Raw genomic sequence first — 115,343 nt, forward strand, 5'->3', positions numbered from 1 at the left:
ATGTGCTTGTAGCGGGCCATGGCGCCTCTGCTCGACGGGGGACGGACCACCCTCTAGCTTCTACCACTCGCCCTGCAAAGTCTCTGCCGCTCGCTAGCCGCCGCCGGGTTTTTCTACAGCTTCGTTATACGGTCGGTATGAAGACCGCCGTCTCCCTCCCGGATCGGTGGCCCATAGCCGTACGACCGCGGTCGAGCACCATGCCCGCCAAGCGGGTACCGGGTCGCTCATCGCCATCCTCCCTCGGCTGCCGGGGCGCTCGATCACGGCGTACGGCTGGCGCGACACCTTGCCAGGTGGCACGTGGGAGATCATTGGCGATGGATCACCCGCGATGGCGATGACCCAGCATAACGAGATCCGGTGGCGACGCTGGCGGCTGACGACGGCCGTGGACGGGATCTTCGGCGTCAGGTATCCTAACGAGGATCAGTACCGCATGGACCGCCTGGGCCTCTCGGACGACGCCGACGGAGGTCTTTCGCGCGCGGCGTCGGTCCAGGCGCAGGCGCCGGTGTACGTGCAAGATGCCGCTTACCTCCGGCTGCGCGAAGTTGCGGTGTCCCTGCCGTTGCGTCGCTCGCCGGGAGGCCCCGAGGTGCACGCCGAGGTCGCGATCCGGAACGCGCTCACCTGGTCACGGTTCGACAACCTTGATCCGACGTCACGACGGTTGGTGACGGCGACTTCGGCGCGCTTCGGCCCGGCCGCGGATGTCCCGATCATGCGCGCCCTCAGCGTCGCGCTGTCGTACGGCTTCAACCCATGAGCTGCGCCTGTGGCGGTGCGCAGGACGAGACACGCGTCGCTCGGTTTGTCCCCTTCCCTCGACGATGCGTTCGCCCGCGCGACGCGTAGACAGCATGAGCCGTACCGGGACTCGTGGGCGGAGAGTTAAGCTATTGACGGCAGCCGTTCGAAGTCGATGAGACTGTGTTGCTGAGTGAGGAATGCCTCCGCGTGAGATTGTAGAAGCGTTCGATGCAGTCGAAGGTGTCCGGCGACCGCCTAACGCGTCGGCTGGCGTGACAAAGCCGCTCGCGCTGTGCAGTCGCTGGTGATTGTAATACGTCACGAACGCCGCCACGAGGACCCTTGCCGCCTCCACCGATGGCGGGCGATGCGGCCGAATCGTGGTGACCCTGAGCGTCTGGCGCCAACGCTCGATCCTCCCATTCGACTGCGGGTAGTACGGCGACGTCCGTACGTGCGTCATGCTGCGGGTGCGAATCAGCTCTTTGAAGTCGCGAGCGACGGAGGGGGGACCGTTGTCGGAGATGATGCGGGGATGCGCCGGGGGGTACAGCTCGCGGGCGCGCTGAATCACGATCTCGACCTCTGGCGTCGTCATCTGCGCGGAGTTCCCGGTGCAGGAGGTATCGGCTGGCGCCGTCCAGGAGCGAGCAGAGGTGGTGGAACGTCCCGGCGGCGTCGACGTAGCTGACGTCGGTGTGCCAGTGGTCGTACGGCAGCGTCGGCTGCTCGAAGCCGTCGCCTTTCCGCGAGGGCGGCGCCACCGGACCGTCGTGGCAATGGCGCGGAGTCGTGAGAATCCCAGGGGTGACGACCCGTTTGTGCGTCAAGGTGTCCTGCTGCCAACCTGTGGGCGCGGGTGCCGGCGTCACTCTCCGCGGAGGTCACGACAATGAAGAAAGGCGGCTTGGCTGTTCTCGCACTCGGCGTCCTCCTGGCTGCCCCGGCCGGACCGTCCGAAGCCCAGGGGATCCGGGGATTGATCAGGAAGAAAGCGGAAGAGGCGGTGAAGGGTCCGGAGGCCGCAAAGGCGGAGGAGATGCCGGGAGCGCTCAAGAACCCGGACGTGATCCCGATCAACACGGCGACGATGGAGTACGTCAAGCGTGGCCTGAACGTCGAAATCTCCGAGCGCGCGGCCCTCACGAAGTTTCTCTCGGGGATCAAGACACAGGAGGAGTACCAGACGTGCAGCAGCGGCGTGGCCATGACGCCGGAGGGCCAGAAGGTCGCCATGCGCATCGGCGACCTCCCGGAAAACGCGACCCAGGCGCAGATGCAGGCCGCGATCGCGAAGATGAACGAAGAAATAAGCGCCCTCGTGCTCAAGGCGTGCGGTGAGGATCCACGCAAGTACGCGGGCAACTGGCGCGGGCAGCGCCTGCGTGAAATCGAGGAGAAGGCCGCCGCCGCGGCCGGCCCGGACACGGGCGACGACGTCGAGCCCGTCGCGCCGCAGACCGCTTCCGAAGCGGATGGTGAGGCGCTGCAGATGGGGCCATTCCTGGCGCCGGCGCCTGCAGCGGCTGGAATGACGCCGCGGCAGTATGCCATCTACAAGGAACGCCTGGCCGCCTTCTGCACGGCCATCAAGAGCGGGTGGAAGCCCGCCTCCACGCCGATCGTGAAGATGCCCGGCTCGGGCAGCGCTGTGTGGTACTTCACGCAGGATGAAGTGCAGGACATGCTGAAGAAGTGCGAGGAGATGATGGCGTTGATTGCGCAGGTCACGTGATCGGGAGCGCCGTCCTCGCACTGGCGGTGCCCGGGCTGCTGTGGCAACCCGTGCGCCCCGGCGTGTGGGAGCGCGAGATGCCGATGGCGCCTCGTGGTCCGCTGGCCGAGGTGCGGGTGGTTGCCCTCCGCTTCGACCCGGCGCAGGTGCGCTTCTCCCTGCAGGACGTCACGCGGGACTACGGCCTTCGCGGGGCGTGGAACGTGGACAGCATGCCCGGTTCGGCGACCGCCGCGTTCAACGCGGGCCAGTTCATCGGGGGATCCCCCTGGGGCTGGCTGGTGCGCGACGGTGTCGAAGCGCAGGCGCCCGGGACGGGTTCCCTCGGCATGGCGTTCGTCGTGGACGCGGCGGGCAGGTCCGCCCTCGTGATGCCCGGCGAGCTGGCCGGCGTACGCCCGCGGGCGCACGTGGCCTTCCAGTCCTACCCCGCCCTGCTGGTGGACGGCAAGCTGCCGTGGGAACTGCGGGCTGCGGGGCGCGGCGTGAACCTCACGCACCGCGACTCCCGGCTCGCGATCGGCATCATGGCCGACGGGTCGGTAATCGTGGCCCTCACGCGCTTTGACGGCCTGGGCAAGGCGGCGGAGACGCTGCCCTGGGGCCCGACGGCCACCGAGATGGCAGCGTTCATGAAGTCGTTAGGCTGTGTGCGTGCCATGCTCCTCGACGGCGGCATCTCCAGCCAGATGGCCGTGCGACGCGCCGACGGCACGCTCGGGCGCTGGAGCAACTGGCGCAACGTGCCGCTGGCGCTCATCGTCTCGCCGCGTGACACCCACGCGAGCCGATAACCCTGGCGCGCCACGGGGAGCGGGCAGCACGACGACCTCGTCGAGCCGTACTCCAGTGCGCCGTGGACACCGCGACGCGGGCAACCGCGCCCGGTACGAGTAGTCCCGCTGGAGCTGCGCGAGGACGTCGTCCGTAGCGGCGCGAGATCAGATGGAGAACCGGCCGGCGCCCCGCTGATCGATCGGGATGTGGCCGCTCTCGTCGATAAGGAGCCGCCTGGGCGCGTCAGAACCTTGAGGCGCTCGTCGCATCTGTCCCGGCGCGCCTCATCGCAGAACCTGCCCTTTGCCCTACCGGCCCGATGCCGCTACTTGACGAACACCATCTGCCTGACGGTCAGACGGCGCTCCGCCACGGCACGGAGGATGTCGGTGGCGGAGAGGATTCCGACGAACCCGCTCGCGTCCGTAACGATCGCGCGCTGCACTCCGGCCTCCAGCAAACGTTGCGCCGCGTACGACACTTCGGTGTCGGCAGGAAGGGTGCAGACGGTTTTCGACATGGCTTCGCCGACGGTGTGGCTGTCGAGGAATCCCATCGCGCGGCCTTCGGCGGCGACGCGCTCAACCACATCCTCGCGCCCGGTCCACAGGTCAGTGAAGTACCTCGAAGACCACTCGTCGCCCTCACTCCACTCTTCCACCGGATCCGCTTCGTCCTCCCGGGTTTCATCGCCAACCACGGACTCGAACTCCAGGAGGTCGGGTGCCGAGAGAACACCGACAACGCGACCCGCGTCCACGACTGGCGCTCCCTGGATCCGACACGTGACGAGGGTATCGACCGCCTGACGGAGCGTCTGGTTTGGCGCAAGGGTCACCACATTGGGCGTCATGATCTCCTTGACTCGCAGCATGGGGCCTCCGGCGTGGGTTCACCGGGAGAATACCGCGTACCCCGGCGACCGGGAGTCAGCAGTCGACGACGCCTCTGTGAGGGAACGGCCGACGCCTAACGCCGTCGCGGGTCGGTGATATGGCATCTGGCGCACATGGCCATTGCCTTGCGCCCCAGTCGATTGGCGTCGAAGTCCCGACCGTGCGGATTGACCCCCCACCCCGTGGTGGCGTGGCAGCGCAAGCAGGTGGCCTGGGTATGACACGTGGTACAGGTCGCCAGTTCGAGGCGCGCCGCACGGCCGTGCTGAAGCAACCACTGCGGCTGCGCGTTGTGGTAGGTGGCAGCGTCGCGACCCTCCGCCTGGAGTCCCGAGGCCTGGTGACAGGCGCGACAGAAGACCTCGGTGTTGTGGCACGAGGCACACTCGCGGTCGCGCGCATAGGTGGACGCTGCATGCCCGGCGGCGTAGTTCGGCGGGTGAAAGGCGCGCCGCGATTCCCCGGCGTGACAATCCGAGCAGAAGCGCTGGGCGTGACATCCGGCGCACGACGTGAGCCCCGACGATGCGGCACCACGGTGCGACTCCACGAAGTTCACGGGATGTGGGCGGACCAGGCGCGGCGTGGTGTCAGCACTCCGGCGGACGTCGGTCGCGCGCGGGAGCCATCGTCCTCGGCCGTCCACCGGAGCGCGTCTCAGCTGAACCCCTCGCGGCGACGACGTGGGCTCCGGAAGAGCGCGCAGGACGGCGCGCGCCCCCAACCCCGTGTGGCAGGTCGTGCAACTCGAGCGCGCATGACAATTGGCGCAGGTGGCGGCACCGGCGATCGCGGCGGGTCCATGCCCGCGAATGAAATCCTCGCGACGGTGGCTATCCGGCGTTGGCCACACGGGCGCGCGGGCACGCACGAGTTGCGCCACCCGTGCGTCGGACCCGAGAGTGGCCGCGACCGCCAGTGTGGCCACGTTGAGGTGGCAGCGCGCGCAGCTCTCGCGCGCGTGACACGTGGCGCACGTCGCGGCCGCGAGCGGCGAACCCGGTGCATGCTGGGAAACAAACATGCGCGCCTCGTGTGTGGTCGGCTTCGGCAGGGCGCCGACGTCGAGGCCGCGTGCCGCCGTCAGGGGAACGTGGCACGCCTGACACCGATTCGCCGGGTCGAGGTGAGCGGGCGCCCGGTGGGCGTGGCAGCCCAGGCAGGTCGTGGCCCGGGCCGCCGTCACGTCCATGAATCCCCGGCCGGTGGTGCCGGCGTGACATGTCGTACAGACCCGCGCCGCGCTATCCCCAACCACAAAGTGCCGCTGGTGTGAGAATGCGAGCAGCCCCTGGGGTGCCGGGCGCGTCGGCGCCCGCCACTCCACGCGACGGACATCAGCGCCGTTGTGGCAGGCCACACAGGTGGTGGGGTTCGGAAAAAGGGCGGCCGCCGTATTCCCCGTGACATCAGCGTGGCACCCTTCACAGGTGGGAAAGAGACGCGCGTGCGCCGCATGAGGAAAGTCGCCCGGTGCCCTGAGCCGAACGATGCCGGTTTTCGCGACCGTGCGTGACGCGATCCCCGCAACGGATGGCACTGCCTGGGCGGAAAGTCCGAGCGGATGAACGACACGGCAGGTCAGGAGCCCCGCGAACAGAGTCGCCGTCGCGCGGAGCGCCGTCCGCAGCCACCGCTGCCTAACGCGCCGGCCCCTCATCGGTCCCGCCCCGGGTCCGCGCCCACCGCCCACTCCAGTCGGACGGAGGCTCGACGCTGCGACCAGTCCGGTCCCACCGCATCGTTGGTCAGTCGATGCCGGTATTGCCCGGCCTCCACCCGCAGGCGCAGGTCGGGGCGGAGCGCCATCGAGGCGTGTGCAAAGCCGCCGAGTACGCGCCCCGTCCCGACGCGGTACTCGTAGATCGTCTGTCGTGCGCTGAACGATGCGCCAAAGTCCGCCTCACGGGTGGGGCGCCAGAGGAAGCCGGCCAAGCCGTCGGTCTGCGAGGCACCAACACCCACGTCCGCACCATACGAGGCCACCACAGACCAGGCCTCGCCCGGTTGCCAACTCCCGTCCATCGCGAGGCGCCACCCATCGGTGCGCAGCGGCACCGACTGCAGCCCCGTCCCGGGGTCGCTGTACCGTCGCCGCGCACTCGATGCACTCACACTGCGACCTCCGTCGGCACTCGTCCAGGTTCCGGTCACGCGCACCTCGTCGAAGCCAACCGGTGCGAAGGCACCCCAAATGGTCCACAGCTCGAAGAACGGTCGATGACGTCGCACTTCGGCCGAGAGGTCGAGCCCGCGGGTGATGCGTCGCGCGGCACGGATGCGTGCCTCATTCGCGATCCCGCTCGCCAGGTCGTACGCGAGGGCTGCGTCCATCCGTGCTCCCAGCCACCGCGTCGACCCATCGAGCGCGACACGGTCGGCGTACACCCCCGACCGATCGTCGGCGATGATGCGCAGGTAGGCCGCCGTCAGTGCCTGTACACCGCTCGTTGACCGCCACCTGCCCCTCCCCCCCACCAGCCATGCGCCATTGTCGGGCGGCAGGTCATCCACCTGTCCGATCTCTTCGGCGGTGTAGGCTTCGTTGATCCCCTGCACCAGGGCGCGTCCGCCGAGCACTTCACCGTCGAACGCGCCCCCGCGAATCAGGAGGGATCCGCCATCGTAGCTGTATGCCCCCAGCCCTCCCAGCGTCCACTGCCTTCCGAGGCGGAGGCGCCCCCGCGTTCGATCCACTTCCACGTACGCATCGAGCAGGTCGAATGGATCCGCCATTCGCGGCCATGAGGGATCGCCCTCCCCGAGGGGCGTGCGCGCTCGACCGTGCGCGTGAACCGAGATCCCTTCCCCCATGCCCCACCCAGCGACCGAGATATCGTGCAACACGGGTTGCAACAGGACTCGCGTCGCGGCGGCGAGGAAGGCGCAATACGCGACGCCGTCCGGGCAGCTGACGATGGTACCATCGGGTCCCCGACGGATCCCGTTGCTTTCCGTCGTCAGCGAGCGCGCGACGGAGTCGCGACGAAAGGGGCGCAGGTCGATCCCCTGCCACCACGACGACCCCGTGATCCGCACGCCCTGCGCTCCGGCGTTCGTGGCGAGGAGGGCCATCCACGTGACGAGATGTGGCCAACGCATCACTCCGTTCCCCCCGGCCAGGTCACGAGGTGGCACGTACCACAGTCAGCTCCGGGCTTATGGTCTCTCTGCTTCGCATGGCAGGCGAGACACACCTGGCGGCTCGGTGGCAACGTTGCGGTGCCGGCCCTCTCGTGACACGATCCGCAGGTCACATGCGTGGAGCGCGTATGGACAGCATTCGCGTCCGCGTGACAGGTGCCGCAGACGGCGTTTGCGCGGTGATGGTCGGTGTGGCACGACGCACAGCTCACCGTTACGGCCTTCGTCACGCCGCCGTCGTGGCACGAACCGCAGGGTACGGCATCGTGCCTGCCGTGCGACATGGGCAAGTCGCGCTGAACGGGCGTCGCGCGTCGGGTCACACGGATGGGCGTTGGCACGAAGGCCGTCGCCGATAGCTCCGACGGCGTATGACAGGTTGCGCAGGTTCCCGCGCGCGCGTCCGCCGCGTGATGACATGACTGGCACCCGGCAGGTGCGGTGATGGTCACGGTCCCATGCGCTCGCGCCGTACTGTGGCACGAGGTGCAGGCGACCTTCCGGTGCCTGGCATGGTCGAATGTCGTGTCGCGCGCTGGAAGTCGATCCAGCGGCTGCATCGACGCCTGCGAGGCGTCCGAGTCCACATCGCGAGGCCCGGACCTGCGAGGCACGACGTGCCCCATCGACGGGAGCGAACGCTCCATACCTCCGGAAGGAGCCGGTGAGGCTGCGCGCCGTCGGAGCGGGATGGGTCCGCGACGATAGATGTCGCGGTGGCAATCAATGCACCTTGTGCCCTGCACCTTCCAGCTGTGCGGCTTGTGGCATGCCCCACACTGGTCGAGCGTGTGTGCACCAAGACCCCGGTGAAAGGCCGTGAGGGTATCGGCCGACGCGTGACACCCAGCGGTGGCGCACGACGTGAACGCCTTGCCCGCCGTTGACTGATCGTGCGGGTTGTGGCAGGTACCGCAGGTCGCCTGGTGTGGATCCTTGTCGAGGTCTCGTTCGGCAAGCTTGGCGCGCATCTCATGGCACGAGAAGCACTCCGGGCGAGCCGGCACCAGCGCCTGACGCGTGGAATCGATCGGGATCTTCTCGTTGACGGATCGGCCAAAGTCGTGGCAGGTCACGCAATGCAGCCCGCTCTGGCCGGCCATCGCACCGAGGCGCACCTCCGTGTCCTCGTGACACCCTGACGACTGGCACGAGACGTCGGTGGCCCTGAAGGCGTGAACGTCCCGGGCGTGGCAATCGATGCACATCAGGTCGTTCAGGACCGACGAGTCGCTCCTGAAGTGCACCGCATGTCCGGCGGTTGCGATGACGCGCTTCCAACTGGAGTCTGCCTGGCTCTGCTCGTGACACTCGGCGCAGATCCGGTTGGGGACCGGGGCGTGTTGCGGGATCTTCTCAGGACGGTCGAGGACCCAGTAGTAGAGTTCCTGCGCACTGGCAAAGATCGACTGCTGGTGGCACGCGTGGCACTCGAGCTTATCGTGTTCCGAGACACGGAACCGATTGAAGGCGCTCTTCATGACGTGACAGCTCGCGCAGAAGTCGTTGTCGTGCATCATGAAGTTCCAGCTCCACGCGCCCGCGCCACCAACCACGCCGATGGTGAAGAGGGTGGTGGCGCCCAGGGCGATCTTTGCCCCACGCGACCGCGTCACCAGCCACGTCCAGATCCCCGTGCGATGCCGCCAGCTGAACACCAGGGCCGTGACACTGACGACGGCGGCCAGAACGATGCCCCCGATCTGTATCCACTGCGGGACTTCGTTGAAGAGGAAGCGGAAGAGGGCCGCCGCCCCCCCCGGGAGCGGTGCCTGGTCAAATCGTATGGAGTCGGCCGAGGTGGAGTCATGCACCCTCGCCACGCCCTGCGCGGCGGCGCGTGTCCACGGCGCGAGGGCCACGCAAACGAGGACGGCGGACACCCGTTCGCAGGTTGCCCGCCGTTTCGACTCACCGGTGGCGCGTAACACCTAGTTGCTGGCCTTCCGACCGAGGATGATCTGATCGTACGGCGCGAGCCGCAGCCCCGGCGGCGCAGCGACGCCGTAGTCCCGGGCTACCTGGGCGATCGACGCGCGGAGGAGCGCCTTCACGAGGAAGGGGTTGTGCGCGTCCGACCCCGGCATCCCCGCCAGATTGTAGTTGAACAGAGCACCGCGATACGTGGTGAGACCCGATCCCTTCTGCGCGGCAGGAATGAGGGGGCTCTGGAGCATGCCGTTCAGCGCCCCGCGAAGCAGCGCGATGTCCGCGTCCGCACTGGTGAGCGCCGTCCGGGCACTCGCCTCGGTGTGGCACCCCGACGCCGCACATCCCTTGAACGACCGTTGGGTGAGCTGCGTGCAGCTCTGGTCTGCGGTCGGTTGTCCGTTGCCGTCGACGCACGGAATGGCGGTGAAGCGGTGTCCGGTGACGGTCACGATGAACTTGTTCGTCGCCTTGTCGTTCACGGCGTACTTCTGCACGTGACACGTCGCACAGAGCCGCGGGTTCTTCTCGGAGCCGTGCGACGACTCCGTCTCGGTGAATGCAACCCCGGGAGGCCACCAGCCGGCGGTGCCGAGGACGAGCGGACCGTGCGGGGCGTGCGGGGCGGTGTTGCTCGACTGGGCAAGGTCGAAGTTGCCGCGTCGGTTGTGGCACTTGATGCAGAGGTTGTTGTCCGGATCACGTGAGTCGATGGGAAACCGCAGCTGCCTGGGGTTCGCCGAACCATGGGGGTCGTGGCACACCGCGCAGGTGGTCCCGATCGCCGTGCTGTTGCCCACACAGCGGCCGTTCACCGCCGTGGCGCAGTTGGGCTGCTCGACCTTCTCGGTGTAGTTGGTGTTCACCCCCCAGGCCAGGAGCACCTTCTGGCCCACATGGCAACTCTGGCAGGCGGCGCGTACTCCGCCGGCGACTTCACCGGGTGGGAGAGGACTCGTTGGCGTCGCAGAGTTGAAGACCGTCGTCCGGGCCGTGGCATGACGGGTCTTGCGCCAGTCCTCAACAAACGGTTGATGTGAGCCTGAGTGGCACTCGGAGCATCCCGTCGTGATCGCGGTGCCGGTGTCCGCCTTGGCCGAGGGGAGCATCTGCCCGCGCGCCGGGACGCCGATGTGCTGCAGGCCAGCGCCATGGCAGCTCTCGCACTGCACGTCCTGGTACCGCGGATCCTTTGTCGAACGCCAGGCAACGGCGGTGTCAATGGTCGCGTTCCCCAGATTGCTGACGGTGTGACAGGCCTGGCAGAACCCCTGCTTTCCCGCATTGGTGTCCAGCGTCTGCCACGCGCCCGCGTGTTTCGTCTCCTTCCACTTGCCTTGCTGGCTGACATGACAATTGCCACACACCGTCCGCTTGGCCGCGTGGTCGTCGTAGCCGACGAAACTGGCGGCTGCGGCCGGTGGGGCGGCGAAGTTCGGTCCGTCCCGGTACACAATCTTCTCGTCCACGCAGCCCGCGAGGAGGAACAACACACCGGCGACTGCCGGCATACGAGCCGACCAATGACCGTCACGCATCGACGCACACCTCATCAAGGGTGGTGCCGTTCCGATGCGTGCTCGACAACGAGGGACCGCGATCTGCGCGATCGTTGAGGGGCACGCAGCGCGCTCCATAATAGATACGTGCGGGACGCGCGCTATCCGGACGTCCCCTACACGCGTGTGGGATGTCACGCTCCTGCGCGAGGCCTGCGGTCTGCCACCGCCCGATCAGATGGCCACTGGTCGCTGCGGCCAGACGCTCTGGACGCGCGCCATGTCTGGATCCCCAGGCAAGAGGATGCAGGCGTCAAGGATCTCAGCCGAGTCGGCGAGCGCACTCACGCACCCGTGTGCTCAGCGCGCTCTGGGCAGAAGGCAACAGATCCGCGATGGCCGGGGCCTACGGCCGCAACGCGGCGCCGAGCGCCCACTGCTCCAGGGCATGTCGCATCGATCCGAGGATCGCGTCGAACGCGACCGGCGCCATGATCTCGACCAGGCCCGCGGCGGTGAGGGCTGCGCCGAATGTGACGCCAAGCATCCCGCCAATGCGATTCCCCATCGTCCTTGCGAGTGGCGAAGTTGGAGCGTGCGTGAGCCGCCAGCCGTACCAGCGCGCGACGCCGCTGCAGAGGGTGCTCACCCCGACCGGAATCAGCGCCATCCCCGGGCGACGCAGCACGAGCACCATCAGCTGACGCTCGACGCCGGCATACCAGGTCCAGGCCACCACAAGCAGGACCATCCCCAGCGTGATGAGCCAAACGCTCCCCCACACCGCGGCCGTGCCGTGGTACGTCGCGTAGCGCAGGGTCGCATCCACAACGGCCTGGCGGCGGTGCAGCATGCCGTCGATGCCGGCAATGACGCCGGCGGCGGCAAACGCGGCGATCGCCGCCGCCTGCCACCGCCGTTGGGGATCGATCGCCGACAGGAGCCCGAAACCGATACCGATGGCTCCGCTGGCGAGCACCGCTCGATGCCACTTCATTCGACACCTCGGAATCTTCCGGCCGATTGTGCGCGACGAACTCGCGCACGGCGCGCGCGGCCCCTTGCCCGCGACTGGCCGTCGCCCTCTTCGATTACTGCACGATGCGTGTTGGCGTCGCGCGGCTCACCATCGAGCCGTTGCCCAGTGCGTGGTTGCCGCCCTCTCCCCAGCAGTACACACCGCTACCGGACAGGCTCAAGGCGCAGATGTTCATCCCACCCGCGCTGATCTGCCGGAATCCGCCGGCGGGCATCGTGACGGCGGTCGGCACATTCCGATTGTCCCAGAGACCATTTCCGATCTCGCCATCATTTCCGCGCCCCCAGCACCAGGCGGTATCGGTGGTGTCGAGCGCGCACGTGGTGTTAGCCCGGGCCGACACGGTGCGAAAGCTGACGCCCGCCGCAACAGGCACGGCCGTGGGCACCATGACGCTGCTCGGCTGCCCGCCGCCGATGCCGAGGTACCCGCCGCTGTTGCTCCCCCAGCAGTAGATGCGTTCGATCGTCAGTCCCGTCGTAACGGCGCACACGCGAGATCCACCAGCCGCAATGCTGCTGAACGTCAGCGGAGCAACACCCGATCCGACGACCTGGACCGGCGTCGATCGGTGCACCTGCTGCCCGTCCCCAAGCGCCCCCTGGAACCCCGCCCCCCAACACCAGGCCGCGCGCACCTGCGTCACGCCGCACGTGATGTTGCCCCCGGCGCTCACCTGAACAAAGTCCAACGGGGCCATGCCCGTTCCGGAGACCTTCGTCGGCGTCGCCTGCACCGTTGACGTTGTCCCATTTCCCACCTGCCCATAGATGTTCTCTCCCCAGCAATACACCGCGCGCACAACAATCCCGCAGGTGTGGTTCTCGCCGGAATGAATCGATGAATACACTCTCCCGCCACCCGGACCGGAAGCGGACACCAGGACGGGCGCCGTGCTGCTGGTCGACGCGCCATTCCCAAGCTGTCCGCTCTGCCCATCGCCCCAGCACCAGACCTCGCCAACGGTCGTCAAGCCGCACGCATGCGCTCTACCAGTGGTCACCTGCACGAATGGGTATGCTGCATTCACCAGGAAGGGGACGGGCTCGCGGGGGTCCGCGCGGACGGAACCGAGTTGCCCATCGAAGTTCGCTCCCCAGCAGTACGTACCACCCGGAGCAATGCCGCAACTGAATCCCGATCCCGACGAGTTCGTGCCCCCGGTGGAGACCGCGCTGAAACTGATGCGCACGTCGAACGGAGCGCTCTGCCCGACAATCGTCCCCACGTATGCTTCCAGCCGATACCCACTGCCTGGGCGATCCACCGTGAGTCCGGGAAAGTCAGCCGTGCCGGCTGGCGCCAGCTGCGTGAGAGTTCCTCCCAGCTGCGTGCGCGGCCACGGGGCGTTCGCCAGCCGGAGGGAGACGGTCTGGTTCGCGACGACGTTGTCGAGGCTGTCGCGCGCCTCAATGCGCACCGAAGGGACCATCCGCAGGTTCCCCTCGACATTCGGAGGTGGCTGCGTGACAAAGACCAGCTTGCCCAACGGGCCGGCAATGACGTCGAACGGCGCCGTCGGAGGAGACGTCAGCGTCCCGGACGTGGCCACCAGAGCATAGCCTGTTCCCGCCCTGGCGATCTTCACACCGACAAACTGCGCCAAGCCGCCGGCGGCGTTCATCGATACCGTCCCGCCTACCGTCGCGTTGCCGGGGTTGGGCGCCAGACTCAGGGTCACCGCTCCGGTGAACGACGTCACCCGCGCTCCACCGCCGTCCTCGGCGGTCACGGCCACTCCAAACGGTTCTCCGGCCTTCCGGTCTCCCGACACACCCGATGAAAGGAGCGCGGCGCGAAGGCGGGCGACCTGTTGTGCCACGTTCACCACGGCCTGGCCGACTTTGCCGTCCACCGTCGCGCTGATCGTGGCGCTGCCGTTTCCGACTGCGGTCACCACACCTGATGGGTCAACGATTGCCACGGCGGACGACGACGACGACCAGACCGGCGTCTTTCCGCCAAGGACTGTCCCCCTTCCGTCCTTCACCACCGCCGAGAACGTCTGTGTTGCGCCAAGCGTTGCCAGGGAGACCGAGGTCGGCGTGACGTCCACGCTCGCCGTGACTCCCGCGGGGGGGCCCGACGGAGCCTCGGTTCCCTTGCTGCAGCCCACCGCCGCCAGGAGAGCCGCCACTGCGGCCACCAGGATCAATCGCATGAGAGGTTCCTCCAGTTCGACTCGCCAGAGCCTTCCATACAACAGAACGCAAACCAGTGCCAATCGGGGCCATCGGCCTGCCCGGCCAGACTCCCAGACTCCGGACGGCGACGCGGCCCGACCGGCGCGCCTGCTGGTGGGCAACAGCTACCGCGGAGCTGGTCCCTGCCTCGAATCCCGTCGCGGACGGCGCACGCGCTCCAGGTCGACGAGCACCGCGGCGGCTCTGGAACGGTGACCGGGGAAGCGACGATAGACCTCAGCACTCTCCATCAGCAAAGATTCGGCCGCCGCCCACTCCCGTAGCCGGACCTTTGCCCGCGCCAGCAGATGCGCGGTCTCGGCGCGCCGATAGTCGAAACCCGGAAGCTGCGATTCCTGGATGGCGCGTGCGGCCCGAAGTACAGAATCCGCTTCCGAGACGCGCCCGGTGTGCAACAGCACCTCCCCGAGCGTCGACTGCGCCTCGGCCAACCGTGGGTGGTCCGACAGCAAGGCGACGCCGAAGATCGTGATCGCTTCGCGCACCTGTTGTTCGGCCTCGGCGTTCCTCCCAGTTCGCCCGAGGATCATCGCCAGGTTCCGCCTCGAGGCACCCACATCGACGGCCGAATCGCCAAGCGCGGCCCGGCGCAGCGCCAGCGCATCGCGCACCAGGCGCTCCGCCTCCCGGAGATCTCCGGCGTAGGCCCGCGCCACCCCAAGGTTGTTGATGGCCGTCGCTGTCCGTGGATCGCGTGGGCCATAGATCACACTCCAGCGTTCCACGATCTCACGAAAGACCGTGGCGGCACTGTCGAACGCACCGATGCGCACGAGCAGAACGGCCAGATTGTTTGCCGTCTGCAACGTCACGGGATGGTCGGCGCCGAGCACCTTTCGTCGGATCGCGAGCGCTTCGCGACCGAGCGGCTCGGCCTCCGTCAGTCTCCCCTGATCCTCGAGGTTGCTGGCGAGCGAGTGGAGCGAGTACGCCACATCGGGGTGCCCCGGCGGAAGGACGCGTCGACGGCGAGCGAGCACTTCACGATTGAGCGACTCCGCCTGTGCCACGCGACCGAGCTTGCCCCAGGTGACGGCCATGTTCCCCAGCAGGGTGAGAACCCGCGGGTGATCCGACGGGAGCGCCGCCTGTCGAATGGCAAGAGCACGGCGATACACCGAGTCGGCTCCGTGATCCTGATTGAGCTGGTCGAGCGTGACGCCGAGGTTGGCCAGATCGGTGGCAACGCTCAGACTCTGCGCACCGAAACGCGCCTCATCGAGCGCGAGCACTTCGCGATGCAGCGACTCGGCGCGCGTCCAGTCCCCCATGTCCTCCAGGTTGTTGGCCACTTCGGAGAGCGTCGCGACGTGGCCAGGAGATTGGCGGAGCTTGGCGCTTCCCTGCTGTATGGAAAGGGCACGCCGGAGCAGCGAGTCCGCGCCTGCGTAGTCGCCAGCGAGGTTGAGCACCGTCGCGAGGTCGGTGAGCCTGGCCGCAAGTTCTTCCGCGCCGCGCCGACCTCGGGATTTCTCGGCGATCGTCACGGCGCGACGCAGTGCCGCCGTTGCCTCCGGGATCATGCCAAGCTCGCGATACGTGACCCCAAGTACCCCCAGCAGTTCCTGCTGCACGCCAGGCTGATTGCCAAGTGAGGAATCCACGCGGCGCAGCCCGCGGTCAATCAGGTCACGGGCAAGGGTCTCCCGCCCAACGGACTCGTCGGGATTGGCACTCCGGAAGAGGCCAATGACGAAGTCACGCGTCTCGCGCGCCTTGACTGCCTCGTCTCGCGCCACGCGCGCCTGCCACAGGGTTCCCGCGAGGCCCGCCACGAGCGCAACCACCACGACCGCGGTCGCGGAGACCGTCACAACATTGCGCCTCACGAACTTGCGCAGCCGGTACCGAAGCGAATCGCGGCGGGCCAGGACCGGCAGTCCGCCACGGTAGCGGTGGAGATCCTCCAGGAATGCCTCGACGGACGAGTAGCGCTGTGCGGGATCCTTGTGCAGGGCGCGCGAGAGAATCGTGTCGAGATCACCGGCGAGCAACCGCTGCAGACGGCCTGGATGGCTGGCGCGACGCCTGGCAATCTCCCCGGCCCCCACCGTCTCGGCAGAACCGCGCACGACGGGCTGGCCAGCGGCGACGCTCGCCCGCGGTGGCTCCACATGGCAGATCACGCGTTCCAGCTCACCGGGCGTCAGCCGCTCGAACTCGTGCGCGCGATGTCCGCACAGCAGTTCGTAGAGAACCGCGCCCAGCGCATAGATGTCCGTGGCTGTGGTGATCGTCTCCCCGCGGACCTGCTCGGGTGCCGCGTAGTCCGGCGTCAGCATCCAGAGTCCGGTAACCGTCTGTCCCGCTCCGGCCATTTCGTGGCCGGCCAGCACCTTGGCGATGCCGAAGTCCAGGAGCTTCGCCGTGCCGTCGGCGGTGACCAGGATGTTCGAGGGCTTGATATCCCGATGGACCACGAGGTTCTGGTGCGCGTACTGCACCGCGCCCGCCACCTGTTCGAAAATCGTTAGGCGCTGGCGAACACCCAGTTGGCGTTCGTCACACCACGTGGTAATGGGGACGCCGTCGACATATTCCATGCCGAACCACGGCGCGCCATCGGCCAGCGCTCCGCCATCAACGAGGCGTGCGAGGTTGGGGTGCTGCAGGCCCGCGAGAATCTGCCGCTCGGCGATGAAGCGCGACATGATGTCCGCGGACTGCGCCGCGTTGCGCACCAGCTTGAGCGCCACCCGCTGCCGAAACCCGCCGTCGGCGCGCTCGGCCAGGTACACGACACCCATGCCGCCGCGTCCGATCTCGCGCTCCACCCGCCATGGCCCCACCAGGGCTCCGAGGAGACTCGTGTCGCGGGACGCGGGAGCCGCGATGCCGAGGACTCGCCCCGCTGGTTCGTCCATGAAGTCGGCGGCTCGATGCAAGGCCACGACCAATGCCTGCACTTCGGACCGGAGGGACGGGTCGCCCTCGCATGCCTGGTCCAGGGCCGCATCGCGAGCTTCCGGCGCGACGTCGAGTGCCAGGTCCAGGAGTTCCTCCAGCCGCCTGGCGCGCGAGGAGGCCCCGCTCATCTAACCCTCCATGTCGAGCCCGGCGCCCTCGGCATGCAAGGCGCGGTACAGGAAGGCACGTGCCTTCTGCCATTCGCGCTTTACCGTGCGTGGCGACAGGTCCATGACCTCCGCAGTCTCTTCCACCGAGAGGCCCACGAAATACCGGAGCTCGACCACGCGAGCCAGACGTTCGTGCTCCTCGCCTAACGCGGTGAGCGCTTCATCAATCGCGACAATCTCGGCACCAGGGTCCGGAGCGGCCACGTCGAGTCCGTCCAGCGACTGCCCTTTCAGGCCCTGTCCGCGCTTGGCAGCCCCCCGCTGCCGCGCGTGGTCCACGATGATCTGCCGCATCGCAGTCGCGGCCACGGCATAGAAGTGCTGGCGATCGGCGTATCCCGCGCGATTGGCGTTCACCAGACGCAGATAGGCCTCGTGCACCAGTGCGGTCGTGACCAGCGTCTCGCCATGGCGAAACCGCGCGAGCTCCCGATGAGCCAACTGATGCAGCTCATGGTAGACCAGCGAGAACACCTGCTGCAGCGCCTCGCGGTCACCATGCCTCGCCGAAGCCAGCAGGGTCGTGATCGCCTCGGAAACCGACATCGATGGAGGGGGGAGGCCATACGTGCTGATCCGTGACCGAACATATGAGCGCATCCCGTCACCAGCAAGCCATCGCTCCGCGTCTCTTGCGGATGCCTCGAGCCTCCCCGTGCCGAGCCCGGTGAGAGAGGCGTAGCGGCCCACGCGGTCGCATTCCGCGGGGCGTCGTGTGATGCGGCAAAGGCGCCAGGCGGTGACCCGAGACGGGTGGAGGCTGCGGCCGCGCCCCCCGATGACAGCAGGTGGGTTGACGGCTACGATCGTCAAGCGGCAGCTGCGCCACCGCGCTTGCGGAGTGCCCGCGGCACAGCCCAACGTTAGCCGGCGACAACAGGACTGAAGCGGCTTGGACCTTCTGCGGATCGGAATGCCTATTCACATTGACCTTCTCGTCAATCAACGACGTTGCCCAGCCCTCAGCGCGGCATTGCGCTGCACGCGGAACGGCGAAGCGATTGACTGACATCACGGCGCACCTCTCCGCGGCGCTCGCCGACCGCTACCGCATCGAGCGGCGACTCGGCGAAGGCGGGATGGCGACCGTCTACCTCGCCGAGGATCTCAAGCACGACCGCAAGGTGGCGCTGAAGGTGCTGAGGCCCGACCTCGCCGCCGTGCTCGGCGCCGACCGGTTCGTGCAGGAGATCAAGACCACGGCACAACTCCAGCACCCGCACATTCTGCCGCTCTATGACAGCGGCAGCACGGCAGCGGCACACGGCGGCAGCATGGAGTTCCTGTACTACGTCATGCCGTACATACAGGGGGAAACGCTCAGGGAGAAGCTCGATCGGGAGCACCAACTCGGGATCGACGAGGCGGTGAACATTGCCACCGAAGTCGCGGCCGCATTGCAGTACGCGCATGGGCGAGGAGTCATTCACCGCGACATCAAGCCTGAGAACATTCTCTTGAGCGACGGACGCGCGATCGTCGCGGACTTTGGAATCGCGCTGGCGGTAAGCGCGGCGGCCGGCGGCCGGATGACGGAGACAGGGGTGACGCTGGGCACACCGCACTACATGTCGCCGGAGCAGGCGACGGCGGACAAGCACATCACCAACCGCTCGGACATCTACTCACTCGGCTCCGTGCTGTACGAAGCCTTGACCGGTGAGCCCCCGCACACTGGCTCGTCGGCGCAGATGGTCATCATGAAGATCGTGACGGACGTGGCGCGACCGGTCAGTGAGCTGCGCAAGGCAGTGCCGCCGCACGTCGCGACCGCAGTGGCGATTTCCCTGGAGAAGCTCCCGGCGGATCGGTTCGAAAGCGCGACAGCGTTCGCCGAAGCGCTTCACTCTCCCGCCTTCATCTCGCCCGTCGCGATTGACACAAAGGTCGGCGCCGCACGCCCGGCGTCTCGGCGCGTCGCCCTGCCCGCCTTGATGGCGGCTACCCTGCTGATCGGCGTGCTCGCCATGTGGGGATGGATGCGCCCGAGTCGAACACCTTCGGTCGCCCGGTATCCGACCACCCTGGGCACGTCCGATGCCTTCGATGGAATGACCTTCGCCGTCGAGGCCGCGCTCTCACCCGACGGAGCATCATTGGTGTTTCGTAGTCCGCCGACGGGACCCGGCCAGCTCTTCGTCAAGCGCCGTGACGAAGTGGTCGCGCAGCCGCTGGCGGGTACGGAAGGTGGCTCTGGACCCTTCTTCTCCTCCGATGGTGCGTGGATCGGATTCGTCGCTCACGGACAACTGCGACGGATCCCGAGCAAGGGCGGAGCGTCCCTCAAGCTCGCGGACTCCGTCGACGCGACCTTCAACCGCGGAGCGTGGCTCGAAGACGGTTCGATTGTTTATTACGACTCACCGACCAGCTCGCTCCGCCTTCTCCGTGCAGGAGGCGCCTCGTGGAGGGCCATCGTCTCGCCCACGACGATCGACGGGCGTTTCCCGTGGCTGCCAACGCCGCTTCCGTCTTCGCGCGGCATCCTGTTTACCGCCCATCACACAAACTGCGTGGGGGTGGTCAGCTGTCGCCCGAGCCGCGCGTACGTGTACGACGCACGCCGGGATACCGTTCGCGCGCTCTTCGACGACGCCATCGGTGCATGGCACGTGGCCACCGGACACGTGTTGTATTTGACCAGCTCCGGCACTCTCATGGCCGTGCCGTGGGACAACGCCGCTCTTGCCCCGAGGGGGCGGCCGGTGCCGGTTCTCGACGGCATTCAGGCTCCGGGATTCCTCGTTTCGAACGAGGGGACCGCGTACTACTTGCTCGGACGTCCGGAATTCGCGCGGGGCCCAGTGCCGAATGCCATCGTCGTGTGGGTGAATCGAAGCGGGCGGGCGGAGCCCGTGGATTCTTCGTGGCAGGTTAACACGGGGGGCAGGTACAATGGATCGGCGGAGACCGATTGGGGACTCGCACTGTCGCCGGACGGACGGCGCATCGCGCTCACGCAGCTTACCGATCTTGGCACCGATATCTGGATCAAGGAGCTACCCACTGGGCCGGTGTCCCGGCACACGCTCTACGCGGGTGAGGACCGCTCTCCCGCGTGGGCGGCCGGCGGGCGTGCCATCACGTTTCTCTCGGACCGGCCGACTTCTGCCGACACGACTCAGTCCGCGAATCGGTTCAACGTCTGGGAGCAGGCTACTGACGGCACGGGTGAACCCAGGCTCCTCTGGGGAAAGGATGGTCCGACTTACGCGTTCCGGAGTCTTGACGGCCGGTGGCTCGTGTTCGGCGCAGCCAGGTCGACCGGGGCTGCCGCGCAGGCGGACATTCTCGCGGCGCAGCTGGGAGTGGACAGCATGGCGCGCGAGATCGTGGCGACGGGATACAACGAGGGTGGCGCCGCGCTGTCGCCGGATTCCCGCTGGCTTGCGTACGTCTCCAATGAGCAGGGCGCGAACGAGGTGTTCGTGCGCCCGTTTCCGAATGTGAACGGTGGCAAGTGGCAAGTCTCACGCGGCGGCGGCAGTGCTCCGGTTTGGGCGCACAACGGGCGCTCGCTGTTCTACGTCGCGGATGGAACGATGAATGAAGTGAAAGTCCATCCGGGTCCGCCGTTCTCGACGGAACCACCGCGTGCCCTCTTCGCGATACCAAGCGGAGTCCGCGCGGGATCCCTGGAGCGGGGCACGTTTGCGATTTCGCCGGACGATCAGCGGTTTCTCATGGTGCGAGACAACGACTGGCGGGACATGGCAGGAGCGCCTACCCTCGTGGTGGTGCAGAGCTTCTTCGACGAGCTACGGGCGAAGCTGAGAAGGTGATCGCGTGCAGCATTCAGCCGGTGGGGTCTGCCTGCTTCGCTCGCTGCTATGTGTCGGCGGCAGCTGACGCTCAACGTGGGCCAGAGGCCAACAGCATGGCGATTCGCAAACCCTCGAAGACGAAGCGTGCTCCGCGCTCCACACTCTCGGACCTCCAGCTCGCGCGGGTGCGCACGCTGTTCGATCCGCGCTGCACACCGCATCCGGATCCGAGGATCGCGAGTCAGCTGCGCCATGCGTATCGTCTCGAAGGGCCCGCCGTCATCTACTTCGAGAGCCGGCCGGACTGGCGCGGAGGTCCCGAGTGGATGGTGCATGATATCGCGAAGTTTCGCTTCACGAAGAGCACCGGGCAGTGGTCGCTCTACTGCCAGTTCCGCGACCTGAAGTGGCACGGGTATGAGCCGCTGCCGCACCACGCGAGCCTGGCCGTCCTTCTCGCCGAAGTCGAGCGCGATCCGACGTGCATCTTCTTCGGGTGACGGCTCCAGGCAGCGCTTGCGCCGGCGCCACCTAACGGGCGTTGGTGCATAGGGCGGGTTGGCAGCCCCGGCCGCATCGGACGTGATGGTCGGGCGGGGCCGCCAACGCGCAGCGATGGAATCGGCCGACGCACAACGTGCGGACTATCCCCACCCCTTGCGCGCTCGCAGCCGAGCGATGTGCGCGACGTGGTGGGGCCCATGCCAGGCGTAGAGCGCCAACATGTAGTCGAGGGAGTTGCGCCCCTGCTCCGGATGCGTGTACTCGCGCGCGTAGTCGGCGGCGGTCATGGCCTGGAGCAGCCGCACCCAGCGCTCGTGCAGCGCGTCGAGCATGGTGAGCGACACGTCGATCGGCGTCGAGCGGGAATCCTCCAACTCCGCCCATCGGGCCTCGTCGTACGTCTTCACGAGCGGCGCATCTTCGGTGAGCGCGAGCTTGAAGCGCACGTAGGCATTGGCGTGGCTGTCCGGGACGTGGTGCACCACCTGCCGCACGGTCCAGCCGCCGGGCCGATAGGGTTCGTTGAGCTGTGAGTCGTCGAGCCCCGCTACGGCGGCACGCAGCGCCGCCGGCGTGGCGGCGATGGCGGCGATGTACTCGGCACGTGCGTCCTGGGTGTAGCTGCTCGGGCGCGAAAAGCGGCCGATCGGGAATCGAAGGTCGTCAGACATGGTGAGACCGTGGGGAGGCGCGCGATGACAATCTATCGCGTCCTCGCCCACGGTCCGTTGTGATGTCGGCGCCCGCGCCGCACCGTTCTGTCGCAAGCATGCTCGCATCCAACCGTCACCCAACCACCCGGCCAATGACGCCATACAAGTACCTTGCGATCCCGGCCCTCCTCGCCGTCACGGCCACGGCCGCCGCACAGCGCCCGCTCAAGGTGTACATCTCCGTCGACATGGAGGGGATCGGCGGCGTCGTCACGAATGAGCAACTCGGACCGACGGGGTTCGAGTACCAGCGCGCCCGTCAGTTCATGACCGATGAGGTGAACGCCGCCATCCAGGGCGCGCGCGAGGCCGGTGCGACGCAGATCCTCGTCTCCGACTCGCACGGCAATGGCCAGAACATCCTGATCGATCAGCTGCCCGCCGACGTGACGGTGATCCGGGCATGGCCACGCCCCCTCATGATGATGGAGGGCATCGACTCCACGTTCGATGCGGCGATCTTTCTGGGGTATCACGCGGGCACGTCCAACGTGAACGGCGTCCGGGCCCACACCATGTCCAGCGCCACGCTGACCGGTGTCGCCCTGAACGGGACTCAGGTTCCCGAAGGGGGCATCAACGCCGCGATTGCCGGCCATTTCGGGGTTCCGGTGGTGATGGTGTCGGGAGATGACGCCGCCATCGAGGAAGTGCGCCGATTCACCGGGCAGATCGAGGCAGCACAGGTGAAGCGCGCCATCTCGTTCCACTCGGCGGCCACGCTCACTCCCAAGGCCGCGCAGGAACTTGTCCGACAGGCTGCCAAGGCCGGCGTGGAGCGTCGGGGATCGTTCCGGCCGCTCCGGCTGGCGCCGGGCATCGCTCTCGAAGTGTCGTTCAAGCACTACCGTGCCGCCGAGATCGTGGCGTACCTGCCGAACGTCGTCCGCGCCAACGCCCACACGATCCGTTTCATCGGACGCGACATCCTCGAGGTGTCACGCTTCCTCGAGTTTCTCAACACCTACCAGCCGGACCTTTCGCCGTAGGGGCGCCGGGCTGGCGCTGCCGCTCCCGCGCCCGACGCCCTTAGTTTTCTGCGCCGCGCCCGCTATCCCGGGCCGGCGCAGTCCCTCGCGGAGGACAGAACGACATGGAGTGGATCAGCGAACCCGGCGCCTGGATCGGCCTGCTCACCCTCACGGTGCTGGAGGTCGTGCTCGGGATCGACAACATCATTTTCATCTCGATCCTGTCGGGCAAGCTCCCGAAAGCCGAGCAACCGAGGGCCCGGCGTCTGGGCCTGATGGGGGCGTTCGTCACCCGCATCCTGCTGCTGCTGTCGATCGCGTGGATCGTCCGCTTGACGCGCCCGCTGTTTACGCTGTTCGACGTGGAGTTCAGCGGTCGCGCAATCATCCTGCTGGTGGGCGGGCTGTTCCTGATTGCCAAGGCGACCTATGAGATCCACGACAAACTCGAGGGTGAGAGCGCTCATGAAAGGACCGATCGCGTGGCCCGATCGCTGGCTGCGGTCGTCGCGCAGATCATGGTCGTGGACATCGTCTTCTCGCTCGACTCGGTGATCACCGCGGTCGGCATGGTCCAGCACGTAACGATCATGATCGCGGCCAACGTCATCGCGCTTGGCGTGATGCTCATGGCGGCCGGCCCGATCTCGGACTTCGTGGACCGCCACCCCACCATCAAGATCCTGGCGCTGGCGTTCCTCGTACTCATCGGCACGAACCTGATGGCCGAGGGCCTCGGCCAGCATCTGCCCAAGGGCTACACGTACTTCGCGATGGCCTTTTCGGTGGCCGTCGAGATGATCAACCTGCGGATACGCCGGAAGTCAGAGCCAGTCGCGCTGCGCGACACGCCACGACTCGACGACGCGGAGCTCCCGCGGGCGTGAGGCTGCCGCGTCGGCTCAGGCATCGCCTGCTGCCGACGCGGCTAGGAGTCATCACGGCTTCTTCGCGCCAGGCCGCCGCGACAGCGACCGGAAGTACTCGTTGACCATGTCGCGATAGGCCTGCGGCACATCGTCGGATCCGCCGAGCACCGGTCCCTCGCGCTCCTTGCCGGCGAGTTGTCGCCGCAGGCCAAACTCGAACTCGCGGAAGCCTTCGAGCACCGATCCGCGGAGGCGCTCCAGCTCCTCCGGATCGTTGAACGCCCGCCCTGCCTCGAGCTCGCGCAGGCGCGCAATCAGGCGATCGAGATCGGCCGTCGGAGTGCCAGAGCCGGCCAGGGTGTTTCGCAGGTCCTGCGCGGCCTCACGCTGCGACCGAAGCTCGCGCGAGAACTGTCGCGCGTCTTCCGCGGTGAAGCCAGCACCCGGGCCTCCCTGTCCGCTGCCACCAGCGCGGCCACCGGGCTGACGTTCGCCACTCGGCATCCCACCCCCCTGCTGCTGCGACGGAGCAAGTCCGCGCCGAGCACCCGCCCCCTGGCCCTGCTGCTGGCCACCGCCCTGACCCTGGCCTTGTTGTCCCTGACCTTGGCCCTGTCCCTGACCCTGACCTTGGCCTTGGCCTTGTCCCTGACCCTGGCCTTGTCCCTGACCCTGGCCTTGTCCCTGACCCTGGCCTTGGCCCTGTCCCTGCTGTCCTTGAGCCTGACCTTGGCTCTGACCTTGGCCTTGGCCCTGTTGGCCCTGCCCCTGTCCTTGTTGACCTTGGCCTTGTTGACCCTGGCCTTGTTGACCCTGGCCTTGCTGACCTTGCCCTTGCTGACCTTGCCCTTGCTGACCCTGACCCTGTTGCCCTTGCTGGCCCGTTTGCCCCCGCGCACCCTGCTGCTCGCCGTTGCGCGCGGCGCCCTGGCTCGAATCCGTCGCGCGGCGGTTGAGTCGCTCGCGCATCCGGTCGTCGATCGAGGTGAGACCGCGCACCAGATCGCGCGCCTGTGCGAGCGAACGCTGTGAACGCTGCGCGCTGTCACTGCCCGCGCGGGCACCTCCGGCCACGCGCGCGAGGCGGGAACTCAGCGAGTCCAGGTCCGACTGGATCTGCTTCTCGAAGTTGTTGGCGTATTCACGCGACGGAGACGTCATGGTCCGTCGTGAGTAGTTGATGCGATCTTCGATGCGCCCACGACGGATTGCGTCGGCGGCTTCGCGCAGACCCGACGCGGCACCGGACTGCTGGGACTGAGCGCCGCGCGCCAGGCGATCGAGGTCGCGCTCGAGCGCGGACACCTCCTCCGCCATCGTCGCCTTGCGCTCGTCGGTCTGTTGCGCGCGCGCTCCACTCGTGCCCTGGCCCATCTGACTCACGTCCCGCGCCACATCGCGCTGTCGTTCGGAGAGCTCCTGCGCACGCCTGGCAGCATCCTGTGCGCCATTTGCCGAAGCAGACTGACGCGTCTCTTCGAGCAGTCGGCGTGCCTGTTCGAGTTGCTGTGAGGCGGCCGCACCGCCGCTGCCCTGCGACGTGCTTCCGCCCGACTGCGCAGCCGAACGCCGCATCTGATTGGCGGCGTCCTGAAGACGCCGCGCCGTCTCCTGCATCTCCTGCGAGCGTTGTTCGCGGGCCAGCCGCTCCAGTTGACGGGACAGATTCTCCGTTTCATCGGCGAGCTGCCGCTGCGACGACCCGCCACCACCACCGCCGCTCCCCTGCTGTCCGCGCTGGCGCTGTGCGTCGTTCTCCTGCTGTTGACGCGCGGCGAGTCGCTTGAGTCGCTCGAGGGTCTCGTCGACCTGCTGCTGAGCCTGTTCCTGCTGCCCGCGCTGCACCTGCTCGTACTGGTTGCGCAACTTGTCGTTCTCGAGCTCCAGCAGATCCGCGAGGTCCGACGCGTTCGCATCCTGACCGCCACCACCGCCGCCACCACCACCCTGCTGCATGCTGACGCTCACCTCACGGAACACGGCCTCCGCGCGCTCGAGCCATTGAAGGGCACGCTGTTCCGGCGGCAGCGCATCAGAGAGTTCGACCTTGGCCAGACGCTCCTCGGCGCCCTGCATTTCCTTTTTGGCTTCCGGCATGAGTTCCAGCAACTTCCGGAACCCGCTGTCGGCCGCCTGCACCGCGGGACGGCGCAGCCGCTCGATCAGTTCGTCGACGCGCTCGCGCAACCGGCCCTGAGCCAGATGAATCGTCGCGACGTCTTCGCGCAGCGTCACCACCGCGGTTCCGACTGAATCACGCTGGGCCTTGAAGGTTGCCGAAATGATCTCGCGCTGCTGTTGCACGAGGGCGCCCGGGTTCATCTCCTGTTGTCCGCCACCACCGCCACCGCCGCCCTGCTGGTTCTGCCGGAAGTCACGCCCGAACGGCCGCACCGTCAGGAAGTAGATGTCGCTCGCGGCCTTGTTGCCCGTCACACCCGGAGGCGAGCCCGGGCGCTGAACGCCGCTGTTGTCCCACGCCCGGGCGTAGTACGCAATCACGTCCCCCGCCTCGAGCGACAGCTCTTCGAGGAACAGGGTGTGTGCCGCCGTCATGTCGCGCAGCCGTCGGCCCTGACCGTCGGTGAGCGGCACCACCTTCTCCTCGCCGCCGTTCACGCGATACACCAGCTCCAACCGTCCGATGCCATAGTCGTCGGACGCCTGAGCCTCGATCAGCACCTCGTCGACGGTGCTCGGCCGAGTGTCGCGACCGGGTTTCGTGATCGTGACGGTCGGCGGACCATCTTCGAGCGCATCGACCACGTACTCCACCGAACCCGGCACCCGCGTCCCATCCTCGGCGTCGAGTTCCACTCGATAGAATCCGTCGTGATTCACCACGATGGTGGTGGCGAGCGTCGTGTCGTCCACCGGCTTGAGTTCGATGCGCGTCTTGCCGTCGTCGAGCACCAGGCGTCCGCCACGCACGGCGCGCGATGCGCGCACGCGGATCGTGGCACGCGTTCCGGTGAGCGCCGCGATGTCCCCACCATCCGGAATGGTCTCCACGGGGAGCCCGGTATACGCCGGGTAGCGAAGCGTCACGGACATGCCGCTGACCGCAGGCAAGTCGCGCACGGTGAGCTTGCCGACGTCCGACCGCACGCCGCTCGCCTCCACGAAGTACTCGGCGTCTTCGGCCACATCGAACAGGCGCGCCCTGAAGCTCACCGAGTCGGGCCCTGGACCCATCGGAATGCGTTCCCACTCGGTGCCCTGCCCTCGCCGGACGACGACTTCCACCAGTTCCGCCGAGAATCCGGAGAGGGACGCATCGATCTGGACATCGCTGCCGCGCGCCACCGTGGCGTCGCCCGGCTCCACGAAGACGGCGTACACGGGCGTGGAGGCCGGATTGCTCCAGGGCGTGAACATCAGCCGCGCACCCTGTCGGATGTACGACGGCCCGATGATCAGCAGGCTCGCCAGCGCGAGCAGCAGCAGCCCGGCGATCGTCAATCCACGGACGGTCAGGCCGCGCTCGAGTTGCGCAATCTCGTGCGCGCCGCGCATGCGACGCACGGCGTCGGCCACGAGGCCGCGCTCCAGCAGCGCGGAGCGCGACTCCTCAGCCGCGGGCCGCTGTTGGACTTCGACCGCTGAAAGCACCGCGCCGTCGAGCGACGGCACTCGCTCCTCGAGGTAGAGTGCCAGACGATCATCTGTGATGCGGCGCAGCAGCGGGTAGAGCACCCAGCGCACCCCCACCACCGCCGTCACGAGTCCGAGCAGTATCCGCGCCCACACCACGCTGGTCGGTGTGAACCGGAGTTGCTCCATCACCGCAGACGTCGCCCAGATGGTGACTCCAAGAGCCGCGATGACGACGGCAAGACCGATCGCGAGATGACGTACCCGCCATCTCCGTCGGGCTTCCGTCAGGGCGGCGCCGAGTTCCGACACCGGGTTCGTCCGTTCAGCGAGCATTCGCATGGGCGCTCCTAGACCGGTTCGAGACGGTTGGTGCTCGCGCGGCGGGCCACGATCCCCTCGACGAGGAAGATCACAGCGACCACCGCAAGAATGTACCACCACAGGGACTGCCGCTGCTCGCGTTCCTGGAGCTGGAGCATGGGATCTGCCACCTGACTACTCGCGGGCTGCGTGGCGGGTGCGAGCGCGTTGGTGAGGCGCAACACATCGAATGTGGCAAAGTCGAGCTCCGCTGGCGCGACGTTCACGGCGAGGAGCCTCGGCTCGGCGTTCGGCGTCCCGGACGGGCGAATCTGATACACGCCGGCTTCACGAAGTTCGAGTGCGGCGGGCGCGTCCTTGCCGCCGACAGCCAGTCGCGTACCTCGCGGCGAGATCACGCTCCATCGCGATGCGCCGGCGGTGCTGCTCCCTTCGAGATCCTCTGGACGCACAGCTTCGCCCACGGCATAGGCGCGCTTGCGATCCCGGTACGCCGCCGCGTAGCGCACGAGCTGATGCACGAACGGCAGGAACACGGGTTGCCGCGCGAGGTCATTCCAGTACCCGTCGAAGCTCGACCCCCAGGTGAGTACGCGCCCGCTGCCAAGATGATGTTCCACCAGGGCGGGCGCGCCGTCGTCGAATCGCGCGAGCACGCCGTCGGTGGTATCGATCGCCCGGTACCGGAAGAAGCGCGCCGACGAGAGATCGCCGCTGCGCGCGCCGCTGAACACGGACAGCGCCTGATGCCCGCGATCGATGACGCCGAGGACGGCGCCACGTTCACCGAGTCGATCCGACGGCGTCGCGATCTGCCCCGGCATCAGCGCTCTGGCCGCCGCCGGCCACTCGCGCGCCGAAGTCCGCTCGCCGAGGACGGTGAGCATGCCACCGCCCGCACGCACAAACGCCTCGACGCGTGCGGCGCCGAGTCCCGCCGGGAACCCGGCGTCGTTGAGAATGAGGACGCGGCGTCCCGCGAGGTCCGCCGGTGTCACCTGGTCGCTGCGGCGAACGAGCAGGTCGAACCCGGGAGCATCCCCGATCTCGAGCGCACGCGTGAGAAAGATGTTGCGCTCTGGCGGACTGTCCCGATGATCGACCACCAGCACCGGCACCGTCGGTGGACGAGAGAGCATGAAGTGGAACTCGTCGTCGCCGGCGAGGTCGTCGCTGTCGATCACCACGCGCGCCGGCACCGGTCGGTTTGGCACAGCAACGGAACCAAAGCTCACCGTAGCGCCGCCGTCCCCCGGGAGGTCAGCGGTTCCCCGAGCGACCTCGCGCCCACCGACTTCGAGCCGCGCGCGCACGGCCCGCTCCGCCGGACCGAGCCGCGCGAGTCGCGCCGTCACGTTGACGCGATTCACGTCGCCGTCGGGATCCCTCCGCACGTCGACACCTCGGACCGACCGGTCGACGACCGGACCGCTCACGTCGATGGGCTTCACTTCGGTGCCGGGCGGAACGGTGATCTCATCGGTGAGATCCCAGCTGGTGCGCTGGAAATCGCTGACCACAACGAGGCGCAACCGCGGCAGCTCGCTCGACGAAAGGACGCGGCCGGCGAGCGTGACGGCCGGTGCGAGGCGCGTGCCTTCGTCTCCGGGCGCAATCGAGTCGAACGCCGCCCGAAGCTGGGCCTTGTCGCCGCTCGGTTCGTTCACGGCGGTCGCATGTCGGTCAAAGGGAATGACCGTCAGCCGGTCGGCCGGGTCGATCGCGTCGATGACACGTCGCGCCTCGACCTGCGCGCGCGACCATCGATCGCCGTATTTCATGGAGAACGATCGATCGACAAGGAGCACGATCTCGGTGCCCCTCCGCGAATCGCCGGCCGCCGCACCACGCCGCGCGAAGACAGGCCGAGCGAACGCGAGCGCCGCGAGCGCGACGATGGCACACCGCGCAAGAAAGAGCAGCCAGTCCCGGATCCGCTGCCGCGCCGAAAACGGATACGGCGTCCGGCGGATGAACATGAGCGACGGGAACGCCACCGCGTCCTTCTTCTCCTTGTGCACGAGATGCACGAGGAGTGGCACCACGACCGCGGCGGCCGCCGCGATGAAGATCGGCGCGAGGAGTGCGAGCGGGATCATCGCACCGTGCGCATGCGTTCGCGCTTTACCAGGTACTCGAACAACATGCGATCGAGCGGTTGGGACGTATCGACGAGCGCGTAGTCGACCTGGTTCTCTCCAAGCACCTTGGCCATGCGCGCCACATGGCTCCCGATCGCTTCGAGATACTCCTCACGAAGCTTGCCGGGAATGACCGGAACGCGCATGCCGGTCTCGACATCACGAAAGGTCGTGGCATCCGTATACGGCAGGGTACGCTCGGCGCTATCAAGGATGTGGAACACGATCACGTCGTGGCCGCCGTCGCGCAGCGGCGCGAGGGCCTTCACCACCACCTCGGGCGCCTCGTACAGATCGGACAAGAGCAGAAAGATGCCGCGCCGCGTCTGGTTCTCGGCGACGCGCTGGAGCGGCGCGGTGAGGCCTCCCTTGCCGCGGGCTTCCGCGCGGTCGAGCGCATGCAGTACGTGACTCAGGTGTCGCGCCGACGGCGGCACAATCTCGCGCACGGCCTCGTCAAAGGTGACCAACCCGACGCGATCGCGCTGACGGTGCGAGAAATACGTCAGGCACGCGCCGAGGAACTTGGCGTACTCGAGCTTCGTGAGTCGCTCGTGCCGAAAGCCCATCGACGCCGAGGTGTCGAGGAGCACCGTGAAGTTGGTGTTCGTATCGGCTTCGAAGGTCTTGAGGTAGTAGCGCTCCGTGCGTGCATACACCCGCCAGTCGATTCGGCGGATGTCGTCGCCCGGCATGTACGCCCGATGCTGCGCGAAATCCGTGGAGAACCCGAGGTGCGGCGATCGGTGCAGACCGGAGATGAAGCCCTCCACCACCCAGCGGGCGACAAGCTCCAGGTCACCGATGCGGCCCAGGATGGCCGGATCGATGAACTGCGCTCCGGGCATGCCGGCGTCGCGGTCCGTACTGGTCGGTGGATGCGGGGTGGTCACGATGAGGAGGTGCGCGCGAGCAAGGGAGTCGACCGAAATGAGCAGGCTACAAATGCGCCTTGGGACGTGGCACCGCTTCGATCAGTCGGCCGATCAGAGAGTCGGTGGTCACGCGCTCGGACTGTGCATGGAAGTTCGTGAGGATGCGGTGACGAAGCACGGGCGGTGCCAGGGCGGCGATGTCCTCGAATGACACGTGGTAGCGCCCGTGCATCAGCGCACGCGCCTTGCCGCCGAGGACCAGATACTGCGCGGCACGCACCGACGCGCCGTAGGTGACGTACTGTTTGATGAAATCGGGAGCCGTTCCGCTCGCTGGGCGGGTGGCGCGCACGAGGTGCACGGCATACCGGGCGACGGACTCGGCCACCGGCACCCGCCTGACGAGTCGCTGGAACGCCACGATGTCCTTCCCCGTGATGGCGTGCTGGAACTTGTGCGACTGGATCGCGGTCGTGGACTGCACGACCTGCAGCTCCTCGTTCTCCGTAAGGTACTCGATCACGACCTGGAACATGAAGCGATCGAGCTGCGCCTCGGGGAGTGGGTACGTCCCTTCCAGCTCGATGGGGTTCTGCGTCGCAAAGACGAAGAACGGCGGCTCCAGCTGGTAGGTGCGCCCCTGCACCGTCACGCGGTGCTCCTGCATGGCCTCCAGCATCGCGGACTGCGTCTTGGGTGGCGTGCGGTTGATCTCGTCGGCCAGCACGATGTTGGCAAAGACCGGCCCCGGCACGAAGGCCATGCGACGCCGCCCCGACTCCGGATCCTCCTGGATGATGTCGGTGCCCGTGATGTCCGACGGCATGAGGTCGGGCGTGAACTGGATGCGCGAGAACTTGAGGTCGAGCACCTGCGCCATCGTGTGAATCAGCAGCGTCTTGGCCAGGCCGGGCACGCCCACGATCAGGCAGTTGCCTCCCGCAAACAGCGCGATCAGCGCCTGTTCGATCACCGGCTCCTGGCCGACGATGAGCTTGCGCAGCTCGGTCATGATCGCCGCGCGTCCGTCGCGCAGGCGATCGGCGAGGGCAATGTCATCGGGCGCCTCGAGCGCCACGCCGTCCTGTGTGGTGGTGTTCACTCGTCTCTCGGGGTCAGTGGGTCATCGCGTAGATCACGTAGTTCACGGCCAGCTTGTACGCCTCGTTGGTCAGCGAAATCGGCAGGAAGCCTTCGTCCGAAAACTCCATGTAGTCGCCGATGTCGTTGTTGTAGTTGGCAATCATCACCAGGCGTTTGGTCGGATCGTTGTCCTCGTAGGCACCGAGGAACTGGGAGGGCACGCCCTGCATGGGGTGGGTCATCTCCAGCGACTCGATGTGGAAGAAGGAGTCGAAGATCTGGTTCCCGAGTTCGAGCGGCACGATCTTGAGCGACGGGAACGCCTCGCGCCACCGGGCCTCGAAGTTGTACCAGTGCTCTCCGGCAAAATCGTCGAAGATGATGAAGCCGCCCTTGGCCACGTAGTCGCGCACGCCCTGCAGTTCGGTCGGCGACATCGTCCAGAAGCCGGGCTCCGACACGTAGGCCACGGGGTACTTGAAGAGCTCCGGATCGTCGAACGGCAGGATGTTGCTGCCATCCATGCGCGGCCGCACCCCGGTGACTTCCTGCAGGATCTTCATGAAGTGCGACTCGGCCCGCGGATAGTCGTGGTCCCACTTGAGGTCCCACGAACCGCCCAGTGGCTCGAAGCGTACGCGCACGAACGTGAATCGCCCGTCGTAGGTGACGTTGGGGTTCGGGTTGTTGCCCGGCGACCCGCGAAAGCGCCGCTGCGCCGCCAGGGTAAGGGGCAGGACCACGGCAAGCACGATCCCGATGCGAAGCCAACGCCTGGTCATCATGGTGCCTCCGGCTTGCGGAGAGTGAGCAGCAGTTCCTGGGCCTTTTCGTAGTTTGGCGCAAGATCGAGCGCGCGCAGGACCTCGCGCCGTGCCGACGCCACATCACCGGCGGCCGCGTACGCCACCGCCAGCTGGTAGAGCGCGCCCGCACGATCCGAGGGCTGCAGGGCTACGATGGCGCGTCGCGACCGGATCGCGACCTGGTGCTGCTGCGTGGCCCCCGCCAGCACGGCGAGCGAGTCGTGCACCGACACGTCGAACGGCGTGATGAACACGCTCCGCTCGAGGGCGGCCAGGGCCCCACGCGCGTCACCCGTCGCCCGACGGAGTCGCGCGAGCTGCAGGTTCTCGGCAAAGGCCGACTCGTTGCGATCACTGATCGCCGACAGTTCGGCGATCGCCTGAGCCGTATCGCCCCGCTTGAGCTGGATCGAAGCCAACATGTGGTATGCGCTTCCCTCGTCGGCCCACCCGGGAAAGAGACGCTTGGCTGTCGTGAGGTAGGTGATCGCCTCGTCCATTTTGTCGTCAGCCGCCGCGCGCGCGGCGCTCCGCATGGTCTCCGCGAGCGGCCCCTCCCACGGCACACCCTCTTCGTCGATGGCGCGGCGGGCTTGTCCACCCGGGGCCGACTTGCCCTCCACCGCGCGGAACTCCGCCGCAAAGCGCTGCCGGAACCAGGTATCGAATCGTCGGTCGAACTCTTCCGCGTTCGTGCCCACCACCGCGCTGAAGGCCTCGGCGCTGGTGCGACCCTGCTTGTACCCCTCGAGCAACCGACGAATGCCCGCGATCCCGTGCGTCTGTTCGATCATCTCGCACACGTAAGACGCCAGCGAGTACGAAAGCGGCACCTCCATCGCGAAGCGCGGGCGCATGAAGCCGTCGTTCAGCCGCGAGACCGGCTGCAGCAGGCCTCCCTTGTACGCCGCGATCAGTGATGGCGACACGTCACTGCCCCACCCCGCGCGCGCCCGCCGCTCCTCGTGAACAGAGAGCCCCTCGGACAGCCAGCGCGGGATCCGGTTGTCCGTGGCCCCGAGCGTCACCGTGTGCGCCAGTTCGTGCCACAGCGTGGATCCCCAGTTGAACTCTCCCACCTTGCGCGCGGCGGGTGAGTCCATCGCGACGACGCTGCCGAAGCTCACACCCAGTGCGCCGAGCCCGGCGAGGCCAACGGTACGCACCGAGAAGTCCGCGTGACTCCGAAAGAGCTCGACGCGTACGGGCGTCGCCGGCCGGTAGCCATAGCGCGCCGACAGCGAGTCGTACGCCATCTCGGCCAAGGGCCCGACGAAGAGTTCGAGAATCGGGGCATCCCGGGTCTCGACCGCGAGGACGAACCGCGGCGTCTTGACCTCCGTGTAGTCCTTGAACGTGTCGATGAGGTCGAGCGTGTTCTTTACCCACACGTCGTACGGATCCAGCGCAAACGCGCGCTGGAGCGTGGCGCCGCCTTCGCTCACCTGGCCGAGCCGCATCTGGTTGATGCCGAGCAGGGCCAGTGCGCGCGCCGACTTCGGATCCCGATCGACGCCGGCCCGGGCAAAGATCGTCGCCTCGCGATACAACCGATTGCGTGCCGCAACGTCCGCCAGTACCACCTCGGCGTCGGCCGAGCCGACGAGCCGACCGTGCGCGCGCTCGAGGGCGGCCTGGTGGCCGGCGCGGTCGCCCGCGAGATAGCGTGCGGCGGCGAGGACGATGAGGGGCGCGGGGGCCGTGGAGTCGACGACGAGTCCCTTGCGCGCCTCGTCGCTCGCATCAGCGTAGCGCTCCACATCGATCAGCTGCATCGCGGCGCGCGCACGTGCTTCGGGCGATTGCCCATTCACCGCGAGACTCCGCGCCACCAGCTCCGCCCCGTTGCCGCGGCCGTCAAACGCCATGAGCTCGGCCTTGGCCAGGAGGGCGCGAGGGTGGTTCGGGTTCACGGCCAGGACGGCGTCGATCGCCTGCTGCGCGTCCTGGCCATTGAACTTGTCGAGGAACATCTCGCCGAGCTGGACGAGCCCTTCGAGTTCCAGCGTGTCGCGCGCGTTGGCCTCGTCAAACGCGCGCAGCGCGTCCTTGAAAAGTTGCGGGTCGTTGCGCCCAAGCATGCGACACGCCATCGCCACGGCTCGCAGGTCCGAACCGGTGAGCGTGGCCCGGTGCGCGTTATAGATGTCAATGAAGCGGTCGAACTGCTGCTCGGCCGCGGCATGTTCGCCGCGCTCGAATGCGAGCAGCGCGACCTCATAGCGCGCGAGCAGGGAGTCGGGCCCCTGGAAGGCGGACTGAAACGCGCGCTCGGCCTCCGCCAGCCGTCCACGTGCCTTGAGCGCGTAGCCACCTGGCAGGCCCACGCGAGGCGCCAGTGCGGCGCGTGCGCTCAAGCGAGCGCCCACCTGCACCGCCTCGTCCACGCGACCGACGTCGACCAGCGCACGGAGCAGGGTGACCGCAGCGACCGCATCTCCGCTGTCGGCGGCGAGGCGCTGCTGAGCGGCCTCGATCGCGTCGGCATATTTGCCCGTGCGGTAGAGCGCCGACGCTGATGCGAGCGCAGGCGACCCCGCACCTTCCTGGCCGCACGCGGCCAGAGGCGCGAGCACAGCGCCGGGCAGCAAGGCACAAGCGATCCGCAGCGAGCGCATCATGGCTTGCGGGGCTCCAGCGCCCGAATGGCGCGCGTCGTCTCCGCGAGTTCGACCAGCAACGGTTCGAGAGCCTTCTGGTACGCGTCTTCGGTCATTTCGGTGCGGCGGCCACGCAGGGCGTCGATGCGGGCCTCGATGGCACTCCGCTTCGCGACGAGCGGGGCCGCGCGCGGGTCGGCCGCGAGCGCGGCGCCGCCAAGTGGCGCCAGGTGCATCGACCTCGCGAGTCGTCCGTCCGGGCCCTTGTCGCCGGCATCCGCGTGCCCCGTTCCGTCGCCGTCGTCATCGAGCAACGGATGTTCTGTGGCCAGAAGTCCGCTGCTCTCGAAGCGCTTCTCCACTTCCCGCCGAGCGAACGTGAACGCTTCGAGCAGCGAGACGCGGCCGTCCTTGTCGGTGTCACCCGCGTCACTGGTCAGCGCACGCACGAAATGGCCGGGGAAGAACGTCTCGTTCTGCTCGCGCGCACTCCTGGTCGCCGTGATCACCACACGCCGAGGACCGCTCAGCGCCTTCACGAAGTCACCACTCGCGCTCGCGGTATTGATGAAGGCAATGGTGGCCAGACTCGGCCCGAGGATGCGTGCGAAGTCACCGGGCGTCATATCGGGCCCGGGCAGGTTGAAGCGCACCTCCTGCCCCTGCGCGCTCCCGTGCCCGAGCAATACCACGAACAGCCGGTCGCCCTCTCGCGCCGTCGCCACAATGCGCTGCAGCGTGGCCTCGATCGTGGCTTTCGATGAGCGACCCCTGATCCGGCGAGCATCGCGCGTCGAATCCTCGGCGAGGTAGTACGTCATCGAGTCGGGGATGCCGAATCGGGCGCCCGCAGCATTCACGAGGAGTGTTCCCCACTGGGCAAAACTGTCGGCAAATCGCTTCTCACCGCTCACGCCGGACACCACCACGAACCACGTGCGCGCCAGCGGCTGTTCCCGCACGAGCGCGCCGGGTTCCTGTCCAACGCTCAGCCCGAGCACGGCCGTCAGCAGCATCGTCAGCCGCATCATGCGAGCCCGCGCCTCCGCCGCAGCACCCACTCGCCCCCAAGGGCCAGCAGCAGCAGGATGAGGACGAGCGGCATGTCCCACAGGTCGTTCTGTTTCACGACCGTGGATCCGCTTGGGCTGTAGACGATATCGCGTGCGATGTCGCCCGCCGTGGCCGGCGTGTAGTAGCCTCCGCCAGTCTCCGAGGCCACCTGCCGCAGCAGGGTCGCACGCAGTTCGGCGCCGAAGTGCTCGTCCGTCGGTTCTGCGACCCTGACGTAGCCCGCGCGGCTGGCCGTGGTATCGCCCCTGGCGACCGACCGCAGCGTCACCTCGTGCACCCCCTGTCGATCCGGCACGAACGACGCGCTGTACTCGCCGTCGCGGTCCACCATCCAGTCGAACGCCATGTGGGACGTCGTGCCACCGGGGCCGGCGACATCGCCGCTCACCGACGCTCCGTTCGATCGGAGGAAGGCCTTGTCACTCACGAGCGCCTCCACGCGCACCGCCTCGCCGGGCCCCGATTCCTCGGGCACGGCGACCTCCACGCGATCGGGAACATCGCTCACCAACCAGCACAGCATCTGCCGCCAGAGCGTTTCGTGCGTCGAGTCACTGACCGCCACCGAGGCGTGCATCTGCCAGAGCCACGTGTCCTGGGCCGCGAGGCCGAGCACGCGCCCGCGCCCGAATCGCTGCACCGCGAGCAGGGGCCGCGTCGTGCGGCCGTCGGCCATCAGGCCGTTGAGCAGCACGGTCGCGCCAGGCTTGGTCCGCAGCAGCGTGTTGACGGTGGTGAGCGGTGGAAGTGAGTCCCAGACCGCCGCCATCACCGAGTCGTTAGGCCCGATCTGCAGGGCCGGGTGCAGCGAGCCAAGCGGTGTTGGTCGCGCCCGAATCTCGCGCGCCAGCGTGTCGGGCGTGCCGAGGCCGAGTTCGAACGGAAACGCGTCGGAGAGCGGCGTCCCGGCGTAGCCGCCTTCGGTGAAGGACGAACGCCCTCCAAGAAAGAGCAGCCCGCCCCCGCGCTCGCTCACGAAGTCCGACAGCATGCGCAGCTGATCGGCCGTGAAGAAGCTCGCCTCGATGCTGCCAAGCACGATGCCACGGTACGCAAACAACGCGTCTCGCGTCGTGGGAAAGCCGGCCGCGAGTTCCAGCGAATCGTCCACACCAAGCCGCAGGAACTTGTCCTTCGCCGAGCGCAGCAGCGACACGAGCTGCACGTTGGGGTCCCCGCTCACGGCGCGACGCGCAAAGGACAGTTCGAATCGCGGCTCCCCTTCGAGGTACAGGATCTTCTCCTTGCGATCGCGCACCACGAGCAACGTGCGCCGCTCGTTGTTCTCCTTCACCATCTCGCCGGATTGAACCGGCACGTGGACGCGGAGCAGGCGCGCGCCCGTTTCGGTCGCCGGAACCCGGACACGCACCTGCACCGCCTCGCCGTCTTTAGGCATGGTGACCGTCGCCGACCCCACGATGCGCCCGGAATCCTCCACCACCACCGGCAGCGCCGTGCCTCCCAGGCCTCGCTGCACCACCACCACGTTCAGGAGCACCGTTGAGTTCTTGAGCACGCTCCGCGGCGCGTCGATCCGCGCGATCTCCACATCGCGCTCGAAGCGGGGCGATCCGATCCCCACGGCGTAGACGGGAACGCCACGCGACCGCAGCGTCAGCATCTGCTCGGTGAGACCCGCGCCGGAGCCGGAGGTCGTGGAGTTATCGGCGCCATCGGACAGCACGACGATGCCGGCGAGCGGGGCGCCCGCGAGTTCGTCCTGCACACGAAGCATCGACCCCATCAGCCGCGTGCGAGTGCCATCGTAGGCGAGGGCGGCGGGGTCGCTCACTCGCCCCGACGATGAAACGCGGTACACCCGGGTCTGATAGCGAGGCGCCAGGGCCTTCAGCAGGCTCGAATCCGCTGAGCCCACGAGCCGATTGACCACCGTGGAGCGCGGCGCCCCATCGACGTCCGCGATCCGCATGCTGCGCGAGTCGTCGATCAGCACCGCGACGATGTTGCGCTGGGCGACGCTTTCCGCGATGACCAGCACCGGCCGGGCGAGTGAAAACCCGAGCGCGGCCACCGCGACGATTCGCAGGGCCCCCAGGATCACGCGGTCGCTGCGACTCAGGAACTCGGCTCGGCGGGCATATTGCGCCACGGCCATCGCCGCGACGGCGGCCACGAGGAGCCAGACGATCCACACCGGAATCGGCGGAGCAAACGCCAGGCTCCCGCGGGCGAACGCGGCAGGACGGTACTTCAGCAGGAACTCGACCAGACCCTCCAACCTTCAACTCCCGCGCCGTGGGTGGCTCGTGGGCTGACGACGTCGCGTATGGTGCGTCGGTCGCGGCCGAGACGCGAGTTGTCGCTTCGCCAAGGTGTCGCCGAGGCACGGCCGGCGCCCCACGGCAGGGACGAGGCGCGCGATCGGCGTTGTGGATCCCCCACCCGAGCCGGAGGGGCCCGGGCGCTCGTCGTTAGGCGTCCGGGACCGGCCCGCGATCGGCCGCCCGGGGGCCATCACCCGTCGAGGTAGGCGCGCGACCTCAGCCACGACGGATCGGCGACCCTCGCACCGCAAACGGAAGCTGTTGGCACGTCATCTCCGTTGATGGTGATACCGGGACCGTCCCCCCGGAAGCGATCCCGATGAATCCGTCCCGCCTCCCCCGATCGATCCCGGCTCAGGATCCCGCAGGCCGACTCATCGGCGGGACACGAGAGAAGGATCGAGGTTGGCGTCTCGCTCGGCTTGCTACCCATGCCCGGTCACACGTTGTGGGCCGCCATGCCGCGGCGATGTTGACACGGCGTCAACGACCCTGATACCCGACAGCGCGCGCCGCCGACCCTCGTTCGGCGCCGCGGTGGCTTGAAACAGATCGCCGCGCCCCGGTGTGCGGGTGCGCGGCGAGTCTGACGCTGCCTTGCCTGAAGTGTTAACCGAGGCGCGACGCGACGTCGATGTGCGCGTCGCCCGCCTGCTTTCGATACGCCGAAAGCGCGTGCTGCAGGGCGAGCAAGGCAGAGGCTTCGAGGTCGTACTCCATGGCCAGGGACTTGAGTTCCGCCGGGCTCGCCGAGCCAACACGCCGCGTGGAGGCGTCCGTCGCCGTATGTCGCCGCTCGTAGTCCCGGCTGGCCTGCCACAAGGTAATGGCCTTGCGATACCACTCCTCTTCCTTGGAAGCCCCATTGATCGGCGCCTTCTCGTAGGCCTCAATGGTCTCCTGCAGGAGCGTATCGCACAGGCTGGCGACCTTGAGCGCGGCTCGCTGCTCCTCCTCGGCGGTCCCCGCCTCGACCAGCGCGCCGTATCGCTGCCGCTGGCGAACGCACTCCGCGGCGGCGCGGTAAAGGCGATCCGCCACGGCTCTGGGGCCGGCGATGATGGGGTTGTCCGACGTGATCGGCGTGTACTTGGAACGAGGCATGAGACCGCCAAGGCGGGATCCGGGGACGGGAAGTCTAGGCCGGTCACGGTACTGGCGAAAGCGCCCTGGCTGGGCCAGGGAGCCGTGACTGAGGCTCTGGGGAGCCGTCATTCTTGGGACCCTTTGATCCCGACGATGGACTTTCCTGGCTTCATAGAAGAGCTCGAACTGTTGGTACGATCCAGGTACGCCCTGGTGGTCATCGACACCTGGGAGATCGATCGCGCCGCCGAGGCAGTGCGCCACGTCGCCGCTCGACTCTCCCTGCACCATCACGAATGGTCGCGGAGCCGTGGAGTCTCCCGCGGCACCGGCGTGGGGGCGCCCATGATTGACGAAACGGCCGCCCCCATAGACGCGCTCCGCCACATCGAGCGAGAGGGGTCCGGCCTGTTTCATCTCCCGCTCCTTGGTGCCTTTCTCGATGCGCCCGAGGTGGTGGCGTGGGTTCACGAGGTCCTGGAGCGGTTCCGCATGCGGCGAGGGGCTTTGGTGATTTCCGGCCGGGACGTGCGACTCCCGGAGTCGCTGCGCCAACATGCCATTGTGGTTCGCCTGCCGGCTCCCAGCGCGGAGGAGTACCGCGATCTCCTCGAACGCGTGATTCGCGAGCACACCGCGCGCATGCCGGTGCGCGTTGAGCTCGAGCACGAGTCACGTGCCCGTCTGCTCCACAACCTGTTCGGATTGTCTCTCATCGAGGCCGAGAAGATCCTTACGCGCCTCCTTATGGCTGACGGCGTCTTGAGCGAGGCGGATATCGCGCGCATCGCCATCGCCAAGCGTCAGGCCGTCGAGCAGGACGGGTTGCTCGAGTACTGGACGACGGGCGAGGGGTTGTCACAGGTTGCTGGCCTGGACGGGCTCAAGCGCTGGCTGGGCAAGCGAAGGGCAAGTGTGTCCAACCCCGATCGCGCCGCCGCCTTTGGCCTGCCGTTTCCCAAGGGCATCTTGCTCACGGGGGTTCCCGGATGCGGCAAGAGCCTGTCGGCCAAGGCCGTGGCGCATGAGTGGCAGCTACCCCTGCTGCGGCTGGACCCGGGCGCGCTGTTCAACAAGTACGTGGGCGATACGGAGAAGAACTTCCGGCGGGCGCTCGCCACGGCGGAGCGCATGGCGCCCATCGTGCTCTGGATTGACGAGCTGGAAAAGGCGTTCGCCTCCTCAGGGGACCAGGATGGTGGCGTGTCGCAGCGTGTCCTCGGCGGTTTCCTGTCGTGGCTCCAGGAGCGACGGGGGGACGTGTTCGTGGTCGCCACGAGCAATGACGTGACCAGGCTCCCGCCGGAGTTCATCCGAAAGGGTCGGTTCGACGAGGTATTCTTCGTGGATCTGCCTAACGTGGACGCGCGGAGGGCGCTGTTCGAGCTGCACCTCCGGCGGCGGCGGCAGGACCCAGGCGCGTTCGACCTGGCAGCGCTGGCCAGGTCGTCCAGCGGATTCAGCGGCGCCGAAGTCGAGCAGGTCATCGTCTCCGCGCTGTTCGAGGCGTTTGCGCGAGGCGCACCGTTGTCGAGCGACCTCCTCCGTGCGGAATTGGGGACCACGCGACCGCTGTCCGAGACCATGGCGGAGCGCCTCGCCGCGCTGCGCGAATGGGCGAGTGAGCGCACGGTGAACGCCGATGGTCCCGTGTCACGGGCACGGAGTGTGGCCTGACCGCAGCGCCGGAGTGTGATGCAGGTCGCATTTTCAGTCATCGGGTGCGCAGATGAATGCTCGGTGGTGCATCTGCGCGAACTCCCTGTGGACAGAATCGCCCGTCGTTCCTACTTTCGTGGCGCATTCCCGGGCACCCTGCCGCGAGTCGTTAGGCGGTGGACCCCGTGTTGGAGATCCCCCCCTTCGGAGGCGTCGTGGTGAAAAAGATCGCACAGCTTGCAACGCTGGGCCTGGTGGCCGCTGCCTGTTCGGACGGCGCGGCGCCGGTAGGACCGAGTCGGCTGGCCCCGTACATCGAGCCCTCGGGTGACCTCACGGCCCAGCTGGTACCCGGTGAGTACATCGTGGTGCTGAACGACAACGTCGCGGATGTGGCAGGTGCGGCCGCGGCCTCCGGAGCCAACGTGATCGCCCGATGGGAGAAGGCCCTCAAGGGTTACGCGTTCCGCGGGAACGCCGAGCAGGTGCGCCTCGTGCGCGCCGACCCGCGCGTGAAGTCGGTGGAGCCCAACGGTCGGGCGACGATCGTCGCCACGCAGTCGCCCACGCCTTCATGGGGCCTGGACCGCATCGACCAGGCGAACCTTCCGCTCAACAACAGCTACACGTACCCCAACACCGCGTCGAACGTGCACGCGTACACGATCGACACCGGCATCATGGGCTCGCACAACGACTTCGGCGGCCGAGTGAGCACCACCAGCCGGTTCGACGCCATTACGCCGGGCGGCACCGCGAATGACTGCCACGGGCACGGCACGCACGTCTCCGGCACCATCGGCGGCACGGCCTACGGCGTCGCCAAGGGCGTCACGCTGCACGCCGTACGCGTGCTCGACTGCTCGGGCTCCGGCACGTGGCAGCAGGTCATCAGCGGCATCAACTGGGTGGCCGCCAACCGTGTTCTCCCGGCCGTCGCCAACATGTCCCTCGGCGGCAGCCTCAATACAGCGGTGAACCAGGCCACGGCCGGCCTCGTGGCCGCGGGCGTCTTTACGGCGGTCGCGTCCGGCAACAGCTCGGCCAATGCCTGCAACTACTCCCCGGCCAGCGAGCCGACCGCGACGACGGTGAACTCCAGCACCAACACCGACGCCCGCTCCAGCTTCTCCAACTTCGGCACCTGCACCGACATCTTCGCGCCGGGCAGCAACATCACCTCGGCATGGATCGGCGGCAACAACGCGACCAATACGATCTCCGGTACTTCGATGGCCACGCCGCACGTGGCCGGCGCCGGCGCGCTCTACCTGAGCGCAAACCCGAGCGCTACGCCGGCTCAGGTCGACGCCGCTCTCAAGGGCGGCGCCACGCTCAACAAGATCACGAACCCGGGCACTGGCAGCCCCAACCGCCTGCTCAACATCAGCTTCATCGGCGGCAATCCGCCCCCCAACAACAAGCCGCCGGTCGCCGACTTCACCATCACCTGCGTGACGACCAATCCGCACAAGTGCACGCTGAACGCGGCGCCCTCGACGGATGACGGTGGCTTCGGCAACCTTACGTTCACGTGGACCAATACGGTCGGCCGCCCCGCCAAGACCGGCACCAAGGTCAGCTACCTCACTTCCGTGCACTACGCGAATTCCTTCGACGTCACACTGACGGCGAAGGATTCGGGGAACCTGACGCACTCCGTGACCAAGACGGTGACCATCCCGTAGTCACACGCGTCGATTCGACGCAGGCAATGGGCGGTCCGGTCTCCGGGCCGCCCATTGCCATGCCCGCCTTGACCCGGGCGCCGCGCCCCCTCTCCGGCGCTCGACCACCACTTGGAGTCCTTGTTGAAGACGACAGTCCTGGCGCTTGGCGCCATGGTCGCCCTCGGTGCGTGCGCCGACGCGGTGGCCCCTGCTGGTCCCGCTCGACTCGCACCCCTGCTCCAGCCAGTGGGTGACCTCACCACCACCATCGTCCCCGGCGAATACATCGCTGTCATGGACGACCGCACCCCCGACGTGGCCGGCGCCTCGACCGAAGCCACGCAGGAAGGCGCCGCCATCATGGCCAAGTGGAGCGACGCCCTGCACGGGTTTGCGTTCCGCGGCGGCCCCGATGCCTTGCGGCGCGTTCGCGCCAACCGCCACGTCCGGTTCGTCGAGCCCAATCTCGTCGTTCGCACCAACGCAACAGCCCTGTCGTGGGGCCTCGATCGCATCGATCAGCCGGCGTTCCCGCTGAACAGTTCCTTCAACGCGCCAAACTCCGGCGCCGGCGTCCACATCTACATCATCGATACCGGCATCTTCCTGACACATACCGAGTTCACCGGTCGGCTGGGCAATGGGTTCGACGCCATCACCCCGGGTGGCAACGCCAACGACTGCCACGGCCACGGTACGCACGTCGCCGGCACCGCGGGCGGTACGAGCTACGGCGTCGCTCGTCAGGCAACGCTGCATCCCGTGCGCGTCATCGACTGCACGGGGAACGGCACCGACGCCCAGGTCATCTCCGGCATCAACTGGGTGGCCAGCCATCGGGTCGCACCCGCCGTCGCCAACATCAGCCTCGGTGGCTCGTACAGCGCGGCCATCAACCAGGCCACCAACGCGCTGATCAGCGCCGGTGTCACCACCGCTGTCGCCGCGGGGAACAGCGCGGTCAACGCGTGCTCCGAGTCGCCGGCGAGCACGCCCGCGGCGCTCACGGTGGCTGCCTTGAACCTCAAGGGCAACCACGCCGTCTTTTCCAACTCCGGTGCGTGCGTCGACCTCTACGCGCCCGGTGTCGACATCCGCTCGGCCTGGAATTGGAGCGCGACCGCGACGACGCTGGCCACGGGCACCTCGATGGCGAGTCCACACGTGGCGGGCGCGGCCGCGCTCTACCTGAGCGCCAACCCAGGCGCGTCCCCGGCCACGGTCGCGAGCGCTCTGCTCGCGCTTACGGTCTCCGGTCAGGTGGGCAAGCTGCCGGTGGGAACGCCTAATCGGCTGCTGCAGGTGCAGGCGATCAAGGGCGGTGGGTCACCGCCGCCTCCTCCTCCGCCTCCGCCGCCCACGAACGCCGCGCCCGTTGCGAACTTCACGATCTCGTGCGTGAAGACCACGCGCACCAGCAAGTGCGTGCTCGACGCAGCGGCATCGACAGATGACGGCGGGACGGCGAACCTCACCTTCGCGTGGTCGAACACGGTCGGCCGACCGGCCAAGACCGGCTCGATCGCCGTGTATTTCATCTCGTCGGGCGAGTACCCGGACACCTTCGACGTTACGCTGACGGCCACTGACAAGGGCGGCCTCTCGCACGCCGTGATCAAACGGATCGCCATTCCCTGAACACGCTTTACATCTGTTTCGAACGGCCGCCCACACACTGGGCGGCCGCTTCGTCTTACGCCCCCGGTGCCGCACGAGATGCGATCGCACGCCACGCCGCGACGTCGCGGATCAGCAGCCGAAACCAGGGCGTCCAGGATTCCGGGTGCTGCACGGCCGCCTCGATCACGGCCTCCAGCGAGACGAAGTCCACGGCCTCGACCTCGCCGAGCGCCGGACGCGCTGCGTCCCGAACTTCGGCGATGAATACATGGTCGAGCTCGTGTTCGACCAGGCCATCGCCAACCGTCGCGCGATAGGTGAACGACCACGCATGCTGCAGCGCGTGCAGCTCGATTCCGAGTTCCTCGCGCGCGCCACGACGCGCGGCGCCTTCGAGCGACTCTCCGATGCGCGGGTGCGTGCACGCCGTATTGGACCACTGGCCACCCGAGTGATACTTCGCGCGAGCGCGCTGCTGCACGAGCAGGCGACCGTCCGGTGCGAAGGCAAACACCGAGACGGCGCGATGAAGCAATCCACGTCGGTGCGCGTCGAGCTTTTCGCACACCCCGATCGGGCGATCGTCCGCGTCCACGAGGATGACCTCGAGCGCTTCCGTTGGGTCAGACATCGCACGCCCGGTCGACGAGGATCACCGCGAGCGCGTCCGTTGCTTCAGGCATCACGCGCCGAGGCAATGTGGGTCAACGAACCACGCTGGTGCTGCCGCCATTGCTGAACGCCAGCTGCAGGCGGCGCGGGGCTGCCGGCAGGTCGAGGCGACCGCCCTGACCGAAGGCCAACAGTTCGCCAGTACTCCCGTCGCGCACCAGCACGTGCGAGGCCTCGCGCGCGTCCCAGCGAACATGCGTGCCGCGTTGGTCGCGCTCCATGCGCACCACGGGCGCGCCGCCGGCGTCGATTCGTCGCTCCGCGGTGAGGCCGCGCGCCGCCACGCGCACACGAAGCGCTTCATTGCCAGCGTTCACCGGCACGACGGCGACAAACGACGGGGGCCCACCGTGGTCTGGCTGCAGGAGCGCCGCGCGCTGTGTGCCCACGACCACGCCGCGCGCATCGATCACTTCGATGACGATACTCTCCGCGGCTGGCGGCCTCGGCTGGGGTGTCGGCACCGATTCCAGGCGGAAGAGCGGGTCGATCAGCGCTTCGTTGCGGCCAAGTTCACCGCGTACCAGCAGCGCCGGACCGGCGGGCACGGCGAGCGCACCGGCGAGGGCCTGACGCCCGGCAATCATGCGGCGGTACGTGTAGTCGCTGATCCAGATCGGGCGGCAATAGCTCATCAGATCGCGGGCATCACCCCCGATCGCTCGCACCCTGCCCCCCGCAAGCGCGCCCGAATACACGTCCCAGCCGTGTGCACCGATCTGGGCGTCCACGTACGGGAACAAGGGATCGGGACCCGCAGGGTTTCCGCAGGGTGCATGCGGTCGGCCGAAGTTGTGCCCCAGCTCGTGGGCGACAGTCTCCCGCGCCTGAGGTTCTCGATTGAACCACCCGACCTGGATGCTGAGCGCCGTCCAACCCGAGATGAAGCCGAATCCACCAAACGTCACGTTGGTGACGCCGGCGCCGGGTCGCACCACGCCGTAGTAGTGACCGCGAAAACCATCAACGACGCGCTTCCCTTCCAGCTCACGCAGCATCGAGCGCCACGCGGCATCACCGCCGTTCGCGAACACCGTGTTGGTGGTGAAGGGTTGCCCGACGCGCGCGTTGATGCGGCCCAGCGGGAGCAGTTGCCTCGCGGTGATGAGGTACTGATCGAGGTTCGCCGCGGTCACGTTGCCGATCGTTCCGCCGTCGCCGGCGAGCACGACGGGCACGAAGGTGACCTCCAGCGGCGGCACGTCGAGCGTGATGACCGGACTCGCCCCCGTGCGCGGAAAGCGATTGTTGGCCCGCAGCGTATCAGGGACCAACTGCTCCGCGTCGACCTCGGCATGACACTGGAAGGTCGGAGTCAGCCGCGCGTTGGGCATCACCAGCTGCGCGGCGGGCGCGTCGCCGGTCGCGATCGACGGCAGCGCCGCGTCGACGCGCGCACTGTCTTCCCAGCGCACCGCTGCCCCCTCACCGCACCGCACCCGCACCCACGCGTCTGGCGCAATCGCGGCGTCCGCCGTGAGGTAGACGTTCACGGCCACGGGCAGGCCGCCGTTGCGAATGATGGGTACCGTGTTCGAATCGTTCTGCACGACCTGCACGAACGAGAGTCCGGTCACGGCGAGGTCCAGAGCACCCGCAACCCGCAACGTCTGGGATGCGGTGAGCGTGTCCACGCGCACGCGTATGGTGGTCGACCCCGCGCGCAGCGCCGTCACGCGGCCGGTGGCGTCAACCGTTGCAATCGAGGGATCGTCCGTGCTCCACGTGCGCGTCCAGCCCGCGGCCTCGGCGCCGAGCGAGTCCAGCGCGGTGATCCTGAACGTCGACTGGCGGCCCAGAAGCAGCTCGGCCACGCTTCCCGAGAACACGATGCGGGAGACCGGAACGAGCGCGACATCGACTGCAATGATCGCGGTGGTGGTGCCGGCGCTTGCGCTGATCACCGCCTGACCAGCGCCGACCGCCGTCACCACGCCACTCGCGCTGACGCCGGCCACCGTGGCGTCGGACGATTGCCAGGCAACGGCGACCCCAGGCAGCACATTGCCTCGCGCGTCAAGGGCGCGCGCTTGCACGGGCTGTGACCCACCCACCCGTAGCGCGAGCATGGTCGTGCTCAGTTCGATGCGCGCCACGGAAGGTGGCGGCGTCGGACCGTCGCCCGAGCACGCGACCACGCCGAGCCATGCCAGCGGAATGGCGCGGCGCCGTAGCCAGCGGGTGAGTGCGGAAGCGATCACGAGGCGCGGTTCAGGACGGCGATACGGAAAACGTGTGACTCGCATCGCACCCGATCGACACGGGGCCATCGAGCCTACCCCAGCCATTCTCGCGACCCGATCGCTGGCAGTATCGGCTATTCGATACGCCTGCCTGAGCCACGGCCCGCGGCACGACAAGCGCTTCGAAATGCCGTGCGATGATGATCGTCTAGTCCCCGGTCACGTTCGAGCCGCGAACAACAGGGGCGCCGCAACAGTTCCTGTCGCAGCGCCCGATAATAGCTGGGGTGGGACTCGAACCCACGACCCCGGCATTATGAGTGCCGTGCTCTAACCACCTGAGCTACCCAGCCAAACGCCCCCGAGGGGAGTCGAACATTAGTCAGCTTCTCCCGTCAGGCCTAGTCCCGCACACCCGTCGCACCTCGCTCCACCCAATGCATCCCCCGGAGTCTCGGTCCGCAAACTCCCCAGCCCCGCGCACGGAACACGTGGTGCAGTCGCTGGTGAGCGAGTTCGCGGAGGAAAAGCGAAAGGAACGGGAGCGGGAGCGGGCGCAACGCGTTGTCGACCCACGACGACGCCGGGTGATTCAGGCCGTTGGGGTCGCGCTGTGCGTGGCCACCTGGGTCGTACCCGTTCCACGTCCGGGGGACGACGTTGGCGTGCCGACTGCTGAGCGCCGGGCAACGAGCGCCCGCCTGACGCTCCTGCTCGCCTCGCGCCGCGTCGAGTCATTTCGCCAGCAGTATCACCGCCTGCCCACCACTCTCCTCGACGCCGGTGTCTCGGAGCCGTCCATGATGTACTCCACCGCTGGTGACACGTTCGAGCTGCGGCTCTCCGTCGATTCCAGCCAGCTCACGTTCCGGAGTGGCGACGCGGCGCCGGTCGCTCCCGGAAGCGACTCCGCGCAGACCCGAGGGATCGTCCCGTGAAGCCTCGCCGCGGTTTCTCGTTCGTCGAGCTGCTCACCGTCATCATCGTCCTTGGCCTGTTGGTCCGGATCGCGTTGCCGAGGTACAACCACATCCGGAAGAAGGCGCAGGCACGTTCCGCATTGGCTGACGTGCGGGTCGTGCGCGACGCCGTGCTCAACTTCCGACAGGATCGCGGTGCCTGGCCGACGGAGACCGGTGTCGGTCAGGTGCCTACGGGCCTCGCGCAGTACCTGCCGCAGAACTTCGACTTCGCGCGCGCCGGCTACGTGCTCGACTACGAGATGTGGCCGGGCGGAGCTCCGGGCTCGACGGACCCGGGGAACAACGTCGTCGGTCTGGCCGTGGACACGACGGACCCCGTGCTCGCCGTGGAGATCCTCAAGATGGGCACCGGCGGACTGCCGCATTTCGCGTCAGGGACCAAGACGACGTTCGTGTACGAGGGCCTTGGCGGCATCTCGTGATCCGCAGCGAACGCCCCGGTTCGAGGATCCGTAGCGCGACATCCTCATCGAGCGCGGCAGGGCTCAAGAAGAAGCGGCGTATGCCGTTTCGCTCCAGTCGCAAGGGAAGCAAAAAGCAGCCGGCGATCTGCATCGCCGGCTGCTTGATTGTGACGAACTTGAGTAGCGGGGGCGGGATTTGAACCCGCGACCTTCGGGTTATGAGCCCGACGAGCTACCAGGCTGCTCCACCCCGCGTCAGGAGCGCGGAATCTACCGGGCGCCCTCTCGAAGTCAAGGTTTGGACCGCGTGGTATCGACGAACCGATAGAGCAACTCCTTGTCACCACGCACCATACCGTACACCTCACGTGCAACGCGTTCCTGCACGACCGGATCGCTCTGCAACTGCCGACGCAATGTGGTGAGCGAATCGATGTCATGCCGCAGGGAATCGATGGCGCGCCGCAGCAGCGTCTCGCGCGCGCGCTGGCGCCAGAGGTCCACGGTGGAGAACTCCCCACCCTGCACGGCGAAGTAAATCGCCGCGACCAGCGCACCGATGCCCAGGAGTCGCGTCACAGTCCGAAGATCGCGCCGCCCGGATACTCGGCGAGGTCGCCTAGCTGCTCCTCGATGCGAAGCAGCTGATTGTATTTGGCCACGCGATCGGTGCGCGACGCGCTTCCGGTCTTGATCTGTCCGGCGCCGGTGCCCACGGCCAGGTCAGCGATGAACGTGTCCTCGGTTTCACCGCTGCGATGCGAAATGATCGACAGGTAGCCGGCCGCGCGCGCCATCTCGATTGATTCGAGCGTTTCGGTGAGTGTGCCGATCTGGTTCACCTTGACGAGGATCGCGTTCCCCACGCCATTCTCGATACCGCGCGCAAGGCGTTCGGTGTTGGTGACAAACAAGTCGTCTCCGACGAGCTGTACGCGGTCGCCGAGCGCCGTCGTCAGCGCGGCCCAGCCATCCCAGTCGTCTTCGGCGAGGCCGTCTTCGATCGAGACGATCGGGTATTCCTCGAGCCATTTGGCGTAAAGCTCGACCATGCCCTTGGCGTCGCGGGTTCCGCCGCCGCTCTTCTTGAACGTGTACTTGCCGCCCTTGAACAGCTCCGACGCCGCGCAGTCGAGCGCGATGGCCACCTGCTTTCCCGGCGCGAAACCCGCCGCCTCGATCGCCTCGATGATCACTTTCAGCGCGTCTTCGTCACTCGCCAGGTCGGGGGCAAACCCACCTTCGTCTCCCACGCTTGTCGCGAGCTTGCGCTTCGTGAGGACTTTCTTGAGCGAGTGAAACACTTCGGCGCCCATGCGGAGTCCGTCCGCGAACGTTTTTGCGCCGACCGGAACCACCATGTACTCCTGGAAGTCGACGGTGTTGGACGCGTGCGCACCGCCGTTGAGAATGTTCATGAGTGGCACCGGCAACGTGCGCGCGAGCGGCCCGCCCAGGTACCGATGCAACGGGAGTCCGCTCTCCACCGCGGCAGCGCGCGCGACCGCCATCGAGACACCAAGAATCGCGTTCGCACCAAGCGCACCTTTGTTGGCGGTGCCGTCGAGTTCGATCATGTGGCGGTCGACGCCGATCTGATCGGCGGCTTCCATTCCCCGCAGCGCGGGTCCGATCTTCTCGATGACGTTGCGCACCGCCCTGGTGACGCCTTTGCCAAGGTAGCGCCGGGCATCGCCGTCGCGGAGTTCGAGCGCCTCGTGTTCACCCGTCGATGCGCCGCTCGGCACGGCCGCGCGGCCCGCGGCGCCGCTCTCGAGGGTGACATCGACCTCTACCGTCGGATTGCCGCGGCTGTCGAGGATCTCGCGGGCGTGAACGTCAACGATGAATGACATGCGGAGCGGGTGTCAGGTGGACTGATGGGTGAGGGGCCGCGCCGTGTCGGGCGGCAATGGGACGATGTCGGACGAATCGAGCGCCGGGCCCGGCGCGGTCGAGCGCACGCCGTGCAACGACTCCATCGCCGCCGCCATGCGATCCCACGTGAGGCGGGCGACGCGATCGCGGTCGTCGTAGGAGAGCCCCGCCGTGGGCACTGGATCCAGAAAGTGCAGATGAACCACGCCGGAGCGGATGAAGAAACTCCCCGCAGCCTGCACCTCGCGCGTCCCGTGGACGATCGTCGGAACCACCGGGGCGCCGGCGGCGATCGCGAGCACGAACGGTCCCTTCTTGAACGGGCGCAACGCGTAGCTCGCGCCGCGTGTCCCTTCGGGATACACGATCACCGAGAATCCGTCACGCATCCGATCGGCGGCCGCCTCATAGCCTGCGAAGGCCGCCTTGCGATTGTTCCGGTCGATGAAGATGAAGCCGGCCGCGCGCACCGCACGCCCGAAGATCGGAATGCGCTCGAGTTCCGCCTTGGCAATGAACTTGTAGTGGCGCAGCGCCGCTGCCATCACGAACACATCGAACCAGCTCACGTGGTTCGCGGCGAAGACGTTCGCCTCGCGACCCGCGATCCGATCTTCGCCATGCACCACCACGCGCACGCCGGCCGCCTTGAGGATCAACCACGCCCACGCGCGCGGCACCCGGTCAAACAGTCCCCCCGGACGATCGGGGAGCCTCATCAGGGCACCCACGATGACGCTCGCCCCAAGCAGCGGCGTAGCCACGGCGATCGTGAGCAGTGTGAACAGCGTGCGCATCACGTCGAAAAGTGGTCGTGGCCTCGGGCGAGGTCAACGCGCACCCCACCGTGCGTCGCCACGACCATCGCGCTCTCCGCCTGGCGCACGTGGCCGATGGCCGTGATCGGGATGCCGAATGTCCGCGCAAACGCGTCGACGTCGACCTCACGTGGCATCGCCACGAGCAGTTCGTACTCCTCACCGCTTTCGAGTGCTTCGCGCCACGACCCGCCATCGCCACATGGTATGCGGTCCACGTCAACGCGAAGCTCGAACCGGCCGGCGCTTGCCAGGTGTTCGAGTTCCGAAGCCAGACCGTCGGAGATGTCGATCATCGCGTGGGCACCGCGCGCAGCGAGCCATCGCGCCTCGCGCAGGCGCGCCCGCGGTCGCGCAAACCGATCGCGGCACCATGCGGAGGGTGGCGTTCCGCGCTCCCACGCGCGAACCGCGCGCAGCGGCCCGCTCAGGGCGCCGGTCACGTACAGCTGGTCCATGGGCTGAGCGCCAGCGCGTCCCAGCGGCGCGCTGGCCGCACCGAGGACGGTAACCGTAATGGAGAGCGACGACCCGCTGGTCAAATCGCCGCCACGGATCGTCGCACCCGTTTCGTGCGCGGCCTGGCCAATGCCCGAAGCGAGGGCCGGCAGTTCAGCATGCCAGGCTCGCGGGAGCGTAAGCGCCACAACGAACCCCAGCGGAGATGCTGCCATCGCCGCCAGATCGCTCAGCGCAGCCTGCGTGGCCCGGTAGCCGATTTCCTCCGGGGCGAGCCAGCGCCGTCGGAAGTGCACGTCTTCCACCGAACTATCCGTGCTCACGACCAGTTGCTGGCCCGCAGGGACCTCGACGATGGCGGCGTCATCGCCGATCCCCGCCGCCATCGGCCCCCAGATCTCGAGCATCGCGCGGATCAGGTCGAACTCGCGACCGGGCCCCAGCGTCGTGGTGCGCGTCAGGTGGGCCATGTCAGTCCTCGCCGACCTGGGGGAGAACCGCCAACTCATGATCGCCGAGGCGATCGGGCACGAGGCGCCACGCCTCCGGAATCGAATGGATCACGTCCTCAAGCGTAACGCCACGCACGGGTCGGCCTACCCCGGCAATCTCGGCCGCACGACCGTGCACAAACGCTCCGGCAGCAGCCGATTCCTGCGGGGGCACGCCCTGCGCAAGGAGCGTGGCGATGACGCCGGCAAGCACATCGCCACTCCCTCCGGTCCCCAGGGCTGGAGTGCCGCGAGCGACCACCAGGCATGGGCGATCCGGAGCCGCGACGAGTGTGGGCACGCCTTTGAGCAGGACGGTTGCCTGCAGCTGGGTGGCGAGTTGCTCCGCGACGTGCCATGGATCGGCAAGGACGGCGCCCGTCGTCACGCCGAGCAGGCGTCCGGCTTCGGCGACGTGCGGCGTCGCAACCGCGGGGCGGCCGGACAGCAGCGAGGCCAACGTACCCGTGTCTCCGGCGAAGGCGGTGAACACGTCGGCGTCCACCACTACCGGTCCGCGCCACGCCTCGAGCCAGCGCTCGGCGCGTTCGCGGGCGTCGCGGTCGACGCCGAATCCCGGCCCGATCAGGAGTCCGTGTGGCCAGCTCAGGGCGGCGGTCGTGTGCTCGATTCGGGTTGGCCACGGGATGACGACGCCTTCGGGACAGGCGGCCTGTAGCGCCACATGACTCGACGGGTGGGCGCAGAAGCGAATCATGCCGATGCCGCTGCGCAGGGCCGCGCGTGCGGCCAGCACGCTGGCCCCGGCCATGCCCTCGGCACCCCCCACGATCAGGAGACGCCGGCGCGCGCCCTTGTGATCGAGCGCGCCGATGCGCGGCACCATGTGTTGGACCGCGTCCGCATCCACGAACAACGCCTCGGGCACGGCTGGGGTTTGACCGGTCGACCCGTGGACGGCATCGCTGCCGTCGACGTAGCGACGGAGTCCGATGTCGATGAGGACCAGGGCACCAGTGCGGTCGCGGCGGGCCAGCACACCACGTTTCCAGTGGCCAAGGCACACCGTGAGGTCGGCGCCGACGGCGACTTCGCACTGTCCTGTCGTGGCGTCGATACCGGTGGGCACATCGATGGACGCGACGCGCGCCCCACCGGCGCGCAGGGCCGCGATCTGCGCAATGGCCTCGTTCACCTCGGGCCGCGGCGTGCCGCGGGCGCCGGTTCCAAGGATCGCGTCCACCACGAGTCCCGGTGCGACGATGGGCTGAAGGGTCGCCAGGTCCACCTCCGCCATCGCACGGCGCGCATCGCCGGTGACCGGCGGGGCGACGATCACGACGGACACGCGAAAGCCTCGCCCGAGAAATTCGCGGGCGATGACCCATCCATCTCCACCATTGTTGCCAGCGCCCACGAAGATGCAGATGCCGCGGGCACACTCGGGAAGGAAACGTTCGACCAGCGTGTTGGCTGCGCGTTGACCTGCGCGCCGCATCAGCTCGAACGAAGGGGTTCCGGCTTCGATCTCCAGGCGGTCACGAGCCGCGGACTGCACGGCCGTCAGGACCGAGACCTGCATGGCGATACGGGGCGGGACCGGCCGCCAGGGCGGCCGGCGGTGGTGGCGTTACTTCTGCGACTGGCCGACGGTGCGGCCAAACGAGATCTCCCCGTTGTCGATGCGGATGTTGAACCCGCACTCGGGATTGCTGCAGACCCACGCCTTGTAAGTGATCGGGGCGCCATCGCGTCCGTAGTCGCTCAGTGGCAGAAGCACGCCCTTGCCACACTTGATGCATGAGGTGAGTTCGTTCATTGCGTTGTGCGCGCCTCCCGGCGCGGGAATGGGGAGTCGCCTACGCGCCGCTCAGGTGCGCGGCGCTCCAGGGGTAGGAGGATTCGAAGGCGGTGTCGAAGGCAAACACGTCGGCGAAATCGGAACGCGTGTCGGACGGCTGGCTCATCAGGAGGCCCAGCTCGACCATGGTGAACACGATGTCGCCGACATCGCTCGTGGTGGTGACGCCCCAGTGCTCGAGCACCAGGCGGGCCGTCACGCCGAAGCGCTCGATGGCGAGGTCCCGAACCGCCGAGGACAGCTCGCGGCCGTTGATGTGACGTCGCTCTGGCAGGCGGGACTGCTGGAACTCCAGGGCGGCAAGCACAAACAGATACGCGCGTTCGTGAAAACGGGTCTCACGCACGCGAATCTGGTCCCACACACCTTCCCGAAAGGCAAGTTCGGGCACGATTTCGACGAGTTCCTTTCGTGAAGAGAAAGTGACCAGCCGCCGCCCCGCCCGGCTCCGAACGCGGGGTAAGATGGGCGTTCCGTCACGACGGCACAACCCACGAGGCGCTGCGATCTCCTGAGTGTCGGCGCCACGTGCATCGCGCTTGACGTCGCCGCGCGACCGAGGGAGACTCCGGGGTTCAGCGATCCCCGGGTCCGGGGCGCTACCTCACTCTCTGGCCACGCCGATGCAAGCAGCCCGATACGCGCTCGCGGCCCTCCTCTGCCTTTCCGCGTTCGTCGTTAGGCCCGCCGGGGCCCAGGTCACCGTGGCAACGCCGTGGCCGCCGGTGGCCACCTTTTCGATCCTTGGCTTCGACCCGGCGACCGGCGAGGTGGGTGGCGCGGCAGTCGCGCGTATTTTCGGTCGGCAATGGCGTGCTGTGGGCCGAGGCCGGCGTCGGCGTCGTCGCGACGCAGGCCATCGTGGACGTGAGCTACGGCCCACAGGCGTTGACCCTGCTGCGCCAAGGGGTGAAGCCCGCCGATGTCGTCAAGCGCGTTTGGACGGCGGACCCCGATCCGATCCCCGATCGCTGGACCAAGGAGGGGCGCCAGTTCTCGGTCATGAATGCGCAGGGCGAGGTCGCGACCTACACGGGCCCGCGGGCCAGCGCCTGGGCCGGACACGCCTACGGCAAGTTTGCCTCGGCGCAGGGGAACATCCTCGCGGGCGAGGCGGTGGTGCGCGACATGGTGACAGCATTCGAGCGCACGGAGGGGCATCTGTCGCTGCGACTGCTGGCCGCCCTCGAGGCCGGACAGGCCGCCGGTGGAGACACGCGCGGCATGCAATCCGCCGCCATGCTCATCGTGAAGAAGGACGGCGGAGTCTGGCTGCACAACGACGTGGTGCTTCGGCTGCAGGTCGACGACAACCCCGAGCCGATCCGGGAACTGCGCCGGCTCGTGGAAAAGGCCGCGGCACAGCGGAGACCGCGGCCGTAAGGGCGAGTCGGCGCTGGCGCGCGGCCGACGCGGCGGAGGCCAGTCGCGCACACACGCACGCCGCACATGACCAGGCCTGCTTGCGGCGCGCCCGGTGGGGCCTCAGGTTAGTTAGCCAAGCTAACTATCGTGGAGGCGACAGATGCCGAGTGACCTCTCGATCGGCCCCATCGGCCAGGTCGCCATTCGCGCGACCGATGTGCCGCGCGCGTGTGCCTTCTATCGCGACGTGCTCGGCTTTCAGCACCTGTTCGACGCCGGCCCCACGCTCTCGTTCCTCGCGTGTGGCGGCGTCCGCCTCATGCTCTCGACCGCCGAGTCGGGCCAGTTCGATCACCCGGCGTCGGTGCTCTACTACAAGGTGCCGGACATCCAGCACGCGTTCCGAACGCTCGAGGAGCGCGGCGCGGAGTTCATTGACACGCCGCATCTCATCGCGAGGCTTCCGGACCACGAGCTGTGGATGGTGTTTCTCCGTGACACCGAGGGCAACGTCCTGGCCCTGATGAGCGAGGTCCGCGCCGCGTGATACCGCCTGTCGCTGGAGACCTTCGACCGCGACCGTGGGTAGTGGGCAACTGACCCACTACCCGACCGTGGCGCGCAGTGCGTACGAGTCGCCCGCGCCGCCTTGCCGGAACGCCATCCGCGCGAAATCATGGATTGGTTCGACGGACGTTCAACCGCCCGTACGGTGGAGCGCAGCATGAACGGTCATTGGTGGCTCGGGCTCGCCGGCCTGGCCCTGCTCGCGACGGCAGGGCCGATCTCCGCGCAGAACTCCCGGATGCGCATCGCGCTACCGGCCTTTGGCGCGCAGATTGTGATGGACACGATCGGCGACGTGCAGCGCGTTCAGGCGCCGCCCCACAGAGTGTTCGTCGCCGCCTCGCTGGTGCTGAACAACCTGCGGATCCCGATCGACGTGAGTGATTCGGTCGCCGGGCTGGTGGGTGCGGTGAAGTTGATGCGCAATCGCAACCTTGCCGGCACCGCGCTGTCCCGGTACCTCGAATGTGGCCAGTCGATGACCGGCCCCCGGGCAGACTCGCATCGCGTGCACATGCCGCTCCTGCTCATGCTCGCTCCGGCGCCTGACCACACCACCGACCTGCGGATCGCACTGGTCGCGAGCGCGCAGGACAACGCGGGAACGTCAAACACACCGGTCCAGTGCGGGAGCAGCGGGCTGCTGGAGAGCCAGCTGCGCAAGGCCATCAACGAACAACTGAAGGTCCTGCCGTGACGGGCGCCGTCGACCGGTGACGCCGCGCCGCCACATCACGCTCGCCCTCGACGAACGGACGAGCAGCCACGACCGCGAGCCCACCACACCTCGCGGGCTCAGGACACCGCGTTAGCTTCTCGCGCGTCCCTTCTCGCCTCAAGCCCATGTCGCTCGCCCGCACTGCCCTCCTCCGCGCATCCCGCAGCCAGTGGCTCGCCCGGCAACTCACGCAGCGCCGATTCGCACGGCAGGCGGTGAAGAAGTTCATGCCCGGCGAGGAACTCACTGACGCCCTGGGCGCTGCAGACACACTCGCACGCTCCAGCATCGGGACCATCATCACGCGGCTCGGCGAATCGCTCACCGGCGAGCGAAACACCGATGAGGTGCGCGATCACTACATCGCCGCGCTCGCCGCGATTGCTGCCCGCGGGCTTCCGACGGTTCTGTCCATCAAGCCCACGCAGCTGGGGCTGGACACGAGCGTAAAGGAATGCGTGCGCCAGGTGGGCGCCATCGCGCAGGCCGCGGCCGCGCATGGCACCTTCATCTGGATCGACATGGAAGACTCGTCCTATGTCGATCGCACGCTCGAGGTCTACGAACACATCAAGTCGAGCCACCCCGGCACCGGGCTCGCCCTGCAGGCCTACCTGTATCGCACGCCGAAGGATCTGGAGCGCCTGCTCCCGCTCAAGCCGATCATCCGCCTGGTGAAGGGCGCGTACGCCGAGCCTCCCCAGGTGGCCTTTCCGGCCAAGCGGGATACCGACGCCGCGTTTGTTTCGCTCGGCGAGACGATGCTGGACGCGTCCAGCCGCGGCGAGGCGCTGCCCATCTTCGGGACGCACGACATGAACATCGTGAACCGGCTCGTCGGCCGCGCGCGTTCCATGCAGCTGACGAAGGATCGCTTCGAGGTGCACATGCTCTACGGGATCCGGTCAGCCGAGCAGCGCAGCCTCGCCGCGAGCGGTGTCGGCGTGCGCTGCCTGATCAGCTACGGCGCCAACTGGTTTCCGTGGTACATGCGTCGACTCGCCGAACGGCCCGCCAACGTCTGGTTCGTAGTGAAGACCGCGCTGACGTGATGCATCGGCTGCTCGTTCTCGCCGCGCTGGCCGCCTGTCAGGCGCCGGCCGATCGACCCGACACCTCGCGATCGAACGGCCTGCCGGTCGCCGGACTCAGTGTGGCAGAGGAAGTGGCCGTGTACGACGCGGCGATCCGGGCGGCGTTCGACGTGGGGCCTGACCTCTTCCTGGTGACGCATCCGCAGCTCCTTCCCGCCGGCGCAGGTCTCGACGGCGGCGACGCGATGCCTGAGTCGTTAGGCGCGGCTCTGCAACGGGCCGGCCTCACGCACGGCTCGTGTACACCGCAGCGCAGTTCGGCGCAGCGCGCCCCGCTCTGCCCGGTGGAACGGAGCGGCTACCTGATCCGCGCGACGCCCATCTACCGCGGCACCGGCGACACGCTGCGCATGAACCTTCGTTCCGAGCTGTACGCGGCATCGACGGGATCCGGGCAGGAGCCGTTTGCGTTCGAGATGGCCTACAAGCTCGTGCCGCGCTCCGGTAGCGGCTGGCGCGTCGTCGCCGAGGGGCGTGTCAGGGAAAAGGAGTAGCCGCCGACGGCCGCGAGCCCGTCGCCTCGCGCACTGACCCCTGGCGATCAGGGCCAGTGCCGTCGCCGCAGCTCGCCCTGACGCCTTGCGGCCCCGGCATTAACCTTCCCTCGGTGGTGGAAGCGGCATCCGCGGGCTGAGCCGCGCGGTGCAGCGAACGAACCCGTTGCAGCGGTGACTCGTATGCGTTGGCCCCTGCTCTCCCAGACTCTCCTCGCGAGTGCTGCGGCAGCCGGACTGATCGCCCTGACGCCAGAACACTCCACGGCGCAGCGCGCGCGGTCGACACCTCCGGCTGTGTCCAGGCCAAAGGAGCTGCCACCCGCGCCGCCCGGAAGTAGCGCCCCGACGGCGGACTACTTCGCCTACGTCGGCGCCGAGTCCGCGGACATGATCTACCGCATCCGGTTCGGACCGGACGGTGCGCATGTGGAGAAGGCGATCCCGATCGGCATCGAGGCGACGGAGATGGAGGGCCCGCACGGGCTGCAGATCTCTCCCGACGGAAAGTGGCTCTTCATGACCACCGGCCACGGCACGCCCGACGGAAAGTTCTGGAAGTACGCGCTCGGCCCGGATACGCTGGTCGGCCCGCCAACGGTGCTGGGCTATTTCCCCGCCTCGATCGACGTGACGCCCGACGGCCTGTACACGTTCTCCGCGAACTTCAACCTGCACGGGGAGATGGTGCCGTCGTCGATCTCGGTGGTCTACACCCCGACCAACACCGAGGTCGCCCAAACGACGACGTGCGTCATGCCTCACGGCAGCCGGTTCAACCACGCCGGCACCAGGCACTACTCGGGGTGCATGATGGACGACATGCTCGTCGAGCTCGACACGCGCACCTACGAAGTGTCGGCGATGTTTTCGCTGGCCAAGGGCAAGGAAGGCCTGGTGAAGGCGCCGGAGCACGCCGGACATGCGATGGCCGCGACGGACAACCGCGAGGGGCACGGGGCGTCGATGACGGCCACGTGTTCGCCGACGTGGGCGCAGCCTGCGGCCACCGGCTCGCTCGTCTACGTGGCCTGCAACAAGGCCGACCAGATCCTCGAAGTGGACGCTGCCTCGTGGCGTGTGGTGCGGCGGTTCCAGACCGGTGTGGGGCCCTACAACCTCGCCGTAACGCCTGACGGCAAGTTCCTGCTCGCGACCCTGAAGAAGGGCGCCGGCTTCGAGATGATCGACCTTGCCACCGGGCAGAGCGTGTACCGCGACAAGCTCAGCACGACGATCGGGCACGGCGTGGCCGTGAGTCCCGATTCGCGCTACGCGTTTGTCAGCTCGGAAGGCGTGGGCGCGGCTCCGGGCAAGGTCGATGTGTTCGACCTCGTGGCCAAGCAACGCGTGGGCACGGTGGACGTGGGACAGCAGGCGAGCGGCATCGCGTTCTGGAAGATGGTCCCGCGGCCGTAGCCGCCCAGGTTCGCCCCGCGCCGGTCCCACCGCTCGGGAACATCACCGCCGTACGCCGCCCGTCCGCCTCGCCCCGATGTCGGGCTGCGGGGGACGGGCGTGGTACGGTCAGCGATAGAGCGGGAACGCGCGCGTGAGCTCCATCACGCCCTCACGCACCTTCGCGTGCACGGCGGCGTCCTCCGGCGCCATGAGCACCGTGTCGATCAGCTCCGCGATGCGCTGCATGGCCGGTTCCTGCATGCCACGGGTTGTCACCGCCGGCGTGCCGATGCGAATGCCGCTCGTCACGAAGGGCGACTGGGTCTCCTTCGGCACGGTGTTCTTGTTGACCGTGATGCCCGCCTTGTCCAGCGCCTGCTCCGCCGCCTTGCCGGTGAGCCCCTTGTTGCGCAGATCGACCAGCATCAGGTGGTTGTCCGTGCCACCCGATACGAGCTGGTATCCGCGCGCCATCAGCGCCGCCGCCAGAGCGCGAGCGTTGGCGACCACCTGGCCGCAGTACACTCCAAACGACGGCGCCAGCGCTTCCCTGAAAGCCACCGCCTTGGCCGCAATGACGTGTTCGAGCGGGCCGCCCTGCAGGCCGGGGAAGACCGCCTTGTCGATCGCCTTGGCGTGGCGCGCGGTGCTGAGGATCAGCCCTCCACGCGGACCGCGCAGCGTCTTGTGCGTGGTCGAGGTGACGACATCGGCGTGCGGGATGGGCGAGGGATGGTGGCCGGTCGCCACGAGGCCGGCAATGTGTGCCATGTCGACCATGAGGATGGCCCCGACCTCGCGCGAGACCTCGGCAAACTTCGCAAAGTCGATGGTGCGGGCATAGGCGCTGGCGCCCGCGATGATCATGCGCGGCTTTTCGCGGCGTGCAACATCGCGCAACATGTCGTAGTCGATGTATCCCCGATCGTCGAGGCCGTAGTGGACCGCACGATAGGTCTTGCCCGAGTAGTTGACCGGGGATCCGTGCGTGAGGTGACCACCCTGCGAGAGATCCTGCCCGAGGATGGTCTCGCCAGGCTCGAGGAAGGCAAACGCGACGGCGGCGTTCGCCGAAGCCCCCGAGTGCGGCTGCACGTTGGCGTGTTCGGCTCCAAAGAGCTGTTTGGCACGTTCGATCGCGAGCGTTTCCACCTTGTCCACCACCTCGCAGCCCCCATAGTAGCGCTTTCCGGGCAGGCCTTCGGCGTACTTGTTGGTGAGCGGAGAGCCCATGGCTTCGAGCACCGCCGGGGACACGAAGTTCTCGCTGGCGATGAGTTCCAGACCGTGCGACTGGCGGTCGGTCTCTTCGGCAATGAGTGCCGCGATGTCGGGGTCGGTGGCCTGCAGCGCGCGGCCGGGGGGACACCGATCCCACGTGTGCCAGTCGTTCATTCCGAAGCCTCCTTGAGTTCGATCTTCTCGATGCGGGGGACGTGCCGCCCTCCCTCGAACGGCGTGTTGAGCCATGCGTCGACGATGCGTTCTGCCTCGCCCTCCGACACGAAGCGCGAGGGCAGGACCAGCACGTTGGCGTCGTTGTGCCGGCGGGAAAGCTCGGCGATCTCGGGCGACCAGGCGACCGCCGCGCGCACATGTGCGTGACGATTGGCGGCGTACGACATGCCGAGCCCGGTGCCGCACAGCAGGATGCCGCGCTTCACTCCACCGGATGCGACTTCTTCGGCGACCGGATGCGCATAGTCGGCGTAGTCCGTCGACGCCGGCGAATTGGTGCCGTGGTCTTCGACCTCGAAGCCTAACGACCTGAGATGCGCGGCGACCCTTGCCTTCATCTCGTAGCCGGCGTGGTCGGATGCAATCGGGATCTTCTCGGACATCGGAAGTCGGGTGGTCGAGTGGAAGGCGGGACGACCGGACCGGTGGCGCGGGGTTCCGTGCGTTCGGAACCTACTTCGCGCCACCGCGCTGAGCGACGGCAGGGGCGCCGGTCTAGCTCTTCCTCGGCCATTGCGGCCAGGTGCGCACCAGGCCGCCCACGGCCTGCAGCCGGCGTTCGGCCAATCGATCGGCAGCCTCGTACGTCGGGATCCCGTGCTCCCGCGCAATCTCGAACACGCCGAGTGTGGTGTCGTAGATCTCGTCGGCCTTGCGGAGCGCGCGTTGCGACGTCCATCCGGCGAGTTCGCTGTACACGTTGATCACGCCACCGGCGTTGGCCACGAAATCCGGCGCGTAGAGGATGCCGCGCTTCTCGATCTCGACGCCGTGGCGCTCCTCGAGCAGCTGGTTGTTGGCCGCACCGGCGACGATTTCCACCTTGAGCGCGGGGATGGTGTCGTCGTTCAGAATGCCGCCAAGTGCGCAGGGGGCGAAGATGTCGGCCTGCACGCTGTAGATCTGGTCGAGCTCGACGACGGCAGCGCCGAACTCCTCGACGGCGCGTTTGACGCGGTTGGGATCGATGTCGGTGACGACGAGCTTCGCGCCCTGGGCGTGCAGCTCGCGGCACAGGTAGGTCCCGACGTGGCCAAGGCCCTGCACCGCGACGGTGCGGCCCGCGACTTCGTCGGATCCCCAGCGCTGACGCGCCGCGGCCTGGATGGCGCGGAACACGCCGCGCGCGGTGACCGGCGACGGATCGCCCGACCGCGTGGCAAGACCGGCGACGTAGTCGGTCTCCATGTGCACGAAGTCCATGTCGGCGGTGCTCGTCCCGACGTCCTCCGCAGTCACATAGCGGCCGCCAAGCGACTCCACGAACCGGCCGTGGGCGCGAAAGATCATCTCGCGCTTCACCGTGCGATTGTCACCGATGATGACGGCCTTGCCCCCACCGAGATTGAGGCCGGCCACGGCGTTCTTGTACGTCATGCCGCGCGAAAGACGCAGTGCGTCGACGATCGCGTCGTTGTCGCTCTGGTACTGCCAGAACCGCGTGCCGCCGAGCGCCGGGCCGAGGGTGGTATCGTGGATCGCGATGATACCGCGGTATCCGCTGGCCTTGTCGTGGCAGAGCACGAGCTGTTCGTGCCCCATGTCGGCAATGATGTCGAAGGACTTCACGATCTTCGGGTTGAAGGTGGGTGGTGCGTACCGAGCGTGCGGGCGCTCAGCTTTTCGCGTAGAGTTCGCGGGCGATGACGATGCGCTGGATTTCGGAGGTGCCCTCGTAGATCTCGGTCACCTTGGCGTCGCGGAACAGGCGCTCGACGGGATAGTCCTTCACGTACCCGTAGCCGCCGAATACCTGCACGGCCTGGGTCGTGACCCACATCGCGGTTTCGGTCGACATGAGTTTTGCCATCGACGCGAACTGGGTGACGGGTTCGCCCCGGTCCTTGGCGGCTGCGGCGGCGTAGAGGAGCGCACGCGACGCGGTCACTCGAGTGGCCATGTCGGCCAGCTTGAACTGAATCCCCTGGAACTCCTTGATTGGCTTGCCGAACTGCTTGCGCTCCGCGGCGTACGCGACGGCGTGTTCGAGCGCGGCGCGCGCGATGCCGATCGACTGCGCGGCGATGCCGAGGCGACCGCTCTCGAGCGACTGCATCGCATAGATGAATCCCATCCCCTCCTCGCCCAGCAGGTGGGCGCGCGGCACGCGAACGTCGTCCAGGTGGAGCTGGACCGTGGCGTCACCGCGCAGGCCCATCTTGTCTTCCTTCTTGCCCACCGACAGCCCGACCATGTCCGGCGTGAGGATGAAGGTGCTGATGCCACGGGCGCCCTTGCGTTCCTCGGGCATATCGGTGCGCGCCATGCACAGGATCACGTCGGCCATGGACCCGTGCGAGACCCACGCTTTGACGCCGTTGAGGACGTAGTGATCGCCGTCGCGCACGGCCTGCGCACGGAGCGACGCCGCGTCGGACCCTGCCTCGGGTTCCGAGAGGGCGAAGGCGCCCAGCCACTCGCCCCTCGCCATGCGCGTGAGGAACCGCTGCCGCTGCTCCTCGGTGCCGTAGCGCAGGAGCATCTGCGTGGGCAGCGAGTTGTGCACGCTCATGAGCACGGCCACCGACGCGTCGACCGCCGCAATTTCCTCGAGGGCCACCAGGTAGGTGCAGGTATCGAGCCCGAGACCGTCGTACGCCTCGGGGATCATCATGCCGAGAAAACCGAGCGCTCCGAGCTGCTGCACGACTTCGCGATCAAAGCCGGCTTCGCGATCCCATCGATCGCTGTGCGGGGCCAGTTCGCTGCGTGCGAAATCGCGCGCCGTCTGCTGGACGGCGCGTTGTTCTTCCGTGAGAGGTATGAGTGCCCAGGACATCGGGAACGTGTGAGAGAGCGGAGCGCGAAGGTGCGCTCGAGCAACTACGCGTAGCTGAAGAACCCGCGCCCCGACTTGCGACCGAGCCAACCCGCCGCCACGTACTTTCGGAGCAGCGGACAGGGCCGGTACTTCGGGTCGCCCAGTCCGCCGTGGAGTACCTCGAGAATCGACAGGCACGTGTCGAGCCCGATCAGGTCGGCGAGCGCCAGCGGGCCCATGGGGTGATTCATGCCGAGCTTCATGACGGTATCGATCGACTCCGCCGATCCGACGCCTTCCATGAGGCAATACACGGCCTCATTGATCATCGGCATCAGGATGCGGTTGGCCACGAAGCCCGGAAAGTCGTTGACCTCGACCGGCACCTTGCCGAGCGCCTTGCTCAGTTCGATGACGCGCGCCGTGGTCGCATCGCTGGTGGCGAGGCCGCGAATGACCTCGACGAGTTGCATGACCGGCACGGGGTTCATGAAGTGCATGCCGATCACGGACGCGGGCCGCTGGGTGCGCGCGGCGATCTCGGTGATGGAGATCGAGCTGGTGTTGGTGGCGAGGATCGCGCCGGGTGCGGCGAGCCGATCGAGGTCGGCAAAGATGCGGAACTTGAGGTCGGCGTTTTCGGTCGCCGCCTCGATCGCGAGTCCCGCGGGCGCGACGGCGGCGAGGTCGGTGGCAACGGTGAGGCGAGCGAGCGCGGCATCCTTCGCGGCGGCGTCGAGCGCTCCCTTCTTGACCTGCCGGTCCATGTTCTTCTCGATGGTCGCGCGTCCGCGGGCCAGCGCGTCGGCCGACACGTCGATCATCGTCACGGGAAAGCCGCCCTGGGCAAACACGTGGGCGATGCCGTTCCCCATCTGTCCAGCGCCAATGACGGCGATGGTCTCGCTCATGAGTCCACTCCGCGGCGACGTCGCCGCAACATGATGTAGATGCCTAACAACAAGCCACCGCCGGTCAGCAGGCCGGCTTCGGGTCCCCACGCTCCACCGGTGGCCCAATCCGGACCCGCGTCCACGGTACGGTAGTTCGGCGACCCCATGCCCACCCCGCTGACGGTCGCGTGCAGCACACCAGCCATGACGAAGTTCCAGGCCACGTGGGCGGCCCAGGCGGCGTACAGGCTGTCCAGCGCCACCAGGATGCTGCCGAGAAAGATGCCGGCGAGCATGACGAGCGCGATGGATTGCCAGGTGGCGCCGGCGTTCTCGATGTGCAGCAGCCCAAAGACCACGCTGGTGACGACGATGGCGCGGCGCGCGCCGAGGGCGTCGCGAATCAGGCTGAACGCGTACCCACGCGTCAGCAGTTCCTCCCAGAGCGCGGCGGGCACGAGCACGGCCAGCGTCGCCAGAGCCGCGTGCCACCAGTCTCCCGGCGGCGAGGGCTCGATGCGCAACCAGCCGGCCAGCAGCAGGATGGCCGATGGGCCGCCGACGGCGAAGCCGCCTAACGCCAGGCCCGCGAAGACCTGGCGCCAACCGAACTGCCCGCGACCGAGCCGCACGACGGCCCATCCGCGCGGTTCCATCGTGCGCAACGTCCACCAGTGTCCGACCAGCAGGCCGCCCGTCATCATCAGGTAGAACGCCGGGATGCGGGCGCCGAGCATGGTGTCGATGGTCCCACCGAACGGCGACAAGGCCGCGCGAAAGCCCAGGATACCCGCCGCGGTAGCGAGGACAAACACGAGGAAGCGGTACCGGGCCGGGACGGACCGGCGCGGCGGGAGATCGGGGGCATCGGAGGTGCGGCCTTCGCCGGGGTCGCCCGTCATCCGTTCGTCAGGCGGACCGCGCGATCAGGCGCGCGACACGGAGAGCGCCACGGCGTCACCGCCGCCAAGGCACAGGGTGGCAAGTCCCCTGGTCGCCCCACGATCCGCCATCGCGTGCAGCAACGTCACCAGGACACGGGCCCCGCTCGCGCCGATGGGATGGCCGAGGGCGATCGCGCCGCCATTGACGTTCACGCGCGCCCAGTCCCAGCCCAGCGCGTCGCCGTCGGCCAGTGCCTGCGACGCAAAGGCCTCGTTGGCTTCGATGAGGTCGTAGGCGCCGATCGTCGTCCCTTCCTTCTTCATGAGGTTCTGCACGGCCGTGACCGGGGCAAAGAAGAGTTCCTGCGGGTTCGTCGCCCCCGTCGCGTACGCGTCGATCCGGGCCATGACGGTGAGCCCATGGGCCTGCGCGTAGGCGAGTGAGGTGACCACCAGCGCGGCGCCGCCATCGTTCAGCGACGACGCATTGCCCGCGGTCACCGTGAGCGTCTTCGGGTCGGCACCGGGAAAGGCCGGGCGCAGGCGGCCTAACGACTCGAGGGTCGAGTCCTTGCGCGGCCCCTCGTCGGCCGCGACCACCGTCGGCCCCTTCTTCCCGGGAAGCTCGACCGGCACGATCTCGGCGGTGAACTTGCCGCCCTCCTGCGCCGCCACCGCCCTGGCGTGCGACTGCGCGGCCAGCTCGTCCTGGCGGCTGCGCGTCACGTTCGCGCGGGTCGCCGTGTATTCGGCGTGGCTGCCCATGTGCACGTTGCACGTCGCGCACCACAACCCATCGCGGATCATGCCGTCGACGACCGGGTGATCGCCGATCTTCACGCCGCCGCGGTAGCCATACAGATAGTGCGGTGCGTTCGACATCGACTCCTGGCCCCCGGCCACCACGACCTGCTGGTCTCCGGCACGGATCGCCTGCGCGGCCAGCATCACGGCCTTGAGCCCCGAGCCGCACACCTTGTTGATCGTGACCGCCGAGACCGTCGCCGGAACGCCGGCCTTGAGCATGGCCTGACGCGCCGGCGCCTGGCCAGTGCCACCCTGCAGCACATGGCCCATGATCACTTCGCCGATCTCGCCCGCAGGCACCTTCGAGCGCTGCACGGCCTCGCGGATCGCCAGCGCGCCGAGTTCGGTAGCCTGCAGGGGGGCCAGTCCGCCAAGGTACCGACCGATCGGCGTTCGGGCGGCAGCAACAATGACGGGGATCCGGGACGTATCGGTCATGGAAAACAGGGCTATTCGGAGGTCAGAGGTCCTGCGGGAAACCTAAGGGAAGCACAGGCCAACTGCAGTTGCATCGATCCATCCAATGGCTGGCGCCCGTGCGCGTCGACAGGTCAATTGACCCGAGCGTCGCGGTCGTCGTGTCACCATACGGCCTCCCACCCCTTCGTGAAGCGCCATCCGATCCGTCGTACCTCGCAGGACCTCGCCCGGGGTGTCTCCCCACGTGGCGAGGGCTGGCGACGCCGGTGAACGCCGCTGCGACGCTCCGGGCCTCACCTAACGAGCGTTCGGCCCGTGCGGCCGGGCAGCGTCCGGGGCCGTGGACGTTGCTGTTCTGCGCCAACGCGGCGTTCTACATCGTCCTGCGCGTCATTCGGCCGGCGGGCCTCGCCTGGCCGGTGTATGAGCAACTGGCCTTCCTGCCATTCAGTGGCGGTCTCGCCCTCGCCTTCCTTGTGGCGGCCCGGCGCCTTCCGTCAGATGGCCTGCGACGGAGCTTCCAGCTATACGCCGCGACGTTCGCGCTCACCGCAGTCGGTGCGATCGTCACGTGCCTGCAGCTGACGGTCTTCGACGTCGATCCCACGTATTCGTGGCCCAACCTCGCGTACCTGCTCGGGTACCCGCTGGCAGTGGCCGCGATCAGGGCAATCCCGTCGCCTCCAGCGGCCAGGGAGCGACGTCTCCGGACCCTGCTCGACACCGCGATCGCCGTCGTCGCCGCGGTCACGATCACATGGCTCGAGGTCGTGCGACCTTTGGCGGCAACCACCGATGGCTGGCAGCAGCGCGCCATCCTCTTTGCCTACCCGATCGGTGACCTCGGTACGTTCGCGATCCTGGTCCCGCTGCTCCTCACGCTGAGGTTTCATGCCGACGCCGGCGTGCTCCGCCTCCTGACGTTTTCGCAGTTGGCCTACCTCGGCGGGGACCTTGGCTATCAGCTGGTGGACACGGGCATTGCCTCCGCGATGTCCCTGGCCGTCGATGGCCTCTTCCTCGTGGGGTATGTCGGCATGATGTGGGCGGTGGAGGCCGCCGCCCTGCGCCCCACCGAGGCGACGCGTGCCCTCGTACCGCCCACGACCGACGAACCACGCAACCCGCTCCCCATCCTGCTTGGCTTCGTCGTATACGCACTCCTCATCGCCGAGGCGCGCGTCGAGGGCAGTTCCCTCCTTGCGCTCGCGCTCGCCGCGCTCGGCGTGACGATCCTCGTTCTCGCGCGCGAGGCGCTCACGGAGCGCCTCAACCGCGGACTCGCGCGCAATCTTGCGGCAGCGCGGAGCGAGGCTCGCATCCGAAGCGTGGTGGGACAACTCGCCACCGGGGTGATCGTGTTCGACAGCGAGGGCCGCATCGCAGTGAGCAATCCGGCGGCGACCGCACTGCTCGATCGCAGCGAGGCCCAACTGTCAGGTCAAACCGGGGCAAGCAGCACGTGGGATGTGGTGCACGACGATGGCACGCCGGCTCCCGATCCCTTCCAGGTCGTCGAGGACGCGCGGCGCCTCGGTCGGCAGGTGCGCGGATCCATGATCGGGCTCGCGCGGCCCGAGGGCGGTGATCGGCGCTGGCTCATCGTCGAGGCGGCGCCGCACACGACCGTCGACGGCGTCGAGGTCGTCTGCACCATCCACGACGTCACAGAGCGCCGCGCGCGGGACGATCGGCTGCGGCGATCGCAGCGCATGGAAGCCGTCGGCCGACTCGCGGGAGGCGTGGCGCACGACTTCAACAACCTGTTGACGGCGATCAGTGGCTACGCATCGATGCTGCTCAACGGCCTGCGCCCGCAGGATCCGCGCGGCGACGACGTGCGTGAAATCCTCAAGGCTTCGGACCGCGCCGCCACCCTCACGCAACAATTGCTCGCCTTCGGCGGGCGACAGCATCGACGCGTCGAAGTGCTCAACCTGAATGCGCTGGTTCAGAGCGCCACCCGGCTGCTCAGGAGCCTCGTCGGGCCGGGCATCAGCGTCCGATTTCAGTTCAACGAGCAACTGGCTCGCGTCCTCGTGGACCGCGGGCAGATCGAACAGGTGCTCGTGAACCTCGTGCTGAACGCACGCGACGCCATGAACCGGGACGGGACGATCGTCATCGCGACGGATCGCGTTGCCCCGGACGACGCGCGCCTGCCACCGGGATTTCAGCTTCCGGAGGCCGGTGGCGTCGGACTCTCCGTCACCGATAGTGGCGAGGGCATGAGCGAAAGCGTCCGTCGGCGCGCCTTCGATCCGTTCTTCACGACGAAGGACGTGGGTCGAGGCTCGGGGCTCGGACTCTCGATCGTGTATGGGATCGTCGTCCAGAGCCGCGGCGAGGTGTGGATCGAGAGCGACGTAGGTCGCGGTACTCGGGTGCAGGTGGTGTTTCCCGTGCACTCGGATTCCTAGCGGAGTGTGGCGCCACGCGAACGACCGCGCGCGGCCGGCGCGCCGCGGTGCCGTCCCGCATGCGTTGACGCGGGACGGCAGCACGCAGCCTCACGGGCAGTTCACGTTCGGATTCCACGGCGAAAACAGCCCCGCCGGATTGGTGGTGTGGAGCCAGACGTGCAGGCTCCAGTGTGGCACGGGCACCGGCGTGCCACCCACGTCAAACGGCTGGCCGCCGAACGTTGGCGCGGGTTGGCCCACATCGATCACGATGTACTCCACGGCGACGAGCACGAGCCGGCCGTTCACATCCGGCGCATAGAGCATCACCTCGGGCCGAGCGGGCTGATACACCGGGTCGACCAACGCGCCGTTCACGAAATGGTGACCCATTCCACCGAGCGTCGGATGTTCGACGCAGTGCGCGTCCTCGGCGTATCCGTCGGCGAGGGCAAGGCGCTTTGACTGGTACTTCGACGTGATCGCACGGATGTCCCGAGCCAGGTTGGCCGCCTTGTTCGCCGCGTCGGGTGACAACCGGCCGGTCGCGGCGTCATGGACGTGTTGTGCCATCGGGGCCGTACTTGATCGATCACAACTCGCCACGGCCAGGCCGAGCAGGACGGTGGAACCCAGGCGCGTGAGCCACGAGACAGACATTTGGGACCTCCCTGAATGCAGCGACATTCAGCGGCGCCGTACAGCGTCGGCCGGTTGGTCGCGGGGGCCCCAATCATGCTGTGCAGGGCGCCGTCACGCAACACACCAACTGCCGGGCGCGCTCACCGCGCGGTGGGCAACACCAGGATCGTGCCCAGGATGGCCGGCCCGACGATCACCATGGCGAGGCCCCACCGCGTGAGCCGTGAGCGCAGTCGAGGCCGGTCGTCCTCGTGCGCCGTCGCAAGGACCGTGGCGCCCGTGGTGGAATAGGGTGACACGTCAACGATCGACGAACAGATGCCGAGCGCGCTGATCATGGCCCACCCGGCGACATCGCCCTTCGCCACGAGCGGCAGCGCCAGCGGCACCATGGCTGCCAGGATGCCCGTCGTGGACGCGAACGCCGACACGAGTCCACCGATCGCGCACAGCACGTAGGCGGCAACGATCGGCGCCGCCACGTGCGTCGCCGCGTTGCCCAGGAGGTCCACGGCCCCCATGCCCTGCAGCACGGTCACGAACGTGATCACGCCTCCCACCAACAGCACCGTCGACCAGTCGATCCGCGCAACCGCGGCCGTGCCGGACCTGGGGTCGAGCAGCGCCAGCACTGCCCCAAACGCGAAACACAGCACCCCGATGTCCGCGGTTGCTCCGGCGAGCGATGCCGCAGCGACCGTGATGACCAGCGCGATCATGCAGCCGACGGTCGCCAATTGCCGCCACTCCCACGGCCCTCGCGCCGCGCCTGTCCGCTGCATGAGGTCGCTCGCTGTGGCCTCGACACGCCGACGGAGCAGCGCCCGGCCACCGAACATCAGGTAGGCGGCGGCGAGCAGCACGAGATTGATCGCCACCGCCATGCCGAAGAGCGTCAACGGGTTGAGCGGAATGTTCGCCTGATGCGCCGTCCCGTAGGTGACGATGCCGAACAGGCTCGTTGGCGCAAACCCGCCGGCACTCTGCCCCGTCCCGATCGCGAGGCCCATCAGCACGGGATCGATGCGATGCCTGCGCGCGACCGGCATCGCGATCGCACAGGTAACGAGGCTGCCGATGGGCGAGCCCATGGCCGAGAGCAAGGCCGTCAGCGAGAAGAACACCAGCGGGAGAGCCGCTGCGATGTGGCCAACACGTCCGAGAATCGCCTCGATCAGCCGATCGACGGTGTCGTTTTCCTGCGCGACGCCGAAGAAGTACGTCACCCCGGCAAGGAGCACCATGATGTTCACGGGAAAGCCGGCCACCACGTCCTTGAGCGGAAGTCCGGCCAGCCACATGCCAACGCCACACGCTGCGGCGAACATGACGACGCCGAGGTGGACGTTCCGCACGCTCGCCACGGCGAAGGCGGCGATGAACAGACCGATGGCGACGAGTTGCAGCGTCATCGGGTCGATGGATGCCGCATGAGCGAAATGACTCGGTTCGAAGACGCGGGATTCTGACGCCATTCCCCGATCATCGCGAGGGCCCGGCCGACCTTCGGACCGGGTCCCGTGGTGCTCGTGCGGATCTCCGCGCTCGCGCCTACACCGCGTCCGACAGCGACGTGAAGCTGAAGTCGCGAACGCGGATGGGCGGCATCGCGTCGCCACCGGCCGTGCGGACCGGGCGGCCGATCGCCTCCACGTTGTTCAGCATGAACAGGGGCGACTCGTTGAACCGGAAGTTCTTGATCGGACGCGCGACCTTCCCGTTCTCGATCAGGAACGTGCCGTCGCGTGTCAGTCCGGTGTAGACCAGGGTCCGTTGGTCGACCGCGCGGATGTACCAGCAATGCGTCACGAGGATGCCGCGCGCCGTCGCCGCAATGAGTTCGTCGAGGCTCTGCGTTCCGCCATCGAGCCGCAGTGTATTGGCCCCGCCGGTCGGCGCCTTGCCCTGCCGACTCGCCCAGTATCGCGGATACGCGAGCTGCCGCAGCACACCGCCTTCGATCCACTGCTGCCTGCCTAACGGCATCCCCTCGGCATCGAACGGCGTGCCAAGGATGAGCGGATCGGCCGGATCGGACACCAGCGAGACGCGCTCATCCACGATGCGCTCGCCGACTTTGGTCCCTCCCCCGGCCTTCGCAAACGCGGACCGGCCCTCCTCGGCGGCCCGGGCCTGCAGCGCACCGGCCATCAGCGGCACGAGATCACTCGTCGCGTCGGGTTCGAGGATCACGGTGTAACGACCCGGCTCCAGCGCCACCGGATTCCTCGACGCCCGCGCCTTGTCGATCGCTCGCTGGGCGACACCGCTGACGTCGAGCGCTGCCCAGTCGTTCGCCGTGGTGCCGGCCCAGCCGGAACCGGTGCCGTCGAGCGTGCGCGCGGTGAGCGTGTAGTTGGCGTCGGTACTCCGATGCCAGGCAAAGAGCCCTGCACTGTTGCCGATCGCGGTGGCCCGCGCCGTCGTCACCAGGAATCCGGCTACCGTGAGGTCGCGCGCCGCACGCGCGGGCGCGAGTGCGGCCAGCGCGGCTTTGGCACGGTCCTCGGCGCTGACGGCGGCCGTCGACTCGAACCAGGCCGGGACCGCGACGTACTGCTGTGGCCCCAACTCGCCCAGGTACTCGGGGTCTTCCGGTGCGAGTCGCGCAAGCGCCTCGGCTTGCTCGACGGCGCGTCGCAGCCCCTCGTCGGTGCGGCTGTTCGTCACGACGCTCGCTTTCCGCTTTCCAAAGACGCTCTGGATGCGAATGCTTGTGGTGGCGGACGTCCCCGCCGTGCTGATCTGGTTGGCCGCAAACCGGATGTTGGACTCGCGTGTGCTCTGCAGGTGGATGCGGATCGCGTCGGCCTTCGAGAAGCGGATGGCGCGTGCGATCAGGTCCTGCGCTTCCTCGCGGGTGAGCACGCCGTCAGGCGCCAGCACCGGTTCGATGAGTCGCTTCGGGAAGGACATCTCAGGCCCTCCCCGTGTTGATGACGTTCTGGTTCCGGAAACGCGCCGGTGGACACCCGTGGCTCACGGCGTTCGACTGCCCGGGCTGCCCCTTGCCGTCGTTGAAGGTGCCTCCGTGCATATAGCTCGACCGGCCGCCGAGCATGTCGAGCGAATTCCAGAACTCCGGGGATCGCATCTGATACGCAACGTCCTTGACCTGCCCGGTAATCCGTCCGTTCCGGATCTCGTAGCAAACCTGCGCGCCGAACTGGCCGTTGTAGCGCTGCTGGTCAATGGAGTACGACGCCCGGCCGATCATGGCGATCCCGCGGTCGGTCGCCGCGATCAGATCGTTCCACGAGAGGTCACGGTCACCGGGCTGCAGCGACACGTTTGGCATCCGCTGGAACTGCACGTCAGCCCATGACTGCGCGTACGAGCAGCCGTGCGACTGCACCGGCCTGCCCTGTTTCGTGTACCACCACTCGAGCCACGGCGCCTGCTCGCGCGTCGTCTGGTAGTCGACGAACACGCCATCCTTCACGATGTGGAAGTCCTGTGGCTGGACGCCGTCGTCGTCGTAGCCGATGGTCGACAGGGCACCGCGTTCGGAACGGTTGCCGATCACGTTCATGAAGGCGGGGCCGAGCTTGAGTGCTCCGAGCACCTGTTCCGGCGGCGAGATGAACGAGGTTCCGGCGAGGTTGGCCTCGTAGCCCATCGCGCGGTCGAGCTCCGTTGCGTGCCCGATCGTCTCGTGGATGGTAAGGAAAAGCTGCGACGGATGCAGAATGAGGTCGTAGCGGCCCACCTCCACCGATTTCGCCTTCAGCTTCTCGGCCGCCTCCTCACCCCATATCCGCGCGTTGGTGACGATGTCGGCCTCGAGGACGTACTCCCAGCCGCGGCCCGCCGGTTGCACGACCTCGGGGCCGCGGGTGGCAAAGTCGCCGTTGCCGACAGCCGTACACGCCAGGGTGACCCAGCTGCGCACGTAGTCCTGTGTGATCACCGATCCGTCCGTGTTGGCGTAGTTGCGCTCTTCCTTCACGAACGAGAGCCCGGAGTTCACGAAGCGGACGTTGGGCGCGCGGAGCGCCTCGGCATTGGCGCGGAGGAGGAGGTCCGCCTTCTGCTCGACCGGCACGGTGAACGGATCGATCTCGTAGGCGCTCTTCCACGTCACGTCCTTGTGGGCGGGAGCCTGCGCCAGGGTCACGCGCCGATCCTGCGCCACACGATTGGCTCTTGCCACCGCCACGGCTTCCTGCGCGGCGGTACCCACCCCCGGCCTGGTCAGTGCCTCGGTCGCCGCAAACCCCCAGCACCCGTCGACGAGTACCCGCACGCCGCACCCGATCGTGTCGGCATCCACGACGTCCGTGACCTGTCGTTCGCGCGTCTGAATGGAGTTGGCACGGTTTCGGGAGATGCGCACGTCTGCCCAGGTCGCACCCGCGCGCCGCGCGGCGTCGAGCGCCTCCATCATCAACTCGCGTGTTGCAGGATCGGTGTAGAGGCCCCGCGTCTGCGGCCGTGGCGCACTGGCCGGGAGCCCCCGCGGACCGATGACGGCCGCCGTCACGGCCGCGGCCGAGCCTGTCTTGAGAAACGTTCGTCGTGTCGTCATTCGAGGGTGTGCGGACGTGGGGATTCTGTCGCGTGGACCGCGGGGCCGCCATCGGCGCGTGGGCGCCGGGCTCCGCACGCCGCGGCGACAGGATATGCCGTCATGGTGGCATAGCCCACGCATGTGAGGCATGGGCATGCAGTGCCCTACCGCGTTAGGCCGGCCGCGGGTAGGCTTCGCGACATGACCTCCGTACGACTCATCGGCGTTCCCATGGATCTCGGCGCGTCGCGCCGCGGCGTGGACATGGGACCATCCGCCGTCCGCTACACCGACCTCCGGGACCGCATCGAGAAGCTCGGCCATACGGTCGATGATGCCGGAAACATTGCGGTACCGTTTCGCGAAGATGCCGCCAAGGGGGCCCAGCGGGGCGCGCGTTACCTGGGCGCGATCACCGAGGTGTGTGTCGACGTCGCCGCGCACGTACGCGAGGCCCTGCAGGCGGGCCAGGTGCCGGTGGTGCTTGGCGGCGATCACGCCCTGGCCGCGGGTTCGGTGGCCGGCGCGGCCGCGCATCTCGCCACGCGCGACCAGCGCCTGGGGCTCGTCTGGATCGATGCGCACGGGGACCTCAACACACCCGCAACATCACGCTCGGGCAACGTGCACGGGATGCCGCTCGCGGCGCTGCTCGGCAATGGCGACCGCGCGATGGCCGGCATCGCGGGGTCGTCCGGCGCCGTGAAGCCGGGGCAGGTCGCGCTCGTGGGCCTCCGCGATCTCGACCAGTCCGAGCGCGCCCACATCGGCAAATGGAACCTCGCGGCCTTCACCATGCGCGCCCTCGATGAGCGTGGTGTACGCGCCGTCATGGAGGAAGCCATCGCGATCGCCTCGCGCGACACCGGCGGCATCTGGGTCTCGTTCGACATGGACGTGATCGACCCCGACGAGGCGCCCGGCGTGGGTACGCCAGTGGCCGGCGGCATGACCTACCGCGAAGCGCACCTCGCGATGGAGATGCTCGCCGACACGGGACGCATCGTGGGGATCGATCTGGTCGAAGTGAATCCCGTGCTCGACGAACACAACCGCACCGCCGAGATCGCGTGCGAACTCATCCTGAGCGCGCTCGGCAAGCGCATCCTCTGACGCCGCGACGCCCGTGACGACGCTGCGATACGTTCCGCCCGACTTCCAGGCGCCCGCCCTCCTGAACGCACCGGCGGCGCGCACGGTGCCCGCCGAACGCGACGGCGTGCTCCCCGACGGTTTTTTTGCCACGACCAATCTTCCGACCTATGTGAAGGGACCCGACGGCACCTGGACAATGCCGAGGGAACCGCGCATGGACGGCGTGCTGGTGCGGGGGGACGACGGAGGCTGGTGGGTGCGCGAGGGACGTCGCGTGAAACGGGGCGACGCGGTCGTCGTCGGCAGCGCCGAAGACGGAAGCGATGGCGTCCTGGTACACGCCCGCGGCTTTCGCGCCGACGACGGCGTACACGGCGATTTCCATTTCATGTCGAGCCAGGTCTCACGCGAGAAACCCATCGACTATCGACACATCGCGCGGATGCTGGTCGACGAGAAGCGGCGCGGCGGCCACGTGTTGTGGGTCACCGGGCCCGCGCTCGTGCATTCGCGGGCACGCGACAACCTCGTCTGGTTCATCCGCAACGGCTTCGTGCAGGCGCTGCTCGCCGGGAACGCCGTCGCGGTGCACGACATCGAGGCCGCGATCGTCGGCACCACGCTGGGCATGACAAACGCCGGCGAGCCCACCGACAACGGGCACGCCGCGCACATGCGGGCGATCAACGTCATCCGGCGCGCGGGCTCCATCGCCGCGGCGGTGCGCGAGGGGCTGCTCACCAACGGTATCATGCATGCGTGCATCGTGGAGGACGTCCCGTTCGTCCTCGGTGGATCGCTGCGGGATGACGGACCGCTCCCCGACGTCATCACCGATGCGATCGCGGCGCAGGACGCGACGCGCGAACACACCAGGCGCGCGACCATGGCCGTGATGATCGCGACCGCCCTGCATTCCATCGCCGTCGGCAACATGCTGCCGGCCTACTACGAGGATCCGCGGCGCGGCATCGTCGAGTTGCCAACGATCTGCGTCGACGCCAGCGAGTTCCTCGTGAGCAAGCTCAAGGATCGCGGCACGCATCAGGCGATTGGCGTCGTGACCAACGCGCAGGACTTCATGAGCATCCTGCAGGTGGCGGTCGAGCGCGAAATCCAGGTCGAGGCCGTGGACGGCTGACGACGAACGAGGCGGGCTATGCCTCGCCCTTCAGCCGACGAAACTGCGCATCCACGTCCGAGGGAACCAGGAGGTTGTCCGCGATGGCCGCGACCTCCTCGGCGTCGCGCCACACGCGTTCCAGTTCCTCCAGCTCTCCTTCCATCGCGCGCCGCTCGGCGTCTTCGTGCAACGCCATCTCGAGCGCGAGGCGCTGGGGCGCCGGCAGGCTGAAGAGCCCGTACTTGTTGAACTCGCGCTGGCGCGACCTGGCGCGGCCTGGCGACACCCCGTCAGTCATGGACCGAATCAATCCGCCGCTCGCATGCGCCGCGTGCCGAAGGTAGCGCTCGCTGTCGCCGACCTCTTCGATCCGGCGCACGGCCTCGGCGACTTCGGCCTTTCGCCCTCCGTAGCGGTTGACGCTTGGCAGCACGATCGATGCGACGCGCTGCGCGTCGGCGCCCGTGAGCGCTGCCGCCCCGTTCCTGAACCGCAGGTGCAGGCCCAAGGTCCCGTCCTCGGCTGGCACAATCGACGATTCGGCCAGGTGTCGTCGTCGCACGTCGACGATGTCGTTTCCAACGCGCACCCGAGCGACGACCGTGTTGGGCAGCCCGCGTACGATGTTGCGACCCACCTGTGCGAAGAGCCACCCGAACCCTCCGACAGCGACGCCAACGGTGGCGCCGCCCACCACGATCGCGGTCGCCGCGGCAAAGCCGCCGCCGGCCATGAGCATTGCGCGCGTACGCCGCCGACCGAACTGGTCGCCATATCGCCACGCGACGAACTCCGGTCGCTGCGGGTTCCCGATGCGCACCAAAGTCGTCCCCTCGGGGAGCTTGGCCAGCCCGATGTTGTCCGTCGAGACCCGGCGTCGCGTACCTGTATAGAGGCGTTCGGCCTGCTCGATGGCCTCCCACCGTTCATCGAGCGGCGAGAGGTTCCAGCGCTCGCAGCTCATGCACACGACCCAGAGCCTGCCTCGCGCCGGGTCGAACGCGAGTCGCTCGCCTACGGGGAACGCTTCGAGGGAGCTGTTTCGGCCCAGTGGCTTGTTGCAGAAGATGCAGGTCGAGAACATGGCGGCGACCGTACCGGGCGGGGCACGGCGGATCGAGGTCGGGTACGACGGTAGTACTCCTACGAACGGGCGGCGTGCGAGTTCTGGCATCCGAAACCTATGTGCGCGGCGCACGTAGTCGGGGTCATGCGACCCATCGAGTTCCAGATCCTGCTCACGCTGGCCGCCGGCGAGCGACATGGATACGCGATCATTGCCGACATCGAGGCGCGGAGCGCTGGGGCGATCGAGGTCGAGACCGGCACCCTGTACCGGGCGCTGCAACGCCTCCTGGAGCGTGACCTGGTCCGTCCGATGGTGCCGAGGCCGGCCGACCCGGACGGTGATGAACGGCGGCGGTACTACGCGATCACGCCGGCGGGTCGCCGGGCCGCCGGTGATGAAGCACGGCGCATGGCGGCGCTCGTCGATAGCGCTCGCGCCGCGCAGCTCCTCGGGGGCACGCCGTGACGAGCCAAACCGTCGCGACATGGTGGGACCGTGCCTACCGCGTCGCGCTCCGAGCGTTTCCCGACGACTTCCGCGCGCAGTGGGGTGAGGACATGCAGCGTGCGTTTGACGCTCGCGTGCGCGCGCACCGCTCGGCGGTGGGCCGCGTGCCGGTTCGCCTGATCGCACGCGAACTCGGGGGCGTCGTGCGCGCCGGGATCGCTGAACACCTCCACTCCAACGCCAGGCAACTCCGCATGGTCCACGCCCAGGATGTCCGCTATGCCTTCCGCCTCCTGTTCCGCAGCCCCGGCTTCACCCTGCTGACCGTCCTCGTGCTCGCCGGCGGCCTCGGGCTCAGCACGTTCACGTTCTCATTCCTGCACACGGCGATGATCCGCGCCTTGCCGTTAGGCGACGGCGACCGGATCGTGCGCATCGATGGCCAGGTGAACGGACGGCGGCAGCCAGTCGATGTGGTGGATGTGGCGGCGCTGCGCACCTCGCTCGTCACGCTCACGGAGGTTGGTGGCTACAGCGACCGGGAGCTGGTGGTCGGTCGTGACGGCGACCGTCGGGTGGTGGATGCGACCGGCGCGGAGCCCGTGTTGTTCTCGGTGGCGCGCACACCGGCGCTGTTTGGTCGCACGCTACTCCCCTCCGACGCCGAACCCGGCGCCGAGCCCGTGATCGTGCTCTCGTTTCGCACGTGGGAGGTTGTGTTCGGGGCCGACCGAGCGCTCCTCGATACGCGCGTCGCGATCAACGGCGTATCGACGCGGGTGGTCGGCATCATGCCGGAAGGCTTTGGTTTCCCGGTCGCATCAGAGGCGTGGGTGCCCCTCCCCGACAGCCTTTTTCGCAGTACCACTCCGGGGCTCGCATCGGTGCGTCTCGTTGGCCGGCTTGGGTCAGAGGTCTCGCACGCCGCGGCCACCGCGGAGGTTGGCCCCCGACTCGCCCGCGCGCTCGTGGCGCGGGACACGTCGCTCCGCGCCGGCGCGGTAGGGGCGACTGTCGAGTCGTTCCCGGCCGTGCAGTTCGGTGAAGAACGCGCGCTGGTGTTTGCCTTGCTCAACCTGCTCGCCGCGCTGATCCTGCTGCTGGCGCTGGTGAACGTGACCAATCTGCTGCTCGCGCGCGCGAACGAACGGATCCGCGAGACGGCCGTGCGCCTCGCGCTGGGCGCGTCGGGTGGGCGACTGGTGATGCAGGGGATGTGGGAAACGGTGCTGCTGTGCCTGGCCGGCGGGATCGTCGGGACGGCGGGCGCCGCGTGGGGGCTGGCCGCGATCACGCAGTGGACCCGTGCGAACATGGAAGGCAACCTCGCCTTCTGGTGGGTGTGGCAGGTGGACCACGTCACACTCCTCGGCGCGGCGACCTTTGCCACGTTGGCCATCGCCATCCTCGGCAGCGTGGTCACCATGCGCGTCCTCCGCACCAACGTGCGAGAGGTGATGCAGGACGGGAGCGCACGATCCGGCTCCCGCAGCGAAGGTCGGCTGTCCCGCATGCTCGTCACCACGCAGGTCGCGACCGTCACCGTGTTGATGTTCTTCGGCGTCATGGCCGGAGTGATGGCGCGTCGGGTGGTCACGATCGATCCGGGATTCGTCACCGCGAGACTGCTGCAGGGCGCCCTGACGCCCCCCGAAGCCCGCTATCCGGGCGCCGCTCAGCGCGCCGCGCTGTTCCGCGACGCGCATGCGCGTCTGGGGACGCACGAGGCAATCGAGGGCGTCCTCTTTCGGCGGACCATGGCGGCGCGCTACAGCGGAGACGGCGCGTTTGCCCTGCGCGATGCACGTCGGTCGGGCGAGTCTCCCGATGCGAGCATCGTCGCCACCCTCGGCGCCATGAAGACGCTGGGCATCGACGTCGTCGAAGGGCGTGAGTTCACCGATGGCGATGACGCGTCGCGGGCGAGCATCGCGCTGGTGAGCCGTTCACTCGCGGCGAAGTACTGGCCGGGCCGATCGCCGGTCGGCGACCAGGTGCGGCTTGGCGTCGTTGGAGACACCACCCAGTGGCGCACCATCGTCGGCGTCGTGAGCGACGTGCCGTACGGCAACCCGCTTTCGCGCGACCGGAGCCCCGATGCGCTCTACATCCCGTTGCTGCAATCGGGCACGACGAGTACCGCGATGCTGATGCGCTACCGGACCAGCGAGGTGGCGGCCCGCGAGGCCATGCTGCAGACGTTGGGCGCACTCGATCCCCTGCTGATGCCGGAGAGCGTGCAGCCGTTCACCGAGGTGCTGCAAAAGACGGCGATGCTGGCGACCTCGGTCTCGAAGCTCTTCGGCGCCTGCTTCGCCTTCGCGCTCGTTCTTGCGCTGGTGGGCACCTACGGCCTGATGTCGCGTGCGATCGGGCTTCGTCGACGCGAAATCGGCGTCCGACGCGCGCTCGGCGCCTCCGACGCCAGCGTCACGCGCCTCCTCCTGACGCAGGGCGGTCGGCAGCTGGGCATCGGTACCCTCATCGCTGCGCCGATCCTCGCGGCGGTGGGTTTCGGTTTCACGCGGTTCTTTCCGGTGAGTGCCTGGCTGACCGCGGCGGTCGGCCTCGGTGTGTCGCTGGCGATCGTAGCGGCCGTGCTCGCTGCGACCTGGGTTCCGGCGCGTCACGTCCTCCGTGTCACGCCTCGCGACGCCCTGTGGAGTGAATAGGCCGAATGTGCCGAGCGCCTTGCGCCGGACGCTCGCGCGCGGCATGGTGCGCGCGTCCGATCATCGCCGCACCGACTGACCTCAATCACCGTCCCTACAACATGTCATTGGTCGAACTGCTTACCGATTCCGGCGGAGTCCAGTCTCTGGCGCGCGAACTTGGCCTCACCGAGTCTCAGGCCGCGTTGGGTGCCTCCGCACTGCTGCCGGCCATTCTCGGCGGCTTCAAGAAGCAGGCGCAGGCCGGCGGGCTCGGCGGCCTTGGTGGGCTGCTCGGCAAGCTGGGCGGCGGCAGCCTGCTCGACGAGGTTCTTTCGCGGAAGCCGACGGACATCGGACGCGGCAATGAGGTCCTCGGCGCCATCTTCGGCTCAAAAGACGTGAGCCGCGCCGTGGCAGAGAGCGCGTCTGCACGGTCGCGACTCGACCCCAGCGTGCTCAAGAAAATGCTGCCGTTGCTCGCGATGATCGTATCCGGCTACATGGCAAAGGAGAGTGCACCACCCCAGACGGCTCACATCGGCGGATTCCTCGGCGAACTGCTTGGCGGCGGCGCTCCGCCGAAGGCTGGAGGCGGGCTTGCTGGCCTGGCGTCCATGCTGGATATGGATCGAGACGGGAACCCGCTCGACGACATCATGGGTATGGTCAGGGACGGCCAGCGATAGCCGGCGTTCCAGGATTGTTGCTGCTCAGTGGGGAACAGCCGACGAACTCAGGTCCAGGGCTCACACCGGTCGCCTGCCGTTCGACGCGCTTGCGCTGCGCCATGGCTCAGGCGCAGCGCGCGACAACAGGTTCGGTGCAGGTCGATCAGCGGATGCGGAGACCCAGCCTGTGCGCTCCACCGGAGCGGAGCTGTTCCCAGCCGTAGTCCAGGGCAAATCGATCGATTGTCAACCCACCGCCTAACGTCATCGGCCGTTGCACGTTGAGTTCGGCGCGCCGGACTCCGGCCCGGCCCGCGACGGCGATCCCTTCGATCGGCACCCACGACACCTCGGCGGCGAGGTTTCCCGAGACCAGTCCGTCGCGGCGGACGGCGGCGCCGCCGAGCACATTGATATCGATCCATGGGCCGATCGGTATCGCCAATCCGCTCAGGCCGGCCGCGAGGCGCAACGGCACGTCCGCCGGGTCCGAACCAACGACGTCGATGGACTGCCCGATGTTCTGCAGCGCCACGCCCAGCGTCATGTTGCGCCAGAAGGCATCACGTGCCGCGCCAACGCTGACTGCGGCGGCGCTCGCCCGCTGGAGGTCCACCCGCTCTTCGAGGTACGTAGCGGCGGCACCCCATCGCCACCCCTTCCACGCCGTGGACATCGCGAGAGCGGCTGTCATCGAGGCCCCGGCGCCTGTTCCCCTGGTGACGAGCACCTCGTCGGTGATCGGGTGCTCGCCGGCGACCGGCACGCTGGCGTAGTCGAGGTACGAGACGGCAATGCCGACACCGAACGCACCGATCGGCGTCGTGGTCGCGACCGTGCCGGCGCGCGCACCGCTGGCGTAGTGTGCGAGCGTGACGCTGGTGGCGGCGGCGGTCCCGGCGAGCGATGGGTTGCCTAACGCGGACTCCGGCTCGCGGGTCCCGAGGTTCAGTCCGCCCAGTGCGGCCGTTCGGGCGCTGAGCGGAAGTTGCACGGCGAGCGGCGCGTACGTGGTGCGCTGTGCACCGACCGGGGCGGTGACCAATGCAAGCAGGAGCAGGGTGCCGCGGTTCATCGGCCGGCCTCCCCGGGCGCGCTCGTGAAGAACTCGGGGCGCATGTGGGAGAATCCGATGTTGTCGAGCAGCACGGTGCCGGCCTCGGTCCGGTCGAAGAGCCATCGCACGGTCACGAGGCGCGACGGGTCAAAGCCCGGCGCGGCACGCTCGAAGTCCGCGAGCGGAATGGTGAACGTCTGCAGGACCACTTCATACGTCGTTGAAAAACGCTGCTTGTCGCGCCCCGCGCGTCGGTAGACGAACGCCTCCAATGGACGCCGCACGGGGCCGTAGGTGGACAGGGCGACCCGGGCCGAACGACCATCGGCGTCCACCGCCACGACGCTGAGATCCATCGGCGTGGTGTCCGGTGTCGCCTTGGGCGTCGGGGGCCGTCGCGCCGGCGCGCGCTTCGAGGTGGAGTCGGCCTTCCTGGTGGTGTCGCGCGCCGGTTGTCGCCGTCCCGGTGTGCCCTCCAACGGCGCCATCGAGAACACGAGCGAGGTTCCGGGGTCGAGCGCCAGGGCCCGACGCACCGAGTCGCCTAACGTGAGACCGAACGCGGCCGGTCGACCGCGCCTCGTGGTATCGTCGCCGGCGATCCGGTTGTTCCAGGCGAGCGTCACGGCGTTGTGCTGCATGTTGCTGCCGCGATTGCGGAAGGGGACCAGGCTCTCCTTCCACGTGGCCAGCGAGTCGCCGGCGAGCGTCACACCAGGGCCGCCGGTCGTCACGTCTACATCGTCCTCGAAGTCCGCCACGGGCGTAAACCGGCTGTCCTGGAAACGCGTGACATACATCGTCTTCGGAAGCCAGCGGCCCGCGGTGCGGTGGTCGCGGAAGAGCGGCAGGTACTCCTGCTTTCCCTTGAGCGTCGCCTCGAGGAAGGCCGAGATCACGACTTCGGCAAATCGACGCTGTTCCGCCTGGGTCATGAATCCGCGAAGGTCCAGCGAGCGGCGCGATCGAGGGCCCCCATCGGTGCTGCCCCACACGGTGTTCCACTGGCCGTGGTTCGCCCTGTAGACATAGAACGCGGACTTGAAGTAGTCGCCCTTTCCCGTGTAGCGGATCCGCTCGTACTGCGTGAGGCCGGAAAAGCTGGACACGTCGCCGTCGTGCGACCCGTGCATCAGCAGGTAGTTGTAGTCGGCGAGCGGCGTCCCCTTCTCCATCGGTCGGTACTGGCCATCGACCGGCGCAATCGCCACCAGCGACTTGATGTCGAAGTTGAAGTCGAAGGTCGTGTTGCCGTCATCGGGATAGTGCCGCAGTCGATTGAACATCCCCGCGACCGCGACAGCCTCGCCGCCGCGGGAGTGCCCCATGAGCGCGATGTTGTGCATGTCCACCCGCCCCTGCAGCGGCGATCCCGCCGAGTCGTTGAACCGCTTCCACGCCTGCAGGTGCTTGAGGAGCATCCAACCGCGCGCGTCGTTCTCCCCGCGCATGAACCCGTTCAGGAAGTTCTCGTCGACCGACGCGAGGATGAAGCCGCGCGACGCGAGCAGCTCGCCCAGGTAGCCGTAACCCGGATCCGAGAACTCGGCCATGTTGTGGTTGCCGTGCACGATCAGCACGAGCGGATATGGCCCCGCACCATCGGGATACCAGACGCGCCCATTGACCGGCAGCCTGGAGAAGTCGAAGCCCCAGAAGTCCTTTCGGATCTTTGCCTGCTGCGGATCTGGGGCGGAGGCAAACTTCGTCCCGTCGACGGTTGCGGTCCTGATGGTGACGGAATCGCGAAACTCGGCGCGCCGACGATCGGTCCCGCTGCCGTAATACAGGCGCTTCACGCCGAGCGAACCCTTGAGCGACGGATCCGGCGCGTCGAGCGACAGCCCGGAGAGCACGCTCCCGCTGTCGTCCCTGGAGAGCTTGAGCGGCGCCACGACGCAGGCCGCCAACGCGGCGGCGGCCGCAATCCACGCGACGTGGCGAACACGAATGGAGAGCACGGCAGACACGAACGACCTCGCGTGCACTGAGGTGATGAGACGGCGGCCCCACGGGAGCCGAGAACGTTTGACACCGGAACCGCGTGGAAGGTGTGGCCGCGCCACGCATGCGGGAAGCGCGGGCCACCTTCCCGCGCCGGCGTCGTTCAGCTTCGCGCTGGTCGTGCCACGGCCACGAGAAACGGCACGGCGGACAGGGCAGCAACGAACGCGAGCGCGGCATAGCTCCAGGTGCCGACGATGACGCCGGAGAGCGCGCCCGCCGTGGCGCCGGCGATGCCCATGCTGAAGTCCGACAGGCCCTGCGCCGAGGCCCGCATCTCCACCGGGACCGAGGCACTGAGGAGTGTGGAGCCCGCCACCATCGTCGACGACCACCCGAGGCCAAGGAGCATGAGTCCGGCGGCGAGCCGCGTGGTATCGTGGCCCGCTGTTCCGGCCAGGGCACACGCCCCGATGAGGAACAGGAGCCCGGCGAGGATCACCCGGCGACCGCCCACGCGATCGGTCATCCAGCCAACGATCGGGGAGAACGCGTACATGCCGGCGATGTGGAAGCTCAACACGATCCCAACGATGCGCAGCGTGTCGGTTGGCCCATGGCCGCCACCGCGGATATGCACCGGGGTCATGGCCATCACGCCCACCATGATGAGGTGGCCGACGGCGACCGCGATCATCCCGAGCCTGGCCGTCGAGTGCGACGACACCACGCCGAATGCGGCGCGCAGCCCGACGCGACGCGGCGCGGGAGGGACCGCGTCGCCCAGCGCCGCCTGGCGGGCGAGCACCGCCGGGTCAGGGTGCATGACGAGCGAGATCACCACGGCCGCGATCACGAAGAGCACGGCCGAAAGCGCAAACGGGCCGGCGAGCGTGGGAACGCCGCGCCCGCTGAGCGCAGCACCGGCAAAGGCGGTGAGGTTGGGGCCCGCCACGGCCCCCAGCGTGGTCGCCCACACGATCAGCGACAGGTGCCGACCACGCAGCGCCGGTGGCGCCAGGTCGACCGCCGCATAGCGCGCCTGCATGTTCGCGGTTGTCGCGGCGCCAAAGAGGAAGAAGCCGGGAAATAGCAGGGCCGCGGAACTGCGCATCGCGGCCGCGACGACGACCACGGAACCGATCGCGGCCACCAGATAGGTCGAGGCGAGGCTCGGGCGACGACCGCGCCGCTGCACGATCGCGGTGGCCGGCAACGCGAGCAGCGCCGCGCCAACCACCACGCTGCTCTGGGCAAGGCCCGAGGCGCCCGTCCCCACGAGGTCGGCGGCGAGCAGGGCGCCGACGCTGGCACCGATGGCCACCCCGACCCCGCTGATGATCTGCGTGACAAACAGGAGGCGCAGCGTGCGACGCTGCGCCACGGCAATGAGCGAGTCCGTCACACGCTGCCTAACGTGCCAGCACCTGGAACCCGACGCTGGCCTTGCGGTCGCCCCACGCCAGCTCGATGACGCCCCGCGCCCCGTTCAAGGGACGGATCGTGATGGTGAGGTCCTCGACGAAGGCGTCGGTCGGCGAGAGCTCGAGCGGTGCGCGTCCCAGATCGTGCGACGCATCGTACTGCGTGCCCCACTGCCCGGTTTGGCTGTTCACGATGAGGACGGCGCCGCTGGGCGTGAGCTGCGTCCACAGCGAGTAGAGGCCCGCGGGCACATGCAACCCACCGAGCTGGATCGGACGCGAGGTGGCCAGCAGCGTCGCCTCGTTGGCTCCGGTGCGCCAGATGGAGTCCATCGGGATCAGGGCCCCGCCCCACACCGTTCGCCCGCGGACCGCCGGGCTCCCGTAGCTGATCATGATGGGCGCCTGCGTGATGGACGCCTGCGCCACCTGTCGCGGTGACAGCACGCCGGTGGGTCGCATGCGTCGGGCCAGCGCGTCCATGTCGATCCGACCCGTCGTGCGCTGCGCGATGGCCTTGTTCGTCGTGTACGCCCCGCTGAGGCCGATCAACCCTCCCCGCCCATCAAACACCAGCGACATGGCGTAGGGTGCGCCGCGCAGGCGGACCGTGTCGCCACGAAAGGCCTCGATCCCGAGGTACCCAACGCCGTTGCCGGCGAGCGCGATCGACGGAACCGAATCATGAGGGGTGCGCGCTCGCAGCAGTTCCAGCGGAGCATAGACAAAGATCGGCAGCGCCGGAAAGGCATTGGGCGCGGCGAAGGTCCGCGAGACCTGGCTGTCGGCGAACACCAGGGTCCGAGTGGCCGAGTCGCCCCGGAAGGCAAACCGGTACTCCAGCGGCGTGTTTGGCAGCGCGCTGCCATCAGCTGCCGTGCGGCGCACCGTCGCGGCCGTCACGCGGCCGTTTGCCACCGTCAGCACATACTGCGTCCGCACAACCGCGGCCCCGCCGCGCGTCACCATGTCGCCGTGAAAGCGGGTCGGCGTGCGGGTGAATTGCTCCACCGCGACGGTGTCACGCCCCAGGCGGTATACGAGCGTCCCGTCCTGGGCGGCGGCCGGAGCAGCGAGCAGCAGCAGAGCAATTGGAAGAACGGGGAGTCGGCGCATGAGAAGGTTGGGGTCCGATTCGAGGTCTGCAATGTATCTTGCACCGATGCAACCCACACGCTTCCTCGCGTCCCTCGCGCTGCTCGTTCCCGCGATCGGACCCGCCCAAACGGTCCGCGTCTCGTTCCCTGCCTCGACGCGCGCCGAACCGATCACCGGGCGCGCCTTTCTCTTCCTCGCACGCACGGATCGCCGTGAACCCCGCCTCCAGGCAGGAGCCCAATCGGGCAGTGAACCGTTTTTCGGCATCGACGTCGAGAACCTGAAGCCGGGCGCGGCGGTCACCTTCGACGCGCGCGTGCCGGGGTTCCCGGTGGCAACCCTCGCGCAGCTGCCTGCGGGCGACTATTTCGCGCAGGCGCTGATCCTGCCCTACACGCAGTTTGCGCGCGCCGATGGGCACACGATCTGGGCGCACATGGACGCCGGCGAGGGTCAACGGTTCAACGTCTCACCCGGGTCGCTGATCTCCGCGCCGGTGAAGGTGCGCTGGGACCCGGGCGCGCGGGCGCCCATCGCGCTGACGGCCAACCGTCTTGTGCCTCCCGTCGCCGCGGCACCCGAAACCGAGTGGGTCAAGCGCTTCAGGATCCGCTCGAACCTCGCCAGCCGGTTCTGGGGGCACGACATGATGCTCGGTGCCGTCGTGCTGCTCCCGAAAGGTTACGCGGACGAACCGTCGCGACGGTACCCGGTGGTCTACACGATCGGCCACTACAGCGACCGCGCGCCCTTTGGCTTCACGTTCGATGGGTGCGACAAACCGGAAGATGCCGCCGCCCGTGCGGCACGCCTCGCGCGGACCAACCGCGAACCGGGTTGCGAGTTCCAGCAGGCCTGGACCTCGGGCCGGGTTCCGCCGTTCATTGCGGTGTTCATCCAGCACACCACGCCCTTCTACGACGACAGTTACGCCCTGAACTCCGCGAACAACGGACCGTATGGAGATGCGATCACGCAGGAGCTGATCCCCGAGATCGATCGACGATTCCGCACGCTCGCGGCACCCTACGCCCGCGTGCTCACCGGCGGATCGACCGGGGGCTGGGACGTGCTCGGCCTGCAGCTGCACTATCCTGACGTGTTCGGCGGTGCGTGGTCGCTCTACCCCGATCAGCTCGATTTCCGGAACTACCAGTTCGGCGACATCTACGCCGATACGAATGCCTTCGTGCGGGCAAACGGTTCGTGGCTTCCGCGCGAGATCCCGTCCAGTCGATCGGCCGAGGGCCTGACCGAGCTGACAGTGCGCGAGGAGAACCAGGCCGAGGCCGTGATCGCCTCGCGCGGGCGATCCGGCGGTCAGTGGGATGGCTGGCAGGCGGCCTGGGCCCCGGTGGGGCCCGATGGATACCCGGCGGCCCTCTGGGACAAGCGCACCGGCCACATCGATCGCACGGTGGCCGAGTCCATGCGCGCGCGGGGCTACGACCTCCGCGCGTACGCCGAGGCGAACTGGAGCCGGATCGGCCCGTCGCTGGTGGGCAAGCTGCACGTGGCCGTTGGCGACATGGACAACTACTTCCTGAACCTCGGCGTGTACCGCTTCGAGGAGTTCCTCGAAAGCACGAAGCAGCCGGGCAAGGGTCCGTACTACGCCGGGCAGTTCTGGTACGGACGGCCGCTCAAGCCCCACGGCTGGCAGCCGTGGACAAACCAGGAGTTGTTGCGCCTGATGCAGGCGCAGGTGGAGCGGAACGCGCCGAAGCCCTAGTTCGGATTCGGCGCCGGCAACACAGCAGGGTCGTTGCGCGCGCCCTGGCCCGAGGGCCGAGGACCGTCAGGTGTCACTGGAGTGCCTGCGGGTTTCACCGGGCTTGCCATGCTGCTGCTGATCGGTGGTCCGCCGACGGGTCACGACGTTGGTTGGCCCGTGGCGACCGGCGGGAGAGCGCGCGTGCGAATCTCCTCGCTCACCCGCGCGACGAACGCATCGACGCCGATGACCTCCTGCTTGCGGCCCTGCCCGCGTTCGCGCACGGCGATGGTCCCGGACTCGGCCTCGCGCTTCCCGACGACCGCCATGTACGGAACCTTCATCAGTTCCCCTTCGCGGATGCGGTAGTTGAGCGTGTCGCTCCGGGCATCGAGGTGCGCACGGATCCCTGCCGCCTTCATGCGGCTCGTGATCTCCTGCGCCGTGGTCGCGAGGTCGTCGGAGATCGGCAACACGCGCACCTGCTCCGGCGCGAGCCACACCGGGAACGCTCCGGCGAAATGCTCGATGAGAATCGCGATGAACCGCTCGATCGATCCGCTCACCGCGCGGTGAATCACCACGGGCCGATGCGACGTGTTGTCCTCGCCGACGTATTGCAGGTCAAAGCGTTCAGGCGCGGCGTAGTCGAGCTGGATCGTGCCAAGCTGCCAGGCGCGTCCCAGCGAGTCCTGCACGTCGAAGTCGATCTTGGGTCCGTAGAAGGCGCCGTCGCCGGGCTTGTGCTCATATGGCTTGCCGGTTGCCCTGAGTGCCGACTCAAGCGCCGCCTCGGCGCGGTCCCACATGGCGTCTTCGCCGATCCGCACCTCGGGCCTCGTGGCGAACTTGAGCGTCGCCGTCAGGCCAAACGCATCGTAGTACCCGAGGATGAAGTCCATCAGGAACTGCACTTCCTGGGCGATCTGGCTCTCCATGAGGAAGACGTGGCAGTCGTCCTGCGCAAACTGCCGAACGCGCGTCAGCCCGGAGAGCGCACCCGTGAGTTCGTTCCGGTGCAGCACGTCGAACGTCACGTATCGCAGGGGCAGTTCGCGGTACGAGTGCTTCTTCGTGTTGTAGAGGATGTAGTGCGAGGGACAGTTCATCGGCTTGAGTGAACTGTCGTGCTCCCCGGTTTCCTTGTTGAGGACCAGGAACATGTTCTCGCGATACTTCCCCCAGTGCCCGGACTGCTCCCAGAGCAGCTTGTTGTACAACAGCGGCGTGCGAATCTCCTGAAACGCCTCGCGCTGTCGCTCGCGAACGAACTCGGTGATCGTGTTGTAGAGAATCGTGCCGCGCTCGGTCCAGAACGCGGCGCCCGGCGAGACCTGCGAGAAGAGGAACAGGTCGAGCGATCGACCGAGCACCCGATGGTCGCGTCGCTTCGCCTCCTCGATGCGGAAGATGTACGCGTCGAGATCCTCCTTCTTCCACCACGCGGTCGCATAGATGCGCTGCAGCATCTGGCGCTTTTCGTCGCCGCGCCAGTACGCACCGGCCGTATGCAGGAGCTTGAAGTGCCGGAGATAGGACGTGTCGGGAACGTGCGGCCCGCGACAGAGATCGATGAACGGGCCATCGGTATACGTCGAGATCACCTCGTCGGCGCCGAGGTCGGCGATGCGCTCGAGCTTGAGCGGGTCGTCGGCAAAGCGCCGCAGGGCCTCGGCCCGATCGATCTCTTCACGCACGAACGGGTACTTCTCCGCGACCACCTTCTTCATCTCCGCCTCGAACCCCTCGAGATCCTCCGGAGTGAAGGGCCGGTCCACTTCGAAGTCGTAGTAGAAGCCATCTTCGATGGCGGGACCGAAGCCGATCTTTGCGTCCGGCCGCAAGCGGCGCACGGCGGTCGCGAGGATGTGGGCGCCGGAGTGTCGCAGGACCGCGAGCGAGTCCGCGTCACGGTCGGTCAGCACGCGAAAGGGACCGGCGGCGCGCAGCGGCGTCCCGAGGTCGAGGATCTCCCCGTTCACGGTCACAGCGATGGCGGCCTTGAGCAGCCGTTCGCCGATGGAGGCGACGACGTCACGGGCTGGCGTGCCGGGTGCGACTTCGCGAGTGGAGCCGTCGGGGAGCGTCAGGACAAGCATTGGAGCGGGAGTGCGTGTGAGCGGAAGCGCGTCGGTCGCCTAACGCAGCGTCTCGAGTACCGGCACGAGCCTGGGGCCAAGCCGGAGCACTGCGATCGCCCCACCGAGGACCACGGCCGCGATCACGGTCCACGCCAACCACCAGCGGGTCCGTGACTCCTGAGGAGGGTCCTCGGCCTGTCGACGCGACATACGCGCAAGTTAGGCAGGTCGGCGCGGTGGAGCGAGAGGGTCGCCCCGCGAGGGCCGCGCGAGCGCGCGACCATGACTCCTCCGGGTGTGGACGCGCCGGTACGCGCGCGCAGGGGGGACCGAGTGCAGGGCGGACCGTGCGCATCAACCGCCGCACCCCCGTCGCGCGCGCGCGACCAGGGAGGACCGGACGCCACTCGGCGGGTTATCACACGCGTGACGCACCCGCTCCGTCGCCACGCGCCAGCCCTCCCTCGTCCGTCCCCTTCCCGACCGTCTAGATTCTTCCCGATGGAGAGCACCCGCGACATTCAGGAACTGCCCGCTCAATTCGACCCCGGCGAGGTTGAACCCGAACTGTACGGCCGCTGGGAGGACGCCGGCGTCTTTCGGGCGTCGGCCGACCGCTCCCAGCGGAACGGCGGCGAGCGCCCGCCCTACGTGATTGTGATCCCTCCGCCCAACGTGACGGCCGTCCTGCACATGGGGCACGGGCTGAACAACACGGTCCAGGACGTGGTGATCCGGTGGCGTCGCATGTGTGGCGACGAAGCGCTGTGGATCCCGGGAACGGACCATGCGGGCATCGCGACACAGAACGTCGTGGAAAAACTTCTGGCGAAGGAGGGCAAGACCCGCTTCGACATCGGGCGCGAGGCCTTCATCGCGCGCACGACCAGCTTTGTCGAGGAGACCGGGGGGACGATTCTCCAGCAGCTGCGTGCGATCGGCGCCTCGGCCGACTGGTCCCGCACCGCGTACACGCTCTCGCCGCAGCTCTCGCGTGCCGTGCGTGAGGCGTTCGTGCGCCTCTATGAGAAGGGGCTGATCTATCGCGGACATCGCGTCATCCACTGGTGCCCTCGCTGCCTCACGTCGCTCTCCGACGAGGAAGCCGAGCATCACGAGACCACCGGAAAGCTCTACCATGTGCGCTACCCGCTGACGCCCGCCAACGCGACGGAGGCGCCGCGCTCGATCACGGTGGCGACCACCCGTCCTGAAACGATGCTGGGCGACGTGGCCGTGGCCGTGCACCCGGACGATGAGCGTTACCGCGACCTCATCGGGCGCACCGTGCGATTGCCGATCTCGAACATCGAGATCCCGGTGATCGCCGACACCTACACGGACCCGGCCTTCGGCTCCGGGGCGGTGAAGATCACGCCGGCGCACGACGCCAACGACTTCGAGGTCGGCCAGCGCCACGGCCTGCCGATGCCGATCGTGATGGCGCCGACCGGGATCATGCAGGAGATGCAGGACGCGGCGGGTCGCGTGCCGGCCGATCTCGCCGGCCTGGATCGCATGGACGCGCGCGCCGAGATCGTGCGGCGCCTCGAGGCGCTCGGACATCTCGTGAAGGTCGAACCGCACCAGCACTCCATCCGTCAGTGCTACCGCTGCGACACGGTCGTCGAGCCGCGTCTCTCGGAGCAGTGGTTCGTGCGCATGAAGCCCCTCGCCGAACCGGCGTTGCGCGCGGTGCGCGAGCGGAGCGTCCGCATCCTGCCCGAGCGATGGGAAGCGGTCTACGTGAACTGGCTCGAGGGCATTCGCGACTGGAACATCTCCCGCCAGCTGTGGTGGGGGCATCGCATCCCGGTGTGGTACTGTGATGCGTGCGGCAAGGTCACGGCCAGCCAGGTCGACGTGACGACGTGCCCGTCGTGCTCGGGTCCGGTGCGGCAGGACGAGGACGTGCTCGACACCTGGTTCTCGTCAGGCCTCTGGCCTTTCTCCACGTTAGGCTGGCCGGACGACACCGCGGACCTCAAGGCGTTCTACCCCACGGACCTGCTGGTGACGGCGCCGGAGATCCTGTTCTTCTGGGTGGCGCGGATGATCATGACGGGGTACGCCTTCATGGGCGAGGCGCCGTTCCACACAGTGTACCTGCATGGCACCGTGCGCGACACGAATCACGTCAAGATGTCGAAGTCGCTGGGCAACGGCATCGATCCGCTGGACGTGGTCTCGCAGTTCGGGGCCGACGCGCTGCGCTACACGGTCATTGCCGGCATGGGGCTTGGCGCGGACACGATCCTCGACCCGCGCGACCTCGACCGCTCGTTTGCGCCCGGCCGGAACTTCGTCACCAAGCTATGGAACATCGGGCGGTTCCTGCTGACGAACGTGGGCACGTCGGCGGTGGACACGATCGATGACATCGGCGCCGAGCACCTGACGAGCGCCGATACCTGGATCCTCGGCCGGCTGGACGCCGCGATAGCCGCCTGCAACAACGCGTTGGGGCCCGCGCGCCCGGACGGACATGCGTGGACGGAAGGCGAACGCTACGCCGGACTCCGTCTGAACGAATACACGGAGGCGGCCCGTGGCTTTGTGTGGAGCGAACTCGCCGACTGGTACCTCGAGGCGGTGAAGGCGCGTCTCGGCACGCCGGGCGATGACCGCGAGGTCGCGCGCGCGGTGCTCGTATACTGCTTCGACGCCGCGCTCAGGCTCCTGCACCCCATCGTCCCCTTCGTGACCGAGGCGCTCTGGCAGCGACTCCCAATCCCTGGTCGCGCGGTGGACGCGTTCGTCGCCACGTCCGCGTGGCCCATGCCGCGCCCGGTGCCTGGCGACTCCGCTGCCTTCGACGTGATCCGACAGGCCGTCAGTGCGATCCGGCAGGTTCGATCCGATTACAGCATCACGCCCGGCAAGAGCATCGCCGGCGCTGTCCGACCCTCGAGCGCTGCCGCGCGCGCCGTGCTCGCGGCCGAACTCGGCACCATCGAGCGCCTGTCCCGCTGCGCCCTGTCGCTGGTCGATACCACGCCGGATGGCGCGGCCGCTCACCAGGTGCTCACTGACGGGACGGAGATCGTCCTGCCGCTCGCCGGCATGATCGATGTGGAGAAGGAATGCGCGCGACTCAGCGCCGAAGTGGAGAACCTCGACAAGCAACTGGCGGGACTTCGGTCGCGGCTGGCAAACGAGAACTTCGTTTCGCGGGCCAAGCCGGAAGTGGTGGAAGGCGAACGCGTCCGCGAACGCGAATGGACGGCGCGCCGCGAACAGCTGGCCGCCCGGATCGCCTCGCTGTGCGGGGCCTGATCCTCGCCGCGTGGTGCCTGGCGGCGTGTGCCTCGCCGGGCACGCCGCCCGGTGGCCCCGTAGACGAAGATCCGCCGGCGATCCTGCGTATCCGACCCGACAGCAATGCGGTCAACGTACGGCCGGGTGGCCTCGACATCGCCTTCGATGAGGTCATCAGCGAACGGCCACAGGGTGCACCGTCCCTTGCCGAGTTGTTCCTGATCTCGCCGAGCCGCGGCCGCAACCAGATCGAGTGGCATCGGAACCGCGTCGAAGTTCGACCGCGAGGTGGCTTCAAGCCAAACACCACGTATCGCGTCACCATGTTGCCGGGGCTCACGGACCTCGACGGCAACGTGGACTCGTCAGGCATGACGTTCGTGTTCTCCACCGGACCTGCCCTGGCAACCGGGGTCATTTCCGGGCGCGTCTTCGACTGGATGGAGGAGCGGCCGGCGCGCGGCGCGACGGTCGAGGCGATCGTGCTGCCTGACTCCTCACGCTACCTCGCGGTGGCCGATTCGCTTGGCCACTACGAACTGCACAACCTCGCACCGGGCACCTACGTCCTGCGGGGCATCATCGACCAGAACCGCAACCGCGACCTCGATCCGCGCGAGCCGTTCGACACGATGTCGGTCACGCTCAGCGATTCGCTCGTCCGCCCGCTGCATGCCATCCTTCGCGACACGATCGGCCCGGCGCTCGAGCGTGTCGAGATCGTGGATTCGCTGCAATTGCGGCTGCGATTCGATCGCGCACTGGACACGGCGCTCGTGGTGACGCCCTCCCTCTTCACGATCAAGCTGCGCGACTCGAGCGTCGTCCCGATCCGCTCGGCCATCGGCGGACGGGCGTACAAGCGGCAGCAGGACGACTCCGCCCGGTCCAAAGCCGTGCAGGATTCGATTCGCGCGGCCAACGATACGTCGCGGCGCGTCGACTCGGCGCGCGTGCGCCAACAGGCGGCGGCCGCCGCGGCGGCCCGTGCCGCTGCTGCGCGCGCGGCGGCCGCGGCGAGAGCGCGCGGCCTCCCCGTACCCGACACGACGCCGCCCCCAAAGCCCAGCGTGCGCATTCCGGACAACGAGGTAATCGTCACGCTTGAAGCGCCGATGCCACCGAACACCGCCTTCCGGGTGCGCGCCGAGGGCATGCGGTCCATTGTGGGTCGCAGCCGCAGCACCGAGCGTCAGCAAGTGACGCCGCGCGCTGCCCCCGTCGATACGACCAGGGCGCGCCGTGACACGACGGGCGCCCCGGGGCGAGGCCGCGCGTGACCGAGCCCTCACGCCGCGACCTTCCGGCGGTTGGGACGCTCCTCGGGCATCCCGACGTGCGACCGCTGCTCACTCGCGCGCCACGCTCGGCCGTGACCGCGGCGATCCGAGGTGTGATCGACGACGTGCGGCGCGGCGCCGTGACGCCTCCACGCACGGAGCATGAATGGAGTGAGCGCGTGGCCGAGGCGCTGGAGCGTGGCGAGCGCCCGTCGCTCCGACGCGTGCTCAACGGCACGGGCGTCGTGCTGCACACCAACCTCGGACGCGCGCCGCTGTCGCGGGCCGCGATCGAGGCCATCAGCGCCACCGCGGCCGGCGCGTCCAACCTGGAGTACGACCTCGCGTCCGGTTCGCGAGGATCCCGCGACGTGCATGCGGTGCAGCTGCTGCGCGAGCTGACCGGAGCAGAGGATGCGCTGGTAACGAACAACTGCGCGGCGGCGCTGGTCCTCGCGCTCCGCACCATCGCTGCGGGCCGCGAGGCCATCATCTCGCGCGGAGAACTCATCGAGATCGGGGGCAGCTTCCGCGTCCCCGACATCATGGCCGAGAGCGGAGCCAGACTGCGCGAGGTGGGGACGACCAACCGCACGCACCTCGACGACTACCGGCGCGCCATTGGCGGCGAGACGGGCGTGATCGTCAAGGTGCATCGCTCAAACTTTGCGCAGCAGGGGTACGTGGCCGACGCGACACTGCGCGATCTCGCGCCGGTCGCCCGCGAGGCCGGCGTGCCGCTGCTGCACGACTTTGGCTCCGGATTGATGGCCGACCTGTCCGCCTTTGGGCTGGGCGGCGAGCCACAGGCGCGCGACGCGATCCGCGACGGCGCCGACCTCGTGGTCATGAGCGGCGACAAGCTGCTCGGCGGCCCGCAGGTCGGGATCGTGCTCGGCCGGGCGGATCTCGTGAGCCGCTGCCGTCGCCATCCTCTCGCGCGTGCGCTCCGCGTGGACAAACTGCGCCTGGCTGCCCTGGAGGCAACGCTACGGCCGTATCGGGAGCCGTCGACCGTTCACGAGGCGATCCCCGTGCTGACCATGCTCACTGCGCCCGTCGCGTCGATCCGGGCCCGGGCGATGACGATGGCGAGTGAGCTGCGGGACGCCGGGCTGCCGGCCGCCGTCGTGGACAGCGAAGCCACGGTGGGAGGCGGTGCGTTTCCGACCGCCCGAATCGCGTCGAGTGCGGTCGCGCTCGCCGGTGGCGCCGACGCGCTGGATGATCGCCTGCGCCGCGCGCCGCTCCCGCTCGTGGGGCGCATTGCCGATGGCCGATTGCTCATTGATCTGCGCTCGCTGGGCCCGGACGAAGACGCCCTGGCCACCGGTGCGATCGTGACCGCTCAGCGTTAGGCATGCGGCCGGCCGCGTTTCTCGATCGCGATGGCACGATCATCGCCGACGCCCACTACCTCGCCGACGCCTCGCGTGTGCATGCGATGCCCGGCGCCGCGGAGGCGCTCCGCCGCCTCCACGCGCGCGGCGTGGTCCTCGTCATCGTCACCAACCAGAGCGGCATCGCGCAGCGCCTCATCACCGCCGCACAGTATGACGCCGTCCGCCGGCGCGTCGAGTCGCTGTTTGCGCTCGAGGGCGCACCGATCGCCGGTTCGTGGCATTGTCCGCACTATCCCTCGATCAGCGGCCCGTGCGAGTGTCGCAAGCCGCTCACCGGCATGTACCGCGATGCCGCCAAGGCACTCGACCTGGCGATGGATCGCTCGCTCTACGTGGGCGACCGCCGCCGCGACGTGGAGCCCTCGCTGACCCTGGGTGGCTACGGTGTGCTGGTGCCGGCGCCCGACACGCCGGAGGCCGATGTGATCTGGGCCCGCGGACACGCCGACATCGCCGACTCGCTGGAAGAGGCGGCGCAGCGCTACCTGGACTGGCTGGATCGCTCGTGACTCCCCGCGTGCCCTGTCACCTCCCGACAGGGACGGCTACAATGCGCAGGCCATGACTGCACGCATCGCCGTCCTCGCGTCCGGGGGCGGATCGAACCTCCAGGCCATCCTCGACCACTTCGCGGCGCTTGCCGATCGGGCGCCGGGCCGCGTCGTGCTCGTGGCCTCGGACCGGCCGAACGCGCTGGCGCTCGAACGTGGCCGGCGTGCGGGAGCCACAGCCATCGCGCTCAACGAGGCCGCTCGCACCGCGGGATTACGCGACCTGCTGGAAGCACATGCGATCACCCATGTCGCCCTCGCCGGCTACCTCCGTCAGGTCCCGGCCGACGTAACGACCGCCTGGCACGGTCGCATGCTGAACGTGCACCCGGCCCTGCTGCCGGCGTTTGGTGGCAAGGGCATGTATGGCCACCGCGTCCACGAGGCCGTCGTCGCATGCGGCGTCCGCGTCACTGGCGCCACGGTCCACTTCGTGGACGACCAGTACGACCATGGCGCCGTGATCGCGCAGTGGCCCGTACCCGTCTTTCCCGGTGACACGGCGGCCACGGTCGCCGTGCGCGTGCTTGAAGTGGAGCACCAGCTGTTCCCGCCCGTCGTTGCCGCCGTCGCGGCCGGACGCATCACGCTGGACGCGAGCGGCCGCGTGACCGGGCTCCGCACGCCAATGCTGTTTGCCCATTTCGCGGCGAGCGACGCCAGCGGCGCCGCGGACGCCGCGCCCTGGTAAGCCTTCGGATCCGCGCCGCTTCCCACTCATTCCCCTTCGCCCCCTTGCGCGCCCTGCTCTCCGTTTCCGACAAGTCCGGCCTGGTGGAGTTTGCGACCCGACTCGCATCATTGGGCTGGGAATTGCTTTCCACCGGTGGTACCGCGCGCGCACTGCGCGATGCCGGGCTCGCGGTGCGTGACGTCGCCGACGTCACGGGGTTTCCCGAAATGCTCGATGGCCGTGTCAAGACGCTGCACCCGGCCGTACACGGTGGTTTGCTCGCCCGTCGCGATCTGCCAGCCCATATGGAGGCGCTCTCCGCGCACGGTATAGCGCCGATCGACATGGTGGTGGTGAACCTCTACCCCTTTCGTGAGACCGCGGCGAAACCGGGCGTTCACGCCGAAGAGGTCATCGAACAGATCGACATCGGCGGTCCGTCGATGCTGCGCAGCGCGGCCAAGAACCACGACGCGGTGTGGGTCGTGGTCGATCCCTCGGACTATGCGCGCGTCCTGGCGTCAATCACGGCAGGCGACGCCGACCTCGATCTGCGTCGCCTGCTGGCCGAGAAGGTATTTGCGCACACCGCGGCCTACGATGCCGCCATTGCATCGTGGTTCGCCGCGTCGCGTCAGGAGCGTTTTCCGGCCAACATCACGGTGCCGCTCAGCCTCGGCACGTCGCTGCGCTACGGTGAAAATCCGGGGCAGGATGCGGCGTTCTACGTCGAGCGTCCGGGCGAAGGTCTCGACGCCCTCGTCCAGCGCGGCGGCAAGGAACTCTCGTTCAACAACCTGCTCGATCTCGAAGGCGCGCTCCTCGCCACCGATCCATTCAGCGACCTGGCCGCGTGCGCGATCATCAAGCATACGACGCCCTGCGGCATCGGCGTCGCGAGCACGGCGCTCGACGCGTACCACAAGGCGCTCGCCTGCGACCCGGTCTCGGCGTTCGGCTCGGTCATTTCGTTCACGGTGCCTGTGGACGGCGATACCGCCGAGGCTATCTCGTCGTTGTTCGTGGAATGCATCGTGGCCCCGTCCTTCAGCGAGGAGGCGGTCGAGATTCTTGGGCGCAAGAAGAACCTGCGTGTGCTCGAGGGACGCGCCCGATGGTCGTCCGGCATGCTCGACCTCAAGCGCGTGCGCGGAGGCGTGCTGGTGCAGGAACGTTCGCCCACGGCCCTCGGCGATGCGACATGGAAGGTCGTCACACGTCGACAGCCGACCGCCAGGGAGCACGCCGATCTGCTCTTTGCCTGGCGAGCGGTAAGCAGCGTGAAGTCCAACGCGATCGTGCTGGCCCGGGACGGCGCCACCATCGGGATCGGCGCCGGTCAGATGTCGCGCGTGGACGCGGCGTTCCTTGCCGTCCACAAGGCGAAGACCGTCGGTCACGACACCGCCGGCGCTGCCCTCGGATCCGACGCCTTCTTTCCCTTCCGGGATTCGATCGACGGGGTGGCAGATGCCGGAATCACCGCCATCGTGCAGCCCGGCGGCTCGGTGCGCGACGCGGAGGTCATCGCCGCCGCTGATGAAAAGGGGATCGCGATGGCGTTCACCGGGCAGCGCCTCTTTCGCCACTAACGATGCGCTGCGTTGCCTTCCTCCGGGCAATCAATGTCGGCACCCATGTGGTGACCATGGACCGCTTGCGATCACTGTTCGTGGACATGGGCTACGCCGACGCCCAGACGTTCCTGGCCAGCGGCAACGTGATCTTCACGGCACGCGCACCGCGGGAAGCCGATATCGAACAGAAGGTCAGCGCTGCGCTGGAGGCCGCCCTCGGCTATGGCGTGCCTACGTTCATGCGTACGCGGGAAGCACTCGCCGCGGTGTGTGCGGCCACGCCCTTCCCAGCGCAGGACATGCGTGATGCCGTCGCCCTCAACGTCGGGTTCCTCGCCGCCACCCTCGGCAAGGACGCGATCGCGCGGATGAAGTCCTATGACACGGACCTCGACCGCTTCGCCACGATCGGTCGCGAGTTCTACTGGATGAGCCGCACGCGCATGAGCGAGTCGCCCTTCTTCAAGGTGAAGTTCGAGAAGGCGTTCGGGGTGAATGTCACGTTCCGCACGATGTCGATGCTCCAGCGGCTGGCGGCGAAGTACCCCAGCCGGGACTGATCCCCACGCTTCGGCAGCGCACGGCTGAGGGCGCCGAGAATTCCCGGACGGATCCGCCTTGGTCGCGCACCCTCACAGCTCATCTCAAGCGGGTAGCGCGGGGCGCTCATTGAGAGGACGTTTGTTCGCTCATTCACGGCGAGGCCGCCGTCATGACCGGAGTCCGTGTGCTCGTTGGCACGCGAAAAGGTGCTTTCGTCCTGGCCGCCGACGGTCCTCGTCGGGACCGGCAGGTGAGCGGCCCGCACATCGCCGGATGGGAGATGTACCACCTCAATGGCTCACCGGCAGAGCCGAAACGCGTGTATGCGTCGCAGTCGAGCGGGTGGTTCGGGCAGCTCTTCCAACGCTCGAACGACGGCGGCGAGACGTGGGAGCCGGTGGGCAACGAGTCCACGTATCGTGGGACACCGGGAACGCACCAGTGGTACGACGGCACGCCGCACCTGTGGAGGTTTGCGCGTGTATGGCATCTGGAGCCCTCGCACTCGGATCCCGACACCTTCGACGCGTACATCGCGCGATGTCACGCACGTGCGGGCGTCGAAAGGTGGGGATCGGTCGCCGAACGTTCGAGTGCTTCCGCACCACCGTCCAGGTTAAGCCGTGCCGCCTTCACAAGGAGATAGTCGCGTTCGGGTCGACTGGTCGTGCGTTCCGCGGCGGCTCGGTAGTGGCGCATCGCCGCCTGAAGGTCTCCCAGCATCTCGCAGAGGTGCCCGCGAACTGCATCCAGACGGTAGTGGCTGCTGATTCGAGGGTCGCCGTCCAGAGGCCGCAAGTGTTCCAGGCCGGCCGCGGCGCCATGCACCATGGCCACAGCCACGGCCTGGTTGAGCACGACGACGGGGTTGTCGGAGAGCCGGCACAGCAGTTCGTACAGCGCGAGGATCTGTGCCCAATCGGTCGCCGCGAAATCGTGGGCCTCGTCGTGCAACGCCGCGATGGCCGCCTGCACCTGGTACGGACCCACCCGGCCTCGCGACAGCGCCGCGGAGACCAGGGCCACCCCCTCGTCGATGAGGCCGCGGTTCCAACGCGACCGATCCTGCTCGTCGAGCGGGATGAGCGATCCCTGCGCATCCGTGCGTGCTTCGCGGCGCGCGTCGGTGAGGAGCATCAGCGCCAGCAGGCCCGAGACCTCCGCGTCGTCAGGCAGCGCGGCGTGCAGACCACGACCCAGACGAATCGCTTCGCTCGACAAGTCGGTCCGCTGCAACACATCCCCGGCGGTGCTGGTGTACCCCTCATTGAAGGTCAGGTAGAGCACCTGCAGCACGGCCGCAACCCGCAGTGTCCGCTCAGCACCGGACGGCGGCGCAAACGGCACACCGGATGCACGGATCGACTGTTTGGCGCGGCTGATGCGCTGTGCCATCGTCGATTCGGGGACAAGGAATGCCCTGGCGATTTCCGCGGTCGTGAGTCCGCCCACCGCGCGGAGCGTCAGTGCGATCGCCGACGGGGGCGTGAGGGACGGATGACAACACATGAACAGCAGCCCCGGTGAATCATCGTCCTGCACCGCCGGCTCGTCCGGGGCCGGCGCGAACGGCGCGTCGATCGCCTCCTGTGTCGCCGCGGCCTCCTCGCGCCGGCGGCGTGCCGCCTCGCTCCGCCAGTGATCGCTCAGTCGCCGAGACGCCACCTGATAGAGCCAGCCGCGCGGGTTCTCCGGGACACCGTCGGCCGGCCACTGCGACGAGGCGGCAATCAGCGCCTCCTGCACCGCATCTTCGGCCGCCGCGAAGTCCCCATGACGGCGCACGAGCACGCCGAGAATCTGAGGCGTGAGATCGCGAAGCAGGTGCGTCACATCGGCACCCGCGTGCAAGGCGCTCACCCCTCGGTACGCGGCGCGCTCATGACCTGTCGCACCTCGATCGCCATGTTCAGCGGCTGTCCGCCCTTTCCCGGCGCGGCCGACGCCTTTGCCGCCAGCTCCCACGCGCGCTCCACGCGATCCACATCCACGATCCAGTAGCCCGCGAGGAACTCCTTGGACTCCGGGAACGGTCCATCCGAGACGACAGGGAGCCCGTTGCTGCCCGCGCGCACGATGCGCGCCTCACCGGGAGACGCCAGTCCCTCGGCCGCGACAAACTCACCCTGCTCGACGAGGTCCTTGTTGTACCGGTGCATGAACGCAATGTGCGCCGTGATATCGTCAGGCGACCAGCTGGAAATCTGGTGGTCGGCGTTCGCGCGGCCAGGCGCGTGCATCATCATCATGAACTTCATGTCGACACTCGGTGATCAGTGATGGTGAAGCTGCCTGGGATTCTGGTGTTCGCGGCTACGAACGCGGCAGCGGTGGAATCGTGATCGTTGCCGGCGAGGCCGCGAGCGCTTCGTAGGCACACAGGACGATCTCGAGGTCGCGACGGGTCGCCGAGGCGGGAAGCGATGGCGCGCGCTCCTCGACGATCGCGCTCAGGAACTCCCGCATCTCGCCCTGATAGCCGGTACGGATCGGCCCGCGCAGGCGCGTACGGACGCGTTGGTGCTCAGGCTTCATCAGGCGATCGCGCAGCGCGTAGGGTCGCACGTACGAAAGCAGGCGCGTGAGCGGACGCATCGCGGCCGGAAACCAATCGACGCAAGGATCGTTCGGCCAAAGGTGGATCGTGCCGCGATCGCCGAGCACGACAAGGTCCGGCAGGTGGCCGCGACTCGTGGCCCAGCTCGTGAGCAGGTGCGCCTCCCATCCCAATCGGCTGGCGAACGTGACCTGTGCGCTGTCCTCCGCTTCCATGCGCACATCGATCTGCATCGCACGCGAGGCACGGACCGCGTCCGGCTCACCCATGAGCAGCCGAAGGGCATGCACATAGTGCACGCCGATGTCCATGAGAACGCCACCACCCATTCGCTCACGTTGGGCCGCCCAGCCTGTGCTTCGGCGGTACCCGCCCGCGTGGGCCAGCAGGTAGAGCGGCTCGCCAATGTCCCCCTGCCGGATGCGCCTGACCGCCTCCGCGATGCCGGGCCGAAAATGCATGTCTTCGGCGCACATCAGGATGGTTCCCGCGCGTCGGGCGGCATCGATCATCGCGTCGGCATCGGCCAGCGACGTGGCGATCGGCTTTTCCACGAGGGCGTGTTTCCCTGCTACGGCCGCGCGCTGCGCCGCGGAGGCATGGAGATCATGGGGGATGGCGAGCGTGAGACCCTGGATGCGCGGGTCGGCGAGCGCGGCGTCGAGGCCGGTGAAGTGGCCCGCAAGCCCCAGTTTGGCAGCCAGGCGCGCCGTCCGGTCGGCATCGCGGCCGCAGAGATAGAGGCGCGCCGACGGGTTGGCCTCACGCAGCAACCGGAGGTGGAAGGTGCCCCACCCCAGCCCCACCACGCAGATATGCATCTCGCGCCGCAGCACCGCGGGCGCACGGCTCGGCGCGATGGCGCGTCCGGTGTCTGAAGCACCGTGCGCGAGCACGCGAGCGGCCTGTTCGAGCGTGACTCCGCCCTCGTCGAACGTGCGCCTGGCAATGTCGGGGGGTGGCGGCGGTCGCAGGCGTGAGCGCGCCTTCCTGAGCAGATGCCAGAGCCCCGTCTCCGCGAGCACGCGCCTGAACGTGTGACTCAACACCGGAAACCGGCTCTGTGTGCCCGAGATCCGCGAGAACATGAGCGGGCGCTCGCCGCGCCGCCGCGCATTCGGCACCGCGTCGATCACGCGGCCCACGATGAGCGTGTGATCGCCCACGTCATGGATGGATTCCACCTCGCAGAATACGCTGCGCAGCGCGGCGGGCAGCCACGCCACGCCGTGCCGCTCCTCCAGGTCGACGTCGAGCACCGCCGCCTTGGTTGGTTCGCGGCGTCGGAGGCCCATGAGGCGGAGCCCGAGGTCGCGATCGGCAGCCCCAAGCACGTTGACCGCAAAGCGACCGGTGCGGCGGATGTTGCCCACGATCGGATACAGCGCGTTCGGGTTGATGGCCACCCGGGGCGGTGTGACGCTGACGTGGGCGAATGTCGCCGTGAGATAGACCTCGGCATCCTCCACACTCCCCGAGGAGAGCACCGCGCACACGTTCTGCGTGCGCGTGTCCCAGATGTCACGCGAGGGCCAGCGCATCATCCGCGCAGATCGGCCACGAGGAGGTGACGCCGGAACTTCCGCCGGCTGTCGAACTCGCCAAAGAGGATCGTGCCGAGAAAGATCGTGTGATCCCCCACGGGAATTCGATCGTAGACCTCGCACGCCGTGCAGGTCAACGCGCCATCGAGGAACCAGAACGGGCTCCGGGGCGCGCGGAGGGAGAGGCCGGCGCACTTGTCCAGCTCGCGCCCCGACACGGTGCCACAGGTGCGCGCGACGTCGCCCTGGTCGGCGGCGAGCAGTGACAGGCTGAAGGTGCCACCAACGAGCAGGAGTTCGTGCGTGCGACTCGTGGTGGCGACGGAAACCCACAGTGCCGTCGGGTGGTGCGCCAGCTCCGAGAAGCACGAGACCGTCATGGCGTTGCGTTCGCCGCCGGTCTCCGTCACGAGTAGTCCAACAACGCCATCGAGGAGGGCGCCCTCTACGTACGGAGACTTCATGCCGATCGGGTGGCCATGTGGCGCAATCTGCACAACGAATTGCAGGCCTTCAACCTCGGCTAACGGCGGGTTGTCACTCGCGCCAGATGCAGTACACCGCCTTCCTCTGCACGGTACCGGGCCGCAAGCTGCGCTGAGCCCGGACTACCGCGGCCACCCCTCCTGCGGCAGGCGGGTTGTGATCCGCAACGCGTTCTGGAAGTACACCTTCTTGAGCACCTCGTCAGGCAGGTCGATCCCGTAAAGCTTCCAGAACGCGTGGTAGTCGCGATAGTAGTCGAAGTAGTCATCGCGCGTCTCGAAGACGCGCCAGTAGTACGGGTACTCTTCCGGTTGGAACGAGTCCTTGCCGAAGAGGATGCGGTCCTGGAACCTGACGAAGAAGTCGTGCGCCGCCCGTGGTTGGCGACCGATGTCGTAGAGGACCGCACCAACTTCGGAGTACAGGTTGGGGTTTCCGTCCATCATTCGCCCGAGACGGGCGAGATCGTTGGCATGCCAGCCCAGGTGCGCGATCACGAACGTCGTCTTCGGGTTGCGCCGGACGAGGTTGTCGCGCTCCTCCATGAGCTGCTCGAACGACGGATACTGATCCGCCGGATAGCGCCGCCCGGGAAACAGGGCCAGCTCGAGCCAGCGCTCGTTGTTGTAGTCGATGGGCTGCCAGAACTCCTGCGGGTCTGCGGTATGAATAAAGACCGGAAGTCGCAGCCGTGCGGCCGCGGCCCACACGGGATCCAGTTCGGGATCGTCGATGCGCAGCCGTGTTCCATCGGCCTTTCGCGTCGAGAGGCCAAAACCCTTGCCGATCTCGCCGATCCCCACGGCCCCTGCCGCAACATCAGCCTCGAGCTGCTCGACCGCCTTCGCCGCCCAGCCCGGCCCCACGTTCCGAAAGTCGATGCCGGTCAGGATGCGTACGCGATCCTTCATCGTGGGCGACGCCTTCACCAGGTCTATCTGCCGCTTGAGCTGATCGCCCGACGTGTTGTTCGCGGCGATGATCATTCGCACGTTGAGGCCATCCAGCGCCTGGCCGAGCTGCGCCAGTCCCTCGGCGCTCTGCAGGTACGCACCGCCGGGGTGTCCGTGGTAGTCGATGGCCGGGAACTTTGCCTTCGGCACCGGATGCTCCGGCGCCTTGAGCGTGTTGCGCGGCCGATAGTCCACGATGCTCGGCGCGGGCATGGTGGGGGCCTGGCAGTTGCGCGGACGCACCTCGGTCATCCCGGCCGGGCACTGTTCTCCCGGCTTGATCTGTGTCCCCTGCCCACCGCCCACCTGCGCGAACGGGACCCGGGGGACAGCGACCATCGAAGCGAGCAGGACGAGGTGGTGCGCGCGCATGGAGGCTCCGCGAAAGGAGGAAACGAATCGCTGAAATCAGGTCTGTGGTCAGGCCCGGCGGAAGCTCCAACGGTACCGCCGGCACGGACCCATCATGTGACCAAGGGCTTGAGGCTGGACGAGCCGTATGCCTTCAACGCCGTACCCGCGGTAGCTTCCCATCGGTCCCTTCACAATGGCGTTGACACATGAATGCACTGGACTTTCTGGGAGCGCGAAGGTGAGTCCTGCGCCATCGGCTGCCTCGGTCCTGGGGCTCGCGATCGGTGCGCTCATGGCGGTACTGGGCGTGACGATCGCCCTGCGCCTCCTTGCCCTTGGCCGCGACCCGCTCACCGGCACGGCGGGGCTGGACTACGCGTTCTCAGCGTTCTTCATCCTTCGTGGCGCCCTCCAGTACCGTCGCTGGCGGCTCGCGCGCGAGCGCGCCGAGCCTTTCTAGCCAGGGGAGTCAGGCTGCCGGAGGCACTGGCGCGTGGCGACGCGACGATCGTGGCTGACGGCGGGAGGCTCGCGCGGCCCTCCGCGTTGCGCCTTTCCCTTGAATGCTGGACGCAGCACTTCAGCGATGTGAAATGCTGAGCAGGCCAGGGTCCGGTGTCTGCACGGAGCATCTCAGACTTGCCGAGGTGAAAGTCAGCCTCACACGATGTGTCTGATCTGAAGCGCCGCGTACGGCGCCTAACGTCGAATTCCGTCCCCGCGTGTGAAGAACCCCGGCAACGACACGGGCGCCACACCCGTGATCGGCGCGCTGCCGAGCAGGGCGGCTGCCGCGGCGCGTTCACTGGCGTCTGCTACCGTGTAGGTCACCAGGTAGGCAGCCGCTGACGGCACCTGACGAATGAGATAGGGGTTGCCGAAGGCCACGAACGCGACCCGCGCACCGCCGACTGCGGAGTCGGCGCGTGCGATGTTGGCCAGCCACGTGGCGATGGGCGTGGGAATGGCGGGCCGCCCTTCGCCCTCGATGCGTCGCACGTAGGCGGCGATCACGATGCGTTCGGCGCGGGTGATCGCCGGTGCAAGGGCGTCGAGCTGTGATTGGGCCGTTTGAGGCGAGATCCGAACGACACGCACCGTGCTGTCGGCGGCCCGCATGGCCGACGAGAACACCCGTCCCGCGCGCAGCTCCGTCTCCGGGAGATACTGAATCACGAGGGTTCTTCGCGGCGCGAGGGGCACGAGCGATCCGCGATTCCGAAGCAGCGTGATGGCGCGCTGGGCGATGTCGGCGGCCAGTGCGCGATGGGCCGGGGAGCCAACCACCGCGCGCAGCGTGTCGAGCGGAACCTGGGGATGGAACGCCACGCCGCTTCGCGCTTTGAGTTCGAGCACTCGCCGGACGGACTGATCGATGCGCTCCCGCGAGATCACGCCGCGTTCAACCGCCGAGAGGACCGCGTCGATGGCCCGTGTCGGGTCGCCGGGCTTGAGCAGCACATCGGCACCGGCCTGCACGGCGAGTACGCTGCTTTCGGCGACTCCATAGCCCTTGCCCACGCCGTCCATGGTCATGGCGTCCGTGATCGCGACTCCGCGGAAGCCGAGCGAGTCCCGCAGAAGACCGGTCATTACCCGTGGTGCAAGGGTTGCGGGCGTGCCCGAATCCATGATGGCCGGGAGCGCGATGTGCGCCGACATCACCATTGGAACGCCGGCAGCGATCGACGCGCGGAACGGCGCCAACTCCACGGTGCGGAGTCGCGCCCAGTCGGCGTGCACCACGGGGAGCCCGACGTGCGAGTCAACGTCGGTGTCGCCGTGCCCCGGGAAGTGTTTCGCCGTGGCCACGGCCCCGGCTTCCAGCGACCCTTGCACAAACAGGGCTGAGAGGCGCGCGACACGCGCCGGATCCTCTCCGAACGATCGCGTGTTTATGACGGGATTGGAGGGATTGTTATTGACGTCGACGGTGGGAGCAAAGTTGATGTGGATGCCGACAGCTCTGGCTTCCTCACCAATGGCCCGCCCGACGTCGCGGGCATCTTCATCGCGGCCGGTCGCGGCGATGGCCATCGCCGTCGGAAAGACCGTCGCGCCGCCGGCATCCAGGAGGTAGTGCGTGAACACGCCACCCTCCAGCCTGCCTAACGACGGCTCGAGGTCAGCCGACGCGAGCAAGGGCACGGGCGCGAGGTGCTGGAAGGCGTTGAGCTTGGTCGCGACCTCCATCGGCGTGCCGAGCGACATGCTCACCTGTCCGATGCCATCGTCCACGATCCAGCGCCGCACCTCGGCAAACGTCGAATCGCCGGTACTCGTGTAGTCGCCGAGTACCCAAACCGCGACCATCTGGCCGATCTTCTGCCTGAGCGTCAGCGATTGCAGCGTGCGATCGACCCAGTCGCGCTGGGCCCGCGTGAGCGGAACGCGAGGATCCAGCGAGGAGGCGGCCTGGACGGGCGCAACGCCCGCCGGAACGCTCGGCGCACACGCGAGGGCCGACGCGGTGAACACGCCATGCATCACGCGCCTTGTCCACCATGCTCGACGCCCGCGACTATGCTGCGTCTCGGACAGGGGCCACGGCCCGCCATGATCAGGCGTACGCGTTGACCATGGGCCCGAGCACGCACGGTCAGGAGTGCCGGTTCGCGTTGGTCTCATATCCGCAAATGGTACAAGGCGGCGCGGGCCGCGACCACACGGCCGGTGCGGACGGGTCTGGTCGGTGTCCCGCTTTCGGAGCCGTGGCAGGAGTCGTTGCTGTCGCGTACGGAGGACGATTCGTCAGGTCGACTGTGGGCGCGTCGGGCGCGTCGCGGGCACGCCCGAAGGTCCCGCGATCAGGCGGGTGGCACCGGCGTCGTCAGCGGACCCGGTCGATCACACACGAACGTCGCAGTGAAGTGCGCCGAGTCCGTTGCGCTCGCATTTGCGCCCACCTGGTGGATGTCGGTGGGGCGCTCGAAGAAGACCTGCCCCGCGGTGTACACCGAGTCCGGCTCGCCACGGACGCCCATGCGCATGGCACCGCTCACAACGTAGACCGTGACCGCGCACCCATGCCGATGGGGCGTCGATCCGCCACCGGGCCCGTATCTCACGTCCACGACCTTCACGTTGAGCTGCCGACCATCCATCGCCGGCAGCGCGCGGTCGAAGATGACCGCACTCTTCGCTCCCTGGGCCTTCGCGAAGGAGGTCACGACCGCGGCCACCACGAGGGCAAGGCCGGCAGCCGAACGCACGGGGAGAATACGTCGACGCATGAGGGGCGGCATCCGGAGGAGAAGACTCCTGATGATGCCGCCCCCGCCGCTCGATGTCCAACGTCGTCCGCCCGCAACGGACCCGGGAGACGCTATCGGATCTCCGCACCACTGCGGTAGTAGTCGCCCAGCAGGTGTTCGGCGAAGTACTCCATCATCGCGCGGTTGAAGTACGGCTGATAGTCCCCGTATCCGTGCGGCTTGCCGGGCAACAGCATGAAGTCGAACCGTTTGTTGGCCTTGATGAGGGCGTTCACGAGCCGGATCGTGCCTCCGGGATGCACGTTGTTGTCCATGTCTCCCGTGGCGAGCAGGATCCTGCCCTTGAGGTTCGGGGCCAGCTCGATGTTGGTGGGCACCTTGATCTCGTATCGGACGCTGTCATCGACGATCGTGGTGTCGAGCGTGACGGGTGCCCCGCCCACGCCGCTGCCGGAGGCGGCTCGGCGTCCGCGCGCCGCGCCGGAGCCGGCCACCACCGCCTTCAGGCCGTGATACTGCTCGCTCCAGTTCTGATTGTAGATGTTGTTGTCGTGGTTTCCCGAGCTCGACACACCGACCTTGAAGAACTCGTTGTACGGCGGAAGCATCAACGCCGCTCCGGTAAGGAAGCCGCCGCCCGAGTGTCCGTAGATCCCGACCTTCTCGATGTCGATGAACGCGTGGCGCGCCGCCAGCTGTTCGATGCCTGCCTTCTTGTCGGCGAGGGCGTAGTCGCGGAGGTTGAAGTACGAGAAGTTCTGATACGCATTGGAGCGCAGCGGATTCCCTCCCCGGTTGCCGATCTGGATCACGATGAATCCGAGCTGCGCCAACTGCTGCTGCGTGCCACCCGGGTTGAACGCGACGTTCACCTGCTCCGTCTGCGGGCCGGGATACACGCTGGCGATGATCGGATACTTCTTCGTCGAATCGAAGTCGAAGGGTTTCCACATGTTGCCGTAGATGTCGGTCACCCCGTCGGCGGCTTTCACCACGAACGTCGTGGGCGGCTTCCATCCCATCGACGTGAGCTGGGAGAGATCCATCTGCTCGAGCGGCATGACCACGCGGCCGGTGACGTCGCGCAACACCGACGTCGGCGGGAGGTCAGGGCGCGACCAGCTGTCGACCACGAACTTCTTGCTGGGTGAGATCGTGAAGCTGTGGTCTCCGTCTCCTTCGTCGAGCCGACTGAAGCCCGAGCCGTCAGCATTCACCTTGTAGAGGTGGCGCTGGTACACGTTCTCGCCCGGCTCCCGCCCCACCCCGCTCACGTAGATCACCCCCGCGGTCGAGTCGATCTGCGGGATCTGATCGGCGCGCCACGCGCCCGCGGTCAACGGCCGACGGTACGCGCCGTTGTGGTCGTACAGGTAGTAGTGGCCCCAACCGGAGCGCTCCGACCACCAGACAATGTCACCGCCGGCCTTCGCATACCGGGGCGGCTGCCATTCGAGATTGGCGTTCTCCACGGACTCGGTGATCAGCACCTTGATCGCGTTGCTCGCCAGGTCGACTTCGATGAGCTCGAGCGCACGCTGCGGGCGATCGCGGCGCACCACGCGCAACGCCTGCGATCCGGTGGCGAAATGCACGTTGAGGAGCCGCTGGTCCTTCCACTTGCGAACGTTGACGGGCCTGACCGACGACTCGCCGCGACGGAACGCGTACAGCTCCGTCTGGGCCACGTTCTCCTCGCCGGGCATTGCGTAGGTGTATGAACTGAGCGTTGGACGCGGTTCGGCGAGCACGTTCACGAGATACAGTTCCTTGACCTTGCGCTGGTCCTGGCGCTGCACGGCAAACGCGCGCGAGTCCGGGGACCACACGACGTTCGCGCGAACGCGCGGGTCGCGGTTCCGCCCGCCCTGGCCTTGCGTGGAATCGTCCTGCTGCACCTGCGTGGTGTCGCGAAAACCGAACGAGCGATTTTTTTCGCCATCCGTCGAGATCTTCACCGTATCCGACCTGCCCTTCTCGACCAGATACAGGTTGTGATCTCTCGCAAACACGAACGCGGTCGAGTCGGGGGACCAATTGCGGAAGTCGCCTTGCGGGGGGCCGAATGGGCCGCCACCCCCACCGCCACCGCCGCCCTGCTGCCGCTCCTCGCGCTCCTCGTCAGGCGGAATCGAGTCCCCGCGCGGTGGCCGTCCGATATTGCGAATCGTCTCCCCCGCCAGACTCCACTCGTAGCGCGTGGAGTCCACGGTGAATCGGATGTTGCGGTGGTCCCTGGTGAACGAGACCGTCGCAAACGGCAGGCGATTGGGGTCGTACGGCCGACGGTGGGCCGTGGCCAGTGCGGCCGCGAGCTTCACGTGATCGAAGAGCGGCCGCTTGACGCGCGTGGGCGGATATACGAGGTAGAACGTGTTGCCCGTGCGATCGCGCCAGTTGTACCACAGCGAGTCGCTCCGGCCGATGAACCGCGCCTGCACCGTGGTGCTGTAAGTGACGCGGCGCATGGTTTCGGCATTGAACTTCTCCGCCAGTTCCCAGTTGGCGCGCGCGCCGGGCGCGCGCACGGTCTGGGCCGGGAGCAGCGCCGGCGCAAACAAGGCAAGCGCCACGGCGAACACCGGGCGGCAGGGAATCGTGGGATGCATGGTGCAGGACCTCGGGACCGGGAGGAGTTGGGCGTGGCCGCGTGGCAGGTCGGCGGCGCAACCGCACAGATGTGCCACGTTGCACAGCGCCCGTCCAGTGGCCCATGGCACCGCTCGTGCGGATCTCGGGGCGAGACAGCGCCGCACAACGCCCCGACGCACCTCCCCGGTTCGCGATGTCGCCGAGCTGGTCGATCCCCGGCGATCGCCGCCTGCCCGCCGGCGAAGGTGATCCTCGCGAGTTTCGACGGGACCAGGACCTTCCGGTCGTTACCGCTGCGCGCCGGGGCCTGACGCGCCGCAAGACCGCGCATCGAGAGCCTAACGAGTCGACCGGCGGTGCGCGTGCGCGACGACTCGGCGGCCGATGAAGGTCCCCACGCCCGCCCCCACGATCACGTCACTTGCCCAATGCCGGTCCTCGTACATCCGCGATGCGCCAATGGCCACGGCCCCGGCATAGAGAAGCGGACGAACGATGCGTGCCGCCCTGGGACGCGACCGCCCAAGTTCGGCGCTGAACGCCGACGCGGCCGCAAACGCCACCGTCGTGTGCCCCGAAGGCATCGACGACCAGTCCTCCTTGTATCCACGGAACGGCGCGAACTCGTCACCGTCGGCAACGATCGCGTAGGGTCGGGCCCGCCCCACCACGTACTTGATCGCGCTCGTCACCACGCCGCCGAGCGCGATGGCTTCCGTCGCGTGCCACCCGGCGTCAGTCAACCCGGGCCGGTCGGTCGCCCAACCCGCCACGGACACACCCGCGGAGAGGATGAGCGCGCCGTAACTGCTCCCGACCACTCGGGCGACATCCGCCGTGCGCGCCATGGCGCGATCGCTCTGCAGGCGCGGCGACTGCATCGAGTGCTTGAGGCGATTGTCGAACGGACCCACGAGCGTCGCGCCGAACAGCGCCCCCAGGACGACGGTCCCCTCGAACCGGGGGCGCCACTCGCGGCCGGTCGCCACCGAGTCCTGCGCGGCAACCGGCATGTTCAGCAGTACGACGCTCGCAGCAACGACAGCAGTTCCCCAGCTCATGCGCACGAGTCGGTGCGGGATACCCGATAGTACCACGTCCGGGGGCAATTGGCACGACCCACCATCGCGACATGCTTGTCGGTGGTGCGCGCCACGTGAATGGATGGTCCGAAGTGCAGCGGAGTTCCACGGATCATCCGGCGCCTCCACGATCCGGACCTCCGCCCCACCGAGGTCGACGGGCGTCGGATCGGCATCGCACGCGTTCCGGACGCACGCGTCGCGCATCGTTAGGTCGCCTTCCTTGTGAGCGCGCACCAGCGCCGGTACGTTCTCACGCCATGACCCCACGCAACGTCGCCGCGATCGGCCTGACCCTGGTGTCCCTGGGCCTCCTCTGGCCCGGCCTGACGGACCCGGTCCTCACCATCACCGCGTCGATCACGGTCCTCGGCCAGACGCGCGAGGTGTTCCGGCAAACCCAGAGCATCGTGGAGTCGGTGCAGAACCTGCATCGCGCCGGCAACACGTTTGTAGCCGGACTGATCCTCCTGTTCAGCATCACCGTGCCGCTCATCAAGGTCGCCCTGCTGGTCGCCATGCTTGCCGTGCGCCGTACGGCGTCCAGGCGCCGCCTGCACGCCATCGTCAACTCGGTCAGCAAGTGGGCCATGGCCGATGTGTTCGTGGTCGGCGTCTTCATCGCCTACCTGGCGGCGAGGGCCACCGACAACCTCGGTGCGGTGGCCGAGCGCGGCTTCTACTTCTTTGCCGCGTATTGCCTCACGTCGAACCTCGCGTTCCAGCTCCTCGAGGTCCCGGTCGATCACGCGTCGTGAATCTCAGAGATTCCGCCGCGTGAGTTCTTCCACCGCATGGTGGCACGCGCGTGCCGTGAGTGCCATGTAGGTCAGGGAGGGATTCTGGCAACCGCTCGACGTCATGCACGCGCCGTCCGTGATGAACAGGTTGGGCACGTCCCACGCCTGGTTCCAGCCGTTGAGCACCGACGTCCGGGCATCGCGGCCCATGCGCGCCGTGCCCATCTCGTGGTTGGCGTTCCCCGGAGTACTGGGGCCACGCGTGGACTGGACGATGTTGCGCGCGCCTGCCGCCTCGAGCAGTTCGGCCGCCGCCACGTTCATGTCGCGATGAATGGCCAGCTCGTTGTCGCTCCAGGCACAGGTGATGTGGAGTGACGGGATGCCCCACGCGTCGACGAGCGACGGATGGACGGTCGCCCGGTTCGTCGGCCTCGGGAGCATTTCGCCGTAGCCGTTGAACGCCATGGTCCACGGCCCCAGTTGCGTGAGCCGCGCCTTGAGAGCGACACCGATGCCCGGCGCACGGAGCGCGGCCTGCCACCCGGCCCGATTCGCGCCGCCCTGGAATCCGAAACCACGCACGAAGGCCGCCTTGTTGCCGCCGATGTTCCGGAAACGGGGCACGTAGATGCCGTTGGGCCGCTGGCCGATCACTTCGCGATCGGACCACTGCGCAAACTCGCCCGACGCACCGCCGTTCTTGATGTGGTCCATGAGGTTGCGACCCACCTGGTCGCTCGAGTTCGCGAGGCCACCAGGGAACTCGCGGGTCGCCGAGTTGAGCAGCAGCCGCGCCGTCTCGATCGCCGAGGCGCACAGGAACACCAGACGGCCGGTGAACTCCAGCTCCGCACGCGACTGCGCATCAACGACGCGAACGCCGGTCACGCGCCGTCGCGCGGGATCGTAGACGAGCCCACGCACGATGCTCCACGGTCGCAGCGTCAACCGCCCCGTGGCCTGCGCCGCCGGCAGGGTGGCATTCACGCTGCTGAAATACGACCTGGTGATGCATCCTCGCTGACAGGGACCGCAGTAGTGGCACGCGCCCCGCGCGCCGCGAGCCTCGGTGAGGACGGCCACGCGTCCGATCGTGAGCACGCGCTCGCGCCCATAGCGTTGCGCCATGCGGTCGCGCACATGCTGTTCGGCGATGTTGAACGCCATCGGCGGGAGGAACACGCCATCCGGGAGCTGCCGCAATTGTTCGGCGCGCCCGCTCACGCCGATGAAGCGCTCGACGCGGTCGTACCACGGCGCGAGGTCCGCGTAGCGGATCGGCCAGTCCACCGCGATGCCGTCGCGCGCGTTTGCCTCGAAGTCGAGGTCGCTCATGCG

The 115,343-nt window shown here is 67.9% G+C and carries 90 protein-coding genes and 2 tRNA genes (1 of these 92 running past the window's edge); 34 read left to right on the top strand and 58 right to left on the bottom strand.

Annotation, left to right across the window (positions count from 1 at the left end; all coding sequences use genetic code 11):
* The first annotated feature begins 166 nt into the window (after positions 1-166).
* Complete coding sequence (locus IT361_12555; GenBank protein MCC6318507.1) at positions 167-769, top strand: hypothetical protein; 603 nt, start codon at positions 167-169, stop codon at positions 767-769.
* On the opposite strand, the gene IT361_12560 is transcribed toward IT361_12555, so the two are convergent.
* On the bottom strand, positions 665-1,351 hold the full coding sequence (locus IT361_12560) for a transposase (protein MCC6318508.1): 687 nt from the start codon (positions 1,349-1,351) through the stop codon (positions 665-667). The two genes, IT361_12555 and IT361_12560, sit on opposite strands and share 105 nt — an antisense overlap.
* 294 nt (positions 1,352-1,645) lie before the next feature.
* Between IT361_12560 and IT361_12565 the strand changes: the two genes are divergently transcribed.
* Complete coding sequence (locus tag IT361_12565) at positions 1,646-2,488, top strand: hypothetical protein (protein ID MCC6318509.1); 843 nt, start codon at positions 1,646-1,648, stop codon at positions 2,486-2,488.
* Positions 2,485-3,282 (top strand): phosphodiester glycosidase family protein, encoded by a 798-nt coding sequence (locus IT361_12570; GenBank protein MCC6318510.1) that lies wholly within the window; start codon positions 2,485-2,487, stop codon positions 3,280-3,282. Before IT361_12565 ends, IT361_12570 begins: the two co-directional genes overlap by 4 nt.
* Before the next feature lie 308 nt (positions 3,283-3,590).
* On the opposite strand, the gene IT361_12575 is transcribed toward IT361_12570, so the two are convergent.
* The 8 genes from IT361_12575 to IT361_12610 all read right to left on the bottom strand — a co-directional run bounded on the left by IT361_12575 (position 3,591) and on the right by IT361_12610 (position 17,599).
* Positions 3,591-4,139: a CBS domain-containing protein gene (locus IT361_12575; GenBank protein ID MCC6318511.1), complete on the bottom strand. Its 549-nt coding sequence runs from the start codon at positions 4,137-4,139 to the stop codon at positions 3,591-3,593.
* Positions 4,140-5,817: 1,678 nt separating this feature from the next.
* Positions 5,818-7,263, bottom strand: a complete 1,446-nt coding sequence (locus IT361_12580) for a hypothetical protein (GenBank protein ID MCC6318512.1) — start codon at positions 7,261-7,263, stop codon at positions 5,818-5,820.
* Positions 7,263-9,188, bottom strand: a complete 1,926-nt coding sequence (locus IT361_12585; protein ID MCC6318513.1) for a hypothetical protein — start codon at positions 9,186-9,188, stop codon at positions 7,263-7,265. The genes IT361_12580 and IT361_12585 overlap by 1 nt, the downstream gene beginning before the upstream one ends.
* A 48-nt stretch (positions 9,189-9,236) precedes the next feature.
* Positions 9,237-10,772: a hypothetical protein gene (locus IT361_12590; protein MCC6318514.1), complete on the bottom strand. Its 1,536-nt coding sequence runs from the start codon at positions 10,770-10,772 to the stop codon at positions 9,237-9,239.
* A gap of 367 nt (positions 10,773-11,139) precedes the next feature.
* A complete protein-coding gene (locus IT361_12595; protein ID MCC6318515.1) occupies positions 11,140-11,730 on the bottom strand; it encodes a hypothetical protein in 591 nt (196 codons plus the stop codon).
* A 94-nt stretch (positions 11,731-11,824) separates the two neighbouring features.
* A complete protein-coding gene (locus IT361_12600) occupies positions 11,825-13,933 on the bottom strand; it encodes an Ig-like domain-containing protein (protein MCC6318516.1) in 2,109 nt (702 codons plus the stop codon).
* Positions 13,934-14,080: 147 nt separating this feature from the next.
* Positions 14,081-17,011, bottom strand: coding sequence for a serine/threonine protein kinase (locus IT361_12605; protein ID MCC6318517.1), 2,931 nt, complete (start codon positions 17,009-17,011; stop codon positions 14,081-14,083).
* Positions 17,012-17,599, bottom strand: coding sequence for a sigma-70 family RNA polymerase sigma factor (locus tag IT361_12610; GenBank protein MCC6318518.1), 588 nt, complete (start codon positions 17,597-17,599; stop codon positions 17,012-17,014).
* A 455-nt stretch (positions 17,600-18,054) separates the two neighbouring features.
* Here IT361_12610 and IT361_12615 point away from each other — a divergent pair, with 455 nt between their 5' ends.
* The gene (locus tag IT361_12615; protein ID MCC6318519.1) at positions 18,055-20,835 is read left to right on the top strand and encodes a serine/threonine-protein kinase; all 2,781 of its coding nucleotides are present in this window, start codon (positions 18,055-18,057) and stop codon (positions 20,833-20,835) included.
* A gap of 95 nt (positions 20,836-20,930) precedes the next feature.
* On the top strand, positions 20,931-21,317 hold the full coding sequence (locus IT361_12620; GenBank protein MCC6318520.1) for a DUF3024 domain-containing protein: 387 nt from the start codon (positions 20,931-20,933) through the stop codon (positions 21,315-21,317).
* Positions 21,318-21,461: 144 nt separating this feature from the next.
* On the opposite strand, the gene IT361_12625 is transcribed toward IT361_12620, so the two are convergent.
* On the bottom strand, positions 21,462-21,992 hold the full coding sequence (locus IT361_12625) for a putative metal-dependent hydrolase (GenBank protein MCC6318521.1): 531 nt from the start codon (positions 21,990-21,992) through the stop codon (positions 21,462-21,464).
* Between the two features lie 134 nt (positions 21,993-22,126).
* Here IT361_12625 and IT361_12630 point away from each other — a divergent pair, with 134 nt between their 5' ends.
* Positions 22,127-23,023: a M55 family metallopeptidase gene (locus IT361_12630; GenBank protein MCC6318522.1), complete on the top strand. Its 897-nt coding sequence runs from the start codon at positions 22,127-22,129 to the stop codon at positions 23,021-23,023.
* 104 nt (positions 23,024-23,127) lie between these two features.
* A complete protein-coding gene (locus IT361_12635; GenBank protein ID MCC6318523.1) occupies positions 23,128-23,892 on the top strand; it encodes a TerC family protein in 765 nt (254 codons plus the stop codon).
* Between the two features lie 51 nt (positions 23,893-23,943).
* On the opposite strand, the gene IT361_12640 is transcribed toward IT361_12635, so the two are convergent.
* From IT361_12640 to IT361_12680, 9 genes are all read right to left on the bottom strand, one after another.
* Complete coding sequence (locus IT361_12640; protein MCC6318524.1) at positions 23,944-27,810, bottom strand: DUF4175 family protein; 3,867 nt, start codon at positions 27,808-27,810, stop codon at positions 23,944-23,946.
* Positions 27,811-27,818: 8 nt separating this feature from the next.
* The gene (locus IT361_12645; GenBank protein ID MCC6318525.1) at positions 27,819-29,891 is read right to left on the bottom strand and encodes a BatA and WFA domain-containing protein; all 2,073 of its coding nucleotides are present in this window, start codon (positions 29,889-29,891) and stop codon (positions 27,819-27,821) included.
* Complete coding sequence (locus IT361_12650) at positions 29,888-30,826, bottom strand: DUF58 domain-containing protein (protein ID MCC6318526.1); 939 nt, start codon at positions 30,824-30,826, stop codon at positions 29,888-29,890. Before IT361_12650 ends, IT361_12645 begins: the two co-directional genes overlap by 4 nt.
* Positions 30,827-30,872: 46 nt before the next feature.
* Positions 30,873-31,820, bottom strand: coding sequence for a MoxR family ATPase (locus tag IT361_12655; GenBank protein ID MCC6318527.1), 948 nt, complete (start codon positions 31,818-31,820; stop codon positions 30,873-30,875).
* 103 nt (positions 31,821-31,923) lie between these two features.
* On the bottom strand, positions 31,924-32,676 hold the full coding sequence (locus IT361_12660; GenBank protein ID MCC6318528.1) for a DUF4159 domain-containing protein: 753 nt from the start codon (positions 32,674-32,676) through the stop codon (positions 31,924-31,926).
* The gene (locus IT361_12665) at positions 32,673-35,318 is read right to left on the bottom strand and encodes a tetratricopeptide repeat protein (GenBank protein ID MCC6318529.1); all 2,646 of its coding nucleotides are present in this window, start codon (positions 35,316-35,318) and stop codon (positions 32,673-32,675) included. Before IT361_12665 ends, IT361_12660 begins: the two co-directional genes overlap by 4 nt.
* Positions 35,315-36,328 (bottom strand): hypothetical protein, encoded by a 1,014-nt coding sequence (locus IT361_12670; protein ID MCC6318530.1) that lies wholly within the window; start codon positions 36,326-36,328, stop codon positions 35,315-35,317. Before IT361_12670 ends, IT361_12665 begins: the two co-directional genes overlap by 4 nt.
* Positions 36,325-38,613: a hypothetical protein gene (locus IT361_12675; GenBank protein ID MCC6318531.1), complete on the bottom strand. Its 2,289-nt coding sequence runs from the start codon at positions 38,611-38,613 to the stop codon at positions 36,325-36,327. Before IT361_12675 ends, IT361_12670 begins: the two co-directional genes overlap by 4 nt.
* 655 nt (positions 38,614-39,268) lie before the next feature.
* Positions 39,269-39,763 carry a hypothetical protein gene (locus tag IT361_12680; protein ID MCC6318532.1) on the bottom strand — a complete coding sequence of 165 codons (495 nt, stop codon included), beginning with the start codon at positions 39,761-39,763 and terminating at the stop codon, positions 39,269-39,271.
* A 135-nt stretch (positions 39,764-39,898) separates the two neighbouring features.
* Here IT361_12680 and IT361_12685 point away from each other — a divergent pair, with 135 nt between their 5' ends.
* From IT361_12685 to IT361_12695, 3 genes are all read left to right on the top strand, one after another.
* Complete coding sequence (locus IT361_12685; GenBank protein MCC6318533.1) at positions 39,899-41,422, top strand: AAA family ATPase; 1,524 nt, start codon at positions 39,899-39,901, stop codon at positions 41,420-41,422.
* A 197-nt stretch (positions 41,423-41,619) separates the two neighbouring features.
* The gene (locus IT361_12690; protein MCC6318534.1) at positions 41,620-43,092 is read left to right on the top strand and encodes a S8 family peptidase; all 1,473 of its coding nucleotides are present in this window, start codon (positions 41,620-41,622) and stop codon (positions 43,090-43,092) included.
* A 123-nt stretch (positions 43,093-43,215) separates the two neighbouring features.
* Positions 43,216-44,712 (top strand): S8 family peptidase, encoded by a 1,497-nt coding sequence (locus tag IT361_12695; GenBank protein ID MCC6318535.1) that lies wholly within the window; start codon positions 43,216-43,218, stop codon positions 44,710-44,712.
* Positions 44,713-44,767: 55 nt separating this feature from the next.
* On the opposite strand, the gene idi is transcribed toward IT361_12695, so the two are convergent.
* From idi to IT361_12710, 3 genes are all read right to left on the bottom strand, one after another.
* Positions 44,768-45,325 carry an isopentenyl-diphosphate Delta-isomerase gene (gene idi, locus IT361_12700; GenBank protein MCC6318536.1) on the bottom strand — a complete coding sequence of 186 codons (558 nt, stop codon included), beginning with the start codon at positions 45,323-45,325 and terminating at the stop codon, positions 44,768-44,770.
* A 73-nt stretch (positions 45,326-45,398) separates the two neighbouring features.
* On the bottom strand, positions 45,399-47,567 hold the full coding sequence (locus IT361_12705; GenBank protein ID MCC6318537.1) for an Ig-like domain-containing protein: 2,169 nt from the start codon (positions 47,565-47,567) through the stop codon (positions 45,399-45,401).
* Between the two features lie 261 nt (positions 47,568-47,828).
* Positions 47,829-47,902, bottom strand: a tRNA-Met gene (locus IT361_12710).
* A gap of 153 nt (positions 47,903-48,055) precedes the next feature.
* Between IT361_12710 and IT361_12715 the strand changes: the two genes are divergently transcribed.
* Positions 48,056-48,487, top strand: a complete 432-nt coding sequence (locus tag IT361_12715; GenBank protein ID MCC6318538.1) for a hypothetical protein — start codon at positions 48,056-48,058, stop codon at positions 48,485-48,487.
* Positions 48,484-48,954, top strand: coding sequence for a prepilin-type N-terminal cleavage/methylation domain-containing protein (locus IT361_12720; protein MCC6318539.1), 471 nt, complete (start codon positions 48,484-48,486; stop codon positions 48,952-48,954). The genes IT361_12715 and IT361_12720 overlap by 4 nt, the downstream gene beginning before the upstream one ends.
* Before the next feature lie 163 nt (positions 48,955-49,117).
* On the opposite strand, the gene IT361_12725 is transcribed toward IT361_12720, so the two are convergent.
* The 8 genes from IT361_12725 to IT361_12760 form a co-directional block, all read right to left on the bottom strand.
* Positions 49,118-49,191: transfer RNA gene (locus IT361_12725), tRNA-Met, on the bottom strand.
* A 36-nt stretch (positions 49,192-49,227) separates the two neighbouring features.
* On the bottom strand, positions 49,228-49,515 hold the full coding sequence (locus tag IT361_12730; GenBank protein ID MCC6318540.1) for a septum formation initiator family protein: 288 nt from the start codon (positions 49,513-49,515) through the stop codon (positions 49,228-49,230).
* Positions 49,512-50,792 carry a phosphopyruvate hydratase gene (gene eno, locus IT361_12735; protein ID MCC6318541.1) on the bottom strand — a complete coding sequence of 427 codons (1,281 nt, stop codon included), beginning with the start codon at positions 50,790-50,792 and terminating at the stop codon, positions 49,512-49,514. Before eno ends, IT361_12730 begins: the two co-directional genes overlap by 4 nt.
* 12 nt (positions 50,793-50,804) lie before the next feature.
* Positions 50,805-51,611, bottom strand: a complete 807-nt coding sequence (locus IT361_12740; GenBank protein MCC6318542.1) for a 1-acyl-sn-glycerol-3-phosphate acyltransferase — start codon at positions 51,609-51,611, stop codon at positions 50,805-50,807.
* A complete protein-coding gene (thiL, locus tag IT361_12745; GenBank protein ID MCC6318543.1) occupies positions 51,611-52,561 on the bottom strand; it encodes a thiamine-phosphate kinase in 951 nt (316 codons plus the stop codon). Before thiL ends, IT361_12740 begins: the two co-directional genes overlap by 1 nt.
* 1 nt (position 52,562) lies before the next feature.
* The gene (locus IT361_12750; protein ID MCC6318544.1) at positions 52,563-54,125 is read right to left on the bottom strand and encodes an NAD(P)H-hydrate dehydratase; all 1,563 of its coding nucleotides are present in this window, start codon (positions 54,123-54,125) and stop codon (positions 52,563-52,565) included.
* Positions 54,126-54,173: 48 nt separating this feature from the next.
* Positions 54,174-54,362: a hypothetical protein gene (locus IT361_12755; protein ID MCC6318545.1), complete on the bottom strand. Its 189-nt coding sequence runs from the start codon at positions 54,360-54,362 to the stop codon at positions 54,174-54,176.
* A 40-nt stretch (positions 54,363-54,402) separates the two neighbouring features.
* A complete protein-coding gene (locus IT361_12760; GenBank protein ID MCC6318546.1) occupies positions 54,403-54,795 on the bottom strand; it encodes a hypothetical protein in 393 nt (130 codons plus the stop codon).
* Between the two features lie 353 nt (positions 54,796-55,148).
* On the opposite strand from IT361_12760, the gene IT361_12765 reads away from it, so the two are divergent.
* The 6 genes from IT361_12765 to IT361_12790 all read left to right on the top strand — a co-directional run bounded on the left by IT361_12765 (position 55,149) and on the right by IT361_12790 (position 60,061).
* A complete protein-coding gene (locus tag IT361_12765) occupies positions 55,149-55,787 on the top strand; it encodes a DUF1028 domain-containing protein (GenBank protein MCC6318547.1) in 639 nt (212 codons plus the stop codon).
* A gap of 142 nt (positions 55,788-55,929) precedes the next feature.
* Positions 55,930-56,316, top strand: coding sequence for a VOC family protein (locus tag IT361_12770; protein ID MCC6318548.1), 387 nt, complete (start codon positions 55,930-55,932; stop codon positions 56,314-56,316).
* Positions 56,317-56,493: 177 nt separating this feature from the next.
* Positions 56,494-57,033 (top strand): hypothetical protein, encoded by a 540-nt coding sequence (locus IT361_12775; protein ID MCC6318549.1) that lies wholly within the window; start codon positions 56,494-56,496, stop codon positions 57,031-57,033.
* Positions 57,034-57,179: 146 nt separating this feature from the next.
* Positions 57,180-58,106 (top strand): proline dehydrogenase family protein, encoded by a 927-nt coding sequence (locus IT361_12780; GenBank protein MCC6318550.1) that lies wholly within the window; start codon positions 57,180-57,182, stop codon positions 58,104-58,106.
* Positions 58,103-58,642 carry a hypothetical protein gene (locus tag IT361_12785; GenBank protein MCC6318551.1) on the top strand — a complete coding sequence of 180 codons (540 nt, stop codon included), beginning with the start codon at positions 58,103-58,105 and terminating at the stop codon, positions 58,640-58,642. The genes IT361_12780 and IT361_12785 overlap by 4 nt, the downstream gene beginning before the upstream one ends.
* Positions 58,643-58,816: 174 nt before the next feature.
* Positions 58,817-60,061, top strand: a complete 1,245-nt coding sequence (locus IT361_12790; GenBank protein MCC6318552.1) for a YncE family protein — start codon at positions 58,817-58,819, stop codon at positions 60,059-60,061.
* 108 nt (positions 60,062-60,169) lie between these two features.
* Here the strand turns inward: IT361_12790 and IT361_12795 are convergent, their stop codons facing one another.
* From IT361_12795 to IT361_12825, 7 genes are all read right to left on the bottom strand, one after another.
* On the bottom strand, positions 60,170-61,438 hold the full coding sequence (locus tag IT361_12795) for a serine hydroxymethyltransferase (protein ID MCC6318553.1): 1,269 nt from the start codon (positions 61,436-61,438) through the stop codon (positions 60,170-60,172).
* Entirely contained in the window at positions 61,435-61,884 is a 450-nt protein-coding gene (gene rpiB / locus IT361_12800) for a ribose 5-phosphate isomerase B (GenBank protein MCC6318554.1), read from the bottom strand. Before rpiB ends, IT361_12795 begins: the two co-directional genes overlap by 4 nt.
* Before the next feature lie 112 nt (positions 61,885-61,996).
* Positions 61,997-63,043: a Glu/Leu/Phe/Val dehydrogenase gene (locus IT361_12805; protein MCC6318555.1), complete on the bottom strand. Its 1,047-nt coding sequence runs from the start codon at positions 63,041-63,043 to the stop codon at positions 61,997-61,999.
* Positions 63,044-63,116: 73 nt separating this feature from the next.
* Positions 63,117-64,280 carry an acyl-CoA dehydrogenase family protein gene (locus tag IT361_12810; protein ID MCC6318556.1) on the bottom strand — a complete coding sequence of 388 codons (1,164 nt, stop codon included), beginning with the start codon at positions 64,278-64,280 and terminating at the stop codon, positions 63,117-63,119.
* 44 nt (positions 64,281-64,324) lie between these two features.
* Positions 64,325-65,173: a 3-hydroxybutyryl-CoA dehydrogenase gene (locus IT361_12815; protein ID MCC6318557.1), complete on the bottom strand. Its 849-nt coding sequence runs from the start codon at positions 65,171-65,173 to the stop codon at positions 64,325-64,327.
* Positions 65,170-66,057, bottom strand: coding sequence for a CPBP family intramembrane metalloprotease (locus IT361_12820; GenBank protein ID MCC6318558.1), 888 nt, complete (start codon positions 66,055-66,057; stop codon positions 65,170-65,172). Before IT361_12820 ends, IT361_12815 begins: the two co-directional genes overlap by 4 nt.
* 24 nt (positions 66,058-66,081) lie before the next feature.
* The gene (locus tag IT361_12825; GenBank protein MCC6318559.1) at positions 66,082-67,284 is read right to left on the bottom strand and encodes an acetyl-CoA C-acyltransferase; all 1,203 of its coding nucleotides are present in this window, start codon (positions 67,282-67,284) and stop codon (positions 66,082-66,084) included.
* 248 nt (positions 67,285-67,532) lie between these two features.
* On the opposite strand from IT361_12825, the gene IT361_12830 reads away from it, so the two are divergent.
* Complete coding sequence (locus tag IT361_12830) at positions 67,533-69,686, top strand: PAS domain S-box protein (GenBank protein MCC6318560.1); 2,154 nt, start codon at positions 67,533-67,535, stop codon at positions 69,684-69,686.
* 90 nt (positions 69,687-69,776) lie between these two features.
* On the opposite strand, the gene IT361_12835 is transcribed toward IT361_12830, so the two are convergent.
* The 4 genes from IT361_12835 to IT361_12850 form a co-directional block, all read right to left on the bottom strand.
* Positions 69,777-70,328, bottom strand: a complete 552-nt coding sequence (locus tag IT361_12835; GenBank protein ID MCC6318561.1) for a hypothetical protein — start codon at positions 70,326-70,328, stop codon at positions 69,777-69,779.
* A 122-nt stretch (positions 70,329-70,450) separates the two neighbouring features.
* Positions 70,451-71,722: a C4-dicarboxylate ABC transporter gene (locus IT361_12840; protein ID MCC6318562.1), complete on the bottom strand. Its 1,272-nt coding sequence runs from the start codon at positions 71,720-71,722 to the stop codon at positions 70,451-70,453.
* Between the two features lie 139 nt (positions 71,723-71,861).
* Entirely contained in the window at positions 71,862-73,226 is a 1,365-nt protein-coding gene (locus tag IT361_12845; GenBank protein MCC6318563.1) for a TldD/PmbA family protein, read from the bottom strand.
* 1 nt (position 73,227) lies between these two features.
* Entirely contained in the window at positions 73,228-74,838 is a 1,611-nt protein-coding gene (locus IT361_12850; protein MCC6318564.1) for a TldD/PmbA family protein, read from the bottom strand.
* 183 nt (positions 74,839-75,021) lie between these two features.
* Here IT361_12850 and rocF point away from each other — a divergent pair, with 183 nt between their 5' ends.
* Together rocF and IT361_12860 are read left to right on the top strand one after the other, a co-directional pair.
* Positions 75,022-75,933 (top strand): arginase, encoded by a 912-nt coding sequence (gene rocF, locus IT361_12855; GenBank protein ID MCC6318565.1) that lies wholly within the window; start codon positions 75,022-75,024, stop codon positions 75,931-75,933.
* 22 nt (positions 75,934-75,955) lie between these two features.
* Positions 75,956-77,056, top strand: a complete 1,101-nt coding sequence (locus IT361_12860; GenBank protein MCC6318566.1) for a hypothetical protein — start codon at positions 75,956-75,958, stop codon at positions 77,054-77,056.
* 16 nt (positions 77,057-77,072) lie between these two features.
* On the opposite strand, the gene IT361_12865 is transcribed toward IT361_12860, so the two are convergent.
* On the bottom strand, positions 77,073-78,122 hold the full coding sequence (locus IT361_12865) for a hypothetical protein (protein MCC6318567.1): 1,050 nt from the start codon (positions 78,120-78,122) through the stop codon (positions 77,073-77,075).
* Positions 78,123-78,248: 126 nt separating this feature from the next.
* On the opposite strand from IT361_12865, the gene IT361_12870 reads away from it, so the two are divergent.
* The 3 genes from IT361_12870 (at position 78,249) to IT361_12880 (ending at position 81,894) form a co-directional block, all read left to right on the top strand.
* Positions 78,249-78,572 carry a helix-turn-helix transcriptional regulator gene (locus IT361_12870; GenBank protein MCC6318568.1) on the top strand — a complete coding sequence of 108 codons (324 nt, stop codon included), beginning with the start codon at positions 78,249-78,251 and terminating at the stop codon, positions 78,570-78,572.
* Positions 78,569-81,226, top strand: coding sequence for an ABC transporter permease (locus tag IT361_12875; GenBank protein MCC6318569.1), 2,658 nt, complete (start codon positions 78,569-78,571; stop codon positions 81,224-81,226). Before IT361_12870 ends, IT361_12875 begins: the two co-directional genes overlap by 4 nt.
* 101 nt (positions 81,227-81,327) lie before the next feature.
* Complete coding sequence (locus tag IT361_12880) at positions 81,328-81,894, top strand: DUF937 domain-containing protein (GenBank protein MCC6318570.1); 567 nt, start codon at positions 81,328-81,330, stop codon at positions 81,892-81,894.
* A gap of 145 nt (positions 81,895-82,039) precedes the next feature.
* On the opposite strand, the gene IT361_12885 is transcribed toward IT361_12880, so the two are convergent.
* The 4 genes from IT361_12885 to IT361_12900 all read right to left on the bottom strand — a co-directional run bounded on the left by IT361_12885 (position 82,040) and on the right by IT361_12900 (position 87,417).
* Entirely contained in the window at positions 82,040-82,951 is a 912-nt protein-coding gene (locus tag IT361_12885) for a hypothetical protein (protein MCC6318571.1), read from the bottom strand.
* A complete protein-coding gene (locus IT361_12890) occupies positions 82,948-84,903 on the bottom strand; it encodes an MFS transporter (GenBank protein ID MCC6318572.1) in 1,956 nt (651 codons plus the stop codon). Before IT361_12890 ends, IT361_12885 begins: the two co-directional genes overlap by 4 nt.
* 137 nt (positions 84,904-85,040) lie before the next feature.
* On the bottom strand, positions 85,041-86,282 hold the full coding sequence (locus IT361_12895) for an MFS transporter (GenBank protein ID MCC6318573.1): 1,242 nt from the start codon (positions 86,280-86,282) through the stop codon (positions 85,041-85,043).
* A gap of 7 nt (positions 86,283-86,289) precedes the next feature.
* Positions 86,290-87,417 carry a DUF2911 domain-containing protein gene (locus IT361_12900; GenBank protein MCC6318574.1) on the bottom strand — a complete coding sequence of 376 codons (1,128 nt, stop codon included), beginning with the start codon at positions 87,415-87,417 and terminating at the stop codon, positions 86,290-86,292.
* A 46-nt stretch (positions 87,418-87,463) separates the two neighbouring features.
* On the opposite strand from IT361_12900, the gene IT361_12905 reads away from it, so the two are divergent.
* Positions 87,464-89,131: a hypothetical protein gene (locus IT361_12905; protein ID MCC6318575.1), complete on the top strand. Its 1,668-nt coding sequence runs from the start codon at positions 87,464-87,466 to the stop codon at positions 89,129-89,131.
* Positions 89,132-89,271: 140 nt separating this feature from the next.
* On the opposite strand, the gene thrS is transcribed toward IT361_12905, so the two are convergent.
* Together thrS and IT361_12915 are read right to left on the bottom strand one after the other, a co-directional pair.
* Positions 89,272-91,212: a threonine--tRNA ligase gene (thrS, locus tag IT361_12910; protein ID MCC6318576.1), complete on the bottom strand. Its 1,941-nt coding sequence runs from the start codon at positions 91,210-91,212 to the stop codon at positions 89,272-89,274.
* Between the two features lie 39 nt (positions 91,213-91,251).
* Positions 91,252-91,404 (bottom strand): hypothetical protein, encoded by a 153-nt coding sequence (locus tag IT361_12915; GenBank protein MCC6318577.1) that lies wholly within the window; start codon positions 91,402-91,404, stop codon positions 91,252-91,254.
* Between the two features lie 291 nt (positions 91,405-91,695).
* On the opposite strand from IT361_12915, the gene IT361_12920 reads away from it, so the two are divergent.
* From IT361_12920 to IT361_12950, 7 genes are read left to right on the top strand one after another with little or no spacing between them, the layout of a single operon-like run.
* Positions 91,696-94,470, top strand: a complete 2,775-nt coding sequence (locus IT361_12920; protein MCC6318578.1) for a valine--tRNA ligase — start codon at positions 91,696-91,698, stop codon at positions 94,468-94,470.
* Complete coding sequence (locus IT361_12925) at positions 94,458-95,732, top strand: Ig-like domain-containing protein (protein MCC6318579.1); 1,275 nt, start codon at positions 94,458-94,460, stop codon at positions 95,730-95,732. Before IT361_12920 ends, IT361_12925 begins: the two co-directional genes overlap by 13 nt.
* On the top strand, positions 95,729-97,090 hold the full coding sequence (gene selA / locus IT361_12930) for an L-seryl-tRNA(Sec) selenium transferase (protein ID MCC6318580.1): 1,362 nt from the start codon (positions 95,729-95,731) through the stop codon (positions 97,088-97,090). Before IT361_12925 ends, selA begins: the two co-directional genes overlap by 4 nt.
* 2 nt (positions 97,091-97,092) lie before the next feature.
* Positions 97,093-97,644 carry an HAD-IIIA family hydrolase gene (locus tag IT361_12935; protein MCC6318581.1) on the top strand — a complete coding sequence of 184 codons (552 nt, stop codon included), beginning with the start codon at positions 97,093-97,095 and terminating at the stop codon, positions 97,642-97,644.
* A gap of 52 nt (positions 97,645-97,696) precedes the next feature.
* On the top strand, positions 97,697-98,377 hold the full coding sequence (locus IT361_12940; GenBank protein ID MCC6318582.1) for a phosphoribosylglycinamide formyltransferase: 681 nt from the start codon (positions 97,697-97,699) through the stop codon (positions 98,375-98,377).
* 44 nt (positions 98,378-98,421) lie between these two features.
* On the top strand, positions 98,422-99,951 hold the full coding sequence (purH, locus tag IT361_12945) for a bifunctional phosphoribosylaminoimidazolecarboxamide formyltransferase/IMP cyclohydrolase (protein ID MCC6318583.1): 1,530 nt from the start codon (positions 98,422-98,424) through the stop codon (positions 99,949-99,951).
* A 2-nt stretch (positions 99,952-99,953) separates the two neighbouring features.
* Positions 99,954-100,496, top strand: a complete 543-nt coding sequence (locus IT361_12950; protein MCC6318584.1) for a DUF1697 domain-containing protein — start codon at positions 99,954-99,956, stop codon at positions 100,494-100,496.
* 526 nt (positions 100,497-101,022) lie between these two features.
* Here the strand turns inward: IT361_12950 and IT361_12955 are convergent.
* The 5 genes from IT361_12955 to IT361_12975 form a co-directional block, all read right to left on the bottom strand.
* A complete protein-coding gene (locus tag IT361_12955) occupies positions 101,023-102,330 on the bottom strand; it encodes a sigma-70 family RNA polymerase sigma factor (GenBank protein ID MCC6318585.1) in 1,308 nt (435 codons plus the stop codon).
* Between the two features lie 5 nt (positions 102,331-102,335).
* Positions 102,336-102,737: a hypothetical protein gene (locus IT361_12960; protein ID MCC6318586.1), complete on the bottom strand. Its 402-nt coding sequence runs from the start codon at positions 102,735-102,737 to the stop codon at positions 102,336-102,338.
* Between the two features lie 55 nt (positions 102,738-102,792).
* The gene (locus IT361_12965) at positions 102,793-104,580 is read right to left on the bottom strand and encodes a Gfo/Idh/MocA family oxidoreductase (GenBank protein MCC6318587.1); all 1,788 of its coding nucleotides are present in this window, start codon (positions 104,578-104,580) and stop codon (positions 102,793-102,795) included.
* Entirely contained in the window at positions 104,577-105,044 is a 468-nt protein-coding gene (locus IT361_12970) for a flavin reductase (GenBank protein MCC6318588.1), read from the bottom strand. Before IT361_12970 ends, IT361_12965 begins: the two co-directional genes overlap by 4 nt.
* A gap of 144 nt (positions 105,045-105,188) precedes the next feature.
* A complete protein-coding gene (locus IT361_12975; protein MCC6318589.1) occupies positions 105,189-106,391 on the bottom strand; it encodes an amidohydrolase family protein in 1,203 nt (400 codons plus the stop codon).
* A gap of 220 nt (positions 106,392-106,611) precedes the next feature.
* Between IT361_12975 and IT361_12980 the strand changes: the two genes are divergently transcribed.
* Positions 106,612-106,833 carry a hypothetical protein gene (locus IT361_12980; GenBank protein ID MCC6318590.1) on the top strand — a complete coding sequence of 74 codons (222 nt, stop codon included), beginning with the start codon at positions 106,612-106,614 and terminating at the stop codon, positions 106,831-106,833.
* 239 nt (positions 106,834-107,072) lie between these two features.
* Here IT361_12980 and IT361_12985 read toward each other — a convergent pair whose 3' ends face one another.
* From IT361_12985 to IT361_13000, 4 genes are all read right to left on the bottom strand, one after another.
* The gene (locus IT361_12985; protein MCC6318591.1) at positions 107,073-108,863 is read right to left on the bottom strand and encodes a hypothetical protein; all 1,791 of its coding nucleotides are present in this window, start codon (positions 108,861-108,863) and stop codon (positions 107,073-107,075) included.
* A 317-nt stretch (positions 108,864-109,180) separates the two neighbouring features.
* Positions 109,181-109,606, bottom strand: coding sequence for a cupin domain-containing protein (locus IT361_12990; GenBank protein MCC6318592.1), 426 nt, complete (start codon positions 109,604-109,606; stop codon positions 109,181-109,183).
* Between the two features lie 92 nt (positions 109,607-109,698).
* Positions 109,699-112,197, bottom strand: a complete 2,499-nt coding sequence (locus IT361_12995; protein ID MCC6318593.1) for a DPP IV N-terminal domain-containing protein — start codon at positions 112,195-112,197, stop codon at positions 109,699-109,701.
* Between the two features lie 321 nt (positions 112,198-112,518).
* The gene (locus IT361_13000; protein ID MCC6318594.1) at positions 112,519-113,241 is read right to left on the bottom strand and encodes a phosphatase PAP2 family protein; all 723 of its coding nucleotides are present in this window, start codon (positions 113,239-113,241) and stop codon (positions 112,519-112,521) included.
* A 281-nt stretch (positions 113,242-113,522) separates the two neighbouring features.
* Here IT361_13000 and IT361_13005 point away from each other — a divergent pair, with 281 nt between their 5' ends.
* A complete protein-coding gene (locus tag IT361_13005) occupies positions 113,523-114,020 on the top strand; it encodes a paraquat-inducible protein A (protein MCC6318595.1) in 498 nt (165 codons plus the stop codon).
* Positions 114,021-114,023: 3 nt separating this feature from the next.
* Here IT361_13005 and IT361_13010 read toward each other — a convergent pair whose 3' ends face one another.
* On the bottom strand, positions 114,024-115,343 hold the 3' portion of the coding sequence (locus tag IT361_13010) for a GMC family oxidoreductase (protein MCC6318596.1). It continues 414 nt past the right edge of the window; 1,320 of the gene's 1,734 nt are visible here — the last part of the coding sequence; its start codon lies beyond the right edge, outside the window; it ends in the stop codon at positions 114,024-114,026.

Source organism: Gemmatimonadaceae bacterium (assembly GCA_020846935.1).
Lineage (GTDB): Bacteria > Gemmatimonadota > Gemmatimonadetes > Gemmatimonadales > Gemmatimonadaceae > RBC101.

Coding starts and splice junctions, on each gene's coding strand:
- IT361_12560 (MCC6318508.1), bottom strand. CDS start 1,351: ATGACGACGCCAGAGGTCGAGATCGTGATTCAGCGCGCCCGCGAGCTG.
- IT361_12565 (MCC6318509.1), top strand. CDS start 1,646: ATGAAGAAAGGCGGCTTGGCTGTTCTCGCACTCGGCGTCCTCCTGGCT.
- IT361_12575 (MCC6318511.1), bottom strand. CDS start 4,139: ATGCTGCGAGTCAAGGAGATCATGACGCCCAATGTGGTGACCCTTGCG.
- IT361_12580 (MCC6318512.1), bottom strand. CDS start 7,263: ATGCGTTGGCCACATCTCGTCACGTGGATGGCCCTCCTCGCCACGAAC.
- IT361_12590 (MCC6318514.1), bottom strand. CDS start 10,772: ATGCGTGACGGTCATTGGTCGGCTCGTATGCCGGCAGTCGCCGGTGTG.
- IT361_12595 (MCC6318515.1), bottom strand. CDS start 11,730: ATGAAGTGGCATCGAGCGGTGCTCGCCAGCGGAGCCATCGGTATCGGT.
- IT361_12600 (MCC6318516.1), bottom strand. CDS start 13,933: ATGCGATTGATCCTGGTGGCCGCAGTGGCGGCTCTCCTGGCGGCGGTG.
- IT361_12605 (MCC6318517.1), bottom strand. CDS start 17,011: ATGAGCGGGGCCTCCTCGCGCGCCAGGCGGCTGGAGGAACTCCTGGAC.
- IT361_12610 (MCC6318518.1), bottom strand. CDS start 17,599: ATGTCGGTTTCCGAGGCGATCACGACCCTGCTGGCTTCGGCGAGGCAT.
- IT361_12620 (MCC6318520.1), top strand. CDS start 20,931: ATGGCGATTCGCAAACCCTCGAAGACGAAGCGTGCTCCGCGCTCCACA.
- IT361_12625 (MCC6318521.1), bottom strand. CDS start 21,992: ATGTCTGACGACCTTCGATTCCCGATCGGCCGCTTTTCGCGCCCGAGC.
- IT361_12630 (MCC6318522.1), top strand. CDS start 22,127: ATGACGCCATACAAGTACCTTGCGATCCCGGCCCTCCTCGCCGTCACG.
- IT361_12635 (MCC6318523.1), top strand. CDS start 23,128: ATGGAGTGGATCAGCGAACCCGGCGCCTGGATCGGCCTGCTCACCCTC.
- IT361_12640 (MCC6318524.1), bottom strand. CDS start 27,810: ATGCGAATGCTCGCTGAACGGACGAACCCGGTGTCGGAACTCGGCGCC.
- IT361_12645 (MCC6318525.1), bottom strand. CDS start 29,891: ATGATCCCGCTCGCACTCCTCGCGCCGATCTTCATCGCGGCGGCCGCC.
- IT361_12655 (MCC6318527.1), bottom strand. CDS start 31,820: ATGACCGAGCTGCGCAAGCTCATCGTCGGCCAGGAGCCGGTGATCGAA.
- IT361_12660 (MCC6318528.1), bottom strand. CDS start 32,676: ATGATGACCAGGCGTTGGCTTCGCATCGGGATCGTGCTTGCCGTGGTC.
- IT361_12665 (MCC6318529.1), bottom strand. CDS start 35,318: ATGATGCGCTCGCTGCGGATCGCTTGTGCCTTGCTGCCCGGCGCTGTG.
- IT361_12670 (MCC6318530.1), bottom strand. CDS start 36,328: ATGATGCGGCTGACGATGCTGCTGACGGCCGTGCTCGGGCTGAGCGTT.
- IT361_12680 (MCC6318532.1), bottom strand. CDS start 39,763: ATGCCTCGTTCCAAGTACACGCCGATCACGTCGGACAACCCCATCATC.
- IT361_12685 (MCC6318533.1), top strand. CDS start 39,899: ATGGACTTTCCTGGCTTCATAGAAGAGCTCGAACTGTTGGTACGATCC.
- idi (MCC6318536.1), bottom strand. CDS start 45,325: ATGTCTGACCCAACGGAAGCGCTCGAGGTCATCCTCGTGGACGCGGAC.
- eno (MCC6318541.1), bottom strand. CDS start 50,792: ATGTCATTCATCGTTGACGTTCACGCCCGCGAGATCCTCGACAGCCGC.
- IT361_12740 (MCC6318542.1), bottom strand. CDS start 51,611: ATGCGCACGCTGTTCACACTGCTCACGATCGCCGTGGCTACGCCGCTG.
- thiL (MCC6318543.1), bottom strand. CDS start 52,561: ATGGCCCACCTGACGCGCACCACGACGCTGGGGCCCGGTCGCGAGTTC.
- IT361_12750 (MCC6318544.1), bottom strand. CDS start 54,125: ATGCAGGTCTCGGTCCTGACGGCCGTGCAGTCCGCGGCTCGTGACCGC.
- IT361_12755 (MCC6318545.1), bottom strand. CDS start 54,362: ATGAACGAACTCACCTCATGCATCAAGTGTGGCAAGGGCGTGCTTCTG.
- IT361_12770 (MCC6318548.1), top strand. CDS start 55,930: ATGCCGAGTGACCTCTCGATCGGCCCCATCGGCCAGGTCGCCATTCGC.
- IT361_12775 (MCC6318549.1), top strand. CDS start 56,494: ATGAACGGTCATTGGTGGCTCGGGCTCGCCGGCCTGGCCCTGCTCGCG.
- IT361_12780 (MCC6318550.1), top strand. CDS start 57,180: ATGTCGCTCGCCCGCACTGCCCTCCTCCGCGCATCCCGCAGCCAGTGG.
- IT361_12795 (MCC6318553.1), bottom strand. CDS start 61,438: ATGAACGACTGGCACACGTGGGATCGGTGTCCCCCCGGCCGCGCGCTG.
- rpiB (MCC6318554.1), bottom strand. CDS start 61,884: ATGTCCGAGAAGATCCCGATTGCATCCGACCACGCCGGCTACGAGATG.
- IT361_12805 (MCC6318555.1), bottom strand. CDS start 63,043: ATGGGGCACGAACAGCTCGTGCTCTGCCACGACAAGGCCAGCGGATAC.
- IT361_12810 (MCC6318556.1), bottom strand. CDS start 64,280: ATGTCCTGGGCACTCATACCTCTCACGGAAGAACAACGCGCCGTCCAG.
- IT361_12815 (MCC6318557.1), bottom strand. CDS start 65,173: ATGAGCGAGACCATCGCCGTCATTGGCGCTGGACAGATGGGGAACGGC.
- IT361_12820 (MCC6318558.1), bottom strand. CDS start 66,057: ATGACGGGCGACCCCGGCGAAGGCCGCACCTCCGATGCCCCCGATCTC.
- IT361_12825 (MCC6318559.1), bottom strand. CDS start 67,284: ATGACCGATACGTCCCGGATCCCCGTCATTGTTGCTGCCGCCCGAACG.
- IT361_12835 (MCC6318561.1), bottom strand. CDS start 70,328: ATGTCTGTCTCGTGGCTCACGCGCCTGGGTTCCACCGTCCTGCTCGGC.
- IT361_12840 (MCC6318562.1), bottom strand. CDS start 71,722: ATGACGCTGCAACTCGTCGCCATCGGTCTGTTCATCGCCGCCTTCGCC.
- IT361_12845 (MCC6318563.1), bottom strand. CDS start 73,226: ATGTCCTTCCCGAAGCGACTCATCGAACCGGTGCTGGCGCCTGACGGC.
- IT361_12850 (MCC6318564.1), bottom strand. CDS start 74,838: ATGACGACACGACGAACGTTTCTCAAGACAGGCTCGGCCGCGGCCGTG.
- rocF (MCC6318565.1), top strand. CDS start 75,022: ATGACCTCCGTACGACTCATCGGCGTTCCCATGGATCTCGGCGCGTCG.
- IT361_12865 (MCC6318567.1), bottom strand. CDS start 78,122: ATGTTCTCGACCTGCATCTTCTGCAACAAGCCACTGGGCCGAAACAGC.
- IT361_12870 (MCC6318568.1), top strand. CDS start 78,249: ATGCGACCCATCGAGTTCCAGATCCTGCTCACGCTGGCCGCCGGCGAG.
- IT361_12880 (MCC6318570.1), top strand. CDS start 81,328: ATGTCATTGGTCGAACTGCTTACCGATTCCGGCGGAGTCCAGTCTCTG.
- IT361_12885 (MCC6318571.1), bottom strand. CDS start 82,951: ATGAACCGCGGCACCCTGCTCCTGCTTGCATTGGTCACCGCCCCGGTC.
- IT361_12900 (MCC6318574.1), bottom strand. CDS start 87,417: ATGCGCCGACTCCCCGTTCTTCCAATTGCTCTGCTGCTGCTCGCTGCT.
- IT361_12905 (MCC6318575.1), top strand. CDS start 87,464: ATGCAACCCACACGCTTCCTCGCGTCCCTCGCGCTGCTCGTTCCCGCG.
- thrS (MCC6318576.1), bottom strand. CDS start 91,212: ATGCTTGTCCTGACGCTCCCCGACGGCTCCACTCGCGAAGTCGCACCC.
- IT361_12915 (MCC6318577.1), bottom strand. CDS start 91,404: ATGTCGCGTCGACAGGCCGAGGACCCTCCTCAGGAGTCACGGACCCGC.
- IT361_12920 (MCC6318578.1), top strand. CDS start 91,696: ATGGAGAGCACCCGCGACATTCAGGAACTGCCCGCTCAATTCGACCCC.
- IT361_12935 (MCC6318581.1), top strand. CDS start 97,093: ATGCGGCCGGCCGCGTTTCTCGATCGCGATGGCACGATCATCGCCGAC.
- IT361_12940 (MCC6318582.1), top strand. CDS start 97,697: ATGACTGCACGCATCGCCGTCCTCGCGTCCGGGGGCGGATCGAACCTC.
- IT361_12950 (MCC6318584.1), top strand. CDS start 99,954: ATGCGCTGCGTTGCCTTCCTCCGGGCAATCAATGTCGGCACCCATGTG.
- IT361_12960 (MCC6318586.1), bottom strand. CDS start 102,737: ATGAAGTTCATGATGATGATGCACGCGCCTGGCCGCGCGAACGCCGAC.
- IT361_12965 (MCC6318587.1), bottom strand. CDS start 104,580: ATGATGCGCTGGCCCTCGCGTGACATCTGGGACACGCGCACGCAGAAC.
- IT361_12970 (MCC6318588.1), bottom strand. CDS start 105,044: ATGAAGTCTCCGTACGTAGAGGGCGCCCTCCTCGATGGCGTTGTTGGA.
- IT361_12975 (MCC6318589.1), bottom strand. CDS start 106,391: ATGCGCGCGCACCACCTCGTCCTGCTCGCTTCGATGGTCGCTGTCCCC.
- IT361_12990 (MCC6318592.1), bottom strand. CDS start 109,606: ATGCGTCGACGTATTCTCCCCGTGCGTTCGGCTGCCGGCCTTGCCCTC.
- IT361_12995 (MCC6318593.1), bottom strand. CDS start 112,197: ATGCATCCCACGATTCCCTGCCGCCCGGTGTTCGCCGTGGCGCTTGCC.
- IT361_13000 (MCC6318594.1), bottom strand. CDS start 113,241: ATGAGCTGGGGAACTGCTGTCGTTGCTGCGAGCGTCGTACTGCTGAAC.
- IT361_13005 (MCC6318595.1), top strand. CDS start 113,523: ATGACCCCACGCAACGTCGCCGCGATCGGCCTGACCCTGGTGTCCCTG.